This is a genomic window from Pseudonocardia sulfidoxydans NBRC 16205, assembly GCF_007989085.1.
Lineage (GTDB): Bacteria > Actinomycetota > Actinomycetes > Mycobacteriales > Pseudonocardiaceae > Pseudonocardia > Pseudonocardia sulfidoxydans.
Window position 1 is genome coordinate 1 of the sequence record NZ_BJVJ01000017.1, and the last position, 92521, is coordinate 92521.

Below are 92521 nucleotides of genomic sequence, written 5' to 3' on the forward strand. Positions count from 1 at the left end.
ACACCACCTCGACGACCATCACCCGCACGACCCGAAGGAGCACGCAGTGCGCAACAAGAGCTGGTGAGCCACCTGTCCCCCGCCCGACCCGCGAGAGAGGAACCCGACGTGCGCAACAAGTCCTGGTGACCCGCACAGCCGCGACAGCCCGCCGAGCAGGAAGGACCGCACCGATGCGCAACAAGTCCTGGTGAGCCCGCCGCGAGGCCCCGTCACGACCTCGAGAGGAACGCCGCAGTGCGCAACAAGTCCTGGTGACGCACCCCCACCACCACCAGCCCCCAGACCACAGCCCCCGTACGAGACCTGCAGGAACGGAACGAGAACGACGCACCCTTTCCGGCCGCGCTGTACCCCCGTGCCCCAGCGGGGGGTCGCGGGCCGACGACGAGCGCATCGATGCGCAGCAGTGCCGGCGATGCCGGCGACGGACGCCGGGCGGCGACGGTGAGTGATCGCCGCCCCTCACGCCGGGAACAGCCGCCCTCAGGGGTGGTCCGGCGGATCGATCGGCCACTGTGGACGGACGTTGCGTCACCGAAGAGGACGCGCGGGTCCGGTTCCGGGGGCCGGTGAGCGGTCAGCCGGTGGCGCGTGGGCGGGCAGAACGCCACGCCAGCGCTGCGGCGGCTGCGAGCGCCATGCCGACGGTCCCGGCCACCGCGACGGTGTTCGCGGGGCCGATGTGGTCGGCGAGGACGCCCCCGAGGAACACGGTGAGGCCCTGGGCGGCGAGCAGGCACGAGGCGGCGACGCCGACGACGCTGCCGCGGCGCGCGTCGGGTGTGGCGCGCACGAACAGCGCCTGGGCCTGGACCATGTAGGCCGTCGAGAGGGCGCCGGAGGCGACCCAGAGGGCGACGGACGTCCACAGGCCGGGGTGGAGGGCGCAGGCGAGCAGCGGCACACCGGCGAGGACGGCGAGCACCCCGATGAGGCGTGACCGCAGGTGGGCGGGCACGAAGCGTTGGAACGCGAAGGCGCCGACGACGCTGCCCGCCGGGTCGGCGGCCATCAGGAGCCCGGTGCCGATGGGTGTGTTCTCGACGGCGGCCGAGTAGGGCGCGGCGATGGCCTCGGGGACGACGTATACGGCGACGAGCAGCACGAGCGCGAGGAGTGCGCGGCGGGCGGGGTCGGCGACGATCTCGCGGACGGCGGCGACGCCGTCGCGGACGACGGGGCCGCGGCTCTGGTCGGTGTCGGCGGACCGTTCGGGTGCGGGGCGCGCCGGGACACCTGCCCGGAGGACGACGGCGGAGACGAGGAAGGTCCCGGCGTTGACGAGCAGGGCCGTCCGGGGCGCGATGGCGACGAGCAGCAGCCCGCCTCCGGCGAAGGCCCCGAGCTGCACGGCTTGACCGGTTATCTGGCGGACGGCGAGGCCACGTTCGTACATCTCGCCGGGCAGGGCGAGCGGGAGCAGGGCGGCCTGGGCGGCGCTGTGCACCGACGAGAGCAGCACGACGACGACGAGCAGCGCGCAGAGGACGACGAGCGGCAGTCCGGGCAGGGCCATGAGGGCGACGAGGACGAGGCGGACGACGTCGACGGCGACCATGAGCTCGCGGCGCCGGTAGCGGTCGGCGAGGCCGCCGAGCAGGATGCCGCCGGCGAGGGCGGGCAGGAAGGTGAGCGCGTAGACGAGGGCCGACCAGCTCGCGGAGTCGGTCTGTTCGTAGACGAGGACGGCGAGGGCGAGGCGGGCGAGCTGGTCGCCGACGGCGGAGACGAGCTCGGCACCCCAGAGGCTGCGGAACTCGCGGCCCGCGAAGACGGACCGTCGGAGCCCGGGCCTGGTCGTCGACGGGGCCGGGTCGGCCGGGGACGCGGCGGCGCGGGCAGCGGCGGCGGGGTCGTCGCCGGTGTCACCCCCGATCCGGCCCGTCATGGCGTCGGGACCCCCTCCTCGACGAGAGATGCGGCCTCGTTCTGGACGCCGATCTTCGGAACCGAGCGTATTCAGACGGATGCTCCAGGTCAGCATCGGGGCGCTGCCCGGTACCGGACATCACCCCTTCGGCGCTCCTAGCCGCGGGTGGCGCGGACCTCGGCCAGCAGCGGGGCGACGTGCCCGATCTCGTTGACGGTGCGGATGGTGCGGCGACCGTCTCGGCCGCAGACGACGCGGGTGATGCCGGCGTAGTCGAGGGGGAACGGCAAGGGCCGGTCGATGCCCAGGACGTGCGCGAGGTAGATGTTGATCACGCCCGCGTGCGCGACGACGACGGCGGTGCTCTGCCCGGGGTGTGCGGCGACGACGGCTTCGACGGCGGCGACGGCGCGGGCGCGGAAGGCGTCGACGTCGACGTGTGCGGGCAGCAGCCCGGCGCGCAGCCGGTCCCAGGACGCCGGGTCGAGGCGGGCCATCTCGTGGACGGGCACGTAGTGGGGGTCGGCGACGTCGTACTCGGCGAGGTCGGCGGAGCGGACCGGCTGGCGGTCGAGGGCGGCGGCGAGCGGCGCGAGGGTCTCGACGGCGCGCGCCATGGTGCTGCTGTGCAGGCCGTCGACGGCGTCGGCGCCGAGTGCGCCGACGAGGGTTGCGGCCTGGCGGTGGCCGAGCTCGGTGAGGCCGGGGTCGGCTGCGCCCGCGGGTGTGGAGCCGTTGGTGTGGATGCGGTTCGGCAGGGCGTGCCGGACGAGGACCAGTTGCACGTCAGGCGTCGGGGACGTGGTCGGCGTGTCCGGCGGCGCGCAGGGCGGCGCGCAGGGCCTCGGCGTGGGCGTCCTGTTCGGCGTCGTCGACCGTCGTCGCGGCGTTGGCGAAGTCGAACGCGGCCATGTCCCAGGCCGGGAAGACGTGCACGTGCAGGTGCGGGACCTCGAACCCGGCGACGAGCAGGCCCACCCGCGGCGGGTTCGAGACGGCGCGGACGGCGTTGCCGATGACGTGCGAGACCGCGGTGAGGTGGACGACGAGTCCGGACTGGGCGTCGACCCAGTGGTCGACCTCCGCGCGGGGCACGACCAGGGTGTGGCCGGGTCCGAGGGGGTTGATCGAGAGGAACCCGACGCACGTGTCGTCGGACCAGACGAACCGGGCGGGCAGCTCGCCGTCGATGATCTTCGTGAAGAGGGTGCTCATCCCGGCGAACACTACCCGGCACCCGGTGCGCGGCGCCCTACTGTCGGGGTATGCCGCGCACGATCGCCACGAACACCCGCGTCGATCTCGACGCCCTCCTCGACTTCGTCCGTCCTCGGCACCGGTTCGTGCTGGTCACGACGCGTGCCGACGGGTCGCCGCAGCTGTCGCCGGTGACGGGTGGGGTCGACGCCCGGGGCCGGCTGGTGATCGCCACCTACCCGGAGCGGGCGAAGTCGGTGAACGTCGCGCGGACGGGGCGGGCGTCGGTCATGGTGGCCTCCGACGAGTTCGACGGGCCGTGGGTGCAGGTCGACGGCGAGGCCGAGCTGGTGACGCTGCCGGAGGCCGTGGAGCCGCTCGTCGAGTACTTCCGGGTGATCTCGGGCGAGCACCCCGACTGGGACGAGTACCGCGCGGCGATGACCTCGCAGGGCAAGGCCCTGATCAGGGTCACTCCCACGCGGTGGGGGCCGATCGCGACCGGTGGCTTCCCGCCTCGGCCGGCCGGCTGACGGCGCGTCGCCGACGTTTTCTCGTCGGTCGCCCCGGGTAGCGTGTGCGCGGGCGTCCAGACCCTCCCCAGCAGTGCCCGGCGCACGTCCGGGTTCCCGGTCGTCCGTCCATTTCGAGAGTCCGGCCGTGGCCGGGGAACGAGGAAACACATGCGGCCGTGGCCCGGTAGCGCCTACCCGTTGGGCGCCAGCTACGACGGCGCCGGAACGAACTTCGCGATCTTCTCCGAGGTCGCCGAGAAGGTCGAGCTGTGCCTGTTCGAACCCGACGGGGAGGAGACCCGGGTCAGGCTGACCGAGGTCGACGGGTTCGTCTGGCACTGCTACCTGCCGGGGGTCGAGCCGGGGCAGCACTACGGCTACCGGATCCACGGTCCGCACGACCCGGCGCGGGGTCTGCGCTGCAACCCGAACAAGCTGCTGATCGACCCGTACGCCAAGGCGGTCGACGGCCCGGTGCGCTGGGACGAGGCGGTGTTCGGCTACGAGTTCGGCGCCCCCGACAACCGCAACGACAGCGACTCCGCACCGTTCGTGCCCAAGTCCGTGGTGATCAACCCGTACTTCGACTGGGGGTCCGACCGCCCGCCGAAGGTGCCCTACCACGAGACGATCATCTACGAGGCCCACGTCAAGGGCCTGACGATCAACCACCCCGACGTCCCGGAGGAGCTGCGCGGCAGCTACGCGGGGCTGTCGCACCCGGCGATGATCGAGCACCTGCAGACGCTCGGGGTCACCGCGGTCGAGCTGATGCCGGTGCACGAGTTCATCACCGACCACCACCTCGAGCAGCGCGGCCTCGCGAACTACTGGGGTTACAACACGATCGCCTTCCTGGCCCCGCACCACGCCTACGCCATGTCGGGCAGCCGCCCGGGCAGCCAGGTGCAGGAGTTCAAGGCGATGGTGCGCGACCTGCACGAGGCGGGCATCGAGGTCATCCTCGACGTCGTCTACAACCACACGGCCGAGGGCTCGGACATGGGCCCGACGCTGTCGATGCGCGGCATCGACAACCACGCCTACTACCGCCTCGTCGAGGACGACCAGCGGTACTACATGGACTACACGGGCACCGGGAACTCGCTCAACGTCCGCAACCCGCACACGCTGCAGCTGATCATGGACTCGCTGCGGTACTGGGTCACGGAGATGCACGTCGACGGGTTCCGCTTCGACCTGGCCTCGACGCTGGCACGGGAGTTCTACGACGTCGACCGGCTGTCGGTGTTCTTCGACCTCGTGCAGCAGGACCCGGTGATCAGCCAGGTCAAGCTCATCGCGGAGCCCTGGGACGTCGGCCCCGGCGGCTACCAGGTGGGCAACTTCCCGCCCCTGTGGACGGAGTGGAACGGCAAGTACCGCGACACTGTCCGCGACTTCTGGCGCGGCGAGCCCGGCACCCTGGGCGAGTTCGCGTCGCGGCTGACCGGCAGCTCGGACCTGTACAAGGCCGACGGCCGCCGCCCCTACGCGTCGATCAACTTCGTCACCGCGCACGACGGCTTCACCCTCGCGGACCTGGTGTCCTACAACGACAAGCACAACGAGGCCAACGGCGAGGACGGCAACGACGGCGAGAGCCACAACCGGTCCTGGAACTGCGGGGTCGAGGGCCCGACCGACGACGAGGACGTCCTCGCACTGCGGGCGCGCCAGCAGCGCAACTTCATCATGACGCTGCTGCTGTCGCAGGGGGTGCCGATGCTGGCGCACGGCGACGAGCTGGGCCGCACCCAGGGTGGCAACAACAATGTCTACTGCCAGGACAACGAGATCGCCTGGATGGACTGGTCGCTGGCGGGCAAGAACGCCGGGCTGATCGGGTTCACCGGCGGGGTGGCCGCGCTGCGCCACGCGCATCCGGTGTTCCGCCGTCGCCGCTTCTTCGCGGGCCGCCCGATCCGCCCGCGCCGGCGCTCCGAGACGGGCGACACCGGCACGGCGCTGCCCGACATCGCGTGGTTCTCCCCGTCCGGCGAGGAGATGACCGAGCAGGACTGGGACTCGGGGTTCGGCAAATGCGTCGTCGTCTTCCTCAACGGGGACGGCATCACCGAGGCCGACCACCGCGGCGAGCGCGTCACCGACGACTCGTTCCTGATCATGCTCAACGCGCACTGGGAGGACATCGAGGCGACGTTGCCGGCGGCCGAGTTCGGCACGCGCTGGGCGGTCGTCGTCGACTCGTCGACGGGCGAGGTCACCTCGCTGGCGACGACGCCGGGCACGGTCGCGGCCGACCCGGTGACGGTCGCCTCGGGCGCGGCGCAGGTCGTACCGGCACGGTCGATCCTGGTGCTGCAGCGTGTCGAGGCGGCCACCCGATGACCGAGCGGGTCAACCGGCAGGTGCCGTCGTCGACCTACCGGCTGCAGTTCTGCGCGGAGCAGACCTTCGCCGACGGCGTGGCGCTGCTCGACTACCTCGACGCGCTCGGGGTCGGCGCGCTGTACGCGTCGCCGCTGCTGGAGTCCGGGGCGGGGTCGAACCACGGCTACGACGTCGTCGACCCCACGCGGGTGTCGGTCGAGCGCGGCGGCGAGCTGGGGCGCAAGGACCTGGTTGCGGCGCTGCGCGAGCGCGGGCTGGGCCTGCTGCTCGACATCGTGCCCAACCACGTCGGGGTCGAGCGGCCGATGGCCAACCCGTGGTGGTGGGACGTCCTGGCGAAGGGCCGGGAGTCGGTGCACGCGGCGAAGTTCGACATCGACTGGGCGGCCGGGCCGATCCTGCTGCCCGTCCTGGGCGAGGACGAGGCCGCGGCGCTCGACGCGCTCACGCTGTCGGGCGACGGCGCCGAGCTGCGCTACTACGAGCACGCCTTCCCCGTCGCCGCCGGCACCGGTGCGGGCACGCCGCGCGAGGTGCACGAGCGTCAGCACTACCGGCTCGTGTCGTGGAAGCGGGGGGCCTCCGAGCTCACCTACCGGCGCTTCTTCGACGTGTCGACGCTCGCGGCCGTCCGCGTCGAGGACCCGGCGGTGTTCGCGGCCGCGCACGCCGAGGTGCTGCGCTGGGTGGAGGCGGGCGAGGTCGACGGGATCCGCGTCGACCACCCCGACGGCCTGTCCGATCCCGGCGCCTACCTGCGGATGCTTCGCGCGGCGATCGGCCCGGACCGGTGGCTGCTCGTCGAGAAGATCCTGGGGCTGGGCGAGGAGCTGCCCGCGTCGTGGCCGGTCGACGGCACCACCGGCTACGAGGCGCTGCGCGAGATCTGCGGGGTGTTCGTCGATCCGGCGGGCGCCGGGCTGCTCACGCAGTTCGCCGCCGAGCACGTCGGGGTGAAGGAGTCCGCGCACACCGGGGAGCACCGGGCGCGACGCGAGGTGGCCTCGACGATCCTGTCGGCCGAGGTGCGCCGCATCGCGGGCGTCGCCTCGACGGTCCTGGGCGCGCCGCGCGAGCAGCTCACCGAGGCCGTGGCCGAGCTGCTGTGCGGGTTCCCCGTCTACCGCAGCTACCTGCCCGAGGGCCGCGACGCGCTCGACACCGCGGTGGCCGTGGCCCGCACGCACCGCCCGGACCTGGCCGGACCGCTCGCGGCCCTGCACGCCGCGATGGTGGCCGATCCGCGCGGCGAGCTGGCCACCCGCGTCCAGCAGACGTCGGGCATGGTCATGGCCAAGGGCGTCGAGGACACGGCGTTCTACCGGTGGACGCGGTTCGTCGCGCTCAACGAGGTCGGCGGCGCTCCGGAGCGGTTCGGGGTCTCCCCCGCCGAGTTCCACGCCGGCGCCGCGGCCCGTGAGGCGAGCACCCCGGCCACGATGACGACGCTGTCGACGCACGACACGAAGCGTTCCGAGGACGTCCGGGCCCGGCTCGCGGTGCTGTCGGAGATGCCGGCCGAGTGGATCGAGGTGGTGCGGCGCTGGTCGGCGCGCCGGCCGCTGCCCGACCGGTCGCTGGAGCTGCTGGCGTGGCAGTGCCTCGTCGGCGCCTGGCCGATCCCGGCCGACCGGATGTCGGCCTACCTGACCAAGGCGGCCAAGGAGGCCAAGCTCGTCACCAGCCACGTCGACGCCGTCGCCGCGGTCGACGAGGCGGTGGCCGCCTGGGCGGGCGACGTGCTGGCCGACCCCGACCTGGTCGCCGAGATCGAGGCGTTCGTCGCCCGGATCGAGGGCGCGGGCCGGTCCAACTCGCTGGGCCAGAAGCTGCTGCAGCTGGCCGGGCCGGGGGTTCCCGACATCTACCAGGGCACGGAGTTCTTCGAGTACTCCCTGGTCGACCCCGACAACCGCCGGCCCGTCGACTTCGCGGCCCGCCGCGCCGCGCTGGCCCGGCTCGACGAGGGCGAGCTGCCCGAGGTCGGCCCGGACGGCGCAGCGAAGCTGCTGGTCACGGCCACCGCGGCGCGGCTGCGCCGGTACCGGCCGGAGCTGTTCGCCGGCTACCGGGCGTTGCCGGCGTCGGGGCCCGCCGCCGAGCACGCGGTCGCGTTCACGCGCGGCACCGCGCCCCTGCTCGGGCCCGGCCGCCACGCCACGGGCATGGTCGCCGTCGCCACCCGGTTGCCCGTCGGGCTCGCCGCCCGCGGCGGCTGGGGCGACACGGTCCTGCCGCTGCCCGACGGCGCCGGCGACTGGCACGACATGGTCACCGACACGCCCGTCGACGGTTCCGCCCCCCGGCTGGCCGACCTGCTGCGGCGCTACCCCGTCGCGCTGCTCGTCCGCCCCTCCTGACAGCACCCCAACCGCCAGAGAGCACCGGAAGGAACCGACGCACGTGGCCGAGTACCGGGTCTGGGCGCCCGAGCAGGAGCAGATGCGGGTCGTCGTCGACGGCGAGACGCATCCGATGTACCCGAGCCCGGGTGGGTGGTGGCACGCCGAGGTCGACGGCGCCGGGCACGGCAGCGCCTACGCCTTCCTCGTCGGCGACGACGAGACCCCGCTGCCCGACCCGCGCTCGCGGTGGCAGCCGGGTGGGGTGCACGCGGCGTCGCGACGCTACGACCAGGACCACTTCCTGTGGACCGACACGGCCTGGACGGGCCGGCAGCTGCCCGGGTCGGTGCTCTACGAGTGCCACATCGGCACCTTCACCCCCGACGGCACGTTCGACGCCGCGATCGGCCGCCTCGACCATCTGGTGGACCTCGGTGTCGACCTGGTCGAGCTGCTGCCCGTCAACGCCGTCGACGGGCCCTGGAACTGGGGTTACGACGGTGTCGGCTGGTACGCGGTCACCGAGAACTACGGCGGGCCCGACGGGCTGAAGCGGTTCGTCGACGCCGCACACGCCCGCGGCCTGGGCGTGGTCCTCGACGTCGTCTACAACCACCTCGGCCCGTCGGGGGCCTACCTCGACCGGTTCGCCCCGTACTTCGCGGGCAGCAACATCTGGGGGCCCTCGCTCAACCTCGACGGCCCCTGGTCCGACGAGGTGCGCCGCTACGCCATCGACAACGCCCTGATGTGGTTGCGCGACTTCCACATCGACGGGCTGCGCATCGACGCGGTGCACGCCCTGCGCGACACCCGTGCCGTCCACGTGCTCGAGCAGCTGGCCGTCGAGGTCGAGTCGCTGTCGGCGCACGTGGGCAGGCCGCTGTCGCTGATCGCGGAGTCCGACCTCAACGACCCGCGGATCATCACCGCGCGGGAGGGGGGCGGGTACGGGCTGCACGCCCAGTGGGCCGACGACATCCACCACAGCCTGCACACCGTGCTCACCGGCGAGTCGCAGGGCTACTACGGCGACTTCGCCGCGGCCGGGCTGACCGGGCTGGCCCACGTGCTGTGCCGCGGGTTCCTGCACGAGGGCACGTGGTCGAGCTTCCGCAGGCGGGTACACGGCGCACCCGTCGACACCCGCCGCATCCCGGGCCACCGGTTCCTGGCCTACCTGCAGAACCACGACCAGATCGGCAACCGCGCCGCGGGCGACCGGCTCACCCAGTCGCTGACGCCCGGGCAGCTGGCCTGCGGGGCGGCAATCGTGTTCACCTCGCCGTTCACACCGATGCTGTTCATGGGCGAGGAGTGGGGCGCCCGCACGCCGTGGCAGTTCTTCTCGCGGTTCCCCGACGCGGCGCTGCGCGAGGCCGTCCGGACGGGCCGCACCGCCGAGTTCGCCGAGCACGGCTGGGGCGGCGCCGAGGTGCCCGACCCCAACGCCGAGTCGACCTTCCTCGACTCGAAGCTCGACTGGGACGAGCCCGCCCAGGAGCCCCACACCACACTGCTGGCGTTGCACCGTGAGCTGATCGCGCTGCGCCGGCAGTGGCCCGACCTCACCGACCCGTGGCTCGACGAGGTCGAGGCCGACGTGGACGACGAGGCCCGCACGATCGTCATGCACCGCGGCCGGATCCGGGTCGTGGTCAACCTCGGGCACGCCGACGCGACGGTCCCGCTCGACCGGGGCGTCGACCGCATCCTGCTGGCGTCCGAGCCGGCGGCGGCCGAGCAGAACCTGATCATCGTGCCGCCGGAGGCGTTCGCGATCGCCCTGCTGTGAGGATCAGCGCTGGAAGGATCAGCGCCTGCTGGGCGGGTCGACGAACTCGGCCATGTCGATCTGCGCGACCCACGGGTGCGGGACCTCGGCGTTCTCGCCCGGAACCAGCTCGGTGTCGTAGATGTAGTGCCCCTCACCCAGCGTCGGGTCGAGCCGCAGCGCGACCAGCCGCGGCCCCTGGTCGACACGCCAGAAGTACGGGACGCCGGCCTCGGCGTAGCGCCGCGGCTTGAGGATGCGGTCGGCGTGATGGGTCAGCGGCCCCAGCACCTCGACGACCAGCACGACCCCGGAGGCGTCGAACCCGTTGTCGTGGAACGGGGTTCCTGTGCGGACGACCAGCAGGTCGGGGACGAAGAAGTTCGCCTCGTCGACGTGCACGCCCGTCGCGTGATGGATCTCGACGCTGTCGGGCGCGCCGACGCCCAGCATCAGGTCGAGCAGGCGCACGTGCCAGGTCTGGTCCTCGTCGGGCTCGGGGAGCACGACGATCTCACCGTCGTGCAGCTCCCGGACGCGGCCGTCGCCGGTTTCACGCAGGAGATCGGCGAGCGTGCTGCGGACGACGGCTGCGGTCACGGGCATGCCTCCACGTTCTCCGGCGGACGTGTGCCGATCCTAACCACTGTCGTGTCGCTCAGGCTCCCGCTCGCACACGCGAGAACGGCACCCTCCCGGGGGAGAGTGCCGTTCCGGAAGCGTCGGGCGGGCCGGGCTCAGAGCAGCCCGAGACCCTTCACGGCCTCGCGCTCCTCGACGAGCTCGGCGACGCTGGCGTCGATCCGCTCGCGGGAGAAGGCGTCGATCTCCAGGCCCTGGACGATCTCGTACTTCCCACCGCTGCAGGTGACGGGGAACGAGGAGATGATGCCCTCGGCCACGCCGTAGGAGCCGTCGGAAGGGATGGCCATGGAGGTCCAGTCACCGTCGGCGGTGCCGTTGACCCAGGTGTGGATGTGGTCGATCGCCGCCGACGCGGCGGACGCGGCCGACGACGCCCCGCGGGCCTCGATGATCGCGGCGCCACGCTTGGCGACGGTCGGGATGAAGGTGTCGCGCAGCCACGACTCCTCGACCTGCTCGGCGGCGATCTTGCCGCCGACCTCGGCGTGGAACAGGTCGGGGTACTGCGTGGCGGAGTGGTTGCCCCAGATCGTCATCTTCCTGATCTCGGACACCGGGACCGACAGCTTCGCCGACAGCTGCGACAGCGCACGGTTGTGGTCGAGGCGGGTCATCGCCGTGAAGCGCTCGGCCGGCACGTCGGGGGCGGCCGACTGCGCGATGAGCGCGTTCGTGTTGGCGGGGTTGCCGACGACGAGGACGCGGATGTCGTCGGCCGCGCCGGCGTTGATGGCCTTGCCCTGCGGGGCGAAGATGCCGCCGTTGGCCTCGAGCAGGTCGCCGCGCTCCATGCCCTTGGTCCGGGGCCGGGCGCCGACGAGCAGCGCGACGTTGGCGCCGTCGAAGGCCTTGGTGGCGTCGTCGAAGATGTCGACGCCCGCGAGCAGCGGGAACGCGCCGTCGGCGAGCTCCATCGCGGTGCCCTCGGCGGCCTTCACGGCCTGCGGGATCTCGAGCAGGTTCAGCTTCACCGGGGTGTCGGCCCCCAGGAGCTGTCCGGACGCGATACGGAAGAGCAGCGCGTAACCGATCTGGCCAGCGGCGCCGGTGACTGTGACGGTGACAGGAGGGGTAGACACGCCCGGGAGGCTAGACCCTCCGCAGCCGTGCGCGCCGCGACGGGGATCACCTGGGACGCAACTGATGACGTGACGTACGCCGGCGGTCGCCCCGGCGCCCCGAGCGGCGGCTCGGCTAACGTCGGGCGATGGCCCCCTCCGCTCCTGCCGACCCGCCACCCGAGCCCCGGGAGCCGGACGCCGCGCGGGGCGGCTCCGCACAGGGGGACGGGCGGTTCGGCTGGGAGGGCGGCGCCCCCGGGTACACCCCCGTCGACCCCGACCGGCTCACGCCGCACGCGCCGATGCCCGGCGCCCCGCCCTATCCGGCCGCCGAAGAGCTGCCCCCACCCCCGGTCGGCGACACCGCGACCGGCACCCGGCTGCGCCGCCCGATGCTCGCCGCCGCGGTGTGGGGCGTGGTCAACATCGTGCTCGTCCTGGCGGTGTCCGGCCCGCCGCCGTCGAGCTCCGCAGGCGGGGCGCTCGTCGGCATGATCGTCGTGTCGGTCCTGGTCGCGGGGCTGCTGACGTGGGTGCTCGCCCGGCGACGAGCGTGGCCGTTCTGGGTGGTCGTGCTCGTCACCGGGCTGCTGTTCTGGATCGTGCGGGTGGCGACGACCGCGGGCGTCGCCTGACCCCGCGCCGCCCGCCGCGCCCCGGCCCGACCAACTCGGCGACTGTCCGGGTGGCGCGGCGGCGGTCGGGGATCAGGCGGTGCGGCGGCGGCTGGAGATGAAGCCGGTGTCGAAGCCCGCGAGGTGCAGCCCGCCGTGGAAGCGCGCGTGCTCGACCTTGACGCACAGGTCCATCACGACCTCCTTGCCCGCCGCCTCCGCGCGGCGCGCGAGGTCGGCGTCGAACAGCCCGAACTGCAGCCAGAACGTCGTCACCCCGTCGCCGAGCGCGAGGGTCTCGTCGAGCACCCCGGGCAGGTCGGCGGGCTTGCGGAAGACCTCGACCAGGTCGGGCACGACGGGCACGTCGGCCAGCGTCTTGTAGACGGGCCGGCCGAGGATCTCCTCGGCGAACGGGTTCACGAAGTACACGTCGTAGCGGGTGCTCGACAGCAGGTAGGTCGCGACGAAGTTGCTGGCCCGCGCCGGGTTGGGCGACGCGCCGACCATCGCGATGCTGCGGGTGGAGTCGAGGATCCGGCGACGCTCTGGCGCGGTCGGGTTGCGCCATTGCGTCGGATTCGTGGCCTCCGTGCTCATCAGCTCTCCTTCACCGCGGCGGCCAGCGCCTGGTCGAGGTCCCACAGGATGTCGTCGGCGTCCTCGATGCCGACGCTGATCCGGATCAGGTCCTCCCCGACACCGGCGGCGACCAGCTGGTCGTCGGACAGCTGCTGGTGCGTAGTCGACGCGGGGTGCAGCACCAGCGTGCGCGCGTCGCCGATGTTGGCGAGGTGGCTGCACAGCTGGACGGCCTCGATGAACCGCTCCCCCGCCGCGCGTCCGCCCACGACGCCGAACGAGAACACCGCGCCCGGGCCCTGCGGCAGGTAGCGCTTCGCGCGCTCGTGGTCGGGGTGGCTCGCCAGCCCCGCCCAGCGCACCCAGGACACCCGCGGGTCGGCGTCGAGCCACTCGGCGACGGCGCGCGCGTTGGCCATGTGGGTGTCCATCCGCTGCGGCAGTGTCTCCACACCCTGCAGCAGCAGGAACGCCGAGTGCGCCGACAGCGAGGCGCCGACGTCGCGCAGCTGCTCGGCGCGCAGCTTGGTGAGGAAGCCGAACTCCTTGAAGTTGCCCCACCAGTCGAGGCCGCCGTAGGAGGCGACGGGCGTCGTCATCGAGGGGAAGTTGCCGTTGCCCCAGTCGAACCGGCCGGACTCGACGACGACGCCGCCGAGCGTGGTGCCGTGACCGCCGATGAACTTCGTCGCCGAGTGCAGGACGATGTCGGCGCCGTGCTCGATCGGCCGGCACAGGTACGGGGTGGCGACGGTCGCGTCGATGATCAGCGGCAGCCCCGCGGCGTGCGCGACGTCGGCCAGCCCCGTGATGTCGGCGACCTCCCCGCCCGGGTTGGACACCGCCTCCGCGTAGACGAACCGGGTCTTCTCGGTGATCGCGGCGGCGAAGTCGGCCGGGTCGCCACCCGCGACGAACGTGGTGTCGACGCCGAAGCGCCGCATCGTGACGTCGAGCTGGGTGACGGTGCCGCCGTAGAGGCCCGCGGCGGCGACGACGTGGTCGCCCGCCCCGGCGAGTGCGGCGAACGTGAGGAACTGGGCGGCCTGGCCGCTGGCCGTCGCGACGGCACCGAGGCCGCCTTCGAGGGAGGCGATCCGTTCCTCGAACACGGACACGGTCGGGTTGGCGATGCGGCTGTAGATCAGCCCGTACTTCTGCAGCGCGAACAGGCTCGCGGCGTCGGTGGTGTTCTCGAAGACGAAGCTCGTGGACTGGTAGATCGGCACCGCGCGGGCGCCGGTCTCGGAGTCGGGGATCGCCCCGGCGTGCACGGCCCGGGTGCGGAAGCCCCAGCGGCGTTCCTGCTGGTCGGTCATGGCCTCATCCTGCCTTGGCGGCGACGCGGTGCTCGACCGTCACCGGGATGGGGCTCTGGAACGTGTCGAGCACCGGGCAGTGCGCGTCGACGGCCGACGCGAGCTCCTGGTAGCGCTGCGGGTCCGCGGGCCCCGAGAGCGTGACGACGACCCGCACGTCGGTGAACCCGGCGCGGACCGCGTCGTCGACACCGAAGAAGCCGCGCCGGTCGAGGTCGCCCTCGACGTCGACGGACACGTCGTCGAGCGGGATCCCCAGCTTCGCCGCCCACACCCGGTAGGTGACGACCTGACAGGCCAGCAGCGCCGCCAGCGCCATCTCGACGGGGCTGGGCGCGGCGTCGGCGCCCCCGAGGCCGGCGGGCTCGTCGATCACGACGGTGTGGGCACCGATGCGGATGTCGGTGCGCATCCCGGCGCCGCCGACGCCGGACGCGCGGAACGTGGCGGAGGCCCGCTCGGGATGCTCGGTGAACTTCGCGGCGGCGCTACCGAGGGTGCGGCGGACGGTCTCGTCGCGCTCGGCGGCGGACACGTCGGACTCGACGGACATGACGACTCCAGTAGGGCTGAGGTGCAGGAACGATACGTGGCTCGGTCGGGTGTCGTGGCGGTCAGGTGTCGTTTCCGGGGAGCCGGACCAGGCCCTCCTGCGCGGTGCTGGCGATCATGGTTCCGTCGCGGGTGAAGAAGCGGCCGGTCGCGAGCCCCCGCCCACCCGACGCGGCGGGCGACCAGCACTCGTAGAGCAGCCACTCGTCGGCGCGGAACGGCGCGTGGAACCACATCGCGTGGTCGAGGCTGGCCATCTGGACGGCCGTCGCGCTCATGTCGTGGCGGGCGACGACGGAGCTCAGCAGCATCATGTCCGAGGCCCACGTCAGCAGGCAGGCGTGCAGCAGCGGGTCGTCGGACAGGGCTCCGTCGGCGCGCAGCCACGCCCGGATCGGCTCCTGCGTCGCGACCCGGTCGGCGGTCCAGACGGGTTCGTCGACGAACCGGATGTCGATCGGGCGTTCGGCACGCCCGAGCCAGTCGCCGCCGTGGCCCGCGGCGCGCCGGGAGCCCAGGTCGGGCAGCGACTCCGGCGCCGGCACGTCCGACGGGGCCGGCTCGGCGTGCACCGGACCCTCCTGCGCCACGTGGAACGACGCCGACAGCATGAAGATCGCCTGGTCGTCCTGGACGGCGAGGACCCGTCGGGTGGTGAAGGACCGGCCGTCGCGGATGCGTTCGGTGCGGTACTCGATGGGCGTGCGCGGGTCGCCGCCGCGGACGAAGTACGAGTGCAGCGAGTGCACCGTCCGCCCCGGCGGGACCGTCCGGCCGGCGGCGACGAGGGCCTGCCCCGCCACCTGCCCGCCGTAGACCCGGAACTGCCTGCTCTCGGGGCTGACACCGCGGAAGGTGTCGGGGCTCGTCTCGTGGAGGTCGAGCAGCCCGACGAGCTCGTCGAGCACGACCTGCCCGCGTTCGACGCCGTCGGCGGCGATGTCGGGGCGGCGGGGGGCGGCGGTCACAGGCCGCATCCTCGCAAACTCAGATGTCCTCTTCCCCGAGCCGGTGCACCCGGATCGAGTTGGTGGAGCCGACGGTCCCGGGCGGGGACCCGGCGACGATCACGACGAGGTCGCCCGGCTGGAACCGCTCGAGCGCCAGCATCGCGTGGTCGACCTGGCGGACCATCGCGTCCGTCGACTCCACGAACGGCACCAGGAACGTCTCGACGCCCCACGTCATGGACAGCTGGCTGCGGACCTCGGGGGTGGGGGTGAACGCCAGCAGCGGCAGCCGGGTGTGCAGCCGCGCGAGCCGGCGCACCGTGTCACCGGACTGTGTGAACGCCACCAGGGCCCGCGCGGACAGCCGCTCACCGATGTCGCGCGCCGCGTAGGACAGCACGCCCCGCTTGGTGCGCGGCACGTGGTTGAGCGGCGGCACCGTGGCCGGGCCCGCCTCGACGGCCTCCACGATCTGCGCCATCGTGGCGACGGCCTTGATCGGGTAACGCCCGATGCCCGTCTCGCCCGAGAGCATCACCGCGTCGGCGCCGTCGAGCACCGCGTTGGCCACGTCGGAGGCCTCGGCGCGGGTCGGGCGCGAGTTGGTGATCATCGACTCGAGCATCTGCGTGGCGACGATGACCGGCTTGGCGTTCTCCCGGGCGATCTGGATGGCGCGCTTCTGCACCAGCGGGACGTTCTCCAGCGGCAGCTCGACACCGAGGTCGCCGCGGGCGACCATGATCGCGTCGAACGCCAGGACGATGGCCTCGAGGTTGTCGACCGCCTCGGGCTTCTCCAGCTTCGCGACGACGGGCAGCCGGCCGCCGTGCTCGTCCATGATCTTGTGGACCTGGTCGATGTCGGCCGGGCTGCGCACGAACGACAGCGCCACGATGTCGACCCGCAGGTCGAGCGCGAACGCGAGGTCGGCGCAGTCCTTCTCGCTCATCGCGGGCACGGACACGTTCATGCCGGGCAGCGAGATGCCCTTGTTGTCGCTGACGGGGCCGCCCTCGGTGACCTTGCAGACCACGTCGAGGCTCTCGACGTCGACGACCCGCAGGCCGACCTTGCCGTCGTCGACGAGCAGCCGGTCGCCCGGGCGGGCGTCGTTCGCGAGGCCGCCGTAGGTCGTCGACACGCGGTCGTGCGTGCCCGCGACGTCCTCGACGGTGATCCGGACCTCCTCGCCGGTGTGCCACTCGGTGGGGCCGGCGGCGAAGCGGCCGAGGCGGATCTTCGGACCCTGCAGGTCGGCCAGGATGCCCACCGCGCGGCCCTGCTCGTCGGCCGCCTCGCGGACCATCTCGTAGACGCGCTTGTGGTCCTCGCGGCTGCCGTGGCTGAAGTTGAGCCGGGCGACGTCCATGCCGGCAGCGACGAGCTCGCGTACCCGCTCCGGCGTGGCGGTGGCGGGGCCGATGGTGCAGACGATCTTGGTTCGACGGCTCACGCCCGCGAGCTTATCGCGTTACTGAACCGATCCGGAACACGGAAGCGGACGGTTCGGTGTCGACGCGGCAACGATCCTGCGGCACGTCCGCGCCGACGGGATGTTCAGCGCCGCGGACGCTCGCTCGGGCCGACGTGGTCGGCGAGCCACTCCGCCAGCGGGCGCGCCGTCCGCCAGACCTCGGCGACCCGGTCGAGACAGCCCCGCTCGTGCAGGACGTCGTCGGGCGGCCAGCGCCGCGACAGGTGCAACGACTTGTGGCGCAACAGGTCGATCCGAGGGTGGTCGGGCGCGACGCCCCGCGGTGCCCGGATCAGGGTCTCCCCGCCCGGCTCCAGGCCCGCCGTGCGCGCCCGCTCCAGCCGGGCCTGCAGGTCGCTGCCGCGACGCTCGTCGTCGACAGCCGTGCGGAACCGGGCCACCTGGTCGCTGTCCATGCGGTAGTAGCCGACGGCGACCATCAGCCCCTCCGAGGAGAGCTGCACGTAGTAGGGCGGGGCGTACCCACCGCAGTGGGTCTTGTACGGCGTCTTGTCCTTGGAGAACCGCACGTCGCGGTAGGGGCGGAACACCTTGCCCTGACCGAACTCCGGCTCCAGGTCGGCCAGCAGCGCGAGCATCGGCCCGCGCACATCGCCCTCGTAGACGGGCCGCTGGTCGGTCCAGTACGCCTTGCTGTTGTCGGCGAGCAGGCCGTCGTAGAACTCGACCGCCCCGTCACCGAACCCGGTGAACGCGTGCGCCACCCCGCTCAGGCCCCCGTGTCCCGTGAGCCGCCCCTGACCTTCCCGGCATCGTCGGTGCCGGCGGCGTCCTTCGTGGTGTCCGCGTTGACGTCGCGTTCGGGTTCGGCCGCCGCTCCCGTCGGCCCGGAGTCCTCGGGGTCGGGCGCGGCGGGACCCGTGAGCGTCTCGCGGGGCCCCCGCACGATCGCGACGTAGGCGACCGCGGCCAGGAACACCACCGCCGCCACGACCACGTTGATACGGATGCCGCCGAACACCGTCGTCGCCGGGTCGGTGCGCATCAGCTCGATGAAGAAGCGCCCCAACGTGTACCCGGCCACGTACAGCCCGAACACGCGGCCGTGCCCGAGCCGGAACCGCCGGTCGGCCCACACGATCACCACGGCGACGAGCAGGTTCCACAACAGCTCGTAGAGGAACGTCGGCTCGACGACCGCGACGGGCGTCGAGTCGAGCGCGACACCACCCAGCGGGTCGGACAGGCCCGTCGCCGGGTCGACCCGGTTGTAGATCTCCAGGCCCCACGGCATGTCGGTCGGGCCGCCGTAGAGTTCCTGGTTGAAGTAGTTGCCGAGGCGCCCGATCGCCTGCGCGACAACGATTCCGGGTGCGACGGCGTCGGCGAAGAACGGCAGCGGCACGCCGCGGCGGCGGCAGCCGATCCAGGCGCCGACCGCACCGAGCGCGATCGCGCCCCAGATGCCGAGGCCGCCCTGCCAGATCTTGAGCGCGTCGATCGGGCTGCCACCCGGACCGAAGTAGGTCCTCCAGTCGGTCGCGACGTGGTAGAGCCGCCCGCCGACGAGGCCGAACGGCACGGCGAACACGGCGACGTCGACGACCGTGCCCGGCCGGCCGCCCCGGGCGACGAAGCGGCGCTCACCCCACCAGACCGCGACGACGATCCCCGCGATGATGCACAGCGCGTACGCCCGGATCGGGAGCGGGCCGAGGTGCCAGACCCCGCGGTCAGGGCTCGGGATGAACGCCGGCATCAGGGCCGCCAGGGTGGTGCTCACCTCGCCACGTTATCGCCCGAGGGCGACCCGGGGTCGGCCGTCCCCCGGCCGCAGCCGGTTCGTCGTCGACCGGTGCCGCTCCGCCCCGGGCGTCGGGTCCGCGCCGGGCCGACCTGCGACGAGTCCGAGCATCCCCACACCGGCCCACCACCCGCGCGCAACCTCACGGTCGTGGAATCGCGCCGGAACAGCAGTGAGGTTGCGCGCCGATGGTCGGGCGCGACCGACTGCCGTCGACGCCCACGCGCCGCCGTGGACGGCCCCCGCGCGCAACCTGACGGTCGGAAATCCGCCCGGCGACAGCAGTGAGGTTGCGCGCGGATGGTCTGCTCAGGCCGGGGTGCGGGTGCCTGCGCGGCGGACGCCGCCCGCCAGCTCGGCGGCCAGGTCGCGGACGCCGTCGGTGCCCCGGTCGGTCGCCGCGGTCACGAACGCCGACCCGACGATCACGGCGTCGGCGAAGGAGGCCACCTGCTCGGCCTGCGCGGCCGATCGCACCCCGAGCCCGACACCGATCGGCAACGACGTGTGCGGCCGGGTGCGGGCCACGATCTCGGGGGCGACGTCGGCGACACTGTCGCGGGCCCCGGTGACACCCATGATCGACGTGGCGTAGACGAAGCCCGTGCAGGCCGCGACGGTCGAGGCGATCCGCTCCTCCGTCGACGACGGCGCGACCAGGAAGATCCGGTCGAGCCCGTGCGTCTGCGACGCGGCGAGCCACTCGTCGGCCTCGTCCGGGATGAGGTCGGGGGTGATGACGCCCAGTCCCCCGGCGGAGGCGAGGTCGCGGGCGAACGCGTCGACGCCGTAGCGCAGCACCGGGTTGAAGTACGTCATGACGACGGCCGAGCCCCCGGCCGCCGAGATCCGCTCGACGACGGTGAGGACGTCGCGCAGCCGGATCCCGTTGCGCAGGGCCGTCTCCGCGGCGACCTGGATGGTCGGGCCGTCCATGACCGGGTCGGAGTAGGGGATGCCGACCTCGATCAGGTCGCACCCGCCCTCGACCATGGCGTTCATCAGGTCGACCGAGTCGTCGACGGTCGGGTACCCGGCCGGCAGGTAGCCGACCAGGGCGCCGCGGTCGTCGGCGGCGCAGCAGGCGAACACGTCGGCGACTGTCATGCCCGTCCTCCGTCGGCGATGGCGGTGCCGTCGGCGTCCTCGGCACTCTCGTCCTCGGCGATCATGCCGAACCACTTCGCGGCCGTGTCGACGTCCTTGTCGCCGCGCCCGGAGAGGTTCACCAGGATCGTGGCGTCGCGCCCGAGCTCGCGGCCCAGCCGGATCGCCCCGGCGACGGCGTGCGCCGACTCGATGGCCGGGATGATGCCCTCGGTGCGCGAGAGCAGGCTGAACGCCTCCATCGCCTCGGCGTCGGTGACGGGCTGGTACTCGGCGCGGCCGATGTCCTTGAGCAGGGCGTGCTCGGGGCCGACGCCCGGGTAGTCCAGGCCCGCGGAGATCGAGTACGACTCCGAGGTCTGCCCGTCCTCGTCCTGCAGCAGGTAGGACATCGCGCCGTGCAGGGCGCCCGGGGAGCCCTCGGCCAGCGTGGCACCGTGGCGGCCGGTCTCGACGCCGTCGCCACCGGGCTCGAAGCCGATCAGGCGGACCGACGGCTCGTCGATGAAGGCGTGGAAGATACCGATGGCGTTGGACCCGCCGCCGACGCAGGCGACGACGGCGTCGGGCAGCGCGCCGGTGCGTTCGAGGACCTGCTCGCGCGCCTCCATGCCGATGACGCGGTGGAAGTCGCGGACCATCACCGGGAACGGGTGCGGGCCGGCGACGGTGCCGAGCAGGTAGTGCGTGGAGTCGACGTTGGTGACCCAGTCGCGCAGCGCCTCGTTGATGGCGTCCTTGAGAGTGCGTGAGCCCGTCTTCACCGGGACGACGGTGGCGCCGAGCAGCCGCATGCGGGCGACGTTGAGCGCTTGGCGGGCGGTGTCGACCTCGCCCATGTAGACGATGCACTCGAGGTCGAGCAGGGCGCACGCCGTGGCGGTGGCGACGCCGTGCTGGCCCGCGCCCGTCTCGGCGATGACGCGCTTCTTGCCCATCCGCTTGGTGAGCAGCGCCTGGCCCAGCACATTGTTGATCTTGTGCGAGCCGGTGTGGTTGAGGTCCTCGCGCTTGAGCAGGATCCGCGCCCCACCGGCGTGCTCGCCGAGCTTGGGCGCGTCGGTCAGCGGGGACGGGCGGCCCGTGTAGTCGCGGTGCAGCCGGTCGAGCTCGGCGAGGAACTCCTCGTCGTGACGGGCCTTCTCGTAGGCCGCGGACAGCTCGTCGAGCGCCGCGACCAGCGCCTCCGGCACGAACCGGCCGCCGTAGCGACCGAAGTGGCCGCGCTCGTCGGGGTCGTGCCCCGACCTGTTCGCGACCCCGTCGCTGGGCTTGACGCCCGTGGTGCTGGCCACCGAACTCCCTCGAACTCGCTGCAGTCGGTGCGTGGGCCGGACGTCCGGCTCAGCGCACCATCCGTGAACACGACGGGTGGAAGCCCGCCGCGACGAGGCCGCGCACCGCGCCCTCGGGGTCACCGCTGGTGACCAGGCCCTCCCCGACCAGCACCGCGTCGGCCCCCCAGCCGGCGTAGGTGAGCAGGTCGCCCGGGCCGCGCACGCCCGACTCGGCGACGCGCAGCACGTCGTTGGGCAGGCCGGGGGCGATCCGGCCGAACGTGCTGCGGTCGACCTCGAGCGTGTGCAGGTTGCGCGCGTTGACCCCGATGAGCTTGGCGCCGATCTCCAGCGCGCGGTCGCACTCCTCCTCGGTGTGCACCTCGACCAGCGCCGTCATCCCGAGGGACTCCACGCGGTCGAACAGCGACGCCAGCACGTTCTGCTCCAGCGCCGCCACGATGAGCAGCACCAGGTCGGCGCCGTGGGCGCGGGCCTCGTGCACCTGGTACGGGCTGACGACGAAGTCCTTGCGCAGCACCGGGATGTCGACGACGGCGCGAACCGCGTCGAGGTCGGCCAGCGACCCGCCGAAGCGGCGCTGCTCGGTGAGCACGCTGATCACCCGCGCGCCACCGATCTCGTAGCGCCGCGCGAGGTCGGCCGGGTCGCCGATCGAGGCCAGGTCGCCCTTGGAGGGGCTGCGCCGCTTCACCTCGGCGATGACGCCCACACCGGGCGCGTTCATCGCGGCCATCACGTCGCGCGCCGGGGGCGCCTCTGCGGAAAGACGCTTGATCTCGGCGAAGTCGACGGCGGCCTCACGGACGGCGAGATCCTCGCGGACACCCTCGACGATCGACTCGAGGACGGTGGGACCGGGGGTCTGCTTCGTGCGCTCGCCCATGGGGCTGTCTCCCCTTCCGGGTTCGGGCCTTCCAGGCGTTGGATCCATGCTAGACAGCGCCCTCACCGCCCCCGCGACCAGGCCTGTCGTCGATCTCTTCCGGCCCGGTTCCGGGGGCGGTTCCGGGGGTGGGGCCGACCGTCGGGTCACGGCCGGCGTCGAGGTCCTCCCAGGCCGTGCGGTCGGGATCGGTCTGCCGGGGGCGGCGCTGCGCCGTCGGTGCGTCGTAGCGGGCGCCCAGGCGCGGCATCCCGTTCTCCCGCAACGCGAGCAGCACCCCGGCGGCACCGACGAGCACCGCGCCCGCGAGCGTCAGCACCGGCGCGGCCGCGCCCGACACCTCGCCCACGGCGCCGGGGGTGACGGTGAGCCCGGCCAGCTGCGCGAGTCGGGCCGGTGCGGGCGGGGACACGAGCGTCGCGACGACGGCCCAGACCGTCGCGACCGCGACGAGCGCGAGCAACCCGCCCAGCACCCGGCGGGCCGCCCCCGACACCGCGACGGTGGCGGCGATGCCCGCGACCGCGAGCAGCGCCAGCGCCGTGGGCACCGGCTGGACCTGGGTTCCCGTGGCGGTCGCCAGTGCGTCGCCGCGCACCGTGGGCACGGTGACGGAGAACCAGGTGGGGCGGGCACCACCCCACGTCGCGAGGGCACCGACGGCCAGGGCGGCGCACACGACCAGCAGCCGCCGCCGTCCCGCCCGCGCGGGTGCCGCCGCGACCGTCACCCCTGCTCCCCCACGGGCTGCGGGGGGCTCAGGGTGGCCGCCGTGGCCACCGCCGACAGCACGGCGCGCGCCTTGTTGAGGCACTCCGTGTCCTCCGCGACCGGGTCGGAGTCGGCGACGATCCCGCCACCGGCCTGCACGTAGGCGACGCCGTCGCGGACCAGCGCGGTGCGGATCGCGATGGCGGTGTCGGCGTCGCCCGCGAAGTCGAGGTAGCCGACGATGCCGCCGTAGAGGCCGCGCCGCGTCGGCTCCAGCTTCTCGATGATCTGCATGGCCCGGACCTTCGGGGCCCCCGACAGCGTGCCCGCCGGGAAGCAGGCGACGACGGCGTCGAAGGCGTTGCGGTCCGCCCGCAGGGTGCCGGTCACCGTCGACACCAGGTGCATGACGTGGCTGTAGCGCTCGACGGAGAAGAAGTTGTGCACCTTGACCGTGCCGGCCTCGCACACCCGGCCCAGGTCGTTGCGCCCCAGGTCGACGAGCATGACGTGCTCGGCGCGCTCCTTCTCGTCGGACCGCAGGTCCTTCTCGAGCAGGACGTCCTCCTCCTCGGTGGCGCCGCGCCAGCGGGTGCCCGCGATCGGGTGCGTGGTCGCACGGCCGTCGCGAACCGTCACCAGCGCCTCGGGGCTCGACCCGACGATCGCGAACGGCGTGCCGCCCGAGGCGTCCTCCAGGTGGAGCAGGTACATGTACGGGCTGGGGTTGGTGGCCCGCAGCACCCGGTAGACGTCGAGCGGGTCGGACGCGCAGTCCATCTCGAACCGCTGCGACACGACGATCTGGAACGCCTCACCCGCCCGGATCTGCTCCTTGGCGACCTCGACGGCCGCGCAGTGGTCCTCCTGGCTGCGGCGGCGCAGGAACGTCGGCTCCGCGGGCGCGTACACCCCGACCGTCGACGGTGCGGCCACGGCCAGCTCGGCCGTCATCCGGTCGAGGCGGGCGACGGCGTCGTCGTAGGCGGCGTCGACCCGCTCGTCGGAGCCGTCCCAGTTGATCGCGTTGGCGATCAGCGTGATCGTGCCCTCGTGGTGGTCGACCGCGGCGAGGTCGGTGGCCAGCAGCATGACCAGCTCGGGCAGGGCCAGGTCGTCGACGGTCGTCGGGTCGTCGCCGATGCGCTCCATGCGGCGCACGACGTCGTAGCCCATGTACCCGACCATCCCGCCGGTCAGCGGGGGCAGCCCGGGCAGCGGCTCGCTGTGCAGCTCCTCGACGACGGTGCGCAGCGCGGCGAGCGGGTCGCCCTCGGTGGGCAGGCCGGCGGGGACCTCACCGGTCCAGTGCAGCCGACCGTCGACCGCGGTGAGCGCGGCGGCGCTGCGGGCACCGACGAACGACCACCGCGACCACGACCTGCCGTTCTCGGCCGACTCCAGCAGGAACGTGCCGGTCCGGGACCCGGCGAGCTTGCGGTAGACCCCGACGGGCGTCTCGTCGTCGGCGAGCAGCCTGCGGGCCACCGGGATGACCCGGTGCCCCGTCGCGAGCTCGCGGAACTCCTCGCGGGTCGGGGTGACCGCGCCCAGTGGCGGTGCGGCGGTGGCGGTCGGCATCCGGCCATTCTCGCAGGCCGCCGACGACCGGCCGACGGCCCCGCGCCGCGGGTGTGATCCGTGCCCGGATCGTCCGCCGCCCCCCGGTCGGAGCGGGCGTCGGGGAGGATGTCGGCGTGGCCGACGCGATCCCAGGACCTGCCGCCCGCCGGAGGGGACGTCGCCGGGCGGGCGAGGACACCCGTGAGCCGCTGCTGGCCGCTGCCCGCGCGGAGTTCGCCGCACGCGGCTTCGAAGGCGCCACGGTCCGGCGCATCGCCGAGCGCGCCGGCGTCGACGCCGCGATGGTCAACCACTGGTTCGGCGGCAAGGAGCAGCTGTTCGTCGCGGCGCTGGACTTCCCCGTCGACATCTCGACGATCCTCGACCGCGTCCTGCCCGGGGACCGCGACGAGCTGGGCGCCCGGATCGTCCGCACGTTCCTGACCGTGTGGGACACAACGGGTGGCGCCCCGCTGGGCACCCTGATCCGCAGTGTCGCCTCGCACGAGAGCGCCGCAAGGCTGATGCGCGAGTTCGTCGCCACCGCGCTGGCGCAGCGGATCGTGCGCCCGGTCGCGCCGGACCGCCACGAGATGCGGGCCGCCCTGTGCGGCACCCAGATCATCGGGCTCGGCATGATCCGCTACGTGCTGCGGCTGGAGCCGATCGCGTCGGCGACCCACGACGAGGTCGTCACGGCGGTCGCGCCGACGTTGCAGCGCTACCTCACCGGGCCGCTGGACTGACTGCGCAGGCGACGGGCCTGCGCGGGTCGACGAACCCCGACTCGATCCTTCCTGTGAGTGGCGATGGTCGCCATGGCGACCATCGCCACTCACGACCGCGGTCGGCGCCGCGGCCGCCGGGTCGTCGGCGTCACTCGCCGCCGGCGCGCGCCCGGTCGGCGCCGTGCGCATCATGGAGTGATGGGACTGGAGGGGCTGCGGGCGCGGATCGCGGCCGGGCTGTTCGAGAAGGTCGCGGGCGCGGAGGGGGCCGGGCGCCGGGAGCGCATCCACGCCACCCCGGGCCCCCGCTGGTTCGGCGAGGACCGGCCGATCCGCGCCGTCCACGGAGACGCCGCGATGTTCGTCGGCGGGCTGCGGGCGTTGCTGCTGCAGTCGCTGCACCCGCTCGCCATGGCCGGGGTCGCCGGGCACTCCGGGTTCCGCGGCGACCCGTGGGGGCGGTTGGCGCGCACCAGCTACTTCCTGGCGTCGACGACGTTCGGCCCCGCCGAGCTCGCCGAGGAGACGATCGCGCGCATCCGCGGGGTGCACGAGCGCGTCCGCGGCACCGGGCCCGACGGACGGCCCTACGCCGCCTCGGACCCGCACCTTCTGGAGTGGGTGCACATCGCGGAGATCGACAGCTTCCTGCGCTCCTACCAGGCCTACGGCTCCGGCCGGCTCGACGCCGCCGGGCGCGACGGCTACGTCGCCGACGCGGCGGTCGTCGCCCGCGCGCTCGGGGTGCTCGACCCGCCGCAGACCGAGGCGGCGCTCGCCGAACGGATCGAGGCCTTCCGCCCAGAGCTCGACGGCTCGCCCGCGGCCCGCGACACCGCGCGCTTCCTGCTGCGCGAGCCGCCGCTGCCCGGCGTGGCCCGGGTGCCGTACGCGCTGCTCGGCGCCGCGGCGGTGGGGCTGCTGCCGACGTGGGCGCGTGGCCCGCTCGCGCTGCCGGACCGCCCACGGCTGGACCGCACCGTCGTCACGCTCGGGGGCCGCGCGGTGACGTCGGGGATCCGGTGGGCGATGGCGTCGGGGCCGCCGGCACCGACCTCGGCGCCTACCGCGAGCTGAGCAGCACGTCGGTGTCGAAACAGGTCCGGGTGCCGGTGTGGCACGCCGGGCCCTCCTGGTCGACGACGACGAGCACCGCGTCGCCGTCGCAGTCCAGGCGCACCTCGTGCACGTGCTGCACGTGCCCGGACGTGTCGCCCTTGACCCAGTACTCCTCGCGCGAACGCGACCAGTACGTGCCGCGGCCCGTGGTGAGGGTGCGGTGCAGGGCCTCGTCGTCCATCCACGCGACCATCAGCACCTCGCCGGTGCCGTGCGCCTGCACGACCGCGCACACCAGCCCGTCGGCGTTGCGCTTGAGCCGCCCCGCGACGGCCGGGTCGAGCGCGGAGTTCAGGACCCGGGTCATCGGACCTCCACCGCCCCGGCCCGCAGGCCGTCCTTGACCTCGGAGATGCGCAGCGTCCCGAAGTGGAAGACGCTCGCGGCCAGCACCGCGTCGGCGCCCGCACGCACGGCCGGCAGGAAGTCGTCGACCTTGCCGGCACCGCCGGAGGCGATCACCGGGACGTCGACGACCTTGCGGACCTGGGAGATCATCTCGATGTCGAACCCGGCGCGGGTGCCGTCGGCGTCCATGGAGTTGAGCAGGATCTCCCCGACGCCCAGCTCCTGGCCCCGCGCCGCCCACTCGACGGCGTCGATGCCGGTGCCGCGGCGGCCGCCGTGCGTCGTCACCTCGTAGCCCGAGGCCGTGGGCGGGCCGTCCTGCACGCGGCGGGCGTCGACCGACAGCACGATGCACTGCGACCCGAACCGGCGCGCGCACTCGCCCAGCAGCTCGGGGCGGGCGATCGCGGCGGTGTTGATGCCGACCTTGTCCGCACCCGCGCGCAGCAGGATGTCGATGTCCTCGGGCGTGCGCACCCCCCCGCCGACGGTCAGCGGGATGAACACCTGCTCGGCGGTGCGGCGCACCACGTCGAGCATCGTGGCCCGCTCCCCCGACGACGCCGTGACGTCGAGGAACGTCAGCTCGTCGGCGCCCTCGGCGTCGTAGACCGCGGCCATCTCGACGGGGTCGCCCGCGTCGCGCAGCTCACGGAAGTTGACGCCCTTCACGACCCGGCCGGCGTCGACGTCCAGGCAGGGGATGACGCGGACGGCGACGCCCATCAGCCCGCCGCCCGGCCCTGGGCCGTCACCGCGGCGACGGCGGACAACGCCTCGGGCAGGGTGAACCGGCCGGCGTAGAGCGCCTTGCCGACGATGGAGCCCTCGATGTTCGCGCCGTCGGCCTCGGCCTGCGCGAGCGCGACGAGGTCGGACACCTCCGCGATGCCACCGGACGCGATCACGGGCGCCGGGGTGGCGGCGGCGACGTCGCGCAGCAGGTCGACGTTGGGGCCCTTCAGCGTGCCGTCCTTGCCGACGTCGGTGACGACGTAGCGGGCGCAGCCGTCGCCGTCGAGGCGGGCGAGAGCCTCCCAGAGGTCGCCGCCGTCGGTGGTCCAGCCGCGCGCCGCGAGCCGGTGCTGCCCGTCGGAGATCTTGACGTCGAGCCCGACGGCGATCCTGTCGCCGTGCTTCGCGATGGCCGCGGCGCACCACTGCGGGTTCTCGATCGCGGCGGTGCCGAGGTTGACCCGGGTGCAGCCGGTGGCCAGCGCGCGCTCCAGCGACGCGTCGTCGCGGATGCCGCCCGAGAGCTCGACCTTCACGTCGAGCCGGCCGACGACGCCCGCCAGCAGCTCCGCGTTGGAGCCGCGGCCGAACGCCGCGTCGAGGTCGACGAGATGGATCCACTCGGCGCCGTCGCGCTGCCACGCGAGCGCGGCCTCGAGCGGGTCGCCGTAGCCGGTCTCGGTCCCGGCCTCACCCTGGACGAGACGGACGGCCTGTCCGTCGGCGACGTCGACGGCGGGAAGCAACGTGAAACTCACGCGGCGAGCCTACCGAGCCGGTCTCAGCGCCCGTCGAGCTCCGCCCGCAACAGCGCCGCGCCCGCCGCGAGGGAGGCCATCTTGCCCTCGGCCGAGGCCCGCGGCATGTACTTCAACCCGCAGTCGGTGGAGAGCACGATCTTCTCCGGTGTGGTGTGCGCGAAGGCGCGGCGGCCGCGGTCGGCGACGGTCTGCGGCGTCTCGACGCCCGTGTCGGACAGGTCGATGACGCCGAGGATGATCGTCTTGTCGGCGAGGTCGGCGAGCACGCCCAGGTCGAGCCCGGACTGGGCCGTCTCGATGGAGATCTGGTCGGCCGTGCAGGCGGCGAGCTCGGGGAGGAACGAGTAGCCCTCGGGGCGTTCGTGGACGATCGCGGCGTAGCCGAAGCAGATGTGCACGGCCGTGGTGCCGGTGACGCCGTCGAGGGCGGCGTTGAGCGCGGCGATGCCGTACGCGCGGGCGGCGTCGGGGCGGGCCTGCATGTAGGGCTCGTCGATCTGGACGACGTCGGCGCCCGCGGCGAACAGGTCCTTGATCTCGGCGTTGACCGCAGCCGCGTAGCCCATGGCGGCGGCCTCGGCGTCGGGGTAGTGGTCGTTCTGCGCCTGCTGGCTCATGGTGAACGGGCCGGGCACGGTCATCTTGACGCTGCGGTCGGTGGCGGCGCGCAGGAACTCCATGTCGCGCTTCTCGATCGGCCGCGACCGGGTGATGGGCCCGACGATGCGGGGCACCGGGTTCGCGTGGCCCGTGCGGTCGATGGCGCTGCCCGGGTTGTCGACGTCGACGCCGGACAGTGCCGTCGCGAAGTGGTTGGAGTAGCTCTCGCGACGGATCTCGCCGTCGGTGACGATGTCGAGACCGGCACGCTCCTGGGCCCGGATCGCCAGCAGCGTCGCGTCGTCCTGGGCCTGGCCGAGCAGCTCGGGCGCGACCCGCCACAGTTCCTTGGCCCGGATGCGCGGGGGCAGCCTGCTGGAGAGCTTGTCGCGGTCGATCAGCCAGTCGGGTTGGGCGTAGCTGCCGACGAGCGACGTCGGCAGCAGCGGGAGCTTCTCTTCCGCGGTCACGGGTCCTCCTGCGAGGTCAACCACTCGCGGATCTCGGTGCCGTGCTCGTCGAGACGCGGTGGTGGGAGCGGGTAGTGGGCGGGGGTGGCGGAGAAGCGGATGGGGTGGCGGGTCGTCGGGACGGCCCGCTCGCCCGCGCCCGCGTCGACGACGGGGTCGAGGCCGAACTTCTCGGCCATCGCGAAGCCGGTGTCGATTGTACCGATCGGTCCGCACGGCACCCCGGCGTCGACGAGCAGGTCGAACCACTCCAGTGCGCTGCGGGTCGCGAGCCGCTCGACGAGCAGCGGGCGCAGCTCCTCACGGTTGACCGTGCGGTCGGCGTTGCGGGCGAAGCGCGGGTCGTCGGCGACCTCGGGGATGGCGAGCACCCCACACAGCTTGCGGAACTGGCCGTCGTTCGCGGCGGCGACGATGAGGTCGTCGGCGGCGGTGGGCAGCGGCTCGTAGGGGAAGACGCTGGGGTGGGCGTTGCCCATCCGGAACGGGACGACCCCGCCCGCGACCCACGCCGAGCTGTGGTTGACCAGCCCGGTCAGTGCCGACGACAGCAGGTTGACCTCGACGTGCTGACCCGTCCCCGTGGCCTCGACGTGACGCAGCGCGGCGAGGATGCCGATGACGGCATGGTTGCCGGCCATCACGTCGAACACCGAGATACCCGCGCGGTAGGGCGGGCCGTCGGCGTCGCCGGTGAGGCTCATCAGCCCCGACATGGCCTGGACCATGAGGTCGTAGCCGGGGACCTTCGCACCGGGCCCGGCGCCGAACCCGCTGATCGAGACGTACACCGAGCGCGGGTTCGCGGCCAGGACGGACTCGTGGTCGAGGCCGAAGCGGGCCATGCCGCCGGGCTTCAGGTTCTGGATGACGACGTCGGCGCGCCGCGCCAGCTCCCGGGCCACGCCCAGATCGTCCTCGTCGCGCAGGTCGAGCGCGACGGAGCGCTTCCCGCGGTTGACACCCAGGTAGTAGGTGGAGACGCCGTCGCGCACCGGCGGGGTCCAGGTGCGGGTCTCGTCGCCGTCGGGTCCCTCGACCTTGACGACGTCGGCGCCCATGTCGGCCAGCAGCATCGTGGCGTAGGGGCCGGCGAGGACCCGGGAGAAGTCGGCGACCAACAACCCGTCGAGCGGGCCGGGCGGCGGGGCCGCGGTGTCTGGCATCAGGCTCCCATCCAGCTCACGACGCAACCGTCACCCTGGGCACGGCGGCGAGGCGGGCGAAGTCGGCGCCGATGTCGCCCGCGGTCGCGAGCAGCAGCGGCAGGTGGTGTTCGAGCAGCACGTCCATCGACGTCTCCGCCGCGTGGGCGTTGACGTTGATCGCCGCGACGACCCGGCCGTCGCCGTCGCGCAGCGGTGCCGCGACCGAGCGGATCCCGGCGGCGAGCTGCTCGTCGGTGGCGGCCCAGCCCCGGGCGCGGACCTCGCGCAGCACCTCGTCGCGCTCGGCGGCGTCGAGCTGCCGGCGCGGGGTCAGCCCCGACCGGGTCGGCTCGGCCAGCACCCGTTCCGCCTCCCCCGCCGGCAGCGCCGCGAGCAACACCTTCCCCAGCGACGTCGCCACCGCGGGGAACCGCGTCCCGATGTGGACGACCAGCGACACGATCTTGGGCACCGCGACGCGGGCGACGTAGACGATGTCGGAGCCGTCGAGCTGCGCGACCGAGCACGACTCGTTCGTCCGCGCGACCAGCCGTTCCATGTGCGGGCGGGCGACATCCCACAGCCCGGACGAGTCGACGTAGGCGACACCGAGGTCGAGCACCCGCGGCGTCAGGGCGTAGCCGGGGCCGTCGGCGCGGGCATAGCCGAGCTCGATCAGCGTCAGCAGGATCCGGCGGACCGTCGGGCGGGCGAGGCCCGTCACGGCGGCGAGATCGGCGAGCGTCATCACCGGGCGGCCGGGCCCGAACGCCCGGATCACGTCGAGGCCGCGGGCGAGCGCCTCGATGAAGTCCGGTCCCGTTCCGCGCGGCATCCCCGCACAGTAACGGCTGACCGTCCGTCAGGCGGACCCCGCGCGGTGACCGGTGCCCGGTCGGAGCCTTGACAGTCCCGGCGACCTGCCACCAGGGTTCGAACTCCCGGGACGTCCGCGGAGCGGACGATCGTCCGGGACAGTCGAGGCGAAGGAGCAACGATGCCCGGTCCGCTCGTCCTGCGTGGCGGCACGGTTCTCCCCGTCGACGACGCCCACTCCGTGCTGCCCGACACCGACGTCCTGATCGTCGACGACCGGATCGCCGCCGTCGGCCCCGCGCTCGACGTCCCCGCCGGCACCCGGGAGATCGACGCGGCCGACGGCATCGTCATGCCCGGCATGATCGACACCCACCGGCACATGTGGCAGACCGCCATGCGCGGCTACGGCGCCGACTGGACGCTCTCGCAGTACTTCGTCTGGTACTACCTGGAGAACGGCCGCCACTTCCGGCCCGACGACATCCGCGCGGGCAACCGTCTCGCCGCCCTCGAGTCGATCGACGCCGGCGTCACCACGACCGTCGACTGGTCCCACGGCCTGCAGACCGTCGGGCACGCCGAGGCCGCCGTCGACGCCCTGCGCTCGGTGCCGGGCCGGTTCGTCCTCGCCTACGGCAACATTGCGCAGGCCCCGTGGGAGTGGGCCACGTCGAACGAGTTCCGCGCCTTCGCCACCTCGCTGCGCGACGCCGCCGACGACATGCTCGGCTTCCAGATGGCCTTCGACGTCACCGGCGACCCCGAGTTCCCCGAGCGCGCCGCCTACGAGGTGGCCCGCGAGCTCGACGTCCCCGTCACCACCCACGCCGGGGTCTGGGGCGCCACCAACGACGACGGCATCCGCCTCGCCCACGACGCCGGGTTCCTGAACGAGCGCAGCGTCTTCGTCCACGCCGCGACGCTGTCCGCCGACAGCTACCACCGCATCGCCGCCACCGGCGGCTCGGTCTCGGTGTCGACGGAGAGCGAGCAGAGCGCCGGCCAGGGCTACCCGCCCACGTGGGCGCTGCGCCGCCACGGCATCCCGGTGTCGCTGTCGATGGACACCAGCGTGTGGTGGAGCGGCGACCTCTTCTCCGCCATGCGCACGACGCTCGGTGCCGACCGCTCGCGTGAGCACCTCGAGGCGCACGGCCGCGGCGACACCGTCACGCACTGCGTGCTGCGGGCCGACCAGGTCGTCGAATGGGCGACCCGCGGCGGGGCCCGCGCGCTGGGCCGCGACGACCTCGGCCGGGTCGAGCCCGGCGCGAAGGCCGACGTCGTACTGATCAAGAACGACCGGTCACCGGTGTCGTTCCCACTGCTCAACCCACACGGCCACGTCGCGTTCCAGGCCCAGCGCGGGGACGTGCACACCGTGATCATCGACGGGAACGTCGTGAAGGACGCCCACGAACTCGTCGGCGTCGACCTGGCCGCGGCGCGGCGCGAGGTGGAGGCGACCGTCGAGCACCTGCGCTCGACGATCGGCGACGACGCCTGGCAGCAGGGCATGCACCCCGACGTGCCGCAGACGACGCTGCTCGACAACCCCTACACCTACACCGACTACGCGAGCAGCGCGACACACTCGCAGCGCTGAGGTCAGCCCCCGGGCGGCGGTGCGGGCTCCTCGCTGCGCGTCGCCGACCGGCCACGGGCGGCCGCCCAGCCGAGGCCGATCGCGAGCCCGACGACGATCAGCAGCACCCAGCCCCACCACGCGAGCCCGCCGAGGGCGGCGGCCAGCACACCCGCGATCGCGGCGCCGACCGCGGTGCCGGCGGTGCTCGCGGTGGAGGTGCGGCGGCGCGGCGTCGTCCGCTTCCGGGTCGTGGTGGTGCGCCGCCTCGTCGTCGGCTTCCGGGTGCTCGTCGCCGGCGTGCGCTTCTTCGTCGTCATCGGGCGACGACGTCGCGCAGCCAGTTCTCCAGCACCGTCGCGCCGGCGTCGCCCGACTTCTCGGGGTGGAACTGGGTCGCGGCGAGCGCCCCGTTCTCGACGGCCGCCACGAAGTCCTCCCCGTGGTTGGCCCACGTGATCAGCGGCGGCGCGAGCACATCGGAGTCCTCCAGCTCCCAGCGGCGCACGCCGAAGGAGTGGACGAAGTAGAACCGGGTGTCGGCGGGCATGCCGGCGAACAGCACGCTGCCCTCGGGGACGCGCACGGTGTTCCAGCCCATGTGCGGCAACACATCCGCCTTCAGCCGCTCGACCGTGCCAGGCCACTGGGCGCAGCCGTCGGTCTCCTCGTCCCACTCGACGCCGCGGTCGAACAGCACCTGCATGCCGACGCAGATGCCCAGCACCGGGCGCCCGCCGGCGAGGCGACGCTCGATGATCCGCGGGCCCCCGACCTCGCGCAGCCCCGCCATGCACGCGGCGTACGCGCCGACGCCCGGGACGACCAGCCCGTCGGCCTCCATGGCCAGGTCGGCGTCCGCGGTCACCGTGACCTCGGCGCCGACGCGGCGCAACGCACGCTCCGCGGAGCGCAGGTTGCCCGATCCGTAGTCCAGCACGACGATCCGCGACACGCGGCAAGGATAGACGGACCCGGCCGCGCCCCCGCACCCGCGCGCAACCTCACTGCTCCCGCAGGCGCCCCGAACGACCGTGACGTTGCGACCGACGACCCGCGCGCAACCTCACTGCTCCTCCCGGCCCGCCGGACGACCGTGACGTTGCGACCGACGACCCGCGCGCAACCTCACTGCTGTGTTCGGGCCGGAAAACAGCGCTGAGGTTGCGCCCGATCGGTCGGGCGCGGCGCACCCTCAGCGCCGCGTCGTCGGCTGGGGGCGCTCGGTCAGAGCGCGCCCTTGGTCGACGCGATACCGGTGATGCGGGGGTCGGGCTCGGTGGCGGCGCGCAGGGCGCGGGCGACGGCCTTGAACTCGGCCTCGGTGATGTGGTGCGGGTCGCGCCCGTCGAGCACCCGCACGTGCAGCGCGAGATGGCCGTGGAAGGCGAGCGACTCGAAGACGTGCTTGTTCAGCACGGTCGGGTAGTGCCCGCCGACGACGAACCCGCGCATCATCTCCGGTTCCCCGGTGTGCACGGTGTAGGGCCGCCCCGAGACGTCGACGACGCACTGCGCCAACGCCTCGTCCATGGGGATCCAGGAGTCGCCGAAGCGCCGGATGCCCTTCTTGTCGCCCAACGCCGCCCGGATGGCCTGGCCCAGCACGATCGAGGTGTCCTCGACGGTGTGGTGGACGTCGATGTGGGTGTCGCCGTCGGCGTGCACGCGCAGGTCGAAGGCGCCGTGCTTGCCGAAGGCGTCGAGCATGTGGTCGAAGAACGGCACGCCGGTGTTGACGTCGGCGGTGCCGGTGCCGTCCAGGTCGATCTCGACGGTGATCTTGGTTTCCTTGGTGGCGCGTTCGACGCGCCCGACCCGTCCGGTCATCGGTCGGTCTCCAGTTCGGTCGAGGCAAGCGCCGTCGCGGCGGCGAGGAACGCGTCGTTCTCCTCGGGCGTGCCCACGGTGACGCGCAGGTGCGCCGAGATGCCGACGTCGCGGATCAGGACGCCACGGTCGAGGAACGCCCGCCAGGCGCGGGGGGCGTCGGCGAAGCGGCCGAAGAGCACGAAGTTGGCGTCGCTCCCGACGACGGCGTAGCCCGCCGCGGCGAGTGCGGCCATGACCCGGTCGCGCTCGGCGGCGAGCAGCGCGACCGAGGCGAGGGTGGCGTCGGCGTGGCGCAGCGCGGCCCGGGCGGCGGCCTGCGACAGCACCGACAGGTGATAGGGCAGGCGCACGAGCTGCAGCGCGTCGACGACCGCAGGCGCGGCGGCGAGGTAGCCCAGCCGGCCACCGGCGAACGCGAACGCCTTGCTCATGGTGCGCGAGACGATCAGCTTGTCGCCGTGGGTGTCGAGGAGCCGGATCGCGCTGGGGTGGGAGGAGAACTCCCCGTAGGCCTCGTCGACGACCACGATCCCGGGTGCCGCCTCGACCAGCGCCGCGACCTCGTCGGGGTGCAGCGACTGGCCAGTGGGGTTGTTCGGGCTGGTCAGGAAGGTGACGTCCGGCCCGAGCGACGCGAGGAGAGCGCACGCGGCGGGCACGTCGATGCCGAACGACTCGTCGCGGGGCGCGGGCACCCACTCGGTCTGCGTGCCCGAGGAGATGATCGGGTGCATCGAGTACGACGGCTCGAACCCGACCGCGCGCCTGCCCGGTCCGCCGAACGTCTGCAGGATCTGCTGCAGGACCTCGTTGGACCCGTTGGCCGCCCACATGTTGGCCGCGGTGAGCGCGACCCCGGTGCGGCCGGTCAGGTACGCGGCGAGGTCGGCCCGCAGCGCGAGGGCGTCGCGGTCCGGGTAGCGGTGCAGGTCGGCCGCGGCGGCCGCCACGGCGGCGGTGACGTCGGCGACGAGTGCCGCGGGCGGCGGGTACGGGTTCTCGTTGGTGTTGAGCCGCACCGGGACATCGAGCTGCGGGGCGCCGTAGGGGCTCTTGCCGCGCAGGTCGGCGCGCAGCGGCAGGTCCTCCAGCCGGACCTGGGCCCCCACTCCTTGCGACACCGCGGTCATCGCGCGAACCGGGCGGAGACGGCCTCGCCGTGGGCGGGCAGGTCCTCGGCGACGGCGAGCGTGACGACCTGGTCGGCCACGTCGCGCAGCGCCTGCTCGGTGTACTCGACGACGTGGATGCCGCGCAGGAACGTCTGCGTCGACAGGCCGCCGGAGTGCCGGGCGCAGCCGCCCGTCGGGAGGACGTGGTTGGAGCCGGCGCAGTAGTCGCCCAGCGACACCGGCGACCAGGCCCCGACGAAGATCGCCCCGGCGTTGCGGACCCGGGCCGCGACGGCGGCCGCGTCGGCGGTCTGGATCTCCAGGTGCTCGGCGGCGTAGGCGTCGACGACCGCGATCCCGTCGTCGAGGTTCGCGACGAGGATCGTGCCGGACTGCGGGCCCGACAGGGCGGTGCGGATGCGCTCGGTGTGCTTGGTGGAGCCGACCATGGGTGCGAGCGCGGCGTCGACGGCGTCGGCGACCGCCTCCGACGTCGTGACCAGCACCGACGCGGCGTTGGGGTCGTGCTCGGCCTGGGAGATCAGGTCGGCGGCGACGTGCACCGGATCGGCGGTGTCGTCGGCGAGGACGGCGATCTCGGTGGTGCCGGCCTCGGCGTCGATCCCGATCAGGCCGCGCAGCAGCCGTTTGGCCGCGGTGAGATAGATGTTGCCGGGCCCGGTGACCATGTCGACGGGCTCCAGGTCCTCACCGCTGGTGTCGGTACCGCCGTGGGCAAGCAGCGCCACGCACTGCGCGCCACCGACGGCCCACACCTCGTCGACACCCAGGAGCGCGGCGGCGGCGAGGATCGTCGGGTGCGGGAGGCCACCGTTGTCGGCCTGGGGCGGGGACGCGACGACGAGCGACTCGACGCCCGCCGCCTGCGCCGGGACCACGTTCATCACGACCGACGACGGGTAGACCGCGAGCCCGCCGGGCGCGTAGAGCCCGACGCGGCGGACCGGCACGAACCGCTCGGTGACGGTGCCGCCCGGGACGACCTTGGTGACGACGTCGGCGCGGCGCTGCTCGGCGTGCACCGCGCGGGCGCGGGAGATGGACGTCTCCAGTGCGGCGCGGACCGCCGGGTCGAGCGTGCCGAGCGCCTCCGCGAGCGCGGCGGCCGGCACCCGGACGCTCGCCGGGCGCACCTTGTCGAAGCGCTCGGTGTACTCCAGCGCGGCCTCGACACCGCGCTCGCGGACGGCGTCGACGATGGGCCGGACGATCTCGAGCGCCGCGTCGACGTCGATCGCCGCGCGCGGCACGATCCCCCGCAGGACGGCAGCTCGGGGCAGGGTGTCGGCGCGCAGGTCGAGACGGCGAAGCATGCCCATGAGACTAGCTATCGCAGGTCGAGCCCGAGGTCGAGGGCCGTCACCGAGTGCGTCAGCGCCCCGACCGAGATGAAGTCGACGCCCGTCGCGGCGTAGGCGGCGGCGTCGGCCAGCACGATCCCGCCGGACGACTCCAGCAGCGTCGGCAGCGCCCCGCGGCGGCGCACCGCCTCTGCCGTCTCGGCCGGGGTGAAGTTGTCCAGCAGCACCAGCTCGGCGCCGAGGGCGAGGACGTCGTCGAGCTGGTCGAGGGAGTCGACCTCGACCTCGCAGGGAAGGTCGGGCGCGAGCGCGCGCGCCGCCTCCAACGCAGCGGAGACCGAGCCCGCGGCGGCGACGTGGTTGTCCTTGATCAGGACGGCGTCGCCCAGGCCGAGGCGGTGGTTGACCCCGCCACCGCAGCGCACGGCGTACTTCTCCAGCAGCCGCAGCCCAGGCAGCGTCTTGCGGGTGTCGCGGATGCGCGCGGGCGTGCCGGCGAGGGCGTCGACCCAGGCGCGGGTGGCCGTCGCGACCCCGGAGAGGTGGCAGAGCAGGTTGAGCGCGGTGCGCTCGGCGGTGAGCAGCCCTCGGACGGGGGCGCGGACGACGAGTGCGGGCTCCCCCGCGGTCAGAACCGCACCGTCCGACGAGGCGGCGAGCTCGTCCCACTCCCCGGGCAGCACCTCGTCCAGCACCGCCCGGGCGACCGGCAGCCCGGCCAGGACGCCGGCCCGGCGCGGCGTGAACTCCCCCACCGCGACGGCATCGGCCGGGACGGTGGCCGCGGTGGTGGCGTCGGGGCCGTAGCGCAGGTCCTCCTCCAGCGCGGTGCGCACGACGCGCAGCAGGTCGTCCGGATCGGGGACGCCGATCTCGGTGGCGCCGCCGACCCCGGCCGCGATGCTCGTCATGCCACACCTGCCAGCACGCCGCCGCCGACGACGGGCCTGCCGTCGCCGTCCAGGGTCACGACGAGGCTCTCCCGCTGCCACACGTCGTCGCGGTCGGGGAAGTCGGTGCGCACGTGGCAGCCCCTCGTCTCGCGTCGGGTGCCCGCGGCGGCCAGCACGGCCTGCGCGAGCAGGGTCAGGGCGGCGTCCTCGACGCCGGCCCGGTCGGCGGGCAGGACCCGCCCGGTGACGGACTCGATCGCGTCGGACGCCGCGGCGAGCCCGGCGGCGTCGCGGCCGATGCCGGCCGAGGCGCTCATGGCCCGCTGCACGACGCGCCGGTCGGCGACGGGCACGGCTGCGGGCCGGGCGACGGGGTCGGCGAGCGCCGGGCGGGGCCCGGCGAGGTCGGTGGCGACGGCGGTCGCGGCCCGCGCGCCGACGACGAGCCCTTCGAGCAAGCTGTTGGACGCCAACCGGTTCGCGCCGTGCAGCCCGGTCCGGGCCACCTCGCCGGCGGCGTAGAGGCCAGGGACGGCGGTGCGTCCGTCGACGTCGGCGACCACCCCGCCGCACGAGTAGTGCGCGGCGGGGGTGACGGGGACGAGGTCGACGCGCGGGTCGATGCCGGCGTCGGCGCAGGAGGCGAAGACCGTCGGGAAGCGGGCGACGAAGCCGTCGATCGTGGTGGCGTCGAGCCACACGCACTCGGAGCCGGTGGCGGCCATGCGCCGGGTGATCGCGGCGGCGACGACGTCGCGGGGGGCGAGGTCGGCGAGCGGGTGCACGTCGGTCATGAAGGCGACGCCGGCGCGGTCGCGCAGCACGGCGCCCTCGCCGCGGACGGCCTCGGTGACCAGCGGACGGCGGCCGACGGCCGGGCCGGTGTAGAGGACGGTCGGGTGGAACTGGACGAACTCGAGGTCGGCCGCGGTGGCGCCGGCGCGCAGGGCCAGTGCGATCCCGTCGCCGGTGACGGCCGACGGGTTGGTGGTCGAGGAGAACAGCTGGCCGTACCCGCCCGTGGCGAGCAGGACAGCGGGCGCGCGCAGCAGCCCGGGGCGGCCGTGGTCGTCGGCCACCCAGAGCCCGACGACGCGGCCGGCGGCGTCGAGCGCGACGTCGAGGCCGACGTGCCCGGTGAGCAGCGGGAGCTCGGCGGTGCCGCGGGCGGTGGCGACGAGCGCGCGCTCGACCTCCGCGCCGGTGGCGTCACCGCCGGCGGGGACGACCCGGAACGCGGTGTGCCCGCCCTCCCGGGTGCGGGCGAGACCATTCCCCGAGGAGTCGAAGACTGCGCCCCGCGCCCGCAGGTGCGCGAACGCGGCGGGTCCACCCTCGACGATCGCCGCCACCGCAAGAGCGTCGTTCAGGCCGGCGCCCGCGGTGAGCGTGTCGGCGATGTGGCGGTCGGTGTCGTCGCCGGCGACGTCGCCGAGCACGACGGCGATGCCGCCCTGCGCCCAGCGCGTCGACCCGGCGTCGAGGTCGTCCTTCGTGACGACGACGACCCGCAGCCCCGCGGCCACGGCGTCGAGCGCGGCGGTCAGCCCGGCGACGCCGCTGCCGACGACGACCAGGTCCGCGCGCGCGTCCCAGCCCGACGATGGCGAGGTCATTCCCCACCGCCGGGGCGGCCGATGGCGATCATCCGCTGCACGGCCTCGCGCCCGCGGGCCGCGAGCTCGGGGTCGACGTGCACCTCGTCGGTGCCCTCGCGCAGCGACCGGACCAGCTTCTCCGGGGTGATCATCTTCATGTAGGGGCAGGACGCGCGCTCGTTGACGGCCCGGAAGTCGACCTCGGGGGCGGCGCGGCGCAGCTGGTGCAGCATGCCGACCTCCGTCGCGACCAGCACCGACTTCGCGCCGGTCTCGCGGGCGGCGTCGAGCATGCCGCCCGTCGACAGGATCTTGACGCGCTCGGCCGGGACCGCGCCCGCCGTCGCCAGGTAGAGCGCCGAGGTGGCGCAGCCGCACTCGGGGTGCACGAACAGCTCGGCGTCGGGGTCGGCCTCGGCCTTGGCGGTGAGCTCGGCGCCGTTGATGCCGGCGTGGACGTGGCACTCCCCCGCCCAGACGTGGATGTTGTCGCGCCCGGTGACCCGGCGGACGTGCGCGCCGAGGAACTGGTCGGGCAGGAACAGGATCTCCTTGTCCGCCGGGATCGACTCGACGACCTCGACGGCGTTGGACGACGTGCAGCACACGTCGGTCTCGGCCTTCACCGCCGCGGTCGTGTTCACGTACGACACGACGACCGCGCCCGGGTGCTCGGCCTTCCAGGCGCGCAGCTCGTCGGCGGTGATCGAGTCCGCGAGCGAGCAGCCGGCGGCCGCGTCGGGGATCAGGACCGTCTTCTCGGGCGCGAGGATCTTGGCGGTCTCGGCCATGAAGTGGACGCCGCAGAACACGATGGTGTCCGCGTCGGCCGCGGCCGCGATGCGCGAGAGCGCCAGCGAGTCGCCCACGTGGTGGGCGACGTCCTGGATCTCGGGCAGCTGGTAGTTGTGCGCCAGGACGACCGCGTTCCGACGGCGGGCCAGCGCGTGGACCTGCTCCGCCCAGTCGGCACCCGTGGTGGGCGCGTCGACGACCTGTGTCGGGCTCATCGGACACCTCCTCCTGTTTTCGCCTATCAATCGAAAACGTGGAGATCGTAGCAGCCGACCTCGCCGATGGGCACCGTGCGGGTGACCAGGGCCTCACGCCACGTTCACCCGGGCGCAACCCCGGCGTCCACCGGCCACCCCGTGTGGACGGGCGGCATACGCTGCGCACATGCCCGGCACGACCCCTCCCCTGGGTGGACGACACGTCGCCACCGGCCACGAGGTGCTCGCCGCCGTCCTCCAGGTCCGCGACGGCCGGCTCCGCGTCCTGGCCTGGCAGCGAGGCATCGCCCCCGACGAAGGCAGGTGGGCGCTCCCGGGCGGACACCTGCGCGACGACGAGGACGTCGAGGAGTCGGTGCGCCGCCAGCTCGCCGAGAAGGTCGACCTGAGCGACGTCGCCCACGTCGAACAGCTCGGCGTCTTCTCCGCCCCGCACCGGGTCCCGGACGCACGTATCGTCGCCACCGCGTTCCTCGGGCTCGTCCCCTCCGACGCCGACCCCGCCGTCCCCGACGACACCGCCTGGCAACCCGTGGACGCGTTGCCGCCCACCGCCTTCGACCACGCCGCCATCGTCGACGACGCGCTGGACCGCCTGCGCGCCAAGCTGTCCTACACCAACATCGGGTTCGCCCTGGCCCCCGCCGAGTTCACCGTCTCGGCCCTGCGCGAGATCTACGCGGGCGCCCTCGGACACCCGGTGTCGGCCACCAACCTGCAACGGGTCCTCACCCGGCGCGGCCAGCTCGAGCCCACCGGCGCCGTCTCCCCTCCCGGCCCGGCGGGCGGGCGACCCGCGGCACTGTTCCGGTTCACCCGCCGCACCCTGCGCGTCACCGACGCCTTCGCCGTCCTACGGCCGCCGGGCGAGGTCGGCCGAGCCGTCGTACCGTGAGCAGGTGACGACGACCATCCCCCTGTTCCCGCTCGGGACGGTGCTCATGCCCGGGTCGTCGCTGCCGTTGCACATCTTCGAGCCGCGCTACCGCCAGCTCACCGTCGACCTCGTCACGGGTGCGGTGCCGGACAAGCAGTTCGGCGTCGTCGCCGTCCGTGAGGGATTCACACCCGACACCGACGGTCTCGCCGCGCTGCACGCCGTGGGATGCACCGCCGAACTGCTCGACGTGCAGCGCCTGCCCGACGGCCGCTACGACATCGTGACCCGTGGTGTGCAACGGTTCCGGCTCCTCTCGATCGACGACACCGAGAAGCCCTACCTCACCGGCACCGTCGAGTTCCTGCCCGACGACCCGCTCACCGACGAGCCCGAGGGCACCACGCGCTACCTCAGCGCCGCGGCGCGCGACGCCCATCGTCGCTACTGCGCGACGGCGTGGAAGAACGACGACTGGTCCGAGCCCGGCCCCGACATCGAGCCGCAGCACCTGCCGCACGTGCTGGCCGCCGACTGCCTGCTGCCCATCGGCGACCGGCAGCGGCTGCTGGAGCAGACCTGCCCGACCGAGCGGCTACGACTGGTCCGCGAGCTGCTCGCGCGCGAGACCGGCCTGCTCGGTCGGCTGCGGGCGGTCCCGGCACCCATGACGACGTTCGCGGTGGAGCAGAGCCCCAACTAGGCGCGGCCGACCGCGATTCGCCGAGTTCGACCACGGACTGGTTCGGCCATGCTCAGGACCAGTCCCACGTCGAGCTCGGCGTGGGTCCCTCAGCTCCAGCCGTAGCGCGACCGCAGCTGGTCGGCGACGCGGTCGAAGCGGTCGCGGTCGAGGATGGCGCCCTCGCGGCGGATGTCGTGTTCGCCGATCTCGAGGACCCGGTCGAGCCGCACGAACGACTCCCGGCCCTCGCGGTCCCACGCGCCCGTGCCGATCCCGGCCCAGTCCGGGTCGCCGTCGCGCTTGTGCTGGCTCGACAGCATGAGCCCCAGCAGCTCCCCGCCGCCCTTGCCGACGACGAGCAGCGGCCGGTCCTTGCCCTGGCTCGCGTCCTCCTCGTAGGGCACCCAGGCCCACACGATCTCGCCCGGGTCGGCGGCGCCGTCGAGGTCGGGGGCGTAGGCGATCCTGCGGGCACGGTCGGCGGTCGGCGCGGTGCGGACGCCGCCGTGCCCCTGCGGGGCGGGCGCCGACGGCCGGCCCTGCCGCGGGGGCGCGGGCCGCGCCGGCTCCTGCTTCTTGCCAGAGCTGTCGAGCAGCTTCAGTCCGACGTCGACGACCTGCTTGAGCAGGTTCCCCCAGTTCGCCATGCGCGACAGCATGTCAGGCCGTCCCACGACCCCTGTGAGTGGCAATGGTCGCTATCGCGACCATTGCCACTCACGACTCAGGAATGCGTCTCGCCGTGGCGGCTGCAGCGGGCCTGCCACCCGAACGGGTCGACCTGGACGACCATCCTGCGCGCGCACTGTGGGCAGAAGCGCGGCGGCTCCAGGCTGCGCCGTACCGCGCAGCGCTCGTGCCCGGCGGTGGCGGCGGGCTCGCCGCACTGGTCGCAGAACTGCGCCGCACCGTCCGCGGCCGGCTCCTGCACCGGCGCGCTCACAGGGTCTCGTTCAAGGCCTTGATCGGCATCTGCAGCTCGCCGAGCAGGTCGATGTCGGACTCGGCGGGGCGGCCCAGCGTCGTCAGGTAGTTGCCGACGATGACCGCGTTGATACCACCGAGCAGGCCCTGGCGGGCGCCGAGGTCGCCGAGGGTGATCTCACGGCCGCCGGCGAAGCGCAGCACGGTGCGCGGCATGGCGAGCCGGAAGGCGGCGACGGTGCGCAGCGCGTCGGGACCCGACATCTGCTCCAGGTCGCCGAACGGCGTGCCGGGGCGCGGGTTGAGGAAGTTCAGCGGCACCTCGTCCGGGGTGAGCTCGGCGAGCTGCGCCGCGAACTCGGCGCGCTGCTCCAGCGACTCCCCCATACCGACGATCCCGCCGCAGCACACCTCCATCCCGGCCTCACGGACCAGGCGCAGCGTCTCCCAGCGCTCCTCCCACGTGTGTGTGGTGACGACGTTGGTGAAGTACGACCTGGCCGTCTCGAGGTTGTGGTTGTAGCGGTGCACGCCCATCTCCGCCAGGCGCGTGACCTGGTCCTCGCTGAGCATTCCCAGGGAGCACGCGACGTTGATGTCGACGGCGTCCTTGATCGCGGCGACGCCGGCGGCGACCTGGTTCATGAGGCGCTCGTCGGGGCCGCGGACGGCGGCGACGATGCAGAACTCGGTGGCGCCGGTCTTGGCCGTCTGCTTCGCGGCCTCGACGAGCATCGGCACGTCGAGCCAGGCGGCCCGCACCGGCGAGGCGAACAGGCCGGACTGCGAGCAGAAGTGGCAGTCCTCGGGGCAGCCGCCGGTCTTGAGCGAGATGATGCCCTCGACCTCGACCTCGGGCCCGCACCAGCGCATGCGGACGTCGTGGGCGAGCGCGAGGAGGTCGTCGAGCGACTCGTCGGGCAGCTGCAGGACCTGCAGTACCTGTTCCCGGGTCAGCCCCTCGCCGCGCTCGAGCACCTGCCCGCGCGCGGTCGCCAGGATGTCGCCGGCGGCGGGGTTGCCCGCGCGGTCCGACGTCGACGTCGTCGAGATGCTCACGGCTGCGGAGTCTGCCATTTTCCGCCGAGCGGGGCCCCCAGACTGTGACGCGCGACCGTCGCGAAGCGGTCGGCGTCGAGTGCCCCCGCGCCCTCCGGAAGCGCTCCGACCAGCGAGAACCCGGTGACCGCGGGCAGATCCGTGAGGTTGCAGGTCGTCGCCAGATCGGGCGTCTCGGGCAGGGATCCGACGACGATCCCGGCGCAGGCCAGCCCGGCGGCGCGCAGGGCACGTGTCGTCAGCTCGGTGTGGTTGAGGGTGCCCAGACCCGCGGCCGCGACGACGAGGACCGCGGCGCCGAGGCCCGCGGCGACGTCGGCGAGGGTGCCGTCGGTGGTGAAGCGCACGAGCAACCCGCCCGCACCTTCGACGAGGACGAGGTCGTGGTCGCGGTCGAGCTCGCGGGCGGCGGCGATCGTGGCCCGCGGGGTGACGGGGTCCAGGCCCGCGCGGCGGGCGGCGGTCAAGGGCGCCAACGGGTCGGGGAACCGGCCGAGCTCCCGGGTGGTGACCGCGCCGCCGGTGAGCCGCGTGACGGCGGCCAGGTCGCCGGGCTCCGCCGGTGCGACACCGGTCTGGGCGGGTTTGAGGACGGCGACCCGCTCCCCCCGCGCGGCGGCGACGGCGGCGACGGCGGCGGTCACGACGGTCTTGCCGACGTCGGTCCCGGTCCCGGTGACGACGAGAACGCTCACGACTCGGCCAGGACCGTCGCGAGTACCCGCCGCGCCAGGTCGAGGTCGGCGTCGGTGAGATCGGCGCGGGCGGTGAGCCGCAGCCGGCTGGTGCCCTCGGGGACCGACGGCGGCCGGAAGCAGCCCACCCGCAGACCCAGCTCGGCGCAGCGCTGGGCGGCGGCGAACGCGCGCTCGGGCTCGCCCAGCACGACCGGCACGACCGCCGACGGCGGGGCCGGCACGCGCGCCGCGTCGGCCAGCGCCGCCGCGGCCGCGAGGACCGCGGCGGGCAGCCGCGGCTCGTCGCGCAGGATGTGAAGGGCCGCAAGGGCTGCGCCCGCCGCGGCAGGCGCGAGGCCGGTGTCGAAGATCATCGTCCGGGCGGCGTCGACGAGGTGCTCGACGACCCGTCGCGGGCCCAGCACCGCGCCGCCCTGGCTGCCGAGCGCCTTGGACAAGGTGACGGTGAGGACGACGTCGTCGGCACCGGCGAGCCCCAGCTCCGCGGCGAGGCCGCGACCGCCCTCGCCGCGCACCCCGAGCCCGTGGGCCTCGTCGACGACCAGCACCGCGCCCCGGGCCCGGCACACCGCGTGCAGCGCGTCGAGCGGGGTCAGCGTGCCGTCGGCGGAGGTGACGGCGTCGGTGACGACGAGCGCGCGCTCCTCGGTGCGGGCGGCGAGCGCGGCGTCGACGGCCGCGACGTCGGCGTGCGGCGTCACCAGCACCCGGGCGCGGGAGAGCCGGCAGGCGTCGACGATCGAGGCGTGGTTGGCGCCGTCGGACACCACGAGCGACCCGGCGCCCGACAGCCCGGTGACGACGCCGATGTTCGCCGTGTAGCCCGAGGAGAACACCAGCCCCGCCTCGGTACCGACGAACGCGGCCAGCTCGTCCTCCAACCGGGCGTGCAGCTCGGTGCTGCCCGTGACCAGCCGCGACCCCGTGGACCCGGCACCCCACGTCCGCAGCGCCGCGACCCCCGCGTCGACGACGCGCTTGTCGCGCGACAGGCCCAGGTAGTCGTTGCCCGCGAGGTCGAGCTGCGGCTCGTCGGCGGCGCGATGGCGCAACGTGCGGCGCAGCCCCGCCGCCCGGCGGTCCGCGGCGGCGCGGTCGAGCCAGTCGAGCGGGTGCTCCGGTGTGTCGTCCACGGCTGCGTCCACGTCCGGACCTTAGGCGCCCGTGTCACCCGTGCGCATGTGACGTCGCGCGAGCAGCCCGGGCCATGATCGGTCGAGCAATCCGTGACGGGTCGAGGAGGACCGGTAGATGAGCTGGCAGATGGTCGACGAGGGCTGGGGCCGCAAGGCCGTCGACTGGGCGACGCTCGCCGAACCGCACGCCGTGCGGGAGTACGTGTTCGTACACCGCCTCCTCGACGTGCGTCCCGGCGTCGACCTGCTCGACGTCGCCTGCGGGGCCGGGCTCTCCCTGGAGCTGGCCGGGGTGGCCGGCGCGCGGTGCTCGGGCATCGACGCCTCGCCGCGGCTCGTCGAGGTCGCGCGGCTGCGCAACCCCGGCTGCGACATCCGCGTCGGCGACATGGCCGAGTCCGGCTTCGACGACGCGTCGTTCGACCTGGTCACGAGCTTCCGCGGGATCTGGGGCACCACACCGGCCGCGATCACCGAGGTCGCCCGGGTGCTGCGGCCGGGCGGCAGGGTGGCGCTGACGTTCTGGGGCGACATGTCCGCGACGCCGGGCGGGCGGCTGCTCGCGCCGTTCCGGCTGGCGACGCAGGAGCAGGTCGGCCACCAGTCCGCGATGGTCGCGCTCAAGGCGCCGGGCGCGGCGGCGGCCTTCCTCGCCGGGGCGGGGCTGGAGCCCGGCGAGCTGGTCGACGTCCCCTTCGTCATGGAGTACGCCGACGCCGAGCACTACGCCCGCGGCCTGGCCGCCAGCGGGCCGGCGTTCGAGGCGATCCAGACCGCGGGCGAGGAGGCGTTCCACGCGGCGTGCATGGACGCGGTGCAGCCGTTCCTGCGCGACGGGCTGCCGATCCGGGCGACCATCCGGCTGTTCGGGATCGTCGGCACCAAACCTGCCTGACCCTGTGAGCGGCGATAGTCGCTATAGCGACTATCGCCGCTCACAACCTCGGGCGGCGGCTACAGCGGCGCACACCCCGGCGGTGATCGTCGCGACCTCGTCGGCGGTGCAGACGTACGGCGGCATCGTGTAGACGAGGTCGCGGAAGGGCCGCAGCCACACCCCCGCCGCGATCGCGGCGTCGGTGGCCGCGGCGACATCGACCTCGTGGTCGAGCTGGACGACGCCGATCGCGCCCAGCACCCGCACGTCACGCACCCCCGGCAGCGACCGTGCCGGGGCCAGCCCGGCGCCCAGGCCGTCGGAGACGGCGGCGACCCGGCCCCGCCAGTCGCTGCCGAGAAGCAACCCGACCGACGCCCCCGCCACCGCGCACGCCAGCGGGTTGCCCATGAACGTCGGCCCGTGCATCAGCACACCGGCCTCGCCGTCGGAGATGCCGCGGGCCACCTCGGGGGTGCACAGCGTCGCCGCCAGGCTCATGTACCCGCCGGTCAGCGCCTTGCCGACGCACATGACGTCGGGCGCGATGCCGGCGTGGTCGGCGGCGAACATCTCCCCCGTCCGCCCGAAACCGGTGGCGATCTCGTCGAACACCAGCAGGACGTCGTTGGCCAGGCACAGCTCCCGCAGAACGTGCAGGTAGCGGGGATCGTGGAAGCGCATCCCGCCCGCGCCCTGCACGACCGGCTCCACGATCACGGCGGCGAGCTCGTCGGCGTGGGTCTCGACGAGCCGCGCCAACTCCGCGACGTACCCGGTCTCGAACTCACGCGGAGGCGCCGACGCGAACACCTGCTGCGGCAGGACGTCGCGCCACAGCGAGTGCATCCCACCGTCCGGGTCGCACACGCTCATCGCGCCGAACGTGTCGCCGTGGTAGCCCCCGCGCCACGTCAGCAGCCGGTGCTTGCCGGGGCGCCCGCGCGACCGCTGGTACTGCAGGCACATCTTGATCGCGACCTCCACCGACACCGAGCCGGAGTCGGACAGGAAGACGTGCGCCAGCTCGCCCGGGGCCAGCTCGACCAGCGTGCGCGCCAAGGCGACCGCAGGCCCGTGGGTGAGGCCGCCGAACATGACGTGGCTCATCGTCGCGAGCTGGCCGGTGACCGCCGCGTCGAGGGCGGGGTGGCGGTAGCCGTGGATCGCCGCCCACCACGACGACATGCCGTCGACGACCTCGACCGTCCCTCCCCCGGCGCCCCCGCCCGCGGCGAGCCGCAGCCGCACCCCCTCGGCCGACACGACCGCACGCGGGCTCACCGTCGCGGGCATCGGGGCGTAGGGATGCCAGACGAGGTCGCGGTCGGCGGCGAGGAGATCGTCAGGGGTCACGGCCCCCGACCCTATGCTGCGTCTACGCTGGCCGGACCATGTCCGTCGCAGCCGAGGAACCAACGGGCCGCCCGGCGCTGTCGCGCCGCCGCGAGCTCGGCTCCGCCAGCGCGCGGTCGATGCTGCTCACGGTGCTGGGCGAGTTCGTCCTACCCCGGGCCCAGCCGGTGTGGACGCAGACACTGGTCGACGTGATGGGCCGGCTCGGCGTCGAGCAGAAGTCGGCCCGGCAGGCGTTGGCGCGCACCGCCGCCGAGGGCCTGCTCACCTCCGACCGGGAGGGGCGCCGGGTCCGCTGGTCGCTCTCGGAGTCCGGCAGCAGGCTGCTGTCCGACGGCGCCGCGCGCATCTACGGGTTCGGCACCCCCGCCGCGGCCTGGGACGGCCGCTGGCTGGTCCTGCTCGTCAGCGTCCCCGAGTCGCGACGCCGGCTGCGGCACCGGCTGCGCACCCGGCTCGCGTGGGCCGGGCTGGGCTCCCCGTCGCCGGGCGTGTGGATCTCCCCCGACCCCGGCAAGCAGGCGGAGGTCGCCGACGTCGTCGCCGACCTCGAGCTCGACGAGGTGACCAGCTCGTTCGTCGGCCCCTTCGGCGCGATCGGCGCCGAAGCCGACATGGTCGCGCAGGCCTGGGACCTCGCCGAGGTCGAAGCCGCCTACGAGGAGTTCATCGCCGACTTCGGCGGCACCGGCCCCAGCGACCCCGACGAGATCATGGTCCGCCAGGTGCAGCTCGTGCACGCGTGGCGACGGTTCCCGTTCCTCGACCCGCGGCTGCCCGCGGCCCTGCTGCCGCACGCCTGGGCGGGCACCCGCGCCGCCGAGCTCTTCGACACCCTGCACTCGCGGTGGGAGGGCCCGGCGCGCCGCCGCTGGGACGAACGCTCCGCGATCGGCTGACCGTACCGACACGGTGCCGCGCTGATCCTGATGCCGTCGCCCGGCCGCCCCGAGGACACGGCACCCGACGTCCAGGCCGCCGCGCTCCAGAGCTGACAGACCCGCCCGCCCTCATCCGGCGAGATCGTGGTCCTCCCGGACGTCACCGGCGGCGAAGGCCAACGCGGCCCGCGCCGTCCGGATCGCGTCGGCGACGTCCCGGGCCGGCTCGTCGAGCTCCGGCACGTCCGGCAGCGGGAACGCCTCGTCGTCCCGTGCGTGCACGAGCTGCGGATCGACGAGCCCGCGAGCGATCCGAACCGCCTCCTCCGCGCGCAGGTACTCCGCGTGCAGACGGGCCCGCAGCCTCGTGTACCGCGCCCGGTACCCGCGCTCCCGGCGGACCGCCGTGTCCAGGCACCACCTGCCGAATGCCAGCCGTCGGCACGCGGCCCGGTCCGTCCGCACCACCGCGCGGGCGCACGCCCTCACCAGTGCCGCCTCCGGGGACTCCCGGTACGCCTCCTGCGCGACGACGCACCACGGCGCCGCGAGCGCCGATCCCGCCAGGAGCAGACCCACCGCGGTGCCGAGCGTCCCCGCCTGCGCGAGTTGGGCCTCCACGTCGACGCGCACCAGCAGCGCTGCCGCGGCCAGCGCCGCGAGCAGCCCCAGCAGCCCCGCCAGCGGAACGACGACTGCCCCGCGGCGCGGGTACTCCTCGACGTCGGGGTCGGAGTGCCGCCGCGCCCACAGCAGCTTGCCCAACCGCACCGCCAGCATCGCCTGGACCGCCCCGCCGAACACGGCGAGCGCGACGACGGTGACCAGGTCCGCGGGCGACGGGGCCGCCCAGTCGACGTTGACCAGGAACCCGATCACGATGATCAGGGCCGCGACGTCCACCAACAGCAGCAGGACGCCGAGCAGCCGCAGCAGCACTCCGTCGCGGTCGCGGTGGCGGGTCCCGTTCGGTGCGGCCGACGCGATGACGGCGGCCTCCGACACCGGTACCGACCGGCCGCTGACGGCCACTGTCCGCTGCCGCAGCGAGAGCACCGACGTCGCCATCCGCGTCGCCCGTTGTGCGGCCCGCTCCGCGCGTCGGGCCGACCGCGACAGCGACGGCACCGTGGCGGCGATCGCCCGTTGGACGCGCCGCGCGGCGCCCACCCGGACTGCGACCTCGAGGTCGACGGCCTCGCCGGCGCGCAGCGGGACACCGCGGCGGACATGGGCGAGACGCAGCATCTCGACGAGGACGGCGAACAACCGCTCCAGGACTCCCGGGGGGAGCCTGCGAGGACGCGGTTGCGGTGAACCGGGCGATCCGGACTCGGTCACGGTTGGCCTCCGTTCGTCGTGACGGTGAGGGTGACGCTGCGGTTGCGCGCCGCGGCGTCCGGCACCAGCCGACCGCCCGCGTCGAGGTCCGCGACAAGCGGCGCGTCGTAGCCGAGCCCGCGCACGGTGATCCGGTCCCCGGGGAAGCCGGCCGCGACGAGCGCGTCCGCGCATGCCTGGGCGCGGGCGAGGCTGAAACGACGGGCCGAGTCGGCGGGTGGCACGGTCGCGGTCCGGCCGTCGAGCCGCACCCGGACGTCCGCCGGCAACACTCGGGCGAAGGTCGCCAGGACAGCCGAGGCCGACGGCAGCAGCGCGGCCGAGTCCGGCCCGAACAACGCCGCGGAGGGCAGCTCGATCGGATCCCCGCGCGCGACGTCGAGCGGGGGCAGGGCCGGGACGTCGACGACCGGAGCCGGCACGGTCGACGCCGGGGCCGTGGGCGGGAGTGGCTCCTGGTCCGCCCGGCAGTCGCCGCCGGCAGCTCGGCACAAACCCAACCAGTGGTTCACGAGGCGCACGCGCACGCTGTCCGGCAGCGGCGGCTGCAGACCGGCGACGTCCCCGATCCCACTGAACACGACCGTCTTGCCCCGCAGGTCGGGCAACAGGTGCTGGGCGACCACCGCGTCGACCACCTTCTGCGTGCCGACCTGGTCCCAGCCGACACCCGGCGCCTCGATCGCCAGCGGTCCGACACTCTGCAGCCCCGAACTGAACACGACCGCGGTGACGGAGCCTGGGGAACGGGCGACGTGGGCGAGCAGGCCGAGGGTGTCCACCTGACCGCTGGACCCGGCCGTCGTCGCGAGGGTGTGACCGACCGAGGCGAGCAGATCGGCGGTGAGCCGAGCCCTCCGATCGGCGTCGTGTTCGACCTGCGTACCTCGGCGCAGGACGAGGTCGACGGGCGTGTGCGCGACCGGTCCCGCCGGGCCGTCCACCGCGATGTCGAGCACGGCGTCGTCGGACGCGATCGCGTCGCGGACCATTCCGGCGATGGTCCGGGTCGACGCGGGTGCGGGCTCGTTCGCCGATGCCCCCATGACCATGAGGACCCGTGTCGCGGCTCGGGTCGCGGCGACGGGCGAGGTGGCCGCGGCCGGGGCGGTGCAGGCGGTGGCCGCCGCGACGACCGCGATGCACGCCGCACCGAGGACCGCGGGTCGTTCGCCGTGGCTGAGCCGTCCGAGCATCTCGGGCCTCCTCACCGCGCCGGTTCGAGATCACCCTGGGTGCACGACCGGCCGACGAGAGTGATAGTGAGGCATGGGATCGTGATGTGCAATCCCATTCAGCATTTGCCATGATCACGGCCCATCGTGACCGTACGCGTTCCCTCGTTGCCCCATTCGGCCCAACATCACGATTGAGCCGCGGTTGAGCTGCAGAGTTGAGACATGCGATACCCCTGAGCAATCCCACCCAGGGTTTGCGAGTACTCTCCGCGCTCATCCGCCGGGGCGCCGAGAGAGCCGAGGTCAGCGAGTGCCGCGCATCGTGGATCGCCACCGGCCGCGCGAGCGGCGATCCGAGATCCTGCGCGCGCACGCCGTACCGCCGACGGTGGCGAGCCGGCCGCGGCGGTCACCGCTCCCCCGCTCCCCGGAACCGCTCACCGGACCGCACCGGCCAGGCACCCCGGCCGGTCACCGACGCCGCCGAGCCACCCCGTCGAACCGACAGCCCGCGACGCCGATCTGTTCGGCGCACGACGCCGACCCGCACAAGAAGGTGAGGTCCCGCATGTCCAGTCCCGAGTATCGCCGGCCGCACGTTCTGCAGCACGAACTCCTGCGTCGAGATCGCTACCTCGCGCGGCGGCGCCATCGCCGTGCGCGACTCAGGAGCGCGGATGACATTCCGCTCCGGTTTCGTCGACGCCTGAACGGCGCGCGTCCTCGACGGAGTCCGCACCGAGGACTGCGACCCTGCATTCGCACGGGTCGAACCGGACCCTTCGCCCCTGACATCCACTGACACACAGCTCACGAACGGTGCTCCGCGCCGACGAGCCGCCCCGCCACCTCCAGCCGGGCGCTTTCGTCGTCGCGTCGGACCACCCATTGCACGACGTAAGGAGCCACGATGCCCGTACAGGTGGAATCGGCACACCGCGGGCCACGAATCTCGCGGTTACTGCTCGGCCTGGAGTTCAGAAGACTGCGCGACGAACGCGGTGAGCAACTTCAGGAGACGGCGAAGCTGCTACTCATATCGTCGTCGAAACTCTCGCGGATAGAAACCGGCCAGGCGGTTCCTCGGCCACGCGACCTCCGCGACCTGATCAAGCATTTCGGAATCGAGGGGACCGAGGCCGCGGCCCGGGTGCGCGCACTCGCCGAAAGCGCCATGGAGCCCGGTTGGTGGACCGAGCTCGGGATCGCCATGCCGTCGCGGCTGGAGACCTTCATCGAGTACGAGAACGCCGCCGCGGAAATCTCCTCGCATGAGCCGATCGTGTTCCCGGGGCTGTTGCAAACAGCGGACTACGCGCGCGCAGTCGTCACCGACCTCACCTCCACCGACGCGATCGATGCCCCACCCATCGACGACCAGGTCGCACTCAGAATGGCGCGCCAAGAGCACGTCTTCGACGCGCCCACGCCCCCCGTCCTACGGACGGCATTCCCCGAATCCGTGCTCGCGCGACCCGTCGGCACGACAGCGGTGATGAACGCGCAGCTGACCCTTCTCGCGGAGCGGTCGGAGGACGAGAACACCCATGTGCACGTGATTCCCAACTCAGCGGGACTCTATCGTGCGATGGAGGGCGGCTTCACCATATTTTCGTTCGCTATCGGCCAGGTTCCGGACGTGGTCAACACTGAATCGGTTCTGACCAATTTCTTCTACACCACCGAGGAGGTGGTGGCGAAGCACAGGGCACTTTTCAACGAGCTCGGTCGAAAATGGCTCGACCGGAAGGAATCAAGAGACATGATCATGTCGTACCGTAGATAGAATACCATGAGGGAAGACCGTGGAAATCGAAGCCGAATTCGCTAAGAGCAGCGCCTGCCACAGCGGATCGTGTGTCGAGGTACGAATTACCGACACGATTGTCAGCGTACGCAACACTGATACCCCGGAACAGCAGGCCGACTTCACCCACGAAGAATGGTCAGCATTCCTGATCGGCGTGAAGAGTGGCGAGTTCGATCTTCGCAGTGCCGACCGGATCCCAGTGCCGACCCCCTGACGATCCGCCTGTTCACGTCGGCATCGACGGCACCCCGATCTGCCGTGACGCCGCAGCGACACCTGGCCGCGCCGGACCGACCGTTCGGCGCGGCCACAGCAGGTAGCATCCCTCCCGGACACGGCGGTCATTCGGCCGCCCGAGGAGGGTCATGCCAGTGCCGCCGCCCGAATTCCGCCGAAGTTCCTATTGCCATACCGGCTCCTGTCTCGAGGTCGCCGAGGACGGGGAACACATCATCATCCGCGACTCGACCAAGGCGGATGCACCGCCTCTCATAGTCACCCGAGCCGAATGGGACGAATTCGTCCGCGGGGTCAAGAACAACGAGTTCGACTTCCCAAGATCCTGATCGACAACGTGAGCTCACCTCACTCGACTTTCTTGATCACGAGCCAGGCCGTCCGAGAGTCGAGCCCCGGGCATCGCGCGCGGCCCGAGGGTTGCCGCACTGCGCGTCAGCCGCCCAGACACCCCGGGCCGAGCAGCGCCTTCAGGTCGCCCATCAACGCCGAGCTGGCGGTGACGCGCAGCGCGTCGTCGAGGCGCAGGACCGTGTTGCGGGTGCCGTTGGTCAGGGTCAGGTGCACGGGCCGGGTGCCGGGGTGGTTGACCAGCACGTCCTTGAGCCGGGACACGATCGGCGGCGTGCAGCGGGTGGCCGCGAGGCTGACCGCCACCGGCGAGGTGTTCTCCTCCCCCACCGCCTGCAGGTCGGGCACCGCGAGATCGTTGGCGATCAGCGACACCCGGTCGTCACGCTTGGACACCCGCGCCTTGACCAGCACGATCGCGTCCTCGGCCACGTCGATCCCGACGACCTGGTAGGCCCGTGGGAAGAACAGTACCTCGATGCCACCGGCCAGGTCCTCGATCTGCGCCGACGCCCAGGGCTCGCCGTTCTTGTTCACCCGCCGGTTGACGCCCGCGAGGATGCCGCCGACGGTGACCTGTGCGCCGTCGGCGACCGTGCCGTCGAGGATGTTCTGGATCGGGGTGTCGGCCTTGGCCGCGAGCACACCCTCGACACCGTGCAGCGGGTGCCCCGACACGTAGAGGCCGAGCATCTCCCGCTCCACGGCGAGACGGTGCTTGGTGTCCCACTCGTCGTCGGGGACCTTGACGTCGAAGATGCCGGCCAGCGCCGGGTCGGCCTCGGTCTCGCCGTCCATGGAGCCGAAGAGGTCGAACTGCCCCATCGAGGCGGCCTTCTTCGTGCTCATCACCGCGTCGATCGCGTCGGCGTGCACGAGGAGCAGACCCTTGCGGGAGTGGCCCAGCGAGTCGAACGCGCCCGCCTTGATCAACGACTCGATGACCTTCTTGTTGCAGACGACCGCGTCGACCTTGCGCAGGAAGTCGGAGAAGTCGGTGAAGGCGCCCTTCTCCTTGCGGGCCGCGACGATCGCGTCGACGACGTTGAACCCGACGTTGCGGATGGCGCCGAGGCCGAAGCGGATGTCGTTGCCGACGGGCGCGAAGTTGCGGACCGACTCGTTGACGTCGGGCGGCAGCACCGTGATGCCCATGCGCCGGCACTCGGCGAGGTAGACGGCGGCCTTGTCCTTGTCGTCGCGGACCGAGGTGAGGACCGCGCCCATGTACTCGGCCGGGTAGTTGGCCTTGAGGAACGCCGTCCAGTACGAGACGACGCCGTAGGCCGCGGAGTGCGCGCGGTTGAACGCGTAGTCGGAGAACGGCAGCAGGATGTCCCACAGCGTCTTGACCGCGGCGGCGGAGTAGCCGTGGTCCTTCATGCCCTGGGCGAAGCCGGCGTACTCCTTGTCGAGGATCTCCTTCTTCTTCTTGCCCATGGCACGACGCAGCAGGTCGGCCTTGCCGAGCGTGTAGCCGGCGAGCTTCTGGGCGATCGCCATGACCTGCTCCTGATACACGATCAGGCCGTAGGTCTCACCCAGGATGTCCTTGAGCGGCTCGGCCAGCTCCGGGTGGATCGGAGTGACCTCTTGGCGCTTGTTCTTGCGGTCGGCGTAGTCGTTGTGGGCGTTGGCGCCCATCGGGCCCGGCCGGTACAGCGCGCCGACGGCGGAGATGTCGTCGAACTCGGTGGGGGCCATGCGGCGCAACAGGTCGCGCATCGGGCCGCCGTCGAGCTGGAACACGCCCAGGGTGTCGCCGCGGGCCAGCAGGTCGTAGGTCTTCTGGTCGTCGAGCTCGACGTCCTCGATGACCAGCTTCGGCTTGCCGTTGAGCTCGATGTTCTCCAGCGCGTCGTCGATGATCGTGAGGTTGCGCAGGCCGAGGAAGTCCATCTTGAGCAGCCCGAGCGTCTCGCAGGCGCCCATGTCGAACTGCGTGATGATCGCGCCGTCGGCCTCACGGCGCTGGATCGGGATGACGTCGAGCAGCGGCTTGCTCGACATGATCACGCCCGCCGCGTGCACGCCCCACTGCCGCTTGAGGCCCTCCAGGCCGCGCGCGGTGTCGATGATCTCGCGGACCTGCGCGTCGGCCTCGTAGAGCGCCCGGACCTCGGTGGCCTCGGAGTAGCGCTTGTGCGCCGGGTCGAAGATGCCCGACAGCGGGATGTCCTTGCCCATGATGGCGGGCGGCATCGCCTTGGTGATCCGGTCGGCCACCGAGTAGCCGGGCTGGCCGAACAGCACACGCGCCGAGTCCTTGATCGCAGCCTTCGCCTTGATCGTAGAGTAGGTGATGATCTGCGCGATGCGGTCCTCGCCGTACTTCTCCGTCGTGTAGCGGATCATCTCGCCGCGCCGACGTTCGTCGAAGTCCATGTCGATGTCGGGCATCGAGATGCGCTCGGGGTTGAGGAAGCGCTCGAAGATCAGCTTGTGCTTGATCGGGTCGAGGTCGGTGATCCCGAGGACGTAGGCGACCAGCGAGCCCGCCGCCGAGCCACGGCCGGGGCCGCAGCGGATGCCGACCTTCTTGGCGTGCTGGATGAGGTCGGCGGTGACGATGAAGTAGCCGGGGAAGCCCATCTGGATGATGACGGACAGCTCGTACTCGGCCTGCTTGCGGTACTGCTCGGTGACACCGCCCGGGAACCGCGCGTGCAGCCCCCGCTCGACCTCCTTGACCAGCCACGACTCCTCCGTCTCCCCCTCGGGGACGGGCGCGTGCGGCATGAGGTCCTGGCCCTCGGTGAACGACACGTCCACGCGCTCGGCGACGAGCAGCGTGTTGTCGCAGGCCTCCGGGTGGATCGGGTCCCACTGGGCGCGCATCTCGGCGGCCGACTTGAGGTAGAAGTCCTGCGCGTCGAACTTGAAGCGGTTGGGGTCGGCGAGGGTCTTGCCCGTCTGCACACACAGGAGCACCTCGTGCGGCTTGGTGTCCTCGGCGTAGGTGTAGTGCAGGTCGTTCGTGGCCAGACCCGGCAGGTCGAGCATCTTCTTCAACCGGAAGAGGTCCTCCTGGACCCGCTTCTCGATCTCGATGCCGTGGTCCATCAACTCGCAGAAGAAGTTGTCCTTGCCGAAGATGTCCCGGTAGTCGCTCGCCGCCTGGCACGCGTCGTCGAACCGGTCCTGCTGGAGCAGGCGCGCGACCTCGCCCGACGGGCAGCCCGTCGTCGCGATGATCCCCTTGCCGTAGGTCTCCAGCAGCTCGCGGTCCATACGCGGCTTGTAGTAGTAGCCCTCGAGGCTGGCCAGCGACGACAACCGGAAGAGGTTGTGCATCCCCTCGGTGTTCTCGGCCAGCAACGTCATGTGGGTGTACATCTCACCCGGGTTGTCGTCGCTGACCGTCTGCCCGCCGAGGGTGGCGCGCTTTCGCTCGTGGCGGCTGCCCGGCGACAGGTAGCCCTCCATGCCGATGATCGGCTTCACACCCGACGCCTTGGCCTTGCGCCAGAACTCGTAGGCGCCGTAGACGTTGCCGTGGTCGGTCATCGCCAGCGCCGGCATGCCCATCTTCGCCGCTTCGGCGAACAGGTCGTCGAGCCGCGCGGCACCGTCGAGCATGGAGAACTCGGTGTGCGTGTGCAGGTGGACGAAGCTGTCGGTACTCGAGGCGGCTGTCATGGGGACCCGTCTGCTCCGTCCTCGCGCCGGGGGGCGCGGTGCCGTCGGGCGCCCTCGGGGCGCGTGCCGTGATCTCCCGCGGGGAGCTCGCGGAGCACCGCCGGGGAGGAGCCCAGATTAGCCCCGGGCACCGACAACTCCGGCCACCCCCGGCGGGCCCGGCGGTATCTCCTGCTGACGGCCCCGCGACGCGTGTCGCGCCACCCGGCCCGGCCCGCGGCAGCGCCCGGCTCAGGCCACCCGCAGCCCCGTCGCGACGCGGCCCGCTACCTCTGTGTAGACGTCCTCGAACCGGTCGAGCGTGGCGTCGAGGGCGTGGCCCGCGACGATCTCGCGGCTCGCCGCGCCCATCCGCGCCCGCGTCGCCGGGTCGGCGAGCAACGCGCCCAGGGCGGCGGACAGCCCGTCGACGTCGCCGGGTGTGTAGAGCCAGCCGTTGCGACCGGGCCGGACCAGGTGCGGCAGTGCCATCGCGTCGGCGGCGACGACGGGCTTGCCCGCCGACATCGCCTCCAGCGTCACCAGGCTCTGCAGCTCGGCGATGCCGGGCATCGCGAACACCGCGCACCGCCGGTACGCGGCCACGAGCGTCTCCTCGTCGACGAAGCCGTGGAAGGTGACCCGGTCGGCGATCCCGAGACGGGCCGCGAGCGCGGTCCAGGCCTCGCGGCGCGACCCGTCCCCCACGATCTCCAACCGGGCGCCGGCCGCGGGCAGCGCGGCGAACGCGCGCAGCAGCTCGTCGACCCGCTTCTCCTCGTCGAGACGCCCCACGAACAGCACGGTCGGCTCCGGCGACTCGGCGCCGCCTGCGTACCGGGCGGAGTCGATGCCGCAGGAGATCGGCAGTGCGCCGTCGATTCCGGCGGCGTCGGCCAGCAGGCCGGCAGCACGCTCGGTCGGCGCGGTGACCACACCCGCGAGCCCGTACACACGGGCCAGGTCGCGCCAGGCCCAGCGGGCGGCGGCCTGCTGCAGTACGTGCGGCACCTTGGCGTGGCCGAACAGGTTCTCCGGCATGAAGTGGTTGGTCGCGACGAGCGGCACCCCGGCCCGTGACGCCGCGACCGCGGTCCCCCGGCCGACGACGAAGTGCGCCTGGACGTGCACGACGTCGGGCTGCAGGTCCTCGACGAGCGCCGCCGTCGCCGGCGAGGCCTGCCACGGGAAGCACACCCGGAAGCTGTCGTGCAGCGGGTAGCGGTGGGAACGGACGCGGTGCACCCGGACCCCGTCGGCACCCGGGTGCGGCACCGCGCGGTGCGCGGTGGCGTCGGGCGACGGGGCGACGACGTGCACGTCGTGACCGCGGCCGGCGAGCCCGCCCGCGAGGCGCTCGGCGAAGCGGGCGGCCCCGTTGACATCGGGTGGGAAGGTGTCGGCGCCGATCAGGATCCGCAGCGGACGCACGGCGGTACCTCGCTCTCTGCTGTGTACGGGTAGGTGTGGGTTCAGGAACGGACGAGCCGGTCGTCGTGGTCGACGGCGCGCGCCTGTTCGCGGCGGCGCAGCGCGTCGGGGTGGTGACGGGCCAGCGCGAGGACGCCGACCGCGGCGACGACCGCGCAGCCGGCCATGGCCAGTGCGGTGGGCAGCCCGGTCGCGGCCCCCTCACCGAGCAGGGCGATGCCCAGCCCGACGGCGACGACGGGGTCGACGACGGTGAGCGTCGCGACGACCAGTTCGGCCGGGCCGGCGGCGAACGCCTGCTGGACCAGCCAGCCACCGGCCAGCAGCGCGACGGCGATCGCGCCGGCCAGGCCCGCGACGTCGAGCACCGCAGCGCCGGCGGCGACGCGTTCAGCGAGCGCCCGCACCAGGGCCGACACCAGCCCGAACGCGGTCGCGCCCCCGGCGGCGCAGGCCAGGCAGCGCACGATCGGCGAGCCCGCCCGGGCGGCGACGGCGGCCAGCCCGAGGACGACGATGCCGACCCCGGCACCCGCGATCGCGAGCATCGTCGGGTCGGCGGCACCGGAGACGGCGCTGCCCGCGGCGAGGGCGACGAACCCGGCGACGCCACCGACGGCCAGCCCCACCGCGGCACCGACGGCAGCGGACGGCCGGGTCCCGGTCGCGCGGGCGGCGAGCAGTACCGCGATCGGGACGGCGAGCACCCCGACGGGCTGGATCACCGACACGGGCGCGACGACGAGCGCGAGCGCGTGCAGGGTCGCGCCGGCACCGGCCAGGCCGAGGCCGAGGAGCCAGCCGGGGCAGCGCAGCAGGGCAGCGAAACCCTCGGCCCCGAGCCGCGCGGCGCCGGTGCTGCGGGCCGACGGTCCGGGAACGACCTCGGCGGCCACGGCGCGGTGCTGCAGGATGCCGCCCACCGCGAAGCACACCGCCGCGACGACCGCGGCGACGACGGCGAGCGCGGTCACCGGGCCACCTCCGCGGCGGCAGGCGCCGCGTCGACTTGCGCCCCTACGGGCGACGTGACGACCTGCGACGGAACGGGCGCCACGACGGCGCGGCGCACGGCGTGCGCGGTCACCGGCAGCAGGACGATCACCAGCCCGTACAGAACACGCTCCACCAACCCGAGCAGGGGAGATCCGGGTGAACCCAGCACGACGATCGGGACATGACTGAGCAGGAAGGCCGCGTCCAGGCCGGCGGTGGCGACGGTCAGCCGGACCAGCAGCACCGGACGTGCCCCCCTGGCGACGAGCCCGCGGGCCACCACCATCGCGATGACCGGGGCCAGGCCCAGCACGAGTGCGCCGCCCCACCGGTGCACGATCGCGGAGATGTCGGCGGGTGCGCCGCCGACGTTCGTCGGGAACGCGGCGACCAGGCCGAGCCCGATCACCCACACCGCGGTCAGCGCGGCGAGGACGGGTGCGCCCGGCAGCCGGGTCCGCCACGCCGCGACGGCGACGAACAGTCCCGCCGCGGCCAGCGCGGCCGACGACACCGCCAGCAGCGCGTACCCCTCCGGCACCGCGACGTAGTCGCTGACGGTGTGCGCCAACGGATCCACCAGGCCGGCGCCGAGTGCGTGCAGCACCAGCACGGGCAGGACGGCGACGACCGCCGCGGCCGTCACCCCGGCCGTGAGCGCTCCCGGACCTGCCTTCTCGTCCCCCCGGTTCCCCATGCCGGCGACGTTTCCAGCGCGGCGCCCACTACGACATCCGGGCGACCACCGAGTCCGGCTCCGGAAAACCCCCCACACCGACTGGGGGGTGGCCGGTCAGCCGGTCGGGGCCGGGGGGACCACGCCGTCGTCGGGCAGGGGGTCGACGCGGTCGGTCTGTTCGGGCAGCAGCGGGGCCAGCGCGAGGTCGGTGAGCACCGCACCGGCCGGGGCCGCCTGCACCCCACGGACGCCGGCGCGGGCGGTGATCGTCTCGAGCCCGGCCCGGTCGGTCCGGACGACGACGGCCACCACGCAGGCACAGTCGGCGTTGCCGAGGGCGGCCTGCTCGGCGGCGGCGACCGCGCCGGGGCGCCCCGTCCGGCGCGACGCGTCGGCCTGCGCGGCGAGCTGCGCCCGCTGCCGGGACACGTCGACGGCCGTCCCCACCGCGACGCCGGCGTCGAGGGTCTCGAAGCGCAGCGCCGTCTGGACCCGCGGGATGGGGACCCGCCACACGACCTGCAGGATCGCGGCGTCACCCGCGAGCGCGACGGCCTGGTCGCCGGTGACCGCGGTGTGGAGCTGGACGAGCGCGGGCACGGCGACACCGGGTTCGGGCAGCGTCGCGGGCAGCGAGGCGAGGTAGTCGGCGACGGCGGCGCCCGGGTCCGGCCCGAGCCGCACCGAGCCCGTCACCGAGGGCGGCGGCCCGCCCGACCCCGGGCGGCTCCCCGCGTACCAGGCGACCCCGAGCAGCACGACGAGGCACACCCCGAACAGGGCGAGCCGACGCCGACCGGTCACCTCGACCCTCAGTCCTGCAACAGTTCCAGCGCCCGCGACAGGTCGGCCGGGTAGGGGCTCGTGAAGTCGACGCGACGGCCGTCGGCGGGGTGGGCGAAGCCGAGCTCGTGGGCGTGCAGCCACTGCCGGTCCAGGCGCACCCGCTTGGCGAGCGTCGGGTCGGCGCCGTAGGTCACGTCGCCCACGCAGGGGTGGCGCATCGCGGAGAAGTGCACCCGGATCTGGTGGGTGCGGCCGGTCTCGAGCCGGATGTCGAGCAGCGACGCCGCGCGGAACGCCTCGATCGTGTCGTAGTGGGTGACGCTGGGCCGCCCGCCCTCGACGACGGCGAACCGCCAGTCGTGGCGCGGGTGACGGTCGATGGGGGCGTCGATGGTGCCGCGGCTCGGGTCGGGGTGGCCCTGCACGACGGCGTGGTAGCGCTTGTCGACGGTGCGTTCCTTGAAGGCGCGCTTGAGCTCCGAGTACGCCGACTCCGACTTGGCGACGACCATGACCCCGGTCGTACCGGCGTCGAGCCGGTGCACGATGCCCTGCCGCTCGGCGGCACCCGACGTCGCGACCTGGACGCCGAGCGCGGTCAGCCCACCCACGACCGTCGGGCCCGTCCAGCCCGGGCTGGGGTGCGCGGCGACGCCGACGGGCTTGTCGACGACGACGATGTCGTCGTCCTCGTAGAGGATCCCGAGCCCCGCGACGACCTCGACGGGGCCGCTGATGGCTTCCGAGGCGTCGCGTTCGGGATCGGGCAGCTCGATCTCGAGCCAGCCGCCCGCGACGAGCCGGTCGGACTTGCCGGCGACGGCGCCGTCGACGGCGACGCGGCCGTCCTCGGCGAGCGTCGCGACGACGGTGCGCGAGAGCCCGAGCAGGCGGGCGAGCCCGGCGTCGACACGCATGCCGTCGAGGCCGTCGGGAACCGGGAGGCTGCGCAGCTCACCCACGGGCGGCGACCTGGTCGGGGGTGTTCACCCGGCCATTATCTCCGGGCCACCAGGGAGCCCTGTCGCCCGCCTGCCCGCACCCGCCGGGCCCGGACCGCCGGATCGCGACCGCCAGACGGGTCGTGAGTGGCGATAGTCGCTATAGCGACTATCGCCACTCACAGGGCACGCGGCTCGTCGGTGCCGGACTCGCGGGTGATCGCGAGCCAGCGGGCGAACCGGCCGCCCCTGTCGACGGCCCGGATCCGGTCCTCGGTGGCCCGCCGCGCCTCGGCCGTGGTGACGACGAGCAGCTGGTCGTGCTCGCGCAGCCGCGTCTCCAGGTCGGGTGTGAACGCCTTCCCGTCGCGGACGACGAGGCTGACCGTCGCCCCTTTCGGCAGCCGCAGCTCCCGCAGGTAGACCCCGCGCAGCTTCGACCCGACGGGCACGTGTACCTGCAGCAGGTCGGCGCCGAGCTCGTCGAGCGGCGCGGCGTCGACCTCGACCTCGGTCATCTCGGTCGCCTCCGCGACCCGGAGCCTCGCCGCCACCCACGGCAGGGTCGTGCCCTGCAGCAGCGTCAGCACGACGACGAGCACGAACACGACGTCGACCAGCTGCGACCCGGTCGGAGCGCCCTCGACGAGGGTGATCAGGGCCAGCACGATGGGGACGGCACCGCGCAGCCCCGACCACGACAGGAACGCCTGTTCCCGCCAGGGGACCCGGAACGGCAGTGCCGCGGCGACGACCGACAGCGGCCGCGCGAGGACGAGCAGGACGGCGCCGGAGATCAGCGCCGGGATGACGGCGTCGCTGAGCCGCAGCGGCGACACGTAGAGCCCGAGCAGCACGAACAGGCCGATCTGGGCCAGCCAGCCGGTGCCCTCGGCGAACGACAGCACGCCGCCGCGGTGGGGCAGCCGTGAGTTGCCGAGCACGAGTGCGCAGACGTACGTCGCGAGCAGGCCCGACGCGTGCGCGAACTGCCCGCCCGCGAAGGCGAGGACGCAGACCGACATCGTCGCGAGCGGGTAGAGGCCCGTCGACGGCAGCGCGGCACGGCGCAGCGCCCACGCCCCGGCGAGGCCGAGGGCCGCGCCGATGACCCCGCCGGCGGCCAGCTCGTAGACGACGATCGCCGGGGTCCACCAGTGGAACGGGTCGCCCGAGGCGAGCAGCACGACGGCGAGGACGACGGGGGCGTCGTTGAAGCCGGACTCCAGCTCCAGCGCACCGGCGAGACGCCGCGAGACGCCGACGTTGCGCAGCACGCTGAAGACCGCAGCCGCGTCGGTGGAGGACAGCACCGCACCCCACAGGAACGCGACCCGCCAGTCCAGGCCCAGGATCAGGTGCAGACAGACACCGACGACGCCGATGCTCACCACGACCGACACCGTCGACAGCGCGATGCCCACCCCGAGCGAGGGGCGCACCACGTCCCACCGGGTGGTCAGCCCACCTTCGACGAGGATCAGCACGAGCGCGGCGATGCCGAGGTTCTCGGTGAGCAACGCGTCGGAGAACTGCAGGCCGAGGACCGACTCGCCGAGGACGACCCCGATCCCCAGGTAGAGCAGCAACGAGGGGAGCCCGAGGCGCACGGACACGCGAACCGCCAGTACTCCGATCAGGACCACCGCGGCGACGACGCCGAGCAGCACCTCCAGACCCGCCATGCGCACCCTCCGGCGATCACTCTATTCGGCGCCGGATTCGTCCTTTCCGGCGACCGATCCGGTGCGGGCGACGAGGTTTCAGGCGGCGGCGACGCCGGGTGAGGCGGGCGTCGGTCGGCGGTGGCCGAAGCGGCCGAACAGCCAGATCACCGGCAGCGTGCAGGCCAGTGACACCGCGATGTAGAGCGGGCGTTGCAGCCACCATGCGAGGTCGGGGACCTGTTTCTCGCCGATCTCGCCGCTCCAGGCGTAGATGAGCCCGCGCCCGATGGCCATGCCGGTGGTGTGGAACAGGAACACGGGCATGGCGAAGCGGTTGACGATCTCGACGATGCGCCGCGGCCGTGGCCGGTCGAGCCAGCGTTCGACGGTCGGGCGGCTCATCTCGGCCACCCCGATCTGGAAGACGAGCAGCGCGACGATGCACAGCGTGGGCGGCGCCATGTTCGACGTCTCCCCCGGCACCCCGACCATCGAGCCCGGGTAGAGCCCCGAGAACACGAGCCCCACGAGCCCGAACAGCCCGGCCCACATCAGGGCGGCGTCGAACTGGCGCGGTGCGCGCACGACCTGCTCGTAGGAGAACCCGGCCTGGAACGCCAGCCCCCACACGAAGACCATGTTGACGTAGGCGAGCTCGTCCATGCCGGCGCGGAACCGCAGGATGTCGACGACGACCACGAGCCCCGCGAACCACACCAGCGGCACCGCGCCGAAGTGGGTGCGCAGCCACAGCCACAACGGCATCAGCGCGATCAGCCCGAGGTAGACGGCGATGAACCACAGAGGGCTGATCACCAGCAGCACGGCCCGGCCGACCCAGGCGATGTCGAACACCGCGCCGAACGCCGCACCCAGCCCGATCCACACGACGGCCAGCACCAGCGCCGGGATCGACAGCCGGCGGATGTTGCGCCACACGAAGCGGCCGAGATGCTCGCCACGTTCCCGGGCCCGTTCCCACGCCTTGAGGTGGACGTAGCCGCCGACGTAGAAGAACAGCGGCAGCACCTGGAACAGCCAGGTGAGCGCCCACAGCCCCGTCGTGAAGCCGAGCGGGCTCGTCGCGCCGGGACCGGTCGGGCCCCACACGAGAATCGTGAACGCCCAGTGCCACAGCACGACCACGAGGATCGAGAAGGCGCGCAGGAAGTCGACGTAGCGGTCGCGGGCCACCGGGGCACCCGCCGTTGCGCGCGCGCGTTCCTGCCCCTGGCCGGCGGTTGCGCCGGCCGGGTCGACGTCGGTCATCGTGGAAGTCCCCCCGTGCGCGCTCGGGTACCGTCGACTCCGATGGCCCCCACCACGGCGGGACGGTCGTGATGGCGACGGCCCTGCGGACACCCCCGGAGCGCACCCGCCTCGCCGGGCGCACGCTGCGGCGACGGCTGGGCCTGTTCTCGGTGATCGCGATCCTGGCAGCGTCGAACGTCGTCAGCAACCGGCTGTGGCCCGAGGCCTACATCCCGTGGAACGTCGCTGTCGCGGTGCTGCTCGTGGCGGTGGCCCGCGGGTGCGGCGTGACCTGGGCGGATCTCGGGCTGTCGCGGGAGAAGCTGCGCCGCGGGCTCGGGATCGGTGCGGTCGCGCTCGCCGGCGTCGCCGCGTTGTACCTGATCGGGCTCGCGATCCCGGCCACCCGCGAGGCGTTCGACGACTCCCGCGCCGCCGGGACGCTCGGCGCCGCGCTGTTCGCCGCGCTCGTGCGGATCCCGCTCGGGACGGCGCTGCTGGAGGAGACCGCGTTCCGCGGGGTGCTGCCCGCGCTGGTCGGCGGGTCGTGGTGGCGCCGGACGCTGGTGTCGTCGGGGCTGTTCGGGCTCTGGCACGTGCTGCCCTCGATGGGGATGGCCAGTGCCAACGCGGCGGTCGCGTCGTCGGTGGGCGGGTGGGGCACGGTCGCGACGTCGGCGCTCGCGGTGGTCGCGACGTGCGCCGCGGGTGTGCTGCTGTGCGTGTGGCGACGCTGGGGCGGTCACCTCGTGACGCCCTTCCTCGCGCACGTCGCCACCAACTCCCTGGGCGTGCTGATCGCCTGGTGGGTCGTCACACACTGACCCTGTGAGTGGCAATAGTCGCTATCGCGACTATTGCCACTCACGAGGCTTGACGTGCGACCGGGGGCTGTCCCCCCGTCCGGATCGGGAACCGTCCGGATGGTGCCCCGTACGCCACGGTCCCTAGGTTCGTCCCATGTCCACGGCTGTCTCTCCCCCCGCGGTCGGCAGGCCCTCCCCGGCCGACCCGCTGCGCGCGTGGGCCTCCCCGACCACCTGGCTCGGGGCGGCGCACCTGCTGCTCGACGTCTTCTTCGGATTCGCGACGGCCTTCCTCGTGCTGTTCGGGGTGTTCTGGTCGGTCGTGCTGCTGCCGTTCGCGCTGCTCGGGGTGCCGGTGTGGATGCTCACCGCCTGGGTCAGCACCGGTCTCGGCGCGATCGAACGGACCCGCTACCGGCTGCTGCTCGGCGTCGACATCGAGGCGCAGCCGATGCCGCCCACGCAACGTCATCCGCTGCGGTACGCGGGCGCGCTGCTGCGTGACCCCGGGGTGCAGCGGCGCATGGTCCACCAGGTGCTCGCCGCACCGCTCGGCGCGCTCACCTCGGGCATCGTCTATGGGCTGCTCGCGTTCGGGGCGACGTTGCTGCTGATGCCCGTCGCCGTGCTGATCGCCGGCAACGAGAGCGCCCACCTCTTCTCGATCTCGCTCGCCTCCGGAACCACCCGCGGGCTGCTCGCCGGGGTCGGGCTCGTGCTGCTGCTGGTCACGCCCGCCGTGGTGCGGGGCCTGGTAACGGCGGACGTCGCCGTCGCCCGCGCCCTGCTCGGTCCCGTCCCCGGGGCACTCGCCGCCCGCGTCGGCGAGCTGGAGCGCAGCCGGGCGCGCGTCGTCGACTCGGTGGAGGTCGAGCGCCGCCGCATCGAACGCGACCTGCACGACGGCACCCAGCAGAGCCTCGTGTCGCTGGCGATGACGCTGGGCCGGGCCAAGGCCCGCTACCGCACCGAGCCCGACGCCATCGGCGGCCTGCTCGACGACGCCCACCGCCAGGCCAAGGACGCCGTCGTCGAGCTGCGCGGACTGATCCGCGGGCTGCACCCGCCGGTGCTGTCCGACCGCGGTCTCGACGCCGCCCTGCCCGCGCTGGCCGCCCGCTGCCCGGTGCCCGTCGAGCTCACCGTCGACGTGCCCGTCCGCCCGCCGCTCGCCGTCGAGTCCATCGGCTACTTCGTCGTCTCCGAGGCGCTGACCAACGTCGCCAAGCACTCCGGCGCCGCCCACGCGAGCGTCACCGTCACCGAGTCCGACCGGACACTGTGGATCACGATCAGCGACGACGGCCGCGGCGGCGCCGACGAGGCGTACGGGACCGGGCTGCGGGGGCTGGCCGACAGGGTGTCCGGTGTGGACGGCCAGCTGTCGGTCGACTCCCCCGCGGGCGGCCCGACCGTGCTGACGGTGGAGCTGCCGTGCCGGCTCACGTGAGCGCACCCGCCGCGCCCCGGGTCGTCCTCGCCGAGGACTCCGTGCTGCTGCGTGAAGGCCTGGAACGGCTGCTCGCCGAAGCCGGGTTCGACGTCGTCGCCGCCGTCGGCGACGCGGAGTCGTTGCTGCGCAAGGTCGGCGACGACCAGCCCGACATCGTGGTCGCCGACGTCCGGATGCCGCCCACCCACTCCGACGAGGGCCTGCGCGCCGCACTGGTCATCCGCACCCGCTGGCCGTCGGTGGCGGTGCTGGTGCTGTCGCAGTACGTCGAGGAGCGCTATGCCACCGACCTGCTCGCCGGCGACACCCGCGGGGTGGGCTACCTGCTCAAGGACCGCGTCGCCGACGTCGAGAGCTTCGTCGAGGCCCTGCACCGCGTCCGGGCGGGCGGCACCGCGCTCGACCCCGACGTCGTCTCCCAGATCCTCACCCGCTCCCGGCGGACCGCGCCGCTGGCCGAGCTCACCCCGCGCGAACGCGACGTCCTGACCCTCATGGCCGAAGGACGTTCCAACAGCGGCATCGCCGAGGCCCTGGTGGTGTCCGACGGGGCCGTCGAGAAGCACGTCAGCGGCATCTTCGCGAAGTTCGCGCTGCCCGCCGCCCCGACCGACCACCGCCGCGTCCTCGCGGTGCTGCGCTACCTGGAGGGCTGATGTCCGCCCCGACCACCCCGACCGCCCCGACCGCTGCGGCCGAACCCGACGCCGCCCGCGCGCCGCGGCGCCCACACCCGGCGCTCGTGGTCGTCGCGGCGGTGGTCGTGCTGGTCGCGGCCGTCATCGGCGTCGCCCAACTGCTCGGCGACGCCGTGCACTCGACGACGACCACCGACGCCACCTACGCACTCACCACGCCGCGGCTGGCGGTCACGACGGACTCCGGGGACATCACCGTGGTCGTCAGCGACGACGACGCCGTCCACGTCCGCACCCAGGCCACACACGGGCTGGCCACCCCCGACCTGGTCGCCGAGCCCGGGCCCGCCGGTCTGGTGCTCGACTCGCACTGCAACGGCTTCCTCGGCGACTTCTGCCAGGTCTCCTACACCGTCGCCGTCCCCCGCGCCGTGTCCGTCATGATCACCGGCGGCATCGGTGACGTCGTCGTCGGCGACCTCGACGGCCGCGTCGACGTCGACAACACCGGCGGCGACGTGCTGCTCACCGGCCTCGGCGGGGACGTCACCGTCCGGACCCTCTCCGGCGACGTCGTCGCCACCGGGCTGCGGTCGGGTTCGGTGCTGGCCGAGACCAGCACGGGCGACGTCAGCGTCACCGGGGCGGTCGCGCCCACGAGCGTGACGGCGCGGTCCACCATCGGCGACATCGACGTCGCCGTGCCCGCGACCAGGCCCTACCGGGTCGACGTCGGCCCCGGCTCCGACCTCGGGTCGGCCCGGGTGCTGCTGCCCGCGGACCCCACGGCCACGGCGACGGTGTCGGCGACGTCGGACCACGGCGACGTCACCGTCAGGCCGGTCTGACGGGTCACACCCGCCAGGTCAGCGTCGCGGCGTGGCGGGGGCGCTCCGGCAGCGCGGCCAGCGCCTCGCCCACGTCGCCGACCCGCTCGGCGGGCAGGCACAGCCTGCGGGTGACCCACTCCGCGTCCTGACGCGGCGGGGACTCCCGCTCCCAGCGCGCCACGTCGGGCGCGATACCCATGTCGGTGAGGACCGCGACGGCGTCGACGGTGCGGGCGGGCTCGGGGCGGCGCAGCCCGTGGAAGCGCAGCCACAGCGGATCGAGCCAGGCCATCGGGTGCTCGTCGAACATCTCGACGACGACCCCCGAGCGCGCCGCCGCCGTCAACGCCGCGACGAACGGCGGCAGGTCGACGACGTTGTGCAGCACGTGGTGCGACACCACGACGTCGGCGTGCCCCGCCTTCGCGGCGATCTCGGGCCAGCGGCCCTCGACCGTCGTGTACGGGATGCCGCGCCGGCGCGCGCCCTCGGCGAACACCTCCAGCATGTCGGGCTGGTGGTCGACCCCCGTGACCGCGGTCAGCGCGCCGACCAGCGCGAACGCCGCCGCGCCGCCGCCGCAGCCGACGTCGAGCACCGTGCCGGAGCCGCCCAGCAGCCCGAGCGCCGAGACGCGCGACGGGGTGTCGGCCGGCTCGTCCGGGGCGGCGAAGTCGCGCGGATCGTGCACCCACGGGCTCGCCGGGGCCCCGGCGAGGATCTCCTGGGGGATGCCGCGGCCCGACTGCAGCTCGTGCCATCGCCTCGCCGCGTCGATCATGGCCTCACCCTACGACGGCGCCCGCGCGTTCAACCGTGCGGACGACCAGCGTCGTCTCCCCGTTCAGATCCGGCGCACGACCCCACGCGCGACCAGCTCGACCGTCACGACGACCGCGATCGTCTCCGCCGCCAGCAGGCCGAGGAGCACCAGGACCTGCGCCGCTCCCGCCGCGACCGGGTCACCCCCACCCAGGAGCACGCCGACGAAGGCACCGGGCAGCGTCACCAACCCGACCGTGCGGGTCTGGTCCAGCGCGGGGACCAGCGCCTCCGCACCCGACGGCCGGACCACCAGCATCGCCGCGTCGCGCTCGCCGAACCCGAGCGACAACGCCGCCTCGTACTCCCCGCGCCTGCTCGTCAACCCGTCGAGGGCCCGCCGGCCGGCCAGCGACGTCGCCGACATCGCCCCACCCACCACGATCCCGGTGATCGGGACGACGGCGATGCGCGTCGGCGGCACCGTCCCCGAGGCGAGCACCACCGCGAGCACCGGCACCGCGCCCGCGAGGATCGCGACTCCCGCCGCCAGGCCACTGCGGTGTCGCGTCATCCGCCGTGCCGACGTCCACGTCGCCACCGCGGCCATGAGCAGCGTGAACGCCACCGTCGACCACCACGACCGCACCACGGCGAGGATCACCAGCGACACCGCGCCCAGCTGCACGACGGCCCGCACCGCGGCGACGACCGTCATCCGCGACGTGCCGACCCGGCCGACGACGCTCGCCGCCACCGCGATCGCGACCAGCACCGCCAGCGCCACGACCAGCGGCCACCCGACCCCGATCATGGAGCCGAGCCTCCCGCACAGGGCGTCGTACCCGGGGGCCGGGGCCCAGTTCTGCAGCAACGGCACAACCGGGACCGGGCCGACAGGCCCCTCACGGTCGGGTCGAGCGCCGCACCACGGCCGATCCGCCCGGTCCGCAGGTGCTGCGCCGGGGTGCTCGAGCTGGGCGACCTCGCCGGTCCGCCCGGCGCCGGGATCCGGCCGCAGATCCTCGTGAGTGGCGATAGTCGCTATAGCGACTATCGCCACTCACAGGGTCAGGCTCGGGCGACGTGGACCGCGACCCGGTGCGAGCCCGTGCCGTCCCCGGCCGCCGCCGCGGTGCCGACGAGCGTCGGCTCGGCCGGCTCCGCGTGCACCACCGACGTCGCCAGCACCTCACCGGCGACGAACCCCTCGTGGGTGCGGACCGCGGCGATGACCTCGGCGTCGCCGCCGATCGTCAGCACGATCCGGTCGGACACGTCGAGGCCCGCGTCGCGACGGGCCTGCTGCACGACCCGCACCACGTCACGCGCCGCGCCCTCCGCCGCCAGCTCCGGGGTCACCGCGGTGTCGAGGACGACGAGCCCGGTGTTGCCGGGCAACGCCGCGGTCTCGGCCGGGTCCGCCGCCACGAGCTTCTCCGTGTACTCGCCCTCGAGCAGCGGGATGCCGCCGGCGACGACGGTGCCGTCGGGCTCCGTCGCCCACTCCCCCGCCTTGACCGCCCGGATGACCTTCTGCGTGTCGCCACCCAGGCGCGGGCCGCAGGCGCGGGCGTTGACCGCCAGCTCGAACCGCCCGTGCGCGGCGACGTCGGTGGTCAGCGTGACGTCCTTGACGTTCACCTCGTCGCGCAGGATGTCGGCGAACGGGGCGAGCGTCTCGGCGTCGGCCGCCGCGACGGTGAGCCGGGCCAGCGGCAGCCGGACCCGCTTGTTGCGCGCCTTGCGCAGCGACGACGCCGACGACGCCACCTGCCGCACCCGGTCCATCGCCGTGACCAGCTCCGGGTCGTGCGGAAGCTCGTCGCGGGCGGGCCAGTCCGCCAGGTGCACCGACCGCCCGCCGGTGAGCCCCTGCCACACCCGCTCCATCGCCAGCGGCAGCAGCGGCGCCGCGACCCGGGCCGTCACCTCCAGGACGGTGTGCAAGGTGTCGATGGCGTCGGCGTCGCCGTCCCAGAACCGGTCCCGCGACCGCCGGACGTACCAGTTGGTGAGCACCTCCGCGTGGTCGCGGACCTGCTCGCACGCGCCGGCGATGTCGTAGACGTCGAGCGCGTCGGTGACACCGTCGACCAGCTCCGCGGTCTTGGCCAGCACGTACCGGTCGAGGACGTGCGCGGAGTCGGTGCGGGTCACCCCGCGGCGCCCGGCGGCCCCGGCGTAGAGCGACAGGAAGTACCACGTGTTCCACAGCGGCAGCAGCGCCTGGCGCACACCCTCGCGGATGCCCTGCTCGGTGACGACGAGGTTGCCGCCGCGCAGGATCGGGCTCGCCATGAGGAACCAGCGCATGGCGTCGGAGCCGTCGCGCTCGAAGACCTCGTTGACGTCCGGGTAGTTGCGCCGCGACTTCGACATCTTCGTGCCGTCGTCGCCCAGCACGATGCCGTGCGCCACGCACGAGCTGAACGACGGCCGGTCGAACAGCGCCGTGGCCAGCACGTGCAACGTGTAGAACCAGCCGCGGGTCTGCCCGTTGTACTCGACGATGAAGTCGCCCGGGTAGTGGTGCTCGAACCAGTCGGCGTTCTCGAACGGGTAGTGCACCTGCGCGTACGGCATCGAGCCCGACTCGAACCAGCAGTCGAGCACCTCCGGCACCCGGCGCATGGTGGAACGGCCCGTCGGGTCGTCCGGGTTGGGCCGGGTCAGCTCGTCGACATAGGGTCGGTGCAGGTCGGTCGGGCGCACCCCGAAGTCGCGCTCGAGCTCGTCGAGCGAACCGTAGACGTCGACACGCGGGTACGTCGGGTCGTCCGACATCCACACCGGGATCGGGCTGCCCCAGTAGCGGGTGCGCGAGATCGACCAGTCGATCGCGTTCTCCAGCCACTTGCCGAACTGGCCGTCGCGCACGTGCGACGGCACCCACGTGATCTGCTCGTTCAGCTCGACCATCCGGTCGCGGAACGCCGTCACCCGCACGAACCACGAGTCGACGGCACGCTGGATCAACGGGTTCCCACAACGCCAGCAGTGCGGATAGGCGTGGTCGTAGGTCTCCCGGCGCAGCAGCACGCCGTGCACGTGCGGCGCACCGTTCTTGAGGTCGTCGATGATGTGCGGGTTCGCGTCGAACACCTGCATGCCCTCGTACGGCGGCACGGTCGCGTCGAACTTCCCCGCGCCGTCGACCGGGACGACGACCTCGATGCCCGCCGCGTCGGTGACGACCTTGTCCTCCTCACCGAACGCGGGCGCGATGTGCACGACACCGGTGCCGTCGTCGGTCGTGACGTAGCCGGCGGCCAGGATGCGGTGCGCGTTCTCCCGGCCGACGAAGAAGTCGAACGGCGGGGTGTAACCGGTGCCGACGAGCTCGGCACCCGCCAACGTCCGCAGCACCTCGGGCTCCTCGCCCAGCTCACGGGCGTACGCGCCGACCCGGGCCGCGGCCAGCAGGTACTTCTCGCCGTTCGCGGCGACGAGCGCGTACTCGACGTCCGGGTTCACCGCCATCGCGAGGTTCGACGGCAGCGTCCACGGCGTCGTCGTCCAGATCAGGGCGAGCGCACCGTCGAGATCCGTGCCGGGAGCGTTCAGCCGCAGCCCCACGGTCACCGCCGGGTCCTGCCGGTCCTGGTAGGCGTCGTCCATCTTGGTCTCCGACGCCGACAGCGGGGTGCCGTCGTGCCAGCAGTACCAGAGGACACGGAAGCCCTGGTAGACGTAACCCTTGTCGTACAGGGTCTTGAACGCCCACATGACGCTTTCCATGTAGTCCAGGTCGAGCGTCTTGTAGTCGTGGTCGAAGTCGACCCAGCGCGCCTGACGCGTGACGTAGGCCCGCCACTCGTCGGTGTAGCGCAGCACCGACTCCTTGCAGGCCGCGTTGAACTCCGCGACGCCCATCGCGTCGATGTCGGACTTGCCCTTGAGCCCCAGCTGGCGCTCCGCCTCCGTCTCGGCGGGCAGGCCATGGGTGTCCCAGCCGAACCGGCGCTCCACGTGCCTGCCGCGCATCGTCTGGTAGCGCGGCACCACGTCCTTGACGTATCCCGTCAGCAGGTGCCCATAGTGCGGGAGGCCGTTCGCGAACGGCGGGCCGTCGTAGAAGACGAACTCGTTGCCGCCGTCCTCACCCGCCGGGCGAGCCGCGACCGACGCGCGGAACGTGTCGTCGGCGGACCAGAAGTCGAGGACCTCGCGTTCGAGCGCGGGGAACGACGGGTGCGCGGGGACGGCCGGATACCCCGAGGCGGCATCGTCGTGAGAGGCGGCGTCGTTGTGATCGGCCATGGCGGTGGTGCTCCTCGTGCGGCTCGTGGATCTCTGCCAGCACGGGGACGACGACCCGGGTCCGGGTGCCGCGGTACCACCCCGCTTGCCGCGTGCCCACCGGAACCCGGCGGCCGCGTGGCCTCTCGTTCGACGGCTGTGACGGGCCGCACCCGCCCGGTTCTACTCCGGGCCGTCCGTGCGCCCGTTTCTTCCGGAGGCTCCCCGGTGATGGCCGGATCGACGCCGTTGGTCATGCGTGTAGAACCAGAGTAGCGCGCAGGCGCCACCGCATTCCCCGCGCCCCGGACGGGGCGGGGGAACGGGTGGTCGGTTCAGCGCACCTCGGCGTGGTGGCGCGCCGCGATGGTCCGGCTCGGGTTGCACAGCCCGCACGGGGTGAAGCCGAGCTCGACCGCCTCACGGACCGGCAGCGGGATCAGTGCCTGCCCCTCGAGCGAACGGCACCCGGACACATGGAAACGGGGCTGTTCGTCGATGACGACGACCTCGTCGTCCAGGCCCGCGACCTGCGCGGCCACCCGGGCCTCCGGGGCCTCCTCCGGCGGCTCGGCGGGCTGTGCGGGCTGGGACGCGCCGTTGCCGGCCGCGGCCGCCGTCGTCGTGGCCTCGGCGGCGTTGCCCGCCCCCGCCCCGGCGGCCGCCTGTCCGGGCGCGCCCGCGTCCTGCGCGGGCGTGCCCGTCATGACGGCCGTGGCCTCGGCACCACCGGAACCCGGCTGACCACCGGATACCGTCGACGCCGCGTCGGACCTGCCGGTCTCCCCCGGGCGCTCCTCGGGCCCGCCCTTGGCGGGTCCGCCCTGCTCCGGGCCGGCCGCTGCCGGGCTCTTCTCCGAGGCGACCGTGTTCCCGGACGTGTCCGGGCCTGCGGGTGCTGCGTCGGCCCGCGCGGGCGCCTGGGATGCGCCCGACGGCTTCTGCAGCGACGGATTCTGGCCCGCCTGGTTCTGGCCCGCCTGGTTCTGGCCCGACGGGTTCTGGCCCGACGGGTTCTGGGACGCGGCGGCAGCTGCTGCCGCGCCCGCGACCGCGGCGGGCACGGCAACGGTCGGGCCGTCGACGGAACCCTGCGGCCGCGACTCGGGGGGACGCGACTCCTGGACACGCGAGTCCTGGGGTCGTGAATCCGGGGGTCGTGAATCCGGGGGTCGTGAATCCGGGGCACCGGGCTTCTCGCCCGCCGGCGTCGCGCCGGGGCCACCCATGACCTGAGTCGCCTCGGCCGCCGGCCGGCTCTGTTCGCCACCCCGCGAGTCGGCCGCCGCGGCGGGCCGAGACCCTGCCGGCGGCTCGCCTGCCGCAGCCTCGTTCCGAGCCGCATCCGCCGTCACGCTGCGTGACGAATTTACGCTCGATGGAGTGACGGCGCCGTCAGCGCCGGACGGTCGCCCGGATGAGCCGGGCGGTTGCGACACGCCCTGCGGCGCCGACCCACCGGCGGGACCTCCGCCGGGCGACACCCCCGGCGGCGGACCCACCGGAGGCACGACCGGAAGCACCTGGGTGACCGCCTCGGCCCCCGCGAGCGAGGGTCCTCGGTCGGCTCCCGGCACCCCGGGCGGCGGCACGTCGGCCTCCGACCGGCCCGGTGCGGGCCCCGTACGGGCCGCGGAACGGCCACGCAGCCAGTCGACGAGCAGCACCACCGCAGCGCCCGCGCTGACGGCCACGGACACCCACGCCCAGAGGACGCTGCCCGTCAGCAGTGCAACGACGAGCAGGGCGAACGCGACCAGGACGAGGATCAGAACCAGCAGCAGCACGATTCACTCCCTGGTGGGCGGCGCCGTGGCGCCGCCCACCGACCGGGGATCTGTCTCGGGGACGGTCAGCTGCCGGCGTCGGCGCGCTGGCCGTAGCCGCTGGCGGCGTAGCCCCCGTTGGAGGCGGAGCGGCCGTCGGCGGGCGCGGCGGAGGCGCGGTCGCCGAGGTCGCGCAGCTGCGACTCCAGGTAGGTCTTCAGCCGCGTCCGGTACTCACGCTCGAACGTCCGCAGCTCGTCGATCTTCTTCTCCAGCACCGACTTGTCGCGCTGGATGGTCCCGATGATCTCGGTCTGCTTGCGCTCGGCATCGCCGACCAGTGTCGCAGCCTTGTCGCGCGACTGCCGCTCCAGCGTCTCGGCGCGGGTCCGCGCGTCGTTGAGCATCGTCTCGGCGCGGGCCCGGGCATCGTTCACGAGGCCGTCGGACTTGGTCCGGGCCTCCGAGAGCAGCTGCTCGGACTTGGTCCGCGCGTCGGCCAGCATGGAGTCGGCCTCGCTCTTGGCCTCGGCCGTGAGCCGGTCGGCCATCTCCTGGGCCAGGCCCAGGACCTTGGCAGCCTGGACGTGGTGGTCGCCACCGCCCATGTCACCCCCGTCGGCCAGCTGCGGCGCGGGGGCCGACAGCGAGCGCGGCGGCTCGACCGGGCGCGGGGGCTCCACAGGCCGCTGGATCTGGGCCGTGGGCGGCGCCAGGGCGGCCTGGGGACGCGAACGCGCCTCCTCCAGATCGGCCTGGGCGCTGCCGAGCTGGGACTCCATCTGGGACACCTGCTCGCGCAGGTCGTCGTTCTCCTCGATGAGTCGGGCGAGCTCGGCCTCGACCAGGTCCAGGAAAGCGTCGACCTCGTCCTCGTTGTACCCCCTCTTCCCGATAGGGGGCTTGCTGAACGCGACGTTGTGAACGTCGGCGGGCGTCAGCGGCATCGGATCACCTCATGCAGTCCTCGGCGGCAAACCGGGTGACTGGGGCTCACTCCGGCCTGACAACGTCCATCAGTATGAACACTGCCAGGAGCAGAACCATAATCGAGAGGTCCAGTCCCACTCCCCCGATCCGGACCGTGGGGATCACTCTCCGCAACAACTTCACGGGTGGATCGGTCACGGTGAAGACCGCCTCGAGCGCGACAGCACTCTGTCCGGCGGGGCGCCACTTGCGCGCGAACGCATGCACCAGCTCCACGACGATTCGCGCCGTGAGCAGCAGCCAGAAGGCGAACAGGACGTAGTACAGGACGAGACGAAGGACGTCGGGCACGCGCTCAATCCTGGCGGAAGAGCTCACGTTCTGCGAGCCGCCTCGCGTCGTCCGCCGACACTTCGACGTCCGCGGGCGTGAGAAGGAATACACGGTTCGTCACCTTGTCGATGGAACCGCGCAGCGCGAAGGCGAGCCCCGCGGCGAAGTCGACGAGGCGCTTGGCCGACGCGGCGTCGAGCTCGGTGAGGTTCATGATCACCGGCTGGCCGTCGCGGTAGCGCTCCCCGATGGTGCGCGCCTCCTTGTAGCTGCGCGGCTGCAGCGTCGTGATGCGCGACATGGCCGCCGCACCCCGGTCGCGCTGCTCCGGCAGGGCCGCCCGCTCGCCCGGACGCACCTCGCGCAGCCCCACGGGCTCGCGGACCGGCTCGCGCAGCACGGGGTCGGTGTCGACGGCCAGCGCGCCACGCACGCTGCCGGCACCCAGGCCGCTGCCGATCCCCGCGCCGACACCCGAGCCACCGCCCGCACGGACGGGCTCACGCGCCGGTCGGGTGTCGCGGGCCGGGGTGCGCTCCATGCCGCCGGGGCGGTTGGGACGCCGGTCCCACGCCTCGCCGACGGAGGCGGGTGCGTCGTATGTCTCGTACTCGTCGGGCGCGTCGTAGCGGTCCTCGGGACCGTCCCAGCGCTCGTCCCGCCGACGCGGCGCGCCGTAGCCCGGCTCGTCGACGTAGTCGGCCATCTCGTCCGCGGGCACCATTCCGAAGTAGGCCTTGAGCCGGTACATCGCGCCCATGTCGCGCTCCCCTCGTCGTCACCCGCGAACCGGCGGTCGCCCCCGCGACCGGCGATCACCGCGAGGCTAGCCGCCGTTCCCCCACAAGGGCCGTTCCGACACGCACACACGTCGATCCGTGACGGATCGCCACGTCGAGGTCGCCTGACATCCCGGCCGACAGCACCCTCGCAGACGGATGATCATCGCGCAGTGCGGACGCCGCGGCGGCCACGTCGGCGAACGCCCGGTCGGGGTCGGCGCCCAGTGGCGCAACGGCCATGAGCCCGTCGAGCCGGAGCCCGTCCAGGCCGCTGACGTGCGCTGCGAGCGCGGCGAGGCCGTCGCGGGCGACGCCGCCCCGGGCCGGGTCGCCGTCGACGCTGTACTGCAGCAGCACCGGCAGCGGCCCCTCACGCTCACCCTGCTCGACGGCCCGGCGGACCTGGGTGTCGAGCGCGTCGGCGAGCCGGGCCGAGTCGACCGACTCCACGCGTGTCACCCACGGGGCCACCACGCGCGCCTTGTTCCGTTGCAGCCCGCCGACGAAGAACCACCGCGGCGCGGCGCCCGGTGCGAGCCGGGCGACCTCGCCGACCTTCTCCGCGGCCTCCTGCGCCCGGTTCTCCCCGAAGTCGGTCAGGCCCAGCTCGACCAGGATCGCGACGTCGGCCGCCGGGATCGTCTTGGTGACGGCCAGCAGGTCGACCTCGGCGACGTCGCGGCCCGCGGCGGCGCACGCCCGCGCGATCGCCTCGCGGACCCGCGCGAGCCGCCGGATCAGGTCCTCGCGCCGTTCGTCGGTCGTCGGTCGTCCGCTCATCTCGTCCTCTCACGCCCGGCCGCTGCGCCGCGCGCAACCTCTGTGCTGTCCGCGGGCCTCCGGGCAGCAGTGGGGTTGCGCCCGGGTGTGCTCGCGGCCCTGTGCCCACGGCCCGATCGGATGCTCACCCGTCGGACGGGTCGAGCCACACCACCCCGGCCTGCCGTCCGGTGGACCCCTCGCGGCGGTGGCTGAACAGGTCCGGATCCTCCATCGTGCACCGCGGGTCCCGGGCAACCCCGCGGACACCCATGACGTCGAGCTGGCGGTGCAGGCCCGCCCGGATGTCGATCCCCGGCGTACCGCGGCGGGTCCGGCCACCGCTTCCCGGCAGCGCCGCGCCGACCTCGTCGCGCATCTCGGCGGGCACCTCGTAACAGCCGCCGCAGACCGCCGGGCCCAGCAGGACCACGACGTCCTCCACGTGCGCGCCGAGTGCCACCATCGCCTCCACCGTCGCCGGGACGATCCCGGCCGCGGCCCCGACCCGGCCGGCGTGCGCGGCACCGACGACACCGGCCTTCGGGTCGGACAGCAGCACCGGGACGCAGTCCGCGGCGAGCACCGCCAGCCCCACACCCGGCTCGGCGGTCACGACCGCGTCCGTGCCCGGGACGTCGTCGGCCGCCGGTGACGTCGCTCCCGGGCCCGTCACCGTCTCGACGCGCGTGCCGTGCACCTGCTGCAGGAACACCGCGCCGGACAGGCCCAGCTCACGCACGAGCCGCCCCCGGTTCGCGGCGACCGCCGTCGGGTCGTCGCCCACCCCGCGGGACAGGTTGAAACTGCGGAACGCGCCGGCGGAACGGCCGCCGGCACGAGTGGTCACGACCTTGCGTACGCGCACCGCGTCAGCGTCGCACGCCCCAGGGCGCGCGAGGCACGACGGGCCGGTCAGCGACGCATGAAGGGCGGCACGTCGACGTCGTCGTCGAGGTCGTCGAAGTCCCCGTCGGAGACGGGCACCGCGGGACCGTGCGTCGGCGTCGTCGGTGCCGCGTGCGCGCCGCCGAGCGAGCTCATCGCCGGGTCGGCGCGGCCACTCTCCGGGCTCCGCGGGGCCGGGGGCACGTAGGTCTGCTGCGGCAGCGGCGCCGCGGGCGGCAGCGTGCCCGCCTGGTTCGGGCCGAGACCGGTCGCAGCCGTGGCCACCGGAGCGGCGGGCGTCGTCGCGACCGGGGCCGCCACCGCGGCCGCGACCGGCGGTGCCGCGGGCGGCGGGGTGGCCGGAGCTGCCGGGGTCTGCGGCGCGGCGGGCGCGTGCACGGCCGGGGTGTGGACCGCGGCAGGCTGGCTCGTCGAGCCACCGGAGGCGGGCGTGGTGCCCGACCCGGGTGCGGCGTCGGTGGAGCGGAAGGTCGACGGATCGAGCTGCTTGTGCGCGGGCGTGCCGCCATCGAACCCCGCTGCTATCACGGTGACACGCACCTCGTCGCCGAGGGAGTCGTCGATCACCGTGCCGAAGATGATGTTCGCGTCGGGGTGCGCCGCCTCCTGCACGAGCGAGGCGGCCTCGTTGATCTCGAACAGGCCGAGGTCGGAGCCACCCGCGATCGACAGCAGCACACCCTGCGCGCCGTCCATCGACGCCTCCAGCAGCGGCGAGTTGATCGCCGAGCTGGCGGCCTGCACGGCGCGGCCCTCCCCGCGGGAGGACCCTATTCCCATCAACGCGCTGCCCGCCCCCGACATGACGCTCTTGACGTCGGCGAAGTCGAGGTTGATCAGGCCGGGCGTGGTGATCAGGTTGGTGATGCCCTGGACACCGGAGAGGAGCACCTCGTCGGCGGAGCGGAAGGCGTCCATCAGCGAGACGCCGACGTCGCCGAGCTGCAGCAGCCGGTCGTTGGGGATGACGATGAGGGTGTCGCACTCGTTGCGCATCGCGTTGATGCCCTCGTCGGCCTGGCCGGCGCGGCGCTTGCCCTCGAAGGTGAACGGCCGGGTCACGACGCCGATCGTCAGCGCCCCGAGCTTGCGCGCGATCGAGGCGATCACGGGCGCGCCGCCGGTGCCGGTGCCGCCGCCCTCCCCCGCCGTCACGAAGACCATGTCGGCCCCCTTGAGGACCTCCTCGATCTCCTCGCGGTGGTCCTCGGCGGCCTTGCGGCCCACCTCCGGGTTCGCCCCGGCCCCGAGGCCGCGGGTCAGCTCCCGGCCGATGTCGAGCTTGACGTCCGCGTCGGACATCAGCAGGGCCTGCGCGTCGGTGTTGACGGCGACGAACTCGACGCCCTTCAGACCGACCTCGATCATGCGGTTGACGGCGTTCACGCCGCCGCCACCGATACCGACGACCTTGATCACGGCCAGGTAGTTGTGCGGGGGCGTCATGCGCGGCACCTTCCAGTTGCTCGGGTCCGGTCCAGCTCCGGTTGGTCCGGGCCTTCACGCGAGAACGCTAGGTGCGGGCAGGGTGTCGGTCCATTAGGCGCGCCGCGCGTCGGCAACCCCCCAGGCGGGTGTTTCGCACTGTCGTGACCTCTTCGTGACCGGCCGTGCGCGGTCAGCGACGGATCGTCGGGAGATCGGGGCTGGCGACGTCGAAAACGCTGCCCTTCTCCGTGAGCAGCGCGGTGAGCACGGCGGCCTTGCGCTGGGAGTTCTCGGCCGACCCCCAAACGACACGCCGATCGTCGGAGAGGACGAGCTCGACCGTCGGGAGTCCGCCGGTGGCCGCGGGGGCGATCACGGTGATCGTCAACACCTGCGACCGGACGGCGTCGGGCAGCGCGGCGAGCACCCCGAGCCCCGCGGTGGTCTGGACGTCGCCGGGCTCGATCGAGCCCGTGATGCTCACGTTCAGGTGCGGAAGCACCGGCGGTACCTCGGGCGCCTGCTGGTAGGCCATGCCGGTGCCGTCGACGAGCATCAGGCCCCTGGAGGTGTCGGCCAGCGCGACGGCGACACGCTCCACGACCGTCACGACGACGGTGTGCGGCCAGTCCCGGCCGACCGTCACCGACGCGACAGCGGGCAGGGCCGCGACGCGCTGTTCCGCGCCGGAGGTGTCGACGCCCGCCAGCGGCCCGCCCGCCGGGATCGCGGCGGCCGCGAGGACCTGCTCCTGCGGGACGGTCAGCGCGCCCTCGACGGTCACCGTCTCGACGTCGGCGAGGCCGCTGCCGTAGAGGAGGAACGCGACGCCGCCGGCGAGCCCGCCGAGCAGCACGAGGACGACGACGAGCAGCGCGATCCGGCGGCGGCGCAGGAAGTGCGGGGCGGGCCGGACCGGGCGGGGCCGCGCGGGACGGGCCGTGGTCTCCCGCGTCGTGTCGGCGCTGCCGGTGGCGGGGCTGCCGGTGGCGGGGCTGCCGGTGGCGGGGCTGCCGGTGGCGGGGCTGCGCTCGTCCGCGCGGGCGGTCGGCTCCTCACCGGTCCTCGGTGCCTCCTCGTTCCTGTCGTCCTTGTCGTGGCTCTCGTCCGCGACCGGGGCGTCCTCGTCGCCGGTGCGGCGCTCGGGCGCGCGTGGGGTGCGGTTGCCGCCGCTGGAACCCGGGATGGCACCGACGCCGCCGGCCCCGATCCGGCGCCCGCGGCCGTCGGTACGCGCCGTCCCCGTCCGCTTCACGTCGGCACGCTTGTCCGCAGCGCCGGGACGCCTGCCCGTCGCGGAGGTGCGTTTCTCCCCCGCCCCGGGGCGCGTGTCACCGGCACCGGCGCGCGTGTCACCCACACCGGTGCGCTTGTCACCGGCAGCGGCGCGCGTGGCCCCGTGCGGCCCCGGCCTGTGCCGTCGCGGCCGGTGCCGTCGCGGCCGGTGGGCGACGCCTCGCCCGCGGCCCGGCGGGTCTCCCGGCCGGCGCGCCCGGGCTGGGCCGGCAGCCGCTCCGCACGGCCGGTGTCCTCACCACGAGGCCGCTCGAGGCTCCCCTTCGCATCACGGGAGCCGTCGTCGGCCGTGTCCTTCGTGCGGTCCTTCCCGGCGTCCGCCCGCCCGGCACCGGCGCGACGGGTGCGACCGTCGCGCTCGCGTGCCGAACCGGGGGCCGCCGGGCGCCTCACCTGGAGCCCTCCTCGCGGACCTCGAGCTCGCGCAGCACCTCCGGGCCCAGCACGGTGACGTCGCCGGCACCCATGGTCAGCACCAGGTCGCCCGGGCGTGCGATACCGGCGAGCACCACCGGGACCTCGGACCAGCTCGGCACGTGACGCACCGCCCCCACCGGCAGGTCGACCGCGTCGGCGACCAGCGCGCCGGTGACGCCGGGCTCCGGGTCCTCCCGGGCACCGTAGACGTCGAGGACGACGACCTCGTCGGCGAGCGAGAGTGCCGCGCCGAACTCCGCGGCGAACAGCCGGGTGCGGGAGTACAGGTGCGGCTGGAACCCGACGACGACCCGGCCCGTGCCCGCGACGGCACGGGCGGCCCGCAGCGTCGCGGCGACCTCCGTCGGGTGGTGGGCGTAGTCGTCGTACACGGCCACACCGGCGGCGCGGCCCTTGTACTCGAACCGGCGGCGGACCCCGTCGAACCCGGCCAGGCCCTCCAGCAGGGCGTCGACGGGCGCGCCCAGCTCGACACCGGCGAGGAACGCGCCGAGGGCGTTGAGGGCCATGTGCTCGCCGGGGACGGCGAGGCGCACCGCGAGTTCGACGCCGCGGTGGCGGGCACGGACCCGGGCGCCGGCGCCGTCGGGCCGGTGGTCGACGAGGACGGCGTCGTCGGTGCCCGCGGCGGTGCGACCGTAGCGGCGGACGGTGAGCCCGCGCTGCTCGGCGTGGTCGGCGAGCTCGGCCGCGCCGGGGTCGTCGACGCACGCGACGAGCACCCCACCGGCCGGGATGCGGCCGACGAACGCGTGGAACACCGCCCGGTAGGCGGCCTCGGTGCCGTGGTGGTCGAGGTGGTCGGGCTCGACGTTGGTGACGACGGCGACGCCCGGGGTGTAGGCGGTGAAGGAGCCGTCGCTCTCGTCGGCCTCCACGACGAACACGTCGCCCGCGCCGTGGTGGGCACCGGCGCCGGACGCCGCGAGGTCGCCGCCGATCGCGAACGACGGGTCGAAACCGCAGTGCTGCAGGGCGACGGTGAGCATCGAGCTCGTCGACGTCTTGCCGTGCGTCCCGGCGACGGCGGCGACGCGGCGGCCCGTGGTGAGGTCGGCCAGCGCGTCGGCCCGGTGCACGACCAGCAGGCCCCGCTCGCGGGCCGCGGCCAGCTCGGGGTTGGTCTCGCGGATCGCCGTGGACACCACGACGGTCGGGGGGCCGTCGAGCTGGTCGAGGTGGCCGGCGTCGTGCCCGACGGCGACGTGCGCGCCCAGGGCCCGCAGAGCCATGACGGTGCGGGAGTCCTTGGCGTCGGACCCCGAGACGGCGACGCCACGGGCCAGCAGGATGCGGGCGATGCCGCCCATCCCGGCGCCGCCGATCCCGATGAGGTGGACGCGCTCCCCGAGCAGCGGGGCGGGGGTGGTGGGCCCGGTCACCGGACTCCCTTGCCGGCCGTGGCGCCGAGGGCGACGTCGAGGGCGAGGCGGGCGAGCCGCTCGTCGGCGTCGGCGTGGCCCGAGGCGCGGGCCGCGGCACCCATGGCGGCGAGCCGCGCCGGGTCGCCGAGCAGCGGCAGCAGCTCCGCGAGGACACGCTCGCCGGTGGTCTCGGCGTCGGGCACCAGGATTCCGCCGCCGTTGGCGACGACGGGGCGGGCGTTGAGCGCCTGCTCGCCGTTGCCGTGCGGGAGCGGCACGTACATGGCCGGTAGCCCGACGGCCGTCACCTCGGCGACCGTCGTCATGCCGCAGCGGCCGAGGACGGCGTCAGCGGCGGCGTAGGCCAGGTCCATCCGTTCGATGTAGGGCAGCGGGACGTAGCCGGCGGTCTCGGGGCCGGCGGTGCCGGTCTTGCCGTGGGCGTGCAGGACCGCGACGCCCGCCTCGGCGAGCCCGGGCAGCGCGGCGGCGACGGCGGAGTTGAGGGTGCGGGCGCCTTGGGAGCCGCCGAACACCAGCAGCACCGGCCCGTCGGCGGGCAGCCCGAAGTGGGCGCGGGCCTCGGCGCGCAGCCCGGCCCGGTCGAGCCCGGTGATGGAGCGGCGCAACGGCATCCCGACGACCTGCTCGTGCGGCAGCCCCGTGCCGGGGACGGCCGTGGCGACCGCGGCGGCGAACCGGGCACCGACCTTGTTGGCCAGCCCGGCTCGGGCGTTGGCCTCGTGCACGACGACCGGCACCCGGCCGCGCGCGCCCAGGTAGGCGGGCAGCGAGACATAGCCGCCGAACCCGACGACGACGTCGGCGTCGACGTCGCGCAGCACGTCGCGGACGGCGCCGATCGCGGTGCGGACCCGCCCCGGCAGCCGCAGCAGGTCCTTGCTGGGCTTGCGCGGCAAGGGGACCGGCGGGATCAACCGCAGCGGGTAGCCGCGCGCGGGGATGAGCGTGGTGTCGAGGCCGCGCTCGGTGCCCAGCGCCGTGACGACGGCGTCGGGGTGGGCGCGGCGCACCGCGTCGGCGAACGCGAGCGCGGGCTCGATGTGCCCGGCACTCCCGCCCCCGGCGACGACCACCGAGAGGGTCATCGCTCGTCCTCGCTGAGGCTCGGCCGGCGCTTCGCGCGGGGGCTGTGTCGATGATTCGCTCGCTGACGCTCCCTCATCGTCTGACCCGCTGGGCGGGCGGGCGCGCGGCCGGCGCACGGTAGGGCTCGGGGGTGGGCAGGCGCAGCAGCCGCGCGATGCGGCCCTGGCCTCCGTTGCGCAGCACCGCGACCGCCTCCGGCTCGTGCCGGGCGGCGTTGGCGAGCACGCCGAACGCGAACATGGTGACCACCAGGGACGTGCCTCCGGACGAGATGAGGGGCAGCTGCAGCCCGGTGACCGGCAGCAGGCCCACGACGTAGCCGATGTTGATGGCGGCCTGGACGACCAGCCACGCGGTGAGCGTGGAGCAGACGATCCGCAGCCACGGGTCGGCGCTGCGGGTGGCGATGCGCAGACCGGTGTAGGCGAGCGTCGCGAAGAGGGCGAGGACGGCGAAGGCCCCGATGAACCCGAGCTCCTCGCCGATGATCGCGAAGATGAAGTCGTTGTGCGCGTTGGGCAGGTAGCTCCATTTGGCGCGGCCCTGGCCGAGCCCGACGCCGAAGAGGCCGCCGTCGGCGAGCGAGTACAGCGCCTGGGTGGCCTGGTAGCCGGGGCCGAGCGGGTCGCTGCCGGCCGAGAGGAACGCGGTGATGCGGCTCTGCCGGTACCCGGCGGTGAGGCCGAGGATCAGCGCACCGGCGAGGCCGCCGCCGGCGAGCGCGAGCAGCAGCCGGCCGCGGGCGCCGGCGAAGAACAGCAGCGCGATGAGCACGATGCCCAGCGACACCGTCATGCCGAGGTCGGGTTCGAGGACCAGCAGCGTCGCGAGCACCAGCGCGACCGGGACGACCGGGGACAGTGCGTGCTTCCAGCGGTGCATGACCTTGCGGCGGGTGGCGAGCACGTGCGCGCCCCACAGGGCCAGGGCGACCTTGGCGGGCTCGCCGGGCTGGAACGCGAAGGGGCCCAGGGTGAACCAGGCCCGCGAACCACCTCGGACCGAGCCGAGGCCCGGGATCAGCACCAGTGCCAGCAGCACGGCGCACACGAGCAGCAGGACCGGCGACAGGGCGCGCAGCGTCGTCGGCTTGATCCGCAGGCCGACGTAGAACACGACGAGACCGACGGCGCAGAACATGACCTGGCGGGTGAACACCGAGTACGACGACCCGCCGGAGGTGAGCGACTCGACCGACGACGCCGACAGCACCATGACGAGCCCGAACGTCGTGAGCAGGCCGAAGACGCCCAGCACGAGGTGTAGCGAGGTCAGCGGGCGGCGCAGCCACTGGGCGAGCGCGGTCCCGGCGCGGCCGATGGCGGCGCGGGCACCGGTGAGGGCCTGCGGGCCCGCCACCGTCTTGCGCAGTGACACCTTCGGCGCGGACGCACCGCCGGCGGCACCTGACCTCGCGGCACCCGACCTCGCGGCACCGGACCTGGCGGCGGCGCGTTCCGCGGGGCTCATCGCGACGCCTCCGTCGCGGCCTCCCGGCCCGGGGACGAGGGCGCGGGAGGAAGCGCGGCGACCGCCTCGGCGAACGCCCGCCCGCGGTGCGCGTAGTCGCGGAACTGGTCCATCGACGCCGCTGCGGGGGCGAGGAGGACGACGTCGCCCGGGCGTGCGAGGTCGGCGGCACGGCGCACTGCGGTCGTCATGGGCTCATCGTCACCCGACTCGACCTCGACGACCGGGAGGTCGGGCGCGTGTCGCGCAAGGGCTGCGACGATCTCCGAACGGTCGGTGCCGATGATCACCGCCGCCCGCAGCCCCGGGGCGCGCCGCGCGACCAGCTCCTCGACCGACGCACCCTTGAACAGCCCACCCGCCACCCAGACGACGGGACGGCCCTGCTGAGCGGCGAGGGAGGCGTCGGCGGCGTGCGGGTTCGTGGCCTTCGAGTCGTCGACGAACGTGACCTCGCCGACCGTGCCGACGGTCTCGCAGCGGTGCGGACCCGGCGTGAACCCGCCGAGCCCGGCGGCGACCGCCTCGGCGGTGACACCGTGGGCGCGGGCCAGCGCGGCGGCGGCGAGCGCGTCGGTCAGGCCGGGTGCGCCACCGGGGGTGACGACGCCGGCGGCGACGAGCTCGACCGTCTCCCCCGGCGTGCCGAAGACGCGGTCGACCAGCACGCCGTCGACGATGCCCAGCTCACCGGGACCCGGCTCGCCCAGGGTGACCGCGACCCGCAGCGGGGCCGGCGCGGCCGACAGGAGCGTGGCGGACCAGGCGTCGTCGACGCAGCCGACGGCGACCCGGCCGGTGAGCGCGCGGGCCTTGGCGGCGGCGTAGGCGTCCATCCCGCCGTGCCAGTCGAGGTGGTCCTCGGCGACGTTGAGCACGACCCCGGCATCGGGGCGCAGCGACGGCGACCGGTACAGCTGGAAGCTCGACAGCTCCACGGCGAGGACCCGGTGCCCGGCGGCGACCGCGCTGACGACGGGCAGGCCGATGTTGCCGCAGGCCACCGAGTCGTGACCCCCGGCCGCGAGGATCGCGGCCAGCATGCTGGTGGTGGTGGTCTTGCCGTTGGTGCCGGTGACGACGAGCCAGCTCGGCGGGGACGCCGACGCCGCGCCGAGCCGCCACGCCAGCTCGGGCTCGCCGATCAGCTCGATCCCGCGGGCCGCCGCGGCGTCGACCAGCGGGTGGTCGGGGCGCAGCCCGGGGCTCGACACGACGAGCTCGGTGCCCTCGGGCAACCCCTCACCCGCACGCGCACCGGCGGGCAGGTCGGCGAGGCGGGCGGGGACGTCGTCGGTGACGACGACGTCCGCGCCGTGCGCGACGAGCACCTCGGCGGCCGCGAGCCCGGAGATCCCGGCACCGGCGACGACGACCCGCCGCCCGCGGACGGGATCCTCGGCGGGGGGCGGGACGACCGGTGTGGGAGCCACTAGACGCCTGCCGAGGCCGTCAGCCACTCGCTGTAGAACAGCCCGAGGCCCAGCGCCGCGCACATGGCCGCGAGCAGCCAGAACCGGATGATGACGGTCGTCTCCGCCCACCCGGCCAGTTCGAAGTGGTGATGGAACGGGGCCATCCGGAACAGTCGTCTTCGCGTCGTGCGGAACACGACGATCTGCAGCGCCACCGACAGGATCTCGACGACGAACACGCCGCCGATGACGATGAGCAGCAGCTCGGTGCGGGTGACGATCGACAGCCCGGCGATCAGTCCGCCGAGGGCGAGGGAGCCGGTGTCGCCCATGAAGATCCGGGCGGGTGCGGCGTTCCACCACAGGAAGCCGATGCAGGCGCCCATCGCGGCGGCGGCGACGAGGGCGACGTCGAGGGGGTCGCGGACCTCGTAGCAGCCGGCCGCGGCGGTGACCGCGCAGCTGTTGCGGAACTGCCAGAACCCGATGATCGTGTACGTGCCGAGCACCATCGCGGAGGTTCCCGCGGCGAGGCCGTCGAGGCCGTCGGTCAGGTTGACCGCGTTCGACCAGGCCGACACGACCAGGTAGCAGAAGATCACGAAGCCGATCGAGCCGAAGCTCAGCACGGCGATCTCACGGACGAACGACAGCTGGTCCGACGCCGGGGTGAGGTTGCGCGCGTTGGCGAACTTCAGCGCCAGGATCGCGAACACGACCGCCGTGATGAGCTGTCCGACGAGTTTGGACGTCTTGTTCAGGCCCAGGTTGCGGTGGCGGCGGATCTTGATGAAGTCGTCGAGGAACCCGACGAGGCCCAGTGCCGTCGTGAGCATCAGGACGAGCAGCGCCGACGCCGTCATCGGCTCGCCGGACAGCAGGTGCGCGCCCAGGTAGCCGACCCACAGGGCCAGCAGGATCGCGACGCCACCCATGGTGGGGGTGCCGCGCTTGCTCTTGTGGCTGGCGGGGCCGTCGGCCCGGATCTCCTGCCCGAACCCCTGGCGGGAGAAGAACTTGATCAGGTACGGGGTCAGCAGGATGGACACCGCGAGTGCGATGCCGGCGGCGACGAAGACACTCCTCACCGGGACACCAGCTCGTTCTCCTGTCGATCGTCACGGGGCACGTCGTCGAGCAACGCGTCGGCGACGCGGTCGAGCCCGACCGCGCGGGAGGCCTTGACCAGGACCACGTCGCCGGGGGCGACCTGGGCGCGCAGCAGCGCGAGCGCCGCGGCCGGGTCGGTGACGTGGCGGGCGGCCGGACCGTAGCCGGGTTCGCCGACTGCGACGAGGGTGCCGACGCCCAGCTCGACAGCGGCGCCGGCGACCTCCGCGTGCGCGGCGGCCGCGGTGTCGCCGAGCTCGGCCATGCGGCCCAGGACGGCCCAGGTGCGGCGGCCGCGGCCCAGATCGGCCAGCGCGGCGAGAGCGGCGCGCATCGACTCGGGGTTGGCGTTGTAGGCGTCGTTGACGACGGTGACGCCGTCGGCGCGGTCGGCGACCTCCATGCGCCAGCGCGACGCGGGCGCGGCGGCCGACAGCGACTCGGCGACCCCGGCGGGCGTGGCGCCCAGCTCCAGGGCGGCCGCGGCGGCCGACAGCGCGTTGCCGACGTGGTGCGCCCCGACCAGGCGCAGCGCGACGTCGGCCTCGCCCGAGGGCGTGACCAGCCGGAACCGGGCTCGGCCGGCGTCGGAGGTGACGTCGACGGCGCGGACGTGCGCCTCGGCGGCCCGGCCGACGGTGACGACGCGGGCGGCGGTGCGCGAGGCCATCGCGGCGACGGCGGCGTCGTCGGCGTTGAGGACCGCGACCCCGTCGGCCGGCAGGGCCTCGACGAGCTCGCCCTTGGCCTGCGCGATGGCCTCCGGGGAGCCGAACTCGCCGAGGTGGGCGCGGCCGACGTTGAGCACGACCCCGATGCGCGGCGGCGCGACCCGGCAGAGCGCGGCGATGTGGCCGGGCCCGCGCGCCGAGAGCTCCAGGACGAGGTGGCGGGTGCCGGCGTCGGCGCGCAGCGCCGTCCACGGGTGGCCCAGCTCGTTGTTGAACGACCCGGGCGGCGCGACCGTCGGCCCCAGCGGCGCCAGGACGGCGGCCAGCAGGTCCTTGGTGGAGGTCTTGCCGGAGCTGCCGGTGACGCCGACGACGGCGAGCCCTTCCAGGGAGTCGACGCTGAGGGAGTCGACGCTGTGCCGGGCGAGCTTCGCGAGTGCGGCGAGGACCGCGGCGCCCGCGCCGTCGGGGTCGTTCTCGGCCAGGTAGGTCCCGGCTGCGCCCGCGGCGGGCGGGACGACGACCGACGGCGCCTCGACCTCCCGCGCGGCGAGGACCCCCGCCGCGCCCGACGCGACGGCCGCGGCGGCGAAGGAGTGCCCGTCGACGCGCTCCCCCGGCAGCGCCAGGAACAGCACGCCGGGCGCGGCCTTGCGGGAGTCGAACTCGACGGAGGCGACCTGCTCGTCGCCGGTGGCGCGGTGCAATCGCCCACCGGTGACGGCGGCGACCTCGGCCAGCGTCATGGCGATCATGCGCGCGTCCCGCCCGCCGCGCGCAGCGCGGCCCGGACCTCGTCGACGTCGTCGAACGGGTGCTTCACGCCGTCGATCTCCTGGCCCTTCTCGTGTCCCTTGCCCGCGACGACGACGACGTCGCCCGGGCGGGCCGCCGCGACCGCGGCGGCGATGGCGGCGCGCCGGTCGCCGATCTCGAGGATCTCCCCGCGCCCCGGCTCGCCCTCGGCGCCGGCCCGCATCTGGCGCCGGATCTCGGCCGGGTCCTCGGTGCGCGGGTTGTCGTCGGTGACGACGAGGACGTCGGACCCGGCCGCGGCGATGGCGCCCATGAGGGGGCGCTTGCCGCGGTCGCGGTCGCCGCCGCAGCCCAGCACCGTGAGGACGCGGCCGTCGACCTGGGCGCGCAGCGCGTCGAGCAGCGCGCCGACGGCGGCGGGCTTGTGCGCGTAGTCGACGACGGCGAGGAAGTCCTGCCCGGCGTCGACGCGCTGCATCCGGCCCGGCACGGCCAGCCCGGCGAAGCGGGCCGCGGCCACGGCGGCGGGGACGCCGGCGGCGTCGAGGCAGGCGAGCGCGACGAGCGCGTTGGCGACGTTGTAGGCGCCGGGCAGCCGCAGCGTCACCGGCACCTCGCCCGCGGGCGTCGCGGCCACGAAGTGCTGGGTGCCGTCGGCGTCGCTGCGAACCGTGCCGGCGACACACCAGTCGGCCCGGCCGGTGGCGCTCACCGTGACCGGCCCGGGTACGCGTGCGGCGAGTCGAACACCCCACTCGTCGTCGACGCACACGACGCGGTGGCGCGCCGCGCCCGGCCGGGCCGGGTCGAACAGCATCGCCTTGGCCTCGAAGTAGTCGTCCATGTCGCGGTGGAAGTCGAGATGGTCCTGCGACAGGTTGGTGAACGCCGCGACCGAGAACCGGGTGCCGGCGACGCGGTCGAGCGCGAGCGCGTGGCTCGACACCTCCATCGCGACGTCGGTGACCCCGCGCTCGGCCATCACCGCGAACAGGGCCTGCAGGTCGGGCGACTCGGGCGTGGTGAACGCGCTGGGCGCCTCGGCGCCGCGGATGCGGGTGGCGACGGTGCCCAGCAGGCCCGTGGCCCGCCCGCCCGCGGCCAGCCCGGCCTCCAGGAGGTGTCCGACCGTCGTCTTCCCGCTGGTGCCCGTGACACCGATGACGTCGAGCGCAGCCGTCGGGTCACCGTAGACGCGGGCCGCGAGGTCGCCCAGGACGTGGCGCGGGTGCGGGTGCACGAGCACCGGCACGGTGTCGGCGACGAGCGCCGCGCGCGCGGCACCCGCCAGGTCGGTGAGGACGGCGGCGGCTCCGGCGGCGATCGCGTCGGCCGCGAAGTCGGCGCCGTGCACGCGGGCACCGGGCAGCGCGGCGAACAGGTCGCCCGGCCGGACGTCGGAGGCGCGCAGGGTCGCGCCGGTCACGGGGCGCACTGCGGAGGCCGGATGGCGCAGCTCGGCATCGGCGGACGCGGCCAGGACCGCGACGTCGACCGGCCGCACGTGGTCCGGCCGCGGGGGCGCGGCGGTCACGGGGGAGCTTGCGGACGGCACGGGGCGGAAGGCTACCGGCGTCCCCGGACACCCCCGACGGGCACCGGTGCCGTCGCCACCCGACCGCTGTGCCGTGCGCACCACCCGCCGCGGTGAGCGCACCGGTGGCCGAGGCCGCGACGTCGGGTTCACGATCGCGAACACCGGTCGGCGCCGGTAGCCGACCGATGATCGATGCGTCGTCGCTGGTCGGCGGGCATGCGTCGGCCCCCGCCGGTCCGGGGACGGGCCGGACCGGCGGGGGGG

The 92521-nt window shown here is 73.7% G+C and carries 84 protein-coding genes; 19 read left to right on the top strand and 65 right to left on the bottom strand.

Translation table 11 applies throughout. From position 1 onward, the window contains the following. Nucleotides 1-580 precede the first annotated feature (580 nt). From PSU4_RS10870 to PSU4_RS10880, 3 genes are all read right to left on the bottom strand, one after another. On the bottom strand, nt 581-1891 hold the full coding sequence (locus PSU4_RS10870; RefSeq protein ID WP_186816874.1) for an MFS transporter: 1311 nt from the start codon (nt 1889-1891) through the stop codon (nt 581-583). A gap of 137 nt (nt 1892-2028) precedes the next feature. After that, nucleotides 2029-2658, bottom strand: coding sequence for a histidine phosphatase family protein (locus tag PSU4_RS10875; protein WP_147105909.1), 630 nt, complete (start codon nt 2656-2658; stop codon nt 2029-2031). Nucleotide 2659: 1 nt separating this feature from the next. Next, the gene (locus PSU4_RS10880; protein WP_147105911.1) at nt 2660-3088 is read right to left on the bottom strand and encodes an HIT family protein; all 429 of its coding nucleotides are present in this window, start codon (nt 3086-3088) and stop codon (nt 2660-2662) included. Between the two features lie 50 nt (nt 3089-3138). Here PSU4_RS10880 and PSU4_RS10885 point away from each other — a divergent pair, with 50 nt between their 5' ends. The 4 genes from PSU4_RS10885 to treZ all read left to right on the top strand — a co-directional run bounded on the left by PSU4_RS10885 (nt 3139) and on the right by treZ (nt 10080). Further along, complete coding sequence (locus PSU4_RS10885) at nt 3139-3603, top strand: PPOX class F420-dependent oxidoreductase (protein ID WP_147105914.1); 465 nt, start codon at nt 3139-3141, stop codon at nt 3601-3603. Nucleotides 3604-3753: 150 nt separating this feature from the next. After that, nucleotides 3754-5937, top strand: a complete 2184-nt coding sequence (gene glgX, locus PSU4_RS10890) for a glycogen debranching protein GlgX (protein WP_147105917.1) — start codon at nt 3754-3756, stop codon at nt 5935-5937. Further along, nucleotides 5934-8300 carry a malto-oligosyltrehalose synthase gene (treY, locus tag PSU4_RS10895; protein WP_147105921.1) on the top strand — a complete coding sequence of 789 codons (2367 nt, stop codon included), beginning with the start codon at nt 5934-5936 and terminating at the stop codon, nt 8298-8300. Before glgX ends, treY begins: the two co-directional genes overlap by 4 nt. Before the next feature lie 43 nt (nt 8301-8343). Beyond that, nucleotides 8344-10080: a malto-oligosyltrehalose trehalohydrolase gene (gene treZ, locus PSU4_RS10900; protein WP_147105924.1), complete on the top strand. Its 1737-nt coding sequence runs from the start codon at nt 8344-8346 to the stop codon at nt 10078-10080. 18 nt (nt 10081-10098) lie between these two features. On the opposite strand, the gene PSU4_RS10905 is transcribed toward treZ, so the two are convergent. Further along, nucleotides 10099-10665, bottom strand: a complete 567-nt coding sequence (locus PSU4_RS10905) for a Uma2 family endonuclease (protein WP_147105928.1) — start codon at nt 10663-10665, stop codon at nt 10099-10101. 131 nt (nt 10666-10796) lie between these two features. Continuing rightward, nucleotides 10797-11783 carry a malate dehydrogenase gene (locus PSU4_RS10910; RefSeq protein WP_147105931.1) on the bottom strand — a complete coding sequence of 329 codons (987 nt, stop codon included), beginning with the start codon at nt 11781-11783 and terminating at the stop codon, nt 10797-10799. A 128-nt stretch (nt 11784-11911) separates the two neighbouring features. Between PSU4_RS10910 and PSU4_RS10915 the strand changes: the two genes are divergently transcribed. Continuing rightward, the gene (locus PSU4_RS10915) at nt 11912-12400 is read left to right on the top strand and encodes a hypothetical protein (RefSeq protein WP_147105934.1); all 489 of its coding nucleotides are present in this window, start codon (nt 11912-11914) and stop codon (nt 12398-12400) included. 72 nt (nt 12401-12472) lie between these two features. Here PSU4_RS10915 and PSU4_RS10920 read toward each other — a convergent pair whose 3' ends face one another. The 12 genes from PSU4_RS10920 to PSU4_RS10975 form a co-directional block, all read right to left on the bottom strand. Continuing rightward, nucleotides 12473-12979 (bottom strand): CoA-binding protein, encoded by a 507-nt coding sequence (locus PSU4_RS10920; protein WP_147105937.1) that lies wholly within the window; start codon nt 12977-12979, stop codon nt 12473-12475. After that, the gene (locus PSU4_RS10925) at nt 12979-14280 is read right to left on the bottom strand and encodes an O-acetylhomoserine aminocarboxypropyltransferase/cysteine synthase family protein (RefSeq protein WP_147105940.1); all 1302 of its coding nucleotides are present in this window, start codon (nt 14278-14280) and stop codon (nt 12979-12981) included. Before PSU4_RS10925 ends, PSU4_RS10920 begins: the two co-directional genes overlap by 1 nt. A gap of 4 nt (nt 14281-14284) precedes the next feature. Continuing rightward, entirely contained in the window at nt 14285-14833 is a 549-nt protein-coding gene (locus PSU4_RS10930) for an OsmC family protein (protein ID WP_147105942.1), read from the bottom strand. A 61-nt stretch (nt 14834-14894) separates the two neighbouring features. Continuing rightward, a complete protein-coding gene (locus tag PSU4_RS10935; protein ID WP_147105945.1) occupies nt 14895-15809 on the bottom strand; it encodes an acyl-CoA thioesterase in 915 nt (304 codons plus the stop codon). A 10-nt stretch (nt 15810-15819) separates the two neighbouring features. Then, nucleotides 15820-17238, bottom strand: a complete 1419-nt coding sequence (pyk, locus tag PSU4_RS10940) for a pyruvate kinase (RefSeq protein ID WP_147105948.1) — start codon at nt 17236-17238, stop codon at nt 15820-15822. Between the two features lie 104 nt (nt 17239-17342). Beyond that, nucleotides 17343-17993, bottom strand: coding sequence for a DUF2461 domain-containing protein (locus tag PSU4_RS10945; RefSeq protein WP_147106136.1), 651 nt, complete (start codon nt 17991-17993; stop codon nt 17343-17345). Beyond that, entirely contained in the window at nt 17990-19003 is a 1014-nt protein-coding gene (gene lgt / locus PSU4_RS10950) for a prolipoprotein diacylglyceryl transferase (protein ID WP_373866042.1), read from the bottom strand. Before lgt ends, PSU4_RS10945 begins: the two co-directional genes overlap by 4 nt. Before the next feature lie 330 nt (nt 19004-19333). Further along, nucleotides 19334-20131: a tryptophan synthase subunit alpha gene (trpA, locus tag PSU4_RS10955; RefSeq protein ID WP_147105951.1), complete on the bottom strand. Its 798-nt coding sequence runs from the start codon at nt 20129-20131 to the stop codon at nt 19334-19336. Continuing rightward, complete coding sequence (gene trpB / locus PSU4_RS10960) at nt 20128-21426, bottom strand: tryptophan synthase subunit beta (protein WP_147105954.1); 1299 nt, start codon at nt 21424-21426, stop codon at nt 20128-20130. Before trpB ends, trpA begins: the two co-directional genes overlap by 4 nt. Before the next feature lie 49 nt (nt 21427-21475). After that, entirely contained in the window at nt 21476-22315 is an 840-nt protein-coding gene (trpC, locus tag PSU4_RS10965) for an indole-3-glycerol phosphate synthase TrpC (protein WP_147105957.1), read from the bottom strand. A gap of 49 nt (nt 22316-22364) precedes the next feature. Further along, nucleotides 22365-23045 carry a Trp biosynthesis-associated membrane protein gene (locus PSU4_RS10970; RefSeq protein WP_186816875.1) on the bottom strand — a complete coding sequence of 227 codons (681 nt, stop codon included), beginning with the start codon at nt 23043-23045 and terminating at the stop codon, nt 22365-22367. Further along, nucleotides 23042-24607 (bottom strand): anthranilate synthase component I, encoded by a 1566-nt coding sequence (locus PSU4_RS10975; RefSeq protein ID WP_147105963.1) that lies wholly within the window; start codon nt 24605-24607, stop codon nt 23042-23044. The genes PSU4_RS10970 and PSU4_RS10975 overlap by 4 nt, the downstream gene beginning before the upstream one ends. 116 nt (nt 24608-24723) lie before the next feature. On the opposite strand from PSU4_RS10975, the gene PSU4_RS10980 reads away from it, so the two are divergent. Next, the gene (locus PSU4_RS10980; protein ID WP_147105967.1) at nt 24724-25335 is read left to right on the top strand and encodes a TetR/AcrR family transcriptional regulator; all 612 of its coding nucleotides are present in this window, start codon (nt 24724-24726) and stop codon (nt 25333-25335) included. A 180-nt stretch (nt 25336-25515) separates the two neighbouring features. Further along, a complete protein-coding gene (locus PSU4_RS10985; RefSeq protein WP_147105970.1) occupies nt 25516-26394 on the top strand; it encodes an oxygenase MpaB family protein in 879 nt (292 codons plus the stop codon). Here the strand turns inward: PSU4_RS10985 and hisI are convergent. Genes hisI through PSU4_RS11015 form a run of 6 tightly spaced genes read right to left on the bottom strand, consistent with a single transcriptional unit; the run spans nt 26381 to nt 31333 of the window. Then, the gene (hisI, locus tag PSU4_RS10990; protein WP_147106142.1) at nt 26381-26731 is read right to left on the bottom strand and encodes a phosphoribosyl-AMP cyclohydrolase; all 351 of its coding nucleotides are present in this window, start codon (nt 26729-26731) and stop codon (nt 26381-26383) included. The two genes, PSU4_RS10985 and hisI, sit on opposite strands and share 14 nt — an antisense overlap. An 8-nt stretch (nt 26732-26739) precedes the next feature. Continuing rightward, nucleotides 26740-27510, bottom strand: coding sequence for an imidazole glycerol phosphate synthase subunit HisF (gene hisF / locus PSU4_RS10995; protein WP_147105973.1), 771 nt, complete (start codon nt 27508-27510; stop codon nt 26740-26742). After that, nucleotides 27510-28277, bottom strand: a complete 768-nt coding sequence (gene priA / locus PSU4_RS11000; protein WP_147105976.1) for a bifunctional 1-(5-phosphoribosyl)-5-((5-phosphoribosylamino)methylideneamino)imidazole-4-carboxamide isomerase/phosphoribosylanthranilate isomerase PriA — start codon at nt 28275-28277, stop codon at nt 27510-27512. The genes hisF and priA overlap by 1 nt, the downstream gene beginning before the upstream one ends. Nucleotides 28278-28300: 23 nt before the next feature. After that, the gene (locus tag PSU4_RS11005; protein WP_147105978.1) at nt 28301-29350 is read right to left on the bottom strand and encodes a uroporphyrinogen decarboxylase family protein; all 1050 of its coding nucleotides are present in this window, start codon (nt 29348-29350) and stop codon (nt 28301-28303) included. Next, nucleotides 29347-30516: a CaiB/BaiF CoA transferase family protein gene (locus PSU4_RS11010; protein ID WP_147105981.1), complete on the bottom strand. Its 1170-nt coding sequence runs from the start codon at nt 30514-30516 to the stop codon at nt 29347-29349. The genes PSU4_RS11005 and PSU4_RS11010 overlap by 4 nt, the downstream gene beginning before the upstream one ends. Before the next feature lie 16 nt (nt 30517-30532). Beyond that, nucleotides 30533-31333, bottom strand: coding sequence for an IclR family transcriptional regulator domain-containing protein (locus tag PSU4_RS11015; RefSeq protein ID WP_147105985.1), 801 nt, complete (start codon nt 31331-31333; stop codon nt 30533-30535). A 162-nt stretch (nt 31334-31495) separates the two neighbouring features. Here PSU4_RS11015 and PSU4_RS11020 point away from each other — a divergent pair, with 162 nt between their 5' ends. Further along, nucleotides 31496-32923 (top strand): amidohydrolase family protein, encoded by a 1428-nt coding sequence (locus PSU4_RS11020; RefSeq protein WP_147105988.1) that lies wholly within the window; start codon nt 31496-31498, stop codon nt 32921-32923. Between the two features lie 2 nt (nt 32924-32925). Here the strand turns inward: PSU4_RS11020 and PSU4_RS11025 are convergent, their stop codons facing one another. The 8 genes from PSU4_RS11025 to nadA all read right to left on the bottom strand — a co-directional run bounded on the left by PSU4_RS11025 (nt 32926) and on the right by nadA (nt 40670). Next, entirely contained in the window at nt 32926-33222 is a 297-nt protein-coding gene (locus PSU4_RS11025) for a hypothetical protein (protein ID WP_147105992.1), read from the bottom strand. Then, the gene (hisH, locus tag PSU4_RS11030; protein WP_147105995.1) at nt 33219-33857 is read right to left on the bottom strand and encodes an imidazole glycerol phosphate synthase subunit HisH; all 639 of its coding nucleotides are present in this window, start codon (nt 33855-33857) and stop codon (nt 33219-33221) included. Before hisH ends, PSU4_RS11025 begins: the two co-directional genes overlap by 4 nt. 272 nt (nt 33858-34129) lie before the next feature. Beyond that, complete coding sequence (gene hisB, locus PSU4_RS11035) at nt 34130-34732, bottom strand: imidazoleglycerol-phosphate dehydratase HisB (protein WP_147105998.1); 603 nt, start codon at nt 34730-34732, stop codon at nt 34130-34132. After that, the gene (locus PSU4_RS11040; RefSeq protein ID WP_147106003.1) at nt 34729-35865 is read right to left on the bottom strand and encodes a histidinol-phosphate transaminase; all 1137 of its coding nucleotides are present in this window, start codon (nt 35863-35865) and stop codon (nt 34729-34731) included. Before PSU4_RS11040 ends, hisB begins: the two co-directional genes overlap by 4 nt. After that, nucleotides 35862-37181: a histidinol dehydrogenase gene (gene hisD, locus PSU4_RS11045; RefSeq protein ID WP_147106005.1), complete on the bottom strand. Its 1320-nt coding sequence runs from the start codon at nt 37179-37181 to the stop codon at nt 35862-35864. Before hisD ends, PSU4_RS11040 begins: the two co-directional genes overlap by 4 nt. Before the next feature lie 14 nt (nt 37182-37195). Continuing rightward, nucleotides 37196-38080 carry a carboxylating nicotinate-nucleotide diphosphorylase gene (nadC, locus tag PSU4_RS11050; protein WP_147106008.1) on the bottom strand — a complete coding sequence of 295 codons (885 nt, stop codon included), beginning with the start codon at nt 38078-38080 and terminating at the stop codon, nt 37196-37198. Then, entirely contained in the window at nt 38077-39678 is a 1602-nt protein-coding gene (locus tag PSU4_RS11055) for an L-aspartate oxidase (RefSeq protein WP_147106011.1), read from the bottom strand. The genes nadC and PSU4_RS11055 overlap by 4 nt, the downstream gene beginning before the upstream one ends. Continuing rightward, nucleotides 39675-40670 carry a quinolinate synthase NadA gene (gene nadA / locus PSU4_RS11060; protein WP_147106014.1) on the bottom strand — a complete coding sequence of 332 codons (996 nt, stop codon included), beginning with the start codon at nt 40668-40670 and terminating at the stop codon, nt 39675-39677. The genes PSU4_RS11055 and nadA overlap by 4 nt, the downstream gene beginning before the upstream one ends. Nucleotides 40671-40839: 169 nt before the next feature. On the opposite strand from nadA, the gene PSU4_RS11065 reads away from it, so the two are divergent. Both PSU4_RS11065 and PSU4_RS11070 read left to right on the top strand, forming a co-directional pair. Next, nucleotides 40840-41568 carry an NUDIX hydrolase gene (locus PSU4_RS11065; protein WP_147106017.1) on the top strand — a complete coding sequence of 243 codons (729 nt, stop codon included), beginning with the start codon at nt 40840-40842 and terminating at the stop codon, nt 41566-41568. 4 nt (nt 41569-41572) lie between these two features. Then, nucleotides 41573-42253, top strand: coding sequence for an LON peptidase substrate-binding domain-containing protein (locus tag PSU4_RS11070; RefSeq protein ID WP_147106020.1), 681 nt, complete (start codon nt 41573-41575; stop codon nt 42251-42253). Nucleotides 42254-42342: 89 nt separating this feature from the next. Here PSU4_RS11070 and PSU4_RS11075 read toward each other — a convergent pair whose 3' ends face one another. The 5 genes from PSU4_RS11075 to PSU4_RS11095 form a co-directional block, all read right to left on the bottom strand. After that, nucleotides 42343-42882 (bottom strand): type II toxin-antitoxin system PemK/MazF family toxin, encoded by a 540-nt coding sequence (locus tag PSU4_RS11075; RefSeq protein ID WP_147106023.1) that lies wholly within the window; start codon nt 42880-42882, stop codon nt 42343-42345. Nucleotides 42883-42959: 77 nt separating this feature from the next. After that, nucleotides 42960-43178 carry a biotin synthase auxiliary protein BsaP gene (gene bsaP, locus PSU4_RS11080; RefSeq protein WP_147106026.1) on the bottom strand — a complete coding sequence of 73 codons (219 nt, stop codon included), beginning with the start codon at nt 43176-43178 and terminating at the stop codon, nt 42960-42962. Then, nucleotides 43175-44218 (bottom strand): biotin synthase BioB, encoded by a 1044-nt coding sequence (bioB, locus tag PSU4_RS11085; protein WP_147106028.1) that lies wholly within the window; start codon nt 44216-44218, stop codon nt 43175-43177. The genes bsaP and bioB overlap by 4 nt, the downstream gene beginning before the upstream one ends. Beyond that, nucleotides 44215-44913 carry a dethiobiotin synthase gene (gene bioD, locus PSU4_RS11090; protein ID WP_147106031.1) on the bottom strand — a complete coding sequence of 233 codons (699 nt, stop codon included), beginning with the start codon at nt 44911-44913 and terminating at the stop codon, nt 44215-44217. The genes bioB and bioD overlap by 4 nt, the downstream gene beginning before the upstream one ends. Then, nucleotides 44910-46061, bottom strand: a complete 1152-nt coding sequence (locus PSU4_RS11095; RefSeq protein WP_246115048.1) for an 8-amino-7-oxononanoate synthase — start codon at nt 46059-46061, stop codon at nt 44910-44912. The genes bioD and PSU4_RS11095 overlap by 4 nt, the downstream gene beginning before the upstream one ends. A gap of 106 nt (nt 46062-46167) precedes the next feature. Here PSU4_RS11095 and PSU4_RS11100 point away from each other — a divergent pair, with 106 nt between their 5' ends. Continuing rightward, entirely contained in the window at nt 46168-46947 is a 780-nt protein-coding gene (locus PSU4_RS11100) for a class I SAM-dependent methyltransferase (protein WP_147106034.1), read from the top strand. Between the two features lie 30 nt (nt 46948-46977). Here PSU4_RS11100 and PSU4_RS11105 read toward each other — a convergent pair whose 3' ends face one another. Continuing rightward, nucleotides 46978-48285, bottom strand: coding sequence for an adenosylmethionine--8-amino-7-oxononanoate transaminase (locus PSU4_RS11105; protein ID WP_147106037.1), 1308 nt, complete (start codon nt 48283-48285; stop codon nt 46978-46980). 38 nt (nt 48286-48323) lie between these two features. Here PSU4_RS11105 and PSU4_RS11110 point away from each other — a divergent pair, with 38 nt between their 5' ends. Then, nucleotides 48324-49184 (top strand): PaaX family transcriptional regulator, encoded by an 861-nt coding sequence (locus PSU4_RS11110; RefSeq protein ID WP_186816876.1) that lies wholly within the window; start codon nt 48324-48326, stop codon nt 49182-49184. Nucleotides 49185-49295: 111 nt separating this feature from the next. On the opposite strand, the gene PSU4_RS11115 is transcribed toward PSU4_RS11110, so the two are convergent. Together PSU4_RS11115 and PSU4_RS11120 are read right to left on the bottom strand one after the other, a co-directional pair. Further along, nucleotides 49296-50507, bottom strand: a complete 1212-nt coding sequence (locus PSU4_RS11115; RefSeq protein WP_147106039.1) for a hypothetical protein — start codon at nt 50505-50507, stop codon at nt 49296-49298. Then, nucleotides 50504-51703 carry an OmpA family protein gene (locus tag PSU4_RS11120; protein ID WP_147106042.1) on the bottom strand — a complete coding sequence of 400 codons (1200 nt, stop codon included), beginning with the start codon at nt 51701-51703 and terminating at the stop codon, nt 50504-50506. Before PSU4_RS11120 ends, PSU4_RS11115 begins: the two co-directional genes overlap by 4 nt. Nucleotides 51704-52595: 892 nt before the next feature. Here PSU4_RS11120 and PSU4_RS11130 point away from each other — a divergent pair. The 3 genes from PSU4_RS11130 (at nt 52596) to PSU4_RS11140 (ending at nt 54061) form a co-directional block, all read left to right on the top strand. Beyond that, the gene (locus tag PSU4_RS11130; protein WP_147106045.1) at nt 52596-53471 is read left to right on the top strand and encodes a DUF5753 domain-containing protein; all 876 of its coding nucleotides are present in this window, start codon (nt 52596-52598) and stop codon (nt 53469-53471) included. A 19-nt stretch (nt 53472-53490) separates the two neighbouring features. Further along, nucleotides 53491-53709, top strand: coding sequence for a DUF397 domain-containing protein (locus PSU4_RS11135; RefSeq protein ID WP_147106048.1), 219 nt, complete (start codon nt 53491-53493; stop codon nt 53707-53709). A gap of 151 nt (nt 53710-53860) precedes the next feature. Beyond that, nucleotides 53861-54061: a DUF397 domain-containing protein gene (locus PSU4_RS11140; protein WP_147106051.1), complete on the top strand. Its 201-nt coding sequence runs from the start codon at nt 53861-53863 to the stop codon at nt 54059-54061. 106 nt (nt 54062-54167) lie between these two features. Here PSU4_RS11140 and dnaE read toward each other — a convergent pair whose 3' ends face one another. The 8 genes from dnaE to PSU4_RS11180 form a co-directional block, all read right to left on the bottom strand. After that, the gene (dnaE, locus tag PSU4_RS11145; protein ID WP_147106054.1) at nt 54168-57722 is read right to left on the bottom strand and encodes a DNA polymerase III subunit alpha; all 3555 of its coding nucleotides are present in this window, start codon (nt 57720-57722) and stop codon (nt 54168-54170) included. A gap of 231 nt (nt 57723-57953) precedes the next feature. Next, the gene (locus PSU4_RS11150) at nt 57954-59132 is read right to left on the bottom strand and encodes a glycosyltransferase (RefSeq protein WP_147106057.1); all 1179 of its coding nucleotides are present in this window, start codon (nt 59130-59132) and stop codon (nt 57954-57956) included. Nucleotides 59133-59173: 41 nt separating this feature from the next. After that, on the bottom strand, nt 59174-60106 hold the full coding sequence (locus PSU4_RS11155; protein ID WP_147106060.1) for a DMT family protein: 933 nt from the start codon (nt 60104-60106) through the stop codon (nt 59174-59176). Then, nucleotides 60103-60825, bottom strand: a complete 723-nt coding sequence (locus PSU4_RS11160) for a DUF998 domain-containing protein (RefSeq protein WP_147106063.1) — start codon at nt 60823-60825, stop codon at nt 60103-60105. The genes PSU4_RS11155 and PSU4_RS11160 overlap by 4 nt, the downstream gene beginning before the upstream one ends. 96 nt (nt 60826-60921) lie before the next feature. Continuing rightward, nucleotides 60922-61611, bottom strand: a complete 690-nt coding sequence (locus PSU4_RS11165) for a hypothetical protein (RefSeq protein WP_147106066.1) — start codon at nt 61609-61611, stop codon at nt 60922-60924. Nucleotides 61612-61619: 8 nt separating this feature from the next. Then, complete coding sequence (locus PSU4_RS11170; RefSeq protein ID WP_147106153.1) at nt 61620-62510, bottom strand: RluA family pseudouridine synthase; 891 nt, start codon at nt 62508-62510, stop codon at nt 61620-61622. A gap of 203 nt (nt 62511-62713) precedes the next feature. After that, nucleotides 62714-64219: a potassium/proton antiporter gene (locus PSU4_RS11175; protein ID WP_147106069.1), complete on the bottom strand. Its 1506-nt coding sequence runs from the start codon at nt 64217-64219 to the stop codon at nt 62714-62716. Between the two features lie 78 nt (nt 64220-64297). Then, complete coding sequence (locus PSU4_RS11180) at nt 64298-65470, bottom strand: acyltransferase family protein (protein WP_147106072.1); 1173 nt, start codon at nt 65468-65470, stop codon at nt 64298-64300. A 71-nt stretch (nt 65471-65541) separates the two neighbouring features. On the opposite strand from PSU4_RS11180, the gene PSU4_RS11185 reads away from it, so the two are divergent. From PSU4_RS11185 to PSU4_RS11200, 4 genes are all read left to right on the top strand, one after another. Beyond that, nucleotides 65542-66276 (top strand): CPBP family intramembrane glutamic endopeptidase, encoded by a 735-nt coding sequence (locus tag PSU4_RS11185; protein ID WP_147106075.1) that lies wholly within the window; start codon nt 65542-65544, stop codon nt 66274-66276. Nucleotides 66277-66412: 136 nt separating this feature from the next. Next, entirely contained in the window at nt 66413-67708 is a 1296-nt protein-coding gene (locus PSU4_RS32270; RefSeq protein ID WP_147106078.1) for a sensor histidine kinase, read from the top strand. Beyond that, a complete protein-coding gene (locus tag PSU4_RS11195) occupies nt 67705-68367 on the top strand; it encodes a response regulator (RefSeq protein ID WP_147106156.1) in 663 nt (220 codons plus the stop codon). The genes PSU4_RS32270 and PSU4_RS11195 overlap by 4 nt, the downstream gene beginning before the upstream one ends. Further along, on the top strand, nt 68367-69197 hold the full coding sequence (locus PSU4_RS11200; protein WP_147106081.1) for a DUF4097 family beta strand repeat-containing protein: 831 nt from the start codon (nt 68367-68369) through the stop codon (nt 69195-69197). Before PSU4_RS11195 ends, PSU4_RS11200 begins: the two co-directional genes overlap by 1 nt. A gap of 4 nt (nt 69198-69201) precedes the next feature. On the opposite strand, the gene PSU4_RS11205 is transcribed toward PSU4_RS11200, so the two are convergent. From PSU4_RS11205 to PSU4_RS11290, 18 genes are all read right to left on the bottom strand, one after another. Continuing rightward, nucleotides 69202-69960 carry a class I SAM-dependent methyltransferase gene (locus PSU4_RS11205; protein WP_147106084.1) on the bottom strand — a complete coding sequence of 253 codons (759 nt, stop codon included), beginning with the start codon at nt 69958-69960 and terminating at the stop codon, nt 69202-69204. A gap of 63 nt (nt 69961-70023) precedes the next feature. Further along, entirely contained in the window at nt 70024-70755 is a 732-nt protein-coding gene (locus tag PSU4_RS11210) for an ABC transporter permease (RefSeq protein ID WP_147106087.1), read from the bottom strand. Between the two features lie 257 nt (nt 70756-71012). Next, entirely contained in the window at nt 71013-74204 is a 3192-nt protein-coding gene (ileS, locus tag PSU4_RS11215) for an isoleucine--tRNA ligase (protein WP_147106091.1), read from the bottom strand. 314 nt (nt 74205-74518) lie between these two features. Next, complete coding sequence (locus tag PSU4_RS11220; RefSeq protein ID WP_147106095.1) at nt 74519-75247, bottom strand: hypothetical protein; 729 nt, start codon at nt 75245-75247, stop codon at nt 74519-74521. 788 nt (nt 75248-76035) lie between these two features. Continuing rightward, the gene (gene wag31 / locus PSU4_RS11225) at nt 76036-76896 is read right to left on the bottom strand and encodes a DivIVA-like cell division protein Wag31 (RefSeq protein ID WP_147106098.1); all 861 of its coding nucleotides are present in this window, start codon (nt 76894-76896) and stop codon (nt 76036-76038) included. 46 nt (nt 76897-76942) lie between these two features. Then, entirely contained in the window at nt 76943-77230 is a 288-nt protein-coding gene (locus PSU4_RS11230; RefSeq protein WP_147106101.1) for a YggT family protein, read from the bottom strand. A gap of 4 nt (nt 77231-77234) precedes the next feature. Beyond that, nucleotides 77235-77972: a cell division protein SepF gene (locus PSU4_RS11235; protein ID WP_147106104.1), complete on the bottom strand. Its 738-nt coding sequence runs from the start codon at nt 77970-77972 to the stop codon at nt 77235-77237. Between the two features lie 55 nt (nt 77973-78027). Then, the gene (locus PSU4_RS11240) at nt 78028-78774 is read right to left on the bottom strand and encodes a YggS family pyridoxal phosphate-dependent enzyme (protein WP_147106107.1); all 747 of its coding nucleotides are present in this window, start codon (nt 78772-78774) and stop codon (nt 78028-78030) included. Between the two features lie 124 nt (nt 78775-78898). Then, the gene (gene pgeF / locus PSU4_RS11245) at nt 78899-79621 is read right to left on the bottom strand and encodes a peptidoglycan editing factor PgeF (RefSeq protein WP_186816877.1); all 723 of its coding nucleotides are present in this window, start codon (nt 79619-79621) and stop codon (nt 78899-78901) included. Nucleotides 79622-79668: 47 nt separating this feature from the next. After that, complete coding sequence (ftsZ, locus tag PSU4_RS11250; protein ID WP_147106111.1) at nt 79669-81108, bottom strand: cell division protein FtsZ; 1440 nt, start codon at nt 81106-81108, stop codon at nt 79669-79671. 172 nt (nt 81109-81280) lie between these two features. Then, on the bottom strand, nt 81281-82345 hold the full coding sequence (locus PSU4_RS11255; RefSeq protein WP_186816878.1) for a cell division protein FtsQ/DivIB: 1065 nt from the start codon (nt 82343-82345) through the stop codon (nt 81281-81283). 430 nt (nt 82346-82775) lie between these two features. Then, the gene (gene murC / locus PSU4_RS11260) at nt 82776-84206 is read right to left on the bottom strand and encodes a UDP-N-acetylmuramate--L-alanine ligase (protein WP_281290674.1); all 1431 of its coding nucleotides are present in this window, start codon (nt 84204-84206) and stop codon (nt 82776-82778) included. Further along, entirely contained in the window at nt 84203-85297 is a 1095-nt protein-coding gene (gene murG / locus PSU4_RS11265; RefSeq protein WP_147106119.1) for an undecaprenyldiphospho-muramoylpentapeptide beta-N-acetylglucosaminyltransferase, read from the bottom strand. The genes murC and murG overlap by 4 nt, the downstream gene beginning before the upstream one ends. A 73-nt stretch (nt 85298-85370) precedes the next feature. After that, nucleotides 85371-86768: a putative lipid II flippase FtsW gene (gene ftsW / locus PSU4_RS11270; RefSeq protein WP_147106122.1), complete on the bottom strand. Its 1398-nt coding sequence runs from the start codon at nt 86766-86768 to the stop codon at nt 85371-85373. Next, a complete protein-coding gene (gene murD, locus PSU4_RS11275; RefSeq protein ID WP_147106125.1) occupies nt 86765-88201 on the bottom strand; it encodes a UDP-N-acetylmuramoyl-L-alanine--D-glutamate ligase in 1437 nt (478 codons plus the stop codon). Before murD ends, ftsW begins: the two co-directional genes overlap by 4 nt. Then, the gene (gene mraY, locus PSU4_RS11280; RefSeq protein WP_147106130.1) at nt 88201-89271 is read right to left on the bottom strand and encodes a phospho-N-acetylmuramoyl-pentapeptide-transferase; all 1071 of its coding nucleotides are present in this window, start codon (nt 89269-89271) and stop codon (nt 88201-88203) included. The genes murD and mraY overlap by 1 nt, the downstream gene beginning before the upstream one ends. Continuing rightward, nucleotides 89268-90719 carry a UDP-N-acetylmuramoyl-tripeptide--D-alanyl-D-alanine ligase gene (locus PSU4_RS11285; RefSeq protein ID WP_147106133.1) on the bottom strand — a complete coding sequence of 484 codons (1452 nt, stop codon included), beginning with the start codon at nt 90717-90719 and terminating at the stop codon, nt 89268-89270. Before PSU4_RS11285 ends, mraY begins: the two co-directional genes overlap by 4 nt. Then, the gene (locus PSU4_RS11290) at nt 90716-92275 is read right to left on the bottom strand and encodes a UDP-N-acetylmuramoyl-L-alanyl-D-glutamate--2,6-diaminopimelate ligase (RefSeq protein ID WP_246115049.1); all 1560 of its coding nucleotides are present in this window, start codon (nt 92273-92275) and stop codon (nt 90716-90718) included. The genes PSU4_RS11285 and PSU4_RS11290 overlap by 4 nt, the downstream gene beginning before the upstream one ends. Nucleotides 92276-92521 lie beyond the last annotated feature (246 nt).

Coding starts and splice junctions, on each gene's coding strand:
- hisD (WP_147106005.1), bottom strand. CDS start 37,181: ATGCTTCGCCGTCTCGACCTGCGCGCCGACACCCTGCCCCGAGCTGCC.
- ftsZ (WP_147106111.1), bottom strand. CDS start 81,108: ATGACGCCCCCGCACAACTACCTGGCCGTGATCAAGGTCGTCGGTATC.
- PSU4_RS11185 (WP_147106075.1), top strand. CDS start 65,542: ATGGCGACGGCCCTGCGGACACCCCCGGAGCGCACCCGCCTCGCCGGG.
- PSU4_RS11010 (WP_147105981.1), bottom strand. CDS start 30,516: ATGCCAGACACCGCGGCCCCGCCGCCCGGCCCGCTCGACGGGTTGTTG.
- PSU4_RS11120 (WP_147106042.1), bottom strand. CDS start 51,703: ATGCTCGGACGGCTCAGCCACGGCGAACGACCCGCGGTCCTCGGTGCG.
- PSU4_RS32270 (WP_147106078.1), top strand. CDS start 66,413: ATGTCCACGGCTGTCTCTCCCCCCGCGGTCGGCAGGCCCTCCCCGGCC.
- PSU4_RS10935 (WP_147105945.1), bottom strand. CDS start 15,809: ATGCGGCCTGTGACCGCCGCCCCCCGCCGCCCCGACATCGCCGCCGAC.
- PSU4_RS10985 (WP_147105970.1), top strand. CDS start 25,516: ATGGGACTGGAGGGGCTGCGGGCGCGGATCGCGGCCGGGCTGTTCGAG.
- PSU4_RS11210 (WP_147106087.1), bottom strand. CDS start 70,755: ATGATCGGGGTCGGGTGGCCGCTGGTCGTGGCGCTGGCGGTGCTGGTC.
- PSU4_RS11025 (WP_147105992.1), bottom strand. CDS start 33,222: ATGACGACGAAGAAGCGCACGCCGGCGACGAGCACCCGGAAGCCGACG.
- trpC (WP_147105957.1), bottom strand. CDS start 22,315: ATGGGCGAGCGCACGAAGCAGACCCCCGGTCCCACCGTCCTCGAGTCG.
- PSU4_RS11020 (WP_147105988.1), top strand. CDS start 31,496: ATGCCCGGTCCGCTCGTCCTGCGTGGCGGCACGGTTCTCCCCGTCGAC.
- ileS (WP_147106091.1), bottom strand. CDS start 74,204: ATGGCCGATCACAACGACGCCGCCTCTCACGACGATGCCGCCTCGGGG.
- PSU4_RS11240 (WP_147106107.1), bottom strand. CDS start 78,774: ATGAGCGGACGACCGACGACCGACGAACGGCGCGAGGACCTGATCCGG.
- murG (WP_147106119.1), bottom strand. CDS start 85,297: ATGACCCTCTCGGTGGTCGTCGCCGGGGGCGGGAGTGCCGGGCACATC.
- PSU4_RS11200 (WP_147106081.1), top strand. CDS start 68,367: ATGTCCGCCCCGACCACCCCGACCGCCCCGACCGCTGCGGCCGAACCC.
- wag31 (WP_147106098.1), bottom strand. CDS start 76,896: ATGCCGCTGACGCCCGCCGACGTTCACAACGTCGCGTTCAGCAAGCCC.
- PSU4_RS10905 (WP_147105928.1), bottom strand. CDS start 10,665: ATGCCCGTGACCGCAGCCGTCGTCCGCAGCACGCTCGCCGATCTCCTG.
- PSU4_RS11160 (WP_147106063.1), bottom strand. CDS start 60,825: ATGGGGAACCGGGGGGACGAGAAGGCAGGTCCGGGAGCGCTCACGGCC.
- PSU4_RS10925 (WP_147105940.1), bottom strand. CDS start 14,280: ATGACCGACCAGCAGGAACGCCGCTGGGGCTTCCGCACCCGGGCCGTG.
- PSU4_RS11170 (WP_147106153.1), bottom strand. CDS start 62,510: ATGCGTGTCGACGCCGGGCTCGCCCGCCTGCTCGGGCTCTCGCGCACC.
- hisF (WP_147105973.1), bottom strand. CDS start 27,510: ATGGGCGTCGCCGTCCGCGTCATCCCCTGCCTGGACGTCGACGCCGGC.
- trpA (WP_147105951.1), bottom strand. CDS start 20,131: ATGACAGTCGCCGACGTGTTCGCCTGCTGCGCCGCCGACGACCGCGGC.
- PSU4_RS10975 (WP_147105963.1), bottom strand. CDS start 24,607: ATGCCGACCGCCACCGCCGCACCGCCACTGGGCGCGGTCACCCCGACC.
- PSU4_RS11100 (WP_147106034.1), top strand. CDS start 46,168: ATGAGCTGGCAGATGGTCGACGAGGGCTGGGGCCGCAAGGCCGTCGAC.
- ftsW (WP_147106122.1), bottom strand. CDS start 86,768: ATGAGCCCCGCGGAACGCGCCGCCGCCAGGTCCGGTGCCGCGAGGTCG.
- hisB (WP_147105998.1), bottom strand. CDS start 34,732: ATGACCGGACGGGTCGGGCGCGTCGAACGCGCCACCAAGGAAACCAAG.
- PSU4_RS10870 (WP_186816874.1), bottom strand. CDS start 1,891: ATGACGGGCCGGATCGGGGGTGACACCGGCGACGACCCCGCCGCCGCT.
- PSU4_RS10920 (WP_147105937.1), bottom strand. CDS start 12,979: ATGAGCACGGAGGCCACGAATCCGACGCAATGGCGCAACCCGACCGCG.
- PSU4_RS10915 (WP_147105934.1), top strand. CDS start 11,912: ATGGCCCCCTCCGCTCCTGCCGACCCGCCACCCGAGCCCCGGGAGCCG.
- PSU4_RS11075 (WP_147106023.1), bottom strand. CDS start 42,882: ATGGCGAACTGGGGGAACCTGCTCAAGCAGGTCGTCGACGTCGGACTG.
- PSU4_RS11180 (WP_147106072.1), bottom strand. CDS start 65,470: ATGACCGACGTCGACCCGGCCGGCGCAACCGCCGGCCAGGGGCAGGAA.
- dnaE (WP_147106054.1), bottom strand. CDS start 57,722: ATGACAGCCGCCTCGAGTACCGACAGCTTCGTCCACCTGCACACGCAC.
- PSU4_RS10880 (WP_147105911.1), bottom strand. CDS start 3,088: ATGAGCACCCTCTTCACGAAGATCATCGACGGCGAGCTGCCCGCCCGG.
- PSU4_RS10930 (WP_147105942.1), bottom strand. CDS start 14,833: ATGTCCGTCGAGTCCGACGTGTCCGCCGCCGAGCGCGACGAGACCGTC.
- PSU4_RS11110 (WP_186816876.1), top strand. CDS start 48,324: ATGTCCGTCGCAGCCGAGGAACCAACGGGCCGCCCGGCGCTGTCGCGC.
- PSU4_RS11175 (WP_147106069.1), bottom strand. CDS start 64,219: ATGGCGGGTCTGGAGGTGCTGCTCGGCGTCGTCGCCGCGGTGGTCCTG.
- nadA (WP_147106014.1), bottom strand. CDS start 40,670: ATGAGCCCGACACAGGTCGTCGACGCGCCCACCACGGGTGCCGACTGG.
- nadC (WP_147106008.1), bottom strand. CDS start 38,080: ATGACGAGCATCGCGGCCGGGGTCGGCGGCGCCACCGAGATCGGCGTC.
- treY (WP_147105921.1), top strand. CDS start 5,934: ATGACCGAGCGGGTCAACCGGCAGGTGCCGTCGTCGACCTACCGGCTG.
- PSU4_RS11285 (WP_147106133.1), bottom strand. CDS start 90,719: ATGATCGCCATGACGCTGGCCGAGGTCGCCGCCGTCACCGGTGGGCGA.
- PSU4_RS11205 (WP_147106084.1), bottom strand. CDS start 69,960: ATGATCGACGCGGCGAGGCGATGGCACGAGCTGCAGTCGGGCCGCGGC.
- PSU4_RS11040 (WP_147106003.1), bottom strand. CDS start 35,865: ATGACCGCGGTGTCGCAAGGAGTGGGGGCCCAGGTCCGGCTGGAGGAC.
- PSU4_RS10885 (WP_147105914.1), top strand. CDS start 3,139: ATGCCGCGCACGATCGCCACGAACACCCGCGTCGATCTCGACGCCCTC.
- PSU4_RS11140 (WP_147106051.1), top strand. CDS start 53,861: ATGCCAGTGCCGCCGCCCGAATTCCGCCGAAGTTCCTATTGCCATACC.
- PSU4_RS11235 (WP_147106104.1), bottom strand. CDS start 77,972: ATGGGCGCGATGTACCGGCTCAAGGCCTACTTCGGAATGGTGCCCGCG.
- PSU4_RS11055 (WP_147106011.1), bottom strand. CDS start 39,678: ATGACCTCGCCATCGTCGGGCTGGGACGCGCGCGCGGACCTGGTCGTC.
- glgX (WP_147105917.1), top strand. CDS start 3,754: ATGCGGCCGTGGCCCGGTAGCGCCTACCCGTTGGGCGCCAGCTACGAC.
- PSU4_RS11130 (WP_147106045.1), top strand. CDS start 52,596: ATGCCCGTACAGGTGGAATCGGCACACCGCGGGCCACGAATCTCGCGG.
- PSU4_RS11065 (WP_147106017.1), top strand. CDS start 40,840: ATGCCCGGCACGACCCCTCCCCTGGGTGGACGACACGTCGCCACCGGC.
- PSU4_RS11015 (WP_147105985.1), bottom strand. CDS start 31,333: ATGCCGCGCGGAACGGGACCGGACTTCATCGAGGCGCTCGCCCGCGGC.